General features: G+C 67.4%; 97 protein-coding genes, 1 tRNA gene, 1 other RNA gene and 1 riboswitch (1 of these 100 only partly in view). Of the genes, 36 read left to right on the top strand and 63 right to left on the bottom strand.

From position 1 onward, the window contains the following. From ASF31_RS09775 to ASF31_RS09745, 7 genes are all read right to left on the bottom strand, one after another. The coding region (locus tag ASF31_RS09775) for a hypothetical protein (RefSeq protein WP_156355996.1) at window positions 1–399 on the bottom strand (399 nt) is incomplete at its 3' end. Window positions 400–655: 256 nt separating this feature from the next. Then, entirely contained in the window at window positions 656–1,222 is a 567-nt protein-coding gene (locus ASF31_RS09770) for a hypothetical protein (RefSeq protein WP_156355994.1), read from the bottom strand. Between the two features lie 419 nt (window positions 1,223–1,641). Continuing rightward, window positions 1,642–1,716 (bottom strand) — tRNA-Gly (locus ASF31_RS09765). An 82-nt stretch (window positions 1,717–1,798) separates the two neighbouring features. Beyond that, complete coding sequence (locus ASF31_RS09760; protein WP_082465104.1) at window positions 1,799–2,761, bottom strand: TraB/GumN family protein; 963 nt, start codon at window positions 2,759–2,761, stop codon at window positions 1,799–1,801. Between the two features lie 44 nt (window positions 2,762–2,805). Continuing rightward, window positions 2,806–3,003: a helix-turn-helix transcriptional regulator gene (locus ASF31_RS09755; protein ID WP_055754453.1), complete on the bottom strand. Its 198-nt coding sequence runs from the start codon at window positions 3,001–3,003 to the stop codon at window positions 2,806–2,808. Between the two features lie 3 nt (window positions 3,004–3,006). After that, entirely contained in the window at window positions 3,007–3,465 is a 459-nt protein-coding gene (locus ASF31_RS09750) for a hypothetical protein (protein WP_055754452.1), read from the bottom strand. A gap of 85 nt (window positions 3,466–3,550) precedes the next feature. Beyond that, complete coding sequence (locus ASF31_RS09745) at window positions 3,551–4,768, bottom strand: DNA recombination protein RmuC (protein ID WP_055754451.1); 1,218 nt, start codon at window positions 4,766–4,768, stop codon at window positions 3,551–3,553. 120 nt (window positions 4,769–4,888) lie between these two features. Between ASF31_RS09745 and ASF31_RS09740 the strand changes: the two genes are divergently transcribed. Further along, complete coding sequence (locus ASF31_RS09740) at window positions 4,889–5,251, top strand: hypothetical protein (RefSeq protein WP_055754450.1); 363 nt, start codon at window positions 4,889–4,891, stop codon at window positions 5,249–5,251. Window positions 5,252–5,256: 5 nt separating this feature from the next. Here ASF31_RS09740 and recR read toward each other — a convergent pair whose 3' ends face one another. Further along, window positions 5,257–5,859 (bottom strand): recombination mediator RecR, encoded by a 603-nt coding sequence (gene recR / locus ASF31_RS09735; protein ID WP_055754449.1) that lies wholly within the window; start codon window positions 5,857–5,859, stop codon window positions 5,257–5,259. Next, the gene (locus tag ASF31_RS09730; RefSeq protein ID WP_055754448.1) at window positions 5,859–6,188 is read right to left on the bottom strand and encodes a YbaB/EbfC family nucleoid-associated protein; all 330 of its coding nucleotides are present in this window, start codon (window positions 6,186–6,188) and stop codon (window positions 5,859–5,861) included. Before ASF31_RS09730 ends, recR begins: the two co-directional genes overlap by 1 nt. Before the next feature lie 157 nt (window positions 6,189–6,345). Between ASF31_RS09730 and ASF31_RS09725 the strand changes: the two genes are divergently transcribed. Further along, the gene (locus tag ASF31_RS09725; protein ID WP_055754447.1) at window positions 6,346–6,960 is read left to right on the top strand and encodes a malonic semialdehyde reductase; all 615 of its coding nucleotides are present in this window, start codon (window positions 6,346–6,348) and stop codon (window positions 6,958–6,960) included. Window positions 6,961–7,031: 71 nt separating this feature from the next. On the opposite strand, the gene ASF31_RS09720 is transcribed toward ASF31_RS09725, so the two are convergent. Then, window positions 7,032–7,766, bottom strand: coding sequence for a cytochrome c family protein (locus tag ASF31_RS09720; protein WP_039244051.1), 735 nt, complete (start codon window positions 7,764–7,766; stop codon window positions 7,032–7,034). 142 nt (window positions 7,767–7,908) lie between these two features. Between ASF31_RS09720 and ASF31_RS09715 the strand changes: the two genes are divergently transcribed. Further along, window positions 7,909–8,631 (top strand): 3-deoxy-manno-octulosonate cytidylyltransferase, encoded by a 723-nt coding sequence (locus tag ASF31_RS09715; RefSeq protein ID WP_082465103.1) that lies wholly within the window; start codon window positions 7,909–7,911, stop codon window positions 8,629–8,631. Window positions 8,632–9,059: 428 nt separating this feature from the next. On the opposite strand, the gene nudC is transcribed toward ASF31_RS09715, so the two are convergent. Continuing rightward, window positions 9,060–9,980 (bottom strand): NAD(+) diphosphatase, encoded by a 921-nt coding sequence (gene nudC / locus ASF31_RS09710; protein WP_055754480.1) that lies wholly within the window; start codon window positions 9,978–9,980, stop codon window positions 9,060–9,062. A 49-nt stretch (window positions 9,981–10,029) separates the two neighbouring features. Between nudC and ffs the strand changes: the two genes are divergently transcribed. Beyond that, window positions 10,030–10,123, top strand: an RNA gene (gene ffs, locus ASF31_RS14310) — signal recognition particle sRNA small type. Window positions 10,124–10,431: 308 nt separating this feature from the next. After that, window positions 10,432–12,282: a DNA polymerase III subunit gamma/tau gene (locus tag ASF31_RS09705; RefSeq protein ID WP_055754445.1), complete on the top strand. Its 1,851-nt coding sequence runs from the start codon at window positions 10,432–10,434 to the stop codon at window positions 12,280–12,282. A gap of 9 nt (window positions 12,283–12,291) precedes the next feature. Here the strand turns inward: ASF31_RS09705 and ASF31_RS09700 are convergent, their stop codons facing one another. Then, on the bottom strand, window positions 12,292–12,846 hold the full coding sequence (locus tag ASF31_RS09700) for an ActR/PrrA/RegA family redox response regulator transcription factor (protein WP_055754444.1): 555 nt from the start codon (window positions 12,844–12,846) through the stop codon (window positions 12,292–12,294). An 87-nt stretch (window positions 12,847–12,933) separates the two neighbouring features. Next, window positions 12,934–14,388: an ActS/PrrB/RegB family redox-sensitive histidine kinase gene (locus ASF31_RS09695; RefSeq protein ID WP_235551302.1), complete on the bottom strand. Its 1,455-nt coding sequence runs from the start codon at window positions 14,386–14,388 to the stop codon at window positions 12,934–12,936. A gap of 44 nt (window positions 14,389–14,432) precedes the next feature. On the opposite strand from ASF31_RS09695, the gene ASF31_RS09690 reads away from it, so the two are divergent. From ASF31_RS09690 to ASF31_RS09680, 3 genes are all read left to right on the top strand, one after another. Continuing rightward, window positions 14,433–15,056 carry an SCO family protein gene (locus ASF31_RS09690; protein ID WP_055754442.1) on the top strand — a complete coding sequence of 208 codons (624 nt, stop codon included), beginning with the start codon at window positions 14,433–14,435 and terminating at the stop codon, window positions 15,054–15,056. An 80-nt stretch (window positions 15,057–15,136) separates the two neighbouring features. Beyond that, complete coding sequence (locus ASF31_RS09685) at window positions 15,137–16,417, top strand: polyhydroxyalkanoate depolymerase (RefSeq protein ID WP_055754479.1); 1,281 nt, start codon at window positions 15,137–15,139, stop codon at window positions 16,415–16,417. Continuing rightward, on the top strand, window positions 16,383–17,105 hold the full coding sequence (locus ASF31_RS09680) for a M48 family metallopeptidase (protein ID WP_055754441.1): 723 nt from the start codon (window positions 16,383–16,385) through the stop codon (window positions 17,103–17,105). The genes ASF31_RS09685 and ASF31_RS09680 overlap by 35 nt, the downstream gene beginning before the upstream one ends. A 170-nt stretch (window positions 17,106–17,275) precedes the next feature. On the opposite strand, the gene ASF31_RS09675 is transcribed toward ASF31_RS09680, so the two are convergent. From ASF31_RS09675 to ASF31_RS09670, 3 genes are all read right to left on the bottom strand, one after another. Beyond that, window positions 17,276–19,369: a transglycosylase domain-containing protein gene (locus ASF31_RS09675; RefSeq protein WP_055754440.1), complete on the bottom strand. Its 2,094-nt coding sequence runs from the start codon at window positions 19,367–19,369 to the stop codon at window positions 17,276–17,278. Window positions 19,370–19,475: 106 nt separating this feature from the next. Beyond that, window positions 19,476–19,607, bottom strand: a complete 132-nt coding sequence (locus ASF31_RS14855) for a hypothetical protein (RefSeq protein WP_255353563.1) — start codon at window positions 19,605–19,607, stop codon at window positions 19,476–19,478. 5 nt (window positions 19,608–19,612) lie between these two features. Further along, the gene (locus ASF31_RS09670) at window positions 19,613–20,584 is read right to left on the bottom strand and encodes an alpha/beta fold hydrolase (RefSeq protein ID WP_055754478.1); all 972 of its coding nucleotides are present in this window, start codon (window positions 20,582–20,584) and stop codon (window positions 19,613–19,615) included. Between the two features lie 108 nt (window positions 20,585–20,692). Here ASF31_RS09670 and ASF31_RS09665 point away from each other — a divergent pair, with 108 nt between their 5' ends. Beyond that, window positions 20,693–21,823 carry an aromatic ring-hydroxylating dioxygenase subunit alpha gene (locus ASF31_RS09665; RefSeq protein ID WP_055754439.1) on the top strand — a complete coding sequence of 377 codons (1,131 nt, stop codon included), beginning with the start codon at window positions 20,693–20,695 and terminating at the stop codon, window positions 21,821–21,823. Between the two features lie 28 nt (window positions 21,824–21,851). On the opposite strand, the gene ASF31_RS09660 is transcribed toward ASF31_RS09665, so the two are convergent. After that, window positions 21,852–22,367, bottom strand: a complete 516-nt coding sequence (locus ASF31_RS09660; protein WP_055754438.1) for an FKBP-type peptidyl-prolyl cis-trans isomerase — start codon at window positions 22,365–22,367, stop codon at window positions 21,852–21,854. Then, window positions 22,348–23,550, bottom strand: a complete 1,203-nt coding sequence (locus tag ASF31_RS09655) for a threonine ammonia-lyase (RefSeq protein ID WP_055754437.1) — start codon at window positions 23,548–23,550, stop codon at window positions 22,348–22,350. Before ASF31_RS09655 ends, ASF31_RS09660 begins: the two co-directional genes overlap by 20 nt. Window positions 23,551–23,724: 174 nt before the next feature. Between ASF31_RS09655 and ASF31_RS09650 the strand changes: the two genes are divergently transcribed. Continuing rightward, complete coding sequence (locus tag ASF31_RS09650; protein WP_055754436.1) at window positions 23,725–24,240, top strand: hypothetical protein; 516 nt, start codon at window positions 23,725–23,727, stop codon at window positions 24,238–24,240. Window positions 24,241–24,355: 115 nt separating this feature from the next. Further along, window positions 24,356–24,553: a hypothetical protein gene (locus tag ASF31_RS09645; protein ID WP_039244035.1), complete on the top strand. Its 198-nt coding sequence runs from the start codon at window positions 24,356–24,358 to the stop codon at window positions 24,551–24,553. Window positions 24,554–24,569: 16 nt separating this feature from the next. On the opposite strand, the gene ASF31_RS09640 is transcribed toward ASF31_RS09645, so the two are convergent. The 5 genes from ASF31_RS09640 to ASF31_RS09620 form a co-directional block, all read right to left on the bottom strand. Beyond that, window positions 24,570–25,103 carry a GNAT family N-acetyltransferase gene (locus ASF31_RS09640; protein ID WP_055754435.1) on the bottom strand — a complete coding sequence of 178 codons (534 nt, stop codon included), beginning with the start codon at window positions 25,101–25,103 and terminating at the stop codon, window positions 24,570–24,572. Window positions 25,104–25,270: 167 nt separating this feature from the next. Further along, window positions 25,271–25,558, bottom strand: a complete 288-nt coding sequence (gene rpmA / locus ASF31_RS09635) for a 50S ribosomal protein L27 (RefSeq protein WP_039244031.1) — start codon at window positions 25,556–25,558, stop codon at window positions 25,271–25,273. Window positions 25,559–25,654: 96 nt separating this feature from the next. Continuing rightward, window positions 25,655–26,209, bottom strand: a complete 555-nt coding sequence (gene rplU, locus ASF31_RS09630; protein WP_017506418.1) for a 50S ribosomal protein L21 — start codon at window positions 26,207–26,209, stop codon at window positions 25,655–25,657. Window positions 26,210–26,369: 160 nt separating this feature from the next. Next, complete coding sequence (locus ASF31_RS09625) at window positions 26,370–26,903, bottom strand: phosphoribosyltransferase (protein ID WP_055754434.1); 534 nt, start codon at window positions 26,901–26,903, stop codon at window positions 26,370–26,372. Then, window positions 26,896–27,834, bottom strand: a complete 939-nt coding sequence (locus ASF31_RS09620; RefSeq protein ID WP_055754433.1) for an MJ0042-type zinc finger domain-containing protein — start codon at window positions 27,832–27,834, stop codon at window positions 26,896–26,898. The genes ASF31_RS09625 and ASF31_RS09620 overlap by 8 nt, the downstream gene beginning before the upstream one ends. A gap of 71 nt (window positions 27,835–27,905) precedes the next feature. Here ASF31_RS09620 and ASF31_RS09615 point away from each other — a divergent pair, with 71 nt between their 5' ends. The 5 genes from ASF31_RS09615 to ASF31_RS09595 are packed head-to-tail and all read left to right on the top strand — an operon-like array spanning window position 27,906 to window position 31,721. Next, complete coding sequence (locus tag ASF31_RS09615) at window positions 27,906–28,616, top strand: cell division ATP-binding protein FtsE (RefSeq protein WP_055754432.1); 711 nt, start codon at window positions 27,906–27,908, stop codon at window positions 28,614–28,616. Further along, window positions 28,613–29,527 (top strand): ABC transporter permease, encoded by a 915-nt coding sequence (locus ASF31_RS09610; protein WP_082465102.1) that lies wholly within the window; start codon window positions 28,613–28,615, stop codon window positions 29,525–29,527. The genes ASF31_RS09615 and ASF31_RS09610 overlap by 4 nt, the downstream gene beginning before the upstream one ends. Next, window positions 29,524–30,168: a YdcF family protein gene (locus ASF31_RS09605; RefSeq protein ID WP_055754431.1), complete on the top strand. Its 645-nt coding sequence runs from the start codon at window positions 29,524–29,526 to the stop codon at window positions 30,166–30,168. The genes ASF31_RS09610 and ASF31_RS09605 overlap by 4 nt, the downstream gene beginning before the upstream one ends. After that, window positions 30,169–30,906, top strand: coding sequence for a 1-acyl-sn-glycerol-3-phosphate acyltransferase (locus tag ASF31_RS09600; RefSeq protein ID WP_055754430.1), 738 nt, complete (start codon window positions 30,169–30,171; stop codon window positions 30,904–30,906). 35 nt (window positions 30,907–30,941) lie between these two features. Next, on the top strand, window positions 30,942–31,721 hold the full coding sequence (locus tag ASF31_RS09595; RefSeq protein ID WP_055754429.1) for a MipA/OmpV family protein: 780 nt from the start codon (window positions 30,942–30,944) through the stop codon (window positions 31,719–31,721). 47 nt (window positions 31,722–31,768) lie between these two features. On the opposite strand, the gene hisC is transcribed toward ASF31_RS09595, so the two are convergent. The 5 genes from hisC to ASF31_RS09570 are packed head-to-tail and all read right to left on the bottom strand — an operon-like array spanning window position 31,769 to window position 37,988. Beyond that, entirely contained in the window at window positions 31,769–32,866 is a 1,098-nt protein-coding gene (gene hisC / locus ASF31_RS09590) for a histidinol-phosphate transaminase (RefSeq protein WP_055754428.1), read from the bottom strand. A gap of 14 nt (window positions 32,867–32,880) precedes the next feature. Further along, window positions 32,881–33,567, bottom strand: coding sequence for a hypothetical protein (locus ASF31_RS09585; RefSeq protein ID WP_055754427.1), 687 nt, complete (start codon window positions 33,565–33,567; stop codon window positions 32,881–32,883). Further along, complete coding sequence (locus tag ASF31_RS09580) at window positions 33,567–34,625, bottom strand: DUF2125 domain-containing protein (protein WP_055754426.1); 1,059 nt, start codon at window positions 34,623–34,625, stop codon at window positions 33,567–33,569. Before ASF31_RS09580 ends, ASF31_RS09585 begins: the two co-directional genes overlap by 1 nt. A gap of 32 nt (window positions 34,626–34,657) precedes the next feature. Next, complete coding sequence (gene ybaK / locus ASF31_RS09575) at window positions 34,658–35,131, bottom strand: Cys-tRNA(Pro) deacylase (protein WP_055754425.1); 474 nt, start codon at window positions 35,129–35,131, stop codon at window positions 34,658–34,660. Window position 35,132: 1 nt separating this feature from the next. After that, window positions 35,133–37,988 (bottom strand): ATP-dependent DNA helicase, encoded by a 2,856-nt coding sequence (locus ASF31_RS09570; RefSeq protein WP_055754424.1) that lies wholly within the window; start codon window positions 37,986–37,988, stop codon window positions 35,133–35,135. Between the two features lie 151 nt (window positions 37,989–38,139). On the opposite strand from ASF31_RS09570, the gene ASF31_RS09565 reads away from it, so the two are divergent. The 3 genes from ASF31_RS09565 (at window position 38,140) to ASF31_RS09555 (ending at window position 41,993) form a co-directional block, all read left to right on the top strand. Continuing rightward, a complete protein-coding gene (locus ASF31_RS09565) occupies window positions 38,140–40,689 on the top strand; it encodes a ligase-associated DNA damage response DEXH box helicase (RefSeq protein ID WP_235551306.1) in 2,550 nt (849 codons plus the stop codon). Continuing rightward, window positions 40,686–41,438, top strand: a complete 753-nt coding sequence (gene pdeM / locus ASF31_RS09560; protein ID WP_055754422.1) for a ligase-associated DNA damage response endonuclease PdeM — start codon at window positions 40,686–40,688, stop codon at window positions 41,436–41,438. Before ASF31_RS09565 ends, pdeM begins: the two co-directional genes overlap by 4 nt. 93 nt (window positions 41,439–41,531) lie before the next feature. Then, the gene (locus tag ASF31_RS09555) at window positions 41,532–41,993 is read left to right on the top strand and encodes a hypothetical protein (protein WP_055754421.1); all 462 of its coding nucleotides are present in this window, start codon (window positions 41,532–41,534) and stop codon (window positions 41,991–41,993) included. Here the strand turns inward: ASF31_RS09555 and ASF31_RS09550 are convergent. From ASF31_RS09550 to ASF31_RS09540, 3 genes are all read right to left on the bottom strand, one after another. Then, complete coding sequence (locus ASF31_RS09550) at window positions 41,990–42,550, bottom strand: HNH endonuclease (RefSeq protein ID WP_026108602.1); 561 nt, start codon at window positions 42,548–42,550, stop codon at window positions 41,990–41,992. The two genes, ASF31_RS09555 and ASF31_RS09550, sit on opposite strands and share 4 nt — an antisense overlap. 141 nt (window positions 42,551–42,691) lie before the next feature. After that, complete coding sequence (locus ASF31_RS09545; protein WP_055754420.1) at window positions 42,692–43,351, bottom strand: trimeric intracellular cation channel family protein; 660 nt, start codon at window positions 43,349–43,351, stop codon at window positions 42,692–42,694. Next, window positions 43,348–43,998, bottom strand: a complete 651-nt coding sequence (locus ASF31_RS09540; protein ID WP_055754419.1) for a DNA-3-methyladenine glycosylase — start codon at window positions 43,996–43,998, stop codon at window positions 43,348–43,350. Before ASF31_RS09540 ends, ASF31_RS09545 begins: the two co-directional genes overlap by 4 nt. 78 nt (window positions 43,999–44,076) lie before the next feature. On the opposite strand from ASF31_RS09540, the gene gluQRS reads away from it, so the two are divergent. Further along, window positions 44,077–44,940, top strand: coding sequence for a tRNA glutamyl-Q(34) synthetase GluQRS (gene gluQRS, locus ASF31_RS09535; protein WP_055754418.1), 864 nt, complete (start codon window positions 44,077–44,079; stop codon window positions 44,938–44,940). On the opposite strand, the gene ASF31_RS09530 is transcribed toward gluQRS, so the two are convergent. From ASF31_RS09530 to ASF31_RS09520, 3 genes are all read right to left on the bottom strand, one after another. After that, on the bottom strand, window positions 44,924–45,733 hold the full coding sequence (locus ASF31_RS09530; RefSeq protein WP_055754417.1) for a TIGR02186 family protein: 810 nt from the start codon (window positions 45,731–45,733) through the stop codon (window positions 44,924–44,926). The genes gluQRS and ASF31_RS09530 overlap by 17 nt on opposite strands. Beyond that, complete coding sequence (locus ASF31_RS09525; protein ID WP_017506607.1) at window positions 45,733–46,656, bottom strand: sulfite exporter TauE/SafE family protein; 924 nt, start codon at window positions 46,654–46,656, stop codon at window positions 45,733–45,735. Before ASF31_RS09525 ends, ASF31_RS09530 begins: the two co-directional genes overlap by 1 nt. A 97-nt stretch (window positions 46,657–46,753) precedes the next feature. Continuing rightward, window positions 46,754–49,612 (bottom strand): hypothetical protein, encoded by a 2,859-nt coding sequence (locus tag ASF31_RS09520; RefSeq protein ID WP_235551301.1) that lies wholly within the window; start codon window positions 49,610–49,612, stop codon window positions 46,754–46,756. A 216-nt stretch (window positions 49,613–49,828) separates the two neighbouring features. Between ASF31_RS09520 and ASF31_RS09515 the strand changes: the two genes are divergently transcribed. Next, window positions 49,829–50,047, top strand: a complete 219-nt coding sequence (locus ASF31_RS09515; RefSeq protein ID WP_045810644.1) for a hypothetical protein — start codon at window positions 49,829–49,831, stop codon at window positions 50,045–50,047. 61 nt (window positions 50,048–50,108) lie between these two features. Beyond that, on the top strand, window positions 50,109–50,606 hold the full coding sequence (locus ASF31_RS09510) for a pyridoxamine 5'-phosphate oxidase family protein (protein ID WP_055754415.1): 498 nt from the start codon (window positions 50,109–50,111) through the stop codon (window positions 50,604–50,606). 64 nt (window positions 50,607–50,670) lie between these two features. Here the strand turns inward: ASF31_RS09510 and ASF31_RS09505 are convergent, their stop codons facing one another. From ASF31_RS09505 to ASF31_RS09485, 5 genes are all read right to left on the bottom strand, one after another. Beyond that, window positions 50,671–51,123: a hypothetical protein gene (locus tag ASF31_RS09505; RefSeq protein WP_156355989.1), complete on the bottom strand. Its 453-nt coding sequence runs from the start codon at window positions 51,121–51,123 to the stop codon at window positions 50,671–50,673. Between the two features lie 20 nt (window positions 51,124–51,143). Continuing rightward, the gene (gene argF, locus ASF31_RS09500; RefSeq protein ID WP_055754413.1) at window positions 51,144–52,058 is read right to left on the bottom strand and encodes an ornithine carbamoyltransferase; all 915 of its coding nucleotides are present in this window, start codon (window positions 52,056–52,058) and stop codon (window positions 51,144–51,146) included. Further along, window positions 52,058–53,251 carry an aspartate aminotransferase family protein gene (locus ASF31_RS09495; protein WP_255353562.1) on the bottom strand — a complete coding sequence of 398 codons (1,194 nt, stop codon included), beginning with the start codon at window positions 53,249–53,251 and terminating at the stop codon, window positions 52,058–52,060. Before ASF31_RS09495 ends, argF begins: the two co-directional genes overlap by 1 nt. A gap of 120 nt (window positions 53,252–53,371) precedes the next feature. Next, a complete protein-coding gene (locus tag ASF31_RS09490) occupies window positions 53,372–54,376 on the bottom strand; it encodes a M28 family metallopeptidase (RefSeq protein ID WP_055754411.1) in 1,005 nt (334 codons plus the stop codon). Window positions 54,377–54,418: 42 nt separating this feature from the next. Beyond that, entirely contained in the window at window positions 54,419–55,249 is an 831-nt protein-coding gene (locus ASF31_RS09485) for an ABC transporter permease (RefSeq protein WP_055754410.1), read from the bottom strand. A gap of 298 nt (window positions 55,250–55,547) precedes the next feature. On the opposite strand from ASF31_RS09485, the gene ASF31_RS09480 reads away from it, so the two are divergent. Beyond that, window positions 55,548–56,084: a GcrA family cell cycle regulator gene (locus tag ASF31_RS09480; protein ID WP_017506617.1), complete on the top strand. Its 537-nt coding sequence runs from the start codon at window positions 55,548–55,550 to the stop codon at window positions 56,082–56,084. 215 nt (window positions 56,085–56,299) lie between these two features. Here the strand turns inward: ASF31_RS09480 and apaG are convergent, their stop codons facing one another. After that, a complete protein-coding gene (gene apaG, locus ASF31_RS09475; protein ID WP_055754409.1) occupies window positions 56,300–56,707 on the bottom strand; it encodes a Co2+/Mg2+ efflux protein ApaG in 408 nt (135 codons plus the stop codon). Between the two features lie 81 nt (window positions 56,708–56,788). Between apaG and ASF31_RS09470 the strand changes: the two genes are divergently transcribed. Beyond that, window positions 56,789–57,814: a 2'-deoxycytidine 5'-triphosphate deaminase gene (locus tag ASF31_RS09470; protein WP_055754408.1), complete on the top strand. Its 1,026-nt coding sequence runs from the start codon at window positions 56,789–56,791 to the stop codon at window positions 57,812–57,814. A gap of 162 nt (window positions 57,815–57,976) precedes the next feature. On the opposite strand, the gene ASF31_RS09465 is transcribed toward ASF31_RS09470, so the two are convergent. Together ASF31_RS09465 and ASF31_RS09460 are read right to left on the bottom strand one after the other, a co-directional pair. Beyond that, a complete protein-coding gene (locus ASF31_RS09465) occupies window positions 57,977–59,266 on the bottom strand; it encodes an MFS transporter (protein ID WP_369814639.1) in 1,290 nt (429 codons plus the stop codon). Between the two features lie 11 nt (window positions 59,267–59,277). Further along, window positions 59,278–59,754, bottom strand: a complete 477-nt coding sequence (locus tag ASF31_RS09460) for a cupin domain-containing protein (protein ID WP_055754407.1) — start codon at window positions 59,752–59,754, stop codon at window positions 59,278–59,280. Window positions 59,755–59,796: 42 nt separating this feature from the next. Here ASF31_RS09460 and dapE point away from each other — a divergent pair, with 42 nt between their 5' ends. Both dapE and ASF31_RS09450 read left to right on the top strand, forming a co-directional pair. Beyond that, entirely contained in the window at window positions 59,797–60,984 is a 1,188-nt protein-coding gene (gene dapE / locus ASF31_RS09455) for a succinyl-diaminopimelate desuccinylase (protein ID WP_055754406.1), read from the top strand. Window positions 60,985–61,343: 359 nt separating this feature from the next. Further along, window positions 61,344–61,991, top strand: a complete 648-nt coding sequence (locus ASF31_RS09450; RefSeq protein WP_055754405.1) for a hypothetical protein — start codon at window positions 61,344–61,346, stop codon at window positions 61,989–61,991. Here ASF31_RS09450 and ASF31_RS14955 read toward each other — a convergent pair. Next, window positions 61,962–62,222, bottom strand: coding sequence for a DUF4236 domain-containing protein (locus ASF31_RS14955; RefSeq protein ID WP_162233956.1), 261 nt, complete (start codon window positions 62,220–62,222; stop codon window positions 61,962–61,964). The two genes, ASF31_RS09450 and ASF31_RS14955, sit on opposite strands and share 30 nt — an antisense overlap. A gap of 57 nt (window positions 62,223–62,279) precedes the next feature. Between ASF31_RS14955 and ASF31_RS14300 the strand changes: the two genes are divergently transcribed. After that, window positions 62,280–63,092: a DnaJ domain-containing protein gene (locus ASF31_RS14300; RefSeq protein WP_082465100.1), complete on the top strand. Its 813-nt coding sequence runs from the start codon at window positions 62,280–62,282 to the stop codon at window positions 63,090–63,092. Between the two features lie 121 nt (window positions 63,093–63,213). On the opposite strand, the gene ASF31_RS09440 is transcribed toward ASF31_RS14300, so the two are convergent. Beyond that, complete coding sequence (locus ASF31_RS09440; protein ID WP_055754403.1) at window positions 63,214–64,515, bottom strand: amidohydrolase; 1,302 nt, start codon at window positions 64,513–64,515, stop codon at window positions 63,214–63,216. A 90-nt stretch (window positions 64,516–64,605) separates the two neighbouring features. On the opposite strand from ASF31_RS09440, the gene ASF31_RS09435 reads away from it, so the two are divergent. Both ASF31_RS09435 and ASF31_RS09430 read left to right on the top strand, forming a co-directional pair. Next, on the top strand, window positions 64,606–64,962 hold the full coding sequence (locus ASF31_RS09435; protein WP_055754402.1) for a hypothetical protein: 357 nt from the start codon (window positions 64,606–64,608) through the stop codon (window positions 64,960–64,962). A gap of 46 nt (window positions 64,963–65,008) precedes the next feature. After that, complete coding sequence (locus ASF31_RS09430) at window positions 65,009–65,449, top strand: SRPBCC domain-containing protein (RefSeq protein ID WP_055754401.1); 441 nt, start codon at window positions 65,009–65,011, stop codon at window positions 65,447–65,449. On the opposite strand, the gene ASF31_RS09425 is transcribed toward ASF31_RS09430, so the two are convergent. The 9 genes from ASF31_RS09425 to ASF31_RS09385 all read right to left on the bottom strand — a co-directional run bounded on the left by ASF31_RS09425 (window position 65,446) and on the right by ASF31_RS09385 (window position 74,736). Next, on the bottom strand, window positions 65,446–66,423 hold the full coding sequence (locus ASF31_RS09425) for a type II secretion system F family protein (RefSeq protein WP_055754400.1): 978 nt from the start codon (window positions 66,421–66,423) through the stop codon (window positions 65,446–65,448). The genes ASF31_RS09430 and ASF31_RS09425 overlap by 4 nt on opposite strands. A 10-nt stretch (window positions 66,424–66,433) precedes the next feature. Continuing rightward, entirely contained in the window at window positions 66,434–67,411 is a 978-nt protein-coding gene (locus tag ASF31_RS09420; RefSeq protein WP_055754399.1) for a type II secretion system F family protein, read from the bottom strand. A gap of 4 nt (window positions 67,412–67,415) precedes the next feature. After that, window positions 67,416–69,083, bottom strand: coding sequence for a CpaF family protein (locus ASF31_RS09415; protein WP_235551299.1), 1,668 nt, complete (start codon window positions 69,081–69,083; stop codon window positions 67,416–67,418). Between the two features lie 3 nt (window positions 69,084–69,086). Next, window positions 69,087–70,673, bottom strand: coding sequence for a cellulose synthase operon protein YhjQ/BcsQ (locus ASF31_RS09410; protein ID WP_055754398.1), 1,587 nt, complete (start codon window positions 70,671–70,673; stop codon window positions 69,087–69,089). Between the two features lie 2 nt (window positions 70,674–70,675). Further along, complete coding sequence (locus ASF31_RS09405; protein WP_055754397.1) at window positions 70,676–71,353, bottom strand: CpaD family pilus assembly protein; 678 nt, start codon at window positions 71,351–71,353, stop codon at window positions 70,676–70,678. An 8-nt stretch (window positions 71,354–71,361) separates the two neighbouring features. Next, on the bottom strand, window positions 71,362–72,894 hold the full coding sequence (locus tag ASF31_RS09400; RefSeq protein ID WP_055754396.1) for a type II and III secretion system protein family protein: 1,533 nt from the start codon (window positions 72,892–72,894) through the stop codon (window positions 71,362–71,364). Between the two features lie 11 nt (window positions 72,895–72,905). Further along, a complete protein-coding gene (cpaB, locus tag ASF31_RS09395) occupies window positions 72,906–73,823 on the bottom strand; it encodes a Flp pilus assembly protein CpaB (RefSeq protein WP_055754395.1) in 918 nt (305 codons plus the stop codon). Window positions 73,824–73,941: 118 nt separating this feature from the next. Then, entirely contained in the window at window positions 73,942–74,460 is a 519-nt protein-coding gene (locus ASF31_RS09390) for a prepilin peptidase (RefSeq protein WP_039244111.1), read from the bottom strand. A gap of 99 nt (window positions 74,461–74,559) precedes the next feature. After that, entirely contained in the window at window positions 74,560–74,736 is a 177-nt protein-coding gene (locus tag ASF31_RS09385; protein ID WP_039243979.1) for a Flp family type IVb pilin, read from the bottom strand. A 237-nt stretch (window positions 74,737–74,973) separates the two neighbouring features. Here ASF31_RS09385 and ASF31_RS09380 point away from each other — a divergent pair, with 237 nt between their 5' ends. The 3 genes from ASF31_RS09380 (at window position 74,974) to ASF31_RS09370 (ending at window position 76,499) form a co-directional block, all read left to right on the top strand. Further along, entirely contained in the window at window positions 74,974–75,399 is a 426-nt protein-coding gene (locus tag ASF31_RS09380; RefSeq protein WP_055754394.1) for a pilus assembly protein N-terminal domain-containing protein, read from the top strand. A 78-nt stretch (window positions 75,400–75,477) separates the two neighbouring features. Continuing rightward, window positions 75,478–75,948: a TadE/TadG family type IV pilus assembly protein gene (locus ASF31_RS09375; RefSeq protein WP_235551298.1), complete on the top strand. Its 471-nt coding sequence runs from the start codon at window positions 75,478–75,480 to the stop codon at window positions 75,946–75,948. Beyond that, the gene (locus tag ASF31_RS09370) at window positions 75,945–76,499 is read left to right on the top strand and encodes a TadE/TadG family type IV pilus assembly protein (protein ID WP_055754392.1); all 555 of its coding nucleotides are present in this window, start codon (window positions 75,945–75,947) and stop codon (window positions 76,497–76,499) included. The genes ASF31_RS09375 and ASF31_RS09370 overlap by 4 nt, the downstream gene beginning before the upstream one ends. A gap of 2 nt (window positions 76,500–76,501) precedes the next feature. Here ASF31_RS09370 and ASF31_RS09365 read toward each other — a convergent pair whose 3' ends face one another. From ASF31_RS09365 to ASF31_RS09335, 7 genes are all read right to left on the bottom strand, one after another. Next, on the bottom strand, window positions 76,502–77,809 hold the full coding sequence (locus tag ASF31_RS09365; RefSeq protein ID WP_055754391.1) for an anthranilate synthase component I family protein: 1,308 nt from the start codon (window positions 77,807–77,809) through the stop codon (window positions 76,502–76,504). Beyond that, on the bottom strand, window positions 77,806–78,585 hold the full coding sequence (locus ASF31_RS09360; protein ID WP_055754390.1) for a tyrosine-protein phosphatase: 780 nt from the start codon (window positions 78,583–78,585) through the stop codon (window positions 77,806–77,808). The genes ASF31_RS09365 and ASF31_RS09360 overlap by 4 nt, the downstream gene beginning before the upstream one ends. A gap of 114 nt (window positions 78,586–78,699) precedes the next feature. Further along, window positions 78,700–79,002, bottom strand: a complete 303-nt coding sequence (locus ASF31_RS09355) for a transcriptional regulator (RefSeq protein WP_039243973.1) — start codon at window positions 79,000–79,002, stop codon at window positions 78,700–78,702. A gap of 2 nt (window positions 79,003–79,004) precedes the next feature. Further along, entirely contained in the window at window positions 79,005–79,628 is a 624-nt protein-coding gene (locus ASF31_RS09350; RefSeq protein WP_235551297.1) for a hypothetical protein, read from the bottom strand. Between the two features lie 138 nt (window positions 79,629–79,766). After that, entirely contained in the window at window positions 79,767–79,946 is a 180-nt protein-coding gene (locus ASF31_RS09345; RefSeq protein ID WP_039243970.1) for a DUF1328 domain-containing protein, read from the bottom strand. Between the two features lie 97 nt (window positions 79,947–80,043). Beyond that, window positions 80,044–80,454: a hypothetical protein gene (locus ASF31_RS09340; protein ID WP_055754388.1), complete on the bottom strand. Its 411-nt coding sequence runs from the start codon at window positions 80,452–80,454 to the stop codon at window positions 80,044–80,046. Next, window positions 80,454–80,798 (bottom strand): YqjD family protein, encoded by a 345-nt coding sequence (locus ASF31_RS09335; RefSeq protein WP_017506144.1) that lies wholly within the window; start codon window positions 80,796–80,798, stop codon window positions 80,454–80,456. The genes ASF31_RS09340 and ASF31_RS09335 overlap by 1 nt, the downstream gene beginning before the upstream one ends. A 137-nt stretch (window positions 80,799–80,935) precedes the next feature. On the opposite strand from ASF31_RS09335, the gene ASF31_RS09330 reads away from it, so the two are divergent. The 3 genes from ASF31_RS09330 (at window position 80,936) to ASF31_RS09320 (ending at window position 83,252) form a co-directional block, all read left to right on the top strand. Beyond that, window positions 80,936–81,604 carry a fumarylacetoacetate hydrolase family protein gene (locus ASF31_RS09330; protein ID WP_055754387.1) on the top strand — a complete coding sequence of 223 codons (669 nt, stop codon included), beginning with the start codon at window positions 80,936–80,938 and terminating at the stop codon, window positions 81,602–81,604. After that, window positions 81,601–82,236, top strand: coding sequence for a maleylacetoacetate isomerase (gene maiA / locus ASF31_RS09325; RefSeq protein ID WP_055754386.1), 636 nt, complete (start codon window positions 81,601–81,603; stop codon window positions 82,234–82,236). Before ASF31_RS09330 ends, maiA begins: the two co-directional genes overlap by 4 nt. A gap of 95 nt (window positions 82,237–82,331) precedes the next feature. Further along, window positions 82,332–83,252, top strand: coding sequence for an aldo/keto reductase (locus ASF31_RS09320; protein WP_200918608.1), 921 nt, complete (start codon window positions 82,332–82,334; stop codon window positions 83,250–83,252). Here the strand turns inward: ASF31_RS09320 and ASF31_RS09315 are convergent. After that, complete coding sequence (locus ASF31_RS09315) at window positions 83,236–85,059, bottom strand: TonB-dependent siderophore receptor (RefSeq protein WP_055754384.1); 1,824 nt, start codon at window positions 85,057–85,059, stop codon at window positions 83,236–83,238. The genes ASF31_RS09320 and ASF31_RS09315 overlap by 17 nt on opposite strands. Window positions 85,060–85,202: 143 nt before the next feature. Continuing rightward, window positions 85,203–85,412: riboswitch (cobalamin riboswitch) on the bottom strand. Window positions 85,413–85,540: 128 nt separating this feature from the next. On the opposite strand from ASF31_RS09315, the gene mutS reads away from it, so the two are divergent. Beyond that, complete coding sequence (mutS, locus tag ASF31_RS09310; protein ID WP_369814638.1) at window positions 85,541–88,159, top strand: DNA mismatch repair protein MutS; 2,619 nt, start codon at window positions 85,541–85,543, stop codon at window positions 88,157–88,159. Window positions 88,160–88,219: 60 nt separating this feature from the next. Here mutS and lpdA read toward each other — a convergent pair whose 3' ends face one another. Both lpdA and ASF31_RS09300 read right to left on the bottom strand, forming a co-directional pair. Then, window positions 88,220–89,626, bottom strand: a complete 1,407-nt coding sequence (gene lpdA / locus ASF31_RS09305; RefSeq protein ID WP_055754382.1) for a dihydrolipoyl dehydrogenase — start codon at window positions 89,624–89,626, stop codon at window positions 88,220–88,222. Between the two features lie 178 nt (window positions 89,627–89,804). Beyond that, a protein-coding gene (locus ASF31_RS09300) for a TonB-dependent receptor (RefSeq protein ID WP_055754381.1) crosses the window boundary here: on the bottom strand, window positions 89,805–92,408 show its 3' portion. Its footprint extends 261 nt past the window's final position; 2,604 of the gene's 2,865 nt are visible here — the last part of the coding sequence; the start codon falls outside the window, past its right edge; its stop codon occupies window positions 89,805–89,807.

Here is a 92,408-nt window from a genome sequence, read left to right as displayed (position 1 = left end):
ATTGGCCGGGCCGGTGTCGTCCGAGGCGTAGATGCCGATGGTGCCGAAGTCGATCGTGGTCGAGGCGTTGCCGGTATAGTAGGCGCAGTCCGTCGACACAGCGCCCTTCAGGGTGAAGGTCGCGCCGTCGTTGTTCGAAGCCGTGCCGTTGTTCGCGGCCGAGCTGCCCGAGATCGTGATCAGCGAGGTGTTGCTGTTCAGGCCAGGGTTCAGCAGGTCGGCCACCAGAACGGCAGCCGTATTGTTGGTGGTGTTCTGGACAGTCACCGGGCCGATGAACGGGATGTTGACCGTCGTGTTGGTGGTCACCGATCCCTGATAGACCGTGCCAGCCATCGCGGGGGCGGCCATCATGGCGAGCGCGGCGGCGCCGGCCATCAGTGAAGCGAACTTCTTCATTTCAGTCTCTCCAAGCGAATGATTTCGCGAAAAATAGTCGATCGAGGCGGCAGTCCCTCCCCGTCCGATCTCGTCCAGTTAATCTCCCATTAACAACCGGTCAACAGTAAAAAACGCTGTTAGCTACGATTCAAGCATGTATTCGCCTAGCGCGCGAAATCTTCGTTTTGCTCATACAAAGCAAAAGTGCGTCTGCTTCTTCTTGAAACAAACGCGACATCTATTCAGCATGCACGATTAACTTGATTGACGACTTTCAGACGCGAGGCGTTACCGTCACGGTCAAGGTTTCAGTGTATTGACCAGCCAGAAGACCCGCCCCCGCAGGCTGACGCGTGCGGAATTCGATCTTGCCGCCGCCCGCGGCGATGCCGTCGCCGCTGCTCAGCATTCCCATATGGTCGACACTGCTGAAGCTGGCCTGTACCGTACGCGGCTCAGGCCGAAGCGTCGGAACGGTCAAGGTGACATCGTAGGGCAGCACGCCCGCGAACGGTCCTTCGCCCTGCGGCTTGGTGACGTGAGCCAGACCACCCCGCGCCGAGGTCACGCCCAGGTCAAATGGCACGTTGCAGTTCAGACCAAAGAGCGCGGTGGCGCGTTCGCCGCCCGTCAACTCGCCGAAATCGATATCTCCGCCGCCCTGGATTTCACACCGCGGCACGATCTGGCCGACAACGTTGACATTGAGCGTCTTGCCCACGTCGAGGTTGTCAGCGACAGGCTTTGCTAGGGTCGGCGATGCGACGGCGGATACGATCAGCGCAACGGCGCCGCTCAGCCGGCGGACCGACGCGCGCAAAGGCCTCGAAGAATTCTGCATTGCCCAACCCCGTTTCCGTCCCCAGGACGGCCCGTCACCCCTGACGGTTCGCCCCACCCCTTCCAAAAGCCATGCCACTCCGAATCGAGACGTTCGGCGACGGGCAGGCTTTGGTTAACAATCAGTTAACGGAGGCCGCTTTACGCCTAAGAGCGGCGGTATGCAATGTGTTTGCTGAACGGCGTTGTGCGTCAGGCCGCCGCAAGGGCGCGGCGTTCGCCGAACTTCGTCATCGTGTTCGGTGCAGGTCGGGCGACGACGTCAGGCAGGGTGTTTCGGCGACGATCAAGCGCGTCCCCAGCGTCCTATTGCGGGACAACCACCGCTAGCGCACTGTTTCACAATGGCACACAAAATAGAGTGGCTAAGCGCGTAGCACCGGTTCGTGGCCAATGCGGCAACGCTTTATGGATCGGGCGTGGAGCGGGTGAGGGGAATCGAACCCCTGACATTCAGCTTGGGAAGCTGACGTTCTACCTCTGAACTACACCCGCACAGAAAAAACGCCGGAGCGGCGTGCGCGCGCTCCGGCGTTGGTTGTTCTAGCCGCCGCAGCAGCCGCGCTCAAGGCAGAGGTTATTGCGCCGCCTCGACCGTTACGCCGCGCTTTTGCAGGATGGCCTGGACGCTGTCGTCGCCGGTCAGGTGGGCGGCGCCGACGGCGATGAAGGCGGTGCCGGAGCCTTCGAGCAGGGTCTGGATCTGGTTGGCCCAGTCGGTGTTCCGATCGACCAGAACGGCTTGATAGAGCGCCGGCGATGCCTCCTTCATTTCCGTGATCGTGACGCGGTCCAGCGTCGCGACGTCGCCACGGGCCCAGGCCTCGACCATCTCATCCAGCTTTTTGGCGGCGTTCTCGTAGTCCTTCAGCGTCTCGCGCAGGAAGACCAGTTGCACGTCGTCGGGCATGCCGGCCAGGATGCCGACCTGTTTGTCGATGGTCTCGAAGCCGTGGATCGGCTTGCCGGCCGCCTCGGCGCGCGCCTTCAACACCAGTTCGACGCCCGACTTGGGGTCGTAGCCGGCCTTGATCAGCGGCGCGACCGACAGGCTGAGCGCCGCCAGCCAGGGCTTCATCGGCTGAAGCTGGGCGGCGGAGGCGCCCATGGCCTTGGCGGCCGCATCCAGTTCGGCGTTTTCTTCCGACGTCAGGCGGCTGGACAGGGGCGTCTCGGGCGACAGACCGTGCTGCTGGATCAGCGGCATGATGGCGGCCTGGTCATCCGGATTGCTGATCTCGAACCAGATGTCCGAGGCGCTGTCGAAGGCGGCCTCGACGCGGGGGCTGGCCCATCCGGTCGTGGGGCGAAGCACATGGACCGAGCCGAACAGATACAGCGTCGAGTCCGCATCCTTGACCACCCACAGAGCGGGACCTTCGCCTTGGATCGGCGCGGGGGCGGCAGGCGCGGCGGTCTGGGCCAAGGCGTCGGCTGGGACGCCGGCGATGGCGACGAATAGCGCCAGGCCGCCGGCGACGCCCACGGCGCCGCGCGCCAGGCTGGAAACGGACGACAGAAGGCGATCGGTGAAGGTCATGAGAGGTCTCGTTGTTGTCGAAAATGAAGGAGAAGAAGGACGGATCAGGCCTGATCGTCCGAGAAGATGGATTCGATGGGCTGGCCGAAGACGCGGGCGATCTTGAAGGCCAGCGGCAGGGAGGGGTCGTAACGGCCGGTCTCCAGGGCGTTCACGGTCTGGCGCGACACGCCCAGATGTTCGGCCAGCTGCGCCTGGCTCCAGTCGCGCTCGGCGCGCAGGACCTTGAGACGATTGTTCATGGGTCAGCCCCGCATCCGCGCCAGCCACCACCACGCCCAGACGACGGTGTATCCGATCAGCATGGGAGCGATCATCAAGGCGGCGCCGGCGGACACGTAATCGATGGGCGAACCGCCCGAGCCGATCTCGCGCGCGATAATGTCGCGCCACGGCCCAGCCGAGGACAGGATCAGGGCGACGCCGCTGACGCACATGCCGGCCGTGCCGCCCCAATACCAGGCCGCCTTGTGCGCCTCCCGCGCGGCCTCGTCGATCACGCGCATCCATTCGGCGCCGATCCACAAGGCGCCGGCCATGATGGCGGCGGCGAAGACTGCGGTCACGATCAGTTCGCCCATCTCGGGCGCAATCCATCCCGAACTGGAGGCGTAGCCGACCGCGATGCCGCCGAGGAAGGCGAACAGCAGGCCGCCGCCGAACGTGATCACCGTCGCCTTGATTACCGGCCGCCACTTGCGCATCAGTCAACACCCCTTGTCCTTTTGACAAGCTACATTGACATCACGACCACAGCGCTGTCAAGCGCCCTTTCCACAGAAAGACGCCCTAGTCGACCTTGGCGGCGGCGATCAGTTCGGGACGGGCGATGGCTCGGGGCGCGGTTTCAACCGGCGTCAGATCCGTCAACGCCTTGCCCTCATGGTCGACCTGCAGATCTTCGAACCGGCGGGCGGAGACCATGACCTGGCTCTCGAGCGAGCCGACGAACTGATTGTACTTGCCGACCGCCGTATCCAGCGCGCGTCCGACGGCTGAAGCATGACCGCCCATGACCGACAGCCGCTTGTAGAGCTCGCGGCCAAGGGCGGCGACCTTGTCGGCGTTGGCGGCCTGTTCTTCCGCGCGCCAGCCATAGGCGACTGCCTTGCACAGGGCGAACAGGGTCGAGGGCGTGACGATGACGACCCGGGAGGCCATCGCCTGGGTCATCAGGTCCGGCTCATGGTCCAGCGCCGTGACTAGAAACGCATCGCCGGGCACGAACAGGACGACGAAATCGGGGCTGGGCTTGAACTGGTCCTGATAGGCCTTGGACGACAGTTGGCGAACGTGGGTTTTCAGGCTGGCGGCGGTGCGCAGGCCGACCGAGCGAGCGCGCGCCTCTTCGTCGCCCTCCCCGTCGTCGAAGGCCAGCGGGACCTTGGCGTCGATCACGAACATGCCGCCGCCGGGCAGGCGGACAATGAAGTCGGGCCGGTTCTGGCGGCCCTCGTCGTCGGCGCTGGACGTCTGCTCGGTGAAGTCGAACCGCCCCGCCATGCCGGCGGCCTCCAGCACATTGCGGCAGGTCTGCTCGCCCCAACGGCCGCGACGGCCCGTATTGCCGCGCAGGGCTTCGGTCAGCTTGCGCGCCTCGTCGCGCGTGGCGGACGAGGCCGTCATCAGCTGGGCCAGTTGCTCGCGCAGCCCCCCGGTCTCTTCGGACCGCGTCTTCTCCAACGCGGCGACATGCTCCTGGAACTTGGTCAGGGTGTCGGCGACAGGTTTCAGCTGGGCGGCCATCCGCTCGCGCGCCAGCTGGTCCTGAGCGCGGAAGGTCTCGGTCGCGCGACTGACCATCTGATCCGCCACGACCTGGGCCGACTGCGCCGCCTGGGCCTTGAGCAGTTCGCCCATGGTCACACGGCTTTCCTCGACCAGATCGATGCGCGCCTCGGCCGCCGCCAGCGCGCCGCTCGTCTTCTGCCAGCCCATATAGGCCCACAGAAAACCGCCCGCGAACGCGGCGGCCAGGACAGCAAGGATCGGCACAAGCATGTTCATGCTCCGTTCCTAACGGGAGTCGCCTTCAATGAGAAGCGGGGCCGTTCCGGCGCCGCTTGTCCGGAACGTCGCCGTTGCGATGACGTTGGTGTCTCAGCCATTTGCACGAAGGACCCGCCCATGACCCCGGAAAAGCCCCACCGCCACGACACCGCCGCCGATGCGGTGCACGACGGCCGGCCGGTCGACGCCGAACTGGTGCGCAGCGGCCGCAAGAACCCGCGCATCGCCGTCATCCTGGCGGTTTCGACCCTCGCGGCCGCAGTGCTGCTGCTGGGACTGTGGTTCGTGACCAACGGCGCTTTCAACGCCAAGAACGCTGAGACGGGTCCTGAGGCCGCCGCCGCCGAGACCCAGGCGTTCGCGGGCGACAGCCAGACGCCGCCCGCCGCCGACGCGCCAACGGATTCGACGGGCCGCGCCGTCGCCACACCGACGGGCGAAGCGCCGAACGTCAACGCCCCGACGGTGCCTTCGAACTAACTCGGTCAGGCCGGGCGGCGGGCGCGAAGGGCCTGGACGATGGTGCCGTCGTCCAGCCAATCCAGTTCGCCGCCGACCGGCACCCCGCGCGCCAGCGAGGTGATCTCCACATCCGGCCCGGCGATCCGCTCAGCGACATAGTGGGCGGTCGTCTGCCCATCGACCGTGGCCGGCAGGGCCAGAACGATCTCGCGCACGCCCCCGCCCCTGACGCGCCCGACCAGTTCGGTGATCCGCAGATGCTCGGGCCCGACACCGTCGAGCGCGGACAGCAGTCCGCCAAGCACATGGTATTTGCCGCGAAAGGCGCCGGATCGCTCCATCGCCCACAGGGCGCCGGCCTCTTCGACCACGCAGATCAGACCATTGTCTCGCGATCCGTCCGAACAGATGGCGCAGGGGTCGCGCGTATCCGGCGCGCCGCAAACCGAGCACGACACGACCTTTTCCGCCGTCTCGGCCAGCGACGCCGCCAGCGGCACCAGCAACTGCTCGCGCCGCTTCAATAGAGCCAGCGCCGCACGCCGCGCCGAGCGTGGGCCCAAACCCGGCAGTTTGGCGAGAAGGGAGATCAGCCGTTCGATCTCCGGCCCGGCGGAGGCGGCCATCAGAACAGTTTCGGCATTCCGGGAATGTTCATCCCGGCCATGGGGCCTGCGGCCTCGCGCATCAGGGCGTTGTTCTGCTCATCCAGCTTGCGCTTGGCGTCGGCATGGGCGGCGACGATCAGATCGGCCAGTATCTCGCCCTCGCCCGGCGTCAGCAGACTGTCGTCGATCTTGATGGCCGTAATCTCGCCAGGGCCCTTCAGGGACACCGAGACGAGGCCGCCGCCGGAAGAACCCTCAGCGGTCGTTTCAGCCATCTTGGCCTGGGCGTCCTGCAGCTTTTGCTGCATCGCCTGGGCCTGCTGCATCAGTTGGGTCAGATCTTTCATGCCCTCTAGATAGGGCGAACAAAGCCCGGGCGACAGAGGGGTTGTGCTCGGTGCGCTATATCGAAACCGAGCATTTCGGGATTGGCGCTTGCGGCTGTTGCGAAACACCCTAATTAGCACCTGTACTCGTTGCTATTTAAGTCAGGAACGCATTCCCATGGCCTATGACGCTACTCATCAACGCGACGTCCCGCTGTCGGACGCCGCCCTGTCGCAACTGTTCACCGAGGCGCGCACGCGCAACGGCTGGACCGACCGCCCCGTCGCGCCGGAACTGCTGCGCAAGCTGTATGACCTGACCAAGTTCGGGCCCACGGCGGTCAACGGATCGCCGGCCCGCTTCGTCTTCATCACCTCGCCCGAGGCCAAGGCCCGCCTCATCCCGCTGATGAGCGAAGGCAATCGCGACAAGACGCAGCAGGCCCCGGTGACGGTGATCGTCGGTCAGGACATGGACTTCCACGACCATCTCGACGCCCTGTTTCCCCACGCGCCGGGCGCCAAGGCCTGGTTCGCAGACGAGGCCGGCCGGCGAGAGACCGCCTTCCGCAACGCCTCGCTGCAGGGCGGCTATCTCACCATCGCCGCCCGCGCGCTGGGCCTGGATGTCGGGCCGATGTCCGGTTTCGACCCCGCCGGCGTGAAGGCCGAGTTCTTCCCCGACAGCAATGTCGAGCCGAACTATATCCTCAACCTCGGCTATGGCTCGGACGAGAACTTGTTTGCGCGCTCGCCGCGCCTGTCGTTCGACGAGGCCGCGCAGATCCTCTGAGCCGAGCGCTCAGCCCGAAACGAAGAAGGGCGGCCCGTCGGCCGCCCTTTTGTCGTTCATCGCCGGAACGATCAGGTGTTGGGCGGCGCAGACGCCGTCGCGGCAGGCGGGGCCGCCGGGGTCGCCTGAGACGCGGCGGGGGCGCCGGCGGCCGGGGTGGTCCCGGTCGCTTCGGTCGCGGCGGCGCCTTCGGTCACCGGGGCCTCGCCCGTCGCAGGCGCGCCGGCGGCCGGCGCGGCCGCGCCAGGTTGACGGGTGGGATCCGGTGCCGGGATGGCGAAGCCGCCCGAGCCCTGAGTGCGCAGCCAGGCGATCAGATTGATGCGCGTCTGGGTGTCGCGGATGCCGGCGAAGGACATCTTGGTGCCGGGCACATATTTGGCCGGGGCCGTGATGAAGCTGTTGATCTGGTCATAGCCCCAGGTCGGCGCCTCGGCCTTGTGCTTGGCCATGGCGTCGGAATAGGCGAAGCCCGGACGGTGCATGACCGGCCCGCCGACCACGCCCCACAGGTTCGGACCGATCTTGTCGGCGCCGCCCTGATGCGCGTCATGGCAGGCCTGGCAACGTGCGAAGGCGGCCTCGCCGGCGGCCAGATCGGCGGTCGGCAGCACCGTGCCCCAGTCGGGCGCCAGTTCGGCGGCTTCACCGCCGGCGGCCTCTTCCGGCGCATCGACGAAATAGCCCATCTTTTCGGGGGCTTCCGAATGATAGACGAGGCCCGAGGCCTGCTGGACGACCAGGATGACGAACGCCGTCCCCAGAGCCGCGCCGAAAATCTTGTTCCACTTAAGATCGCCGCTCATACGCCTGGTCGTTTCCCTCTGCCGGCCGGGCCCCTCGAAAACACGCCCCGGACATAATCTTGCTTTGGCGTCTCTGGCACGGTAGCGCCGCCTTCGCAACCGGCCCAACGCGCGACGGGCCAGACAGGCGTCAGGGAAGTCGATGAATCCGTTGATAATGATACCCGCTCGCATGGCGGCGACCCGCCTGCCGAACAAGCCCCTGGCCCTGATCGGCGATGCGCCGATGATCGTGCGCGCCTATCGCCAGGCGGAAGCCTCGGGCCTGCCGGTCGTGGTCGCCGCCGGCGATCCCGAGATCGTCGAGGCGGTCGAGGCGGCGGGCGGCCGGGCCATACTGACCGACCCGGCCCTGCCCTCGGGTTCGGACCGGATCCGCGCCGCCGTGGACGCCATCGACCCGGAGGGCGATTTCGACGCGGTCATCAACGTCCAGGGCGACATGCCCTTCGCCAGCCCCGGCCTGGCCGTCGCCTGCGCCGCCATCCTGCATGGAGAGCCGACTTGCGACATCGCCACCCTGGTCGCGACGGAAGCCGACCTGTCGGACCGGACCAACCCCGACGTGGTCAAGGCGGTGTTGGCGTTAGGCGAAAACGAGCGTCAGGGCCGCGCCCTCTATTTCACCCGCTCGACCCTGTATGGCGATGCGCCCATCTGGCGGCACATCGGCGTCTATGGCTATCGCCGCGAGGCCCTGAACCGCTTCTGCGCCGCCCCGCCGTCGCCGCTGGAGACGCGCGAAAAACTGGAACAGCTGCGCGCACTGGAAATGGGCATGCAGATCTGGGCCGCCGTCATCGACGAAGCCCCCCTGTCAGTCGACAATCCGGCCGATCTGGAAGCGGCGCGCGCGCTGGCGTGACGGCGAAGTTGCACTGCTAGAAAATGGTGCAATGGAGTGCAATTTCGACGGAGATAGCTGTTTCTATTGTAAAATTTAGTTGCACCAAATTGTACTGGTGCAACTTTTCTTCGCAAACTCGGCTGCGCGACGATGTCAAAGACCCGGCGGCGATTATAGGCCCGTTCAGACCGGTGTATGGAAAATGGTCGATGCGAGGCCGCAAGCCTTTGAAACGGCGTGGGTTCGCTTTCTAAAATAGGATGGAAGACGAACTTTTCCCTCCCCGCTTCGGGGAGGGTGACCGAGCGGAGCGAGGTCGGGTGGGGGCGGCCAGGCGACGCCTCACCGATCGGTCATGCATCAGGTTAAAATGCGGCCCTGCTGGGCCGCCCCCACCCGGTCGCTGCGCGACCACCCTCCCCGGAGCGGGGAGGGAGAAAACCTGACTAGCCCTCCTCGACCCAGGCCTGGATCAGGCTATGGGCGATGGCGAAGGGGGGCGGGGCCTGGATGGTCGGATGGTCGCCGGCCAGCACCGCCCGTGCCTCTGCCCGCGTCAGCCAGGCGACCGATTCCAGCTCGGTCTGGTCGGGCCGGGCCTGGTCGTCCGACACCTCGGCGATCAGGCCGATCATCAGTTGCGACGGGAAGGGCCAGGGCTGGCTGGAGTGATAGGCGGTGGCGATCACGGTCAGGCCGGCCTCTTCCTTGACCTCGCGGGCGCAGGCCTCCTCGATGGATTCGCCGGGCTCCAGGAACCCGGCCAGGGCCGACATCCGCCCCTCGGGCCAGGCCGCTTGCCGGCCCAGCAGGCAAATCGGCTCGGCGCCGCCCTTATAGACCGGCAGCATGATGGTGACCGGATCGACGCGTGGGAAATGCTCGGTCCCACAGGCCGGGCAACGGCGTTTCCATCCGCCCGAGGCCGTTTCGCTCAGCGTACCGCAGTTGGCGCAGAAACCGTGTTTGCGCCGCCAGTCGAACAGGCTCTTGGCCCCGCCCGCCATGGCCGCGTCCGCCGCCGGCAGGATCGCCGCCGCCGAGCGCAACTCATGAAAGGCGCCGACGCCGGCCAGCGGCCCGTCGGTCGGATCGATGGAGCCTTCGAACTCGATGGCGAAGACGGGCGCCGCGTCCCACAGGCCCAGAAAGACATCGCGATCCGGCACGATGTCGCGCGCATGTTTCAGCGACAGCCAGGCCAGGCGCGGGCCTTCGGTCGTCTCCTCGATCAGGGGACGCCCCTCCCACAGGACCATGGCCTGGGCCTCGGGATCAGCCTCCTGCCGGGCCAGCCATTCGGGATCGTTGCGCAGGTCGCCGGCGCGATCGAGCGGATTGCCGGCGAAGGTGTTCTGATGGGCCATGCGGGTTTTGTAGCTCTTGATTCCGACGGCCGCACCCGTCATATCTCCGCTCGGAGATCGCGGGCGAAGGTTTCGCCAACTTGGTCAGGGCCGGAAGGCAGCAGCCACAACGAATTCCCCTTCGGGTCGCGGTCTCTACTTCTCTCTTTTTGGTGCGCTAACGCTCGCGACGCGGTCGCTCGCTGTTGGAGCGCGTTTGTGCGCTAACGCTCGCCGCGCGACGGTTTGCTGCGTGAGCGCGTCTGGTTCGCCTCCCTTCTCCCCTCGGGGGAGAAGGCGGCTCGCGGAGCGAGACGGATGAGGGGGTTGCCGGATACGGGCCCGCTCTCGGCGTCAGCGAGGCGGACAGAACACCCTCATCCGAGCCCTCGGGCCCATCTTCTCCCCTCGGGGGAGAAGGGAGATGGGAATCGCTTCTACCCGCCCCTCACCCGCTGTAAGACTTCCATCCATGACGGACAGCGACACGAATCTCGACGGCCCGCCCTGGGAAGAGGACGACGTCGTCCAGCGCGACGAGAACACCGACGACATGTTCGGCGCGCCCGCTGCGGCGCCTGAGCCGGTCGCGGCACCCGTTGCGCCTGTCGTGGCTAAGCCTGTCACCGCCCATGCCGATGTCGAAGCCCATGTGGACGACGGGGCGGCCTATCAGGTGCTGGCGCGTAAATACCGGCCGCGCACGTTCGAGGACCTGATCGGGCAGGAGGCGATGGTGCGCACCCTGACCAACGCCTTCGCCACCGGCCGCATCGCCCACGCCTTCATGCTGACCGGGGTGCGGGGCGTCGGCAAGACGACCACCGCCCGCCTGCTGGCCCGCGCCCTGAACAACGAGACCGACGTCATCGACCGGCCGTCCCTGACCCTGACCGCCCACGGCCGGCACGACGCCGCCATCATGGCCGGCCAGCACATGGACGTGATGGAGATGGATGCGGCGTCGCACACCGGCGTCAACGACATCCGCGACATCCTGGAAAGCGTCCGCTATGCGCCGGTCGAGGCGCGCTACAAGGTCTATGTGCTGGACGAGGTCCACATGCTGTCGACGCAGGCGTTCAACGCCCTGCTGAAGACGCTGGAAGAGCCGCCGCCCCACGCCAAATTCATCTTCGCCACCACCGAGATCCGCAAGGTGCCGGTGACGATCCTGAGCCGCTGCCAGCGGTTCGACCTGCGTCGGGTCGAGCCGGAAATCCTGGTCGAGCATCTGGGCCGGATCGCCGACCGTGAAGGCATGAAGATCGAGACCGACGCCCTGGCGCTGATTTCGCGCGCGGCCGAGGGGTCGGTGCGCGACGGCCTGTCCCTGCTGGATCAGGCCCTGGTCCAGGCAGAGCGGGGCGAGACGGTCAAGACCGAGACCGTGCGCGACATGCTGGGCCTGGCCGACCGGACCCAGACCATCGCCCTGTTCGAGAGCATCATGGCCGGTCGCACGCCGGAGGCGCTGGAAAGCTTCCGCACCCTTTACGGCTTCGGCGCCGATCCGGTGCAGGTGACGAACGACCTGCTTGAGCATTGCCATGCGGCATCCGTCGCCAAGATGCTGGGGCCGAACGCGACCCGCCTGCCTAACGACCAGGCCCAGAAGCTAGCGGCTCTGGGCGCGGCCATCCCGGCGGCCACCCTGTCGCGAACCTGGCAGATGCTGCTGAAGGCGCTGGACGAGGTGCGGCGCGCGCCCAATCCGGCCGATGCGGTCGAGATGGCCATCGTGCGCCTGGCCTACGCCGCCGACCTCCCCGGACCGGAGGAGGCGCTGAAACGGTTGCAGTCGAGCGAACCGCTGGGCGGCGGCTCGGCCCCGCGTGGCGGCGGTGGTGGAGGTGGCGGAACCTCGGCGCAGCTGGCGGCGCGGCCGGTGATGGCCCCCGCCCTGCCCGATCCACAAACCTTCGAACAGGTCGTCGCCCTGATCGGCGAGAAGCGCGAGGTCGGGCTTCAGATGGATGTGGAGCGGTATGTGAAGCCGGTCTCGTTCAAGCCTGGCGCCATCGTCTATGAAAGCGTCCAGGGCGCGCCCATCGAACTGGCCCGCAAGCTGTCGGCCCGTCTACGCGAATGGACCGGTCGCACCTGGCTGATCGCCGCCAACGGCCAGGGCGGGGCCGAGACGGTCATCGAGATCCAGAAAAAGGCCCGCGCCGCCGAACGCGCCGAGGTCGAGGCCAACCCCTTCGTCCAGGCGGTGCTCCAGGCCTTCCCCGGCGCCAAGCTGGGCGAGATCAAGACCATCGCCCCGACCGTGGTCACCCCTGAAATCCCCGACGTGGTCGAGGACGACGACGAGGATTGAGGGTTCGGCCTATCGCGGCGCGCGCTTGGCCAGGATGCGTTGCAGGGTGCGGCGGTGCATGCCCAGGCGGCGGGCGGTTTCCGAGACGTTGTGGTCGCACAGTTCATAGACGCGCTGGATGTGCTCCCAGCGGACGCGGTCGGCGCTCATCGGGTTTTCGGGTGGTTCGGGCGAATCGCCGGTGGCGAGCAGGGCCTTGACCACATCATCCGCGTCGGCGGGCTTGGACAGATAGTCGACGGCGCCGGCCTTGACCGCGGCGACCGCCGTGGCGATGGCGCCGTAGCCGGTCACCATGACGATGCGGGCGTCCTCGCGCTTCTCACGCACCGCCTCGACGATCTTCAGGCCGTTGCCGTCCTCAAGCCGCATGTCCAGCACGGCGAAGGCCGGAGCCTTGTCGCGCAGCAACTGCATCGCCTCGGCGACGGATTCAGCGGTCGTCACCTGAAAACCGCGCGCTTCCAGCGCCCGCCCCATGCGGGTGCGCAGGGCCTGATCGTCATCCAGCAGCAGCAGGGACTTGTCGGGCAGGGCGGCGATGCGGGCTTCGAGTTCTGACATGCGTTTCTCTCCTGCCGTTCCAAGTCGGGACGGGTAGCGCGCGGGTCAAGGCCAAGGTTCCGCCTGCGACGCTTCGACCCAATCGCCTCATGCCGCGACCTCCAGCGCCGGCCGCGCCCAGCGCACCGCCACGCGCGCGCCACGTGCCGAACCCTTGGCCTCCGATTGCGGCAGCCCCTGGCCCACGCTGACCGACCCGCCGGTCCGCTCCAGCAGGGTGCGGGCGATGAAGAAGCCCAGGCCCATGCCGCCCTGGCTGGGGGCGATGGGCGGCTCGACAGTTGCGCGAGGCTTGGAGGGTCTGGCGGCGGCGGCGATCTGGGCGGCCAGGGCCTGGCGCGCCTTGCCCTGCGGCCGACTGGTCACATAGGGCTCGCCCAGCCGCGGCAGGATGTCCCCCGCAAAGCCCGCGCCATCGTCCAGAATCTCGATCTCGATCCAGCCGGCGTCCACCACCGCCTGGACCCGCACCGTCGTCTTGGCGAAATCGGCGGCGTTCTCGACCAGGGTGGACAGGCCGTGGATCACCTCGGGCATCCGGCGCACGCGCGGCGCGGGCTGACCGGGCGGCGTCTTGACCAGCACATCAAAGGCCAGGTCGAAGCCCCGGTGGGGCTCCACCACCTCTTCCAGCAGGGCCTTCAGCGAGACGTCGGCATACAGGGCGTCGTCGCCCTCGGGCTGTTGCGACAGCTGTGTCAGGATGCCCCGGCACCGTTCGGCCTGTTGCAGGATCAGGGCCGCATCCTCGGCCGCGTCGCTGTCGGGGGCCGAGGCGCGCTGAAGCTCTTTCGCCACCACCTGAATGGTCGCCAGCGGCGTGCCAAGCTCATGCGCCGCCGCCGCCGCCAGTCCGCCCAGCGCCGCCAGCCTTTGTTCGCGTTGCAGCACGTCCTGGGTGGTCGCCAGAGCCAGTTCCAGCTTCTCCGCATCGGCCGCCACCCGCCAGGCGTAGCCGGCGGTGAAGACCACGCCGGTCACCAGGGCCATGGCCATGCCGAGGCGATACAGCGTCGGCAGGTGGAAGTTCTCGTGCGGTCGCCACGGCAGAGGCTCGGACCAGAAGAACAGCACCCCGACCGCGATCAGCGCCAGCACGCCCAGCATTAGAGCCTGACGCGCCGGCAGGGCCGCCGCCGCGATGGTGACGGGCGCGACCAGCAGCAGGCAGAACGGGTTCTCCAGCCCGCCGGTCAGACCCAGCAGCACGCCTAGCTGAAAGATGTCGAAGCCCAGATGGATCGCCGTCGTGCGCCCGTCCGGCAGGCTGGCCTCCAGCCGGCGCACCCGCGCCATGGCCCCCACATTCACCGCCGCGCTGATGGCGATCACGATCAGGCAGGGCCAGAGCGGCAAGGGGAAATGCAGCCCCTGATGCGCCGTCAGGATCGCCGCGCTCTGGCCGATGATGGTCAGCCAGCGCAGAACGATCAGGGTCCGCAGTGAAAACCCCCGGCCGCGACGCGGCGCATCGCTCCAGCCGTTCAACGGCTCCGAAGAGGATACGCCGTGCGGCGCCATGCGGGCTTCTGTCGAGGTCACACGCCTTCTATAGACCGATCACATCCGTTTCGTGAGAGGCCGTCATGCCGCGTCGTTCCATCCTGCTGTTCGCGGGCGCCTGCATCGCCATCGCCGTGGCGCTCGCCATCATCACGGTCGTGGTGGTCAGCGGTCGTGCGCCCACGTCGGACGGGGCCGAGGTGACGTCGACCGGCCAGCCCCTGGTCGGCGGCGACTTCAAACTGGTCAATCAGGATGGGCGGCCCGTCGATCAGACGATGCTGAACGGCAAATGGAGCCTGGTCTTCTTCGGCTTCACGTATTGCCCCGAGTTCTGCCCGACCACCTTGGCCGAGCTGGGCGCGGTGCAGCAGCGGCTCGGCGACAAGGCCAAGGATCTGCAGATCGTCTTCGTCAGCGTCGATCCCGAACGCGACACGCCCCAGGCGCTAAAGGACTATCTGTCGTCCGACGGCTTTCCCAAGGAGACCATCGGCCTGACGGGCACGCCCGAACAGGTGGCGACCGCCGCCAAGGCCTACCGCGCCTTCTATCAAAAGGTCGGCGAGGGCGAGGGCTATACGATGAACCACTCCCTGACCGTCTATCTGATGGGCCCTGACGGCAAGTTCCGCACCGCCGTCGCCTATGGAATGGGTCCGGACAAGACGACCAGGATCATCGAACAGGCGATGGCGCGGGGTTAGCAGCGACCCCATAATCCTTTTGCAGGGTGATGCATTATATGTTGCCCTGCACAAACGGCGCTCGGCCGTATCGGATCGTCATGCTCTACGCCTTTCATGAACTCGCCTACCAGTCGGCCCTGCCGTTCCGGGTCGGCGCGCAACTGGCCCGCAGCTTCTGGACCTCGCCTTTCAACCCGGCGGCCGACACCGCCATCGGCCGCACGGCCTACGCCTCGGCAGAACTGTTCGAGAGCGTGACGCGGCGCTACGGCAAGCCGGCCTGGAAGCTGGAAACCATCGACATCGGCGGCAAGCCGGTGCGCACCACCGAACAGGTGATCTGGCAGAGCCCGTGGTGCCGCCTGGTCCGCTTCGCCCGCAACATCGGCGACCTGAAGCGCGCCAAGAAGCCCGCCTCCGGCCCGGCCGTCCTGATCGTGGCCCCGCTTTCGGGCCACTACGCCACCCTGCTGCGCGGTACGGTCGAAGCCTTCCTTCAGGACCACGACGTCTATGTCACCGACTGGGTCAACGCCCGCCAGGTGCCGATGCTGGAGGGGCGGTTCGATTTCTTCGACTACATCGACCACGTCCGGCTGATGCTGGCCGCGATCGGCGGCCGCGCCCACGTCGTCGGCGTGTGCCAGCCCGGCCCGCCGGTGTTGGCCGCCGGCGCGGTGATGGCCGAGGACGAGGACGAAAACCGTCCCCTGTCGATGACCTTCATGGGGTCGCCCATCGACGCACGCCTGTCGCCGACCGTCACCAACCAGCTGGCCGAGGAAAAGCCCTTCACCTGGTTCAAGTCGAACATGATCCACACCGTGCCCCTGCCCTACGCGGGGTTTGGCCGGCGCGTCTATCCGGGCTTCGTCCAGCTCTACAGCTTCATGTCGATGAACGAGGATCGCCACCGCGACGCTCACTGGAACTATTTCACCAGCCTGATCGCCGGTGACGGCGACGAGGTCGAAAAGCACGAGGAATTCTACGACGAATATCTGTCGGTGCTGGACCTGACCGAAGAGTTCTACCTCCAGACCATCGACATCGTCTTCCAGCAGCATCTGCTGGCGCGGGGCCTCTTGGAACATCGCGGGCGCAAGGTCGATCTGAGCAAGATCACCGACATCGGCCTGATGACCGTCGAGGGCGAGAAGGACGACATCTCCGGCGTCGGCCAGACCCAGGCCGCGCATGGCCTGTGCCCCAACATTCCCGAAGATCGCCGCGTCCTCTACGTCCAGCCGGGCGTGGGCCATTACGGCGTGTTCAACGGTCGTCGCTTCCGTGACGAGATCTATCCCCGCGTGCGCGATTTCATCGCCCAGAACGAGGCCGCCGGTGGCGTACCGCAACGGTCAGCGGCTGCCGCTTGACGAAAGCGGGGCCGGCGCCGGTCCCGTTCTAAGACTTTCGGTCAATCCGCGCGCGCGACGCCTGTCCGTGCGGATCGACGCGCGCGCCGGTGAGGCCGTGGTCATCGCCCCGACCGAGCGCGGCCTGAGCCAGGCCGTCGCCTTCGCCCGATCCAAGGCCGTCTGGATCAGCGAACGCCTGGCCGTCCGCCCCAAGAGCCGCCCGCTGGAACCGGGCCAGGTAATCTCCCTGCGCGGCAGGCCTGTGCGGCTTGAGGCCGTGCCCGGCGCGGGCGCCGCACGCCTGGTCGAGGACGGAACGATCATCCGCTCGGGCGGCGAAGGCGAGGCCTACGCGCGACGGGTCGAAAACCTGTTGAAGCGCGAGGCGCGCGATACGCTTCTGGAACGCACCGACCACCACCTGCGCGCTCTTGGCCAGGGCCCGGTCAAGATGGGGATCGCCGACACCCGGTCGCGCTGGGGCTCGTGCAGCCCGCACAACCGCACCATCCGCTACTCCTGGCGCGTCATCATGGCCCCGCCCCCGGTCATCGACTACCTCGCCGCCCACGAGGTCGCCCATCTGGTCCACGCCGACCACAGCCCGGCCTATTGGTCCGTCGTCGAACGCCTGGTCGGGGATCACAAGCCCTGGCGCAAATGGCTGAAAGATTACGGCGCCGCGCTTCACGCCGTCGGGCGGTAGATGACCACAGTCTCCTCCCCATGAAATGGGGAGGGGGACCGCGCGCAGCGTGGTGGAGGGGCTCTTGAAGTCCCACCGGCGCCTGTGATGCGTTGAGAGCCCCTCCGTCACGGCGCAAGGGCGCCGCAGCACCTCCCCATCGCTGCGCGACAGGGAGGAGACTGTCGTCTTCAGAAGAACAGGGCGTCACCCTTTCGCTCCTGCGCCGGGCGGCCCTCCGGCTGCTGCGGGTTCGGCGCATCGCGATAGCCGCCCTTGGGCGACGCGGGACTGGACGGCTGCGGCGACGGCGGCTGCGTCGGCGCCTCGTCGTCCGGGACATAGGGCTCGCCCGCCAGGGGGTCGACGGGTTCGATGGGCAGGCCGTTCTGATCCAGCCCGCTCATCAGATCGCCGACCGGGTCGGGCGCCATCCACCCCTCCGGCATGGGCGGACCGTTGGGGATGGCGGGGGCGTCCAGGCGCGGCAGGGCCGCCTCCATGAAGCCCTTCCAGATGGCGGCCGGCGACGAGCCGCCGGTCACGCCGCGCATGGCGCTGTTGTCGTCCTTGCCCACCCAGACGGCGGTGACGAAGCCGCCGGTATAGCCGACGAACCAGGCGTCCTTGTAATCCGAGGTCGTGCCGGTCTTGCCCGCCAGGTCGCGGCCCGAGATCGCCGCCGACCGCCCAGAGCCGCTGGTCACCACGCCGCGCAGCATCTGGTTCATGTAATAGAGCGACGGATTGTTGATCGCCTGGCCGCTCTGGCCCGACTGGCGCTGATAGATGACGCGGCCCTGGGGCGTGCGGATGCGGCTGATGCCATAGGCGTCGACGCGGCGGCCGCCATTGGCGAAGGCGTCATAGGCGGTGGCCATCTCGATCGGCGAGACCTCCACGGCGCCCAGCGCCATCGCCGGCTCCAGACCGATGCGGCTTTCGATGCCCAGACGCCGCGCGGCGCGCGCCACGCTGTCGCGCCCGACCTGATCGGCGACATAGGCCGCCACCGTATTGGTCGACTGGGCCACGGCCTGGGCCAGGGTCATGTTGCCGCTGAAGGTCCCCGAATAGTTGCGGGGCGACCAGTTGCCGATGGTGATCGGCTGATCGACCACCGGGGTCTGGGGCGTATAGCCGGCCTCGACCGCCGCCAGATAGACGAAGGGCTTGAAGGCCGAACCCGCCTGGCGCTTGGCGTCGACGGCGCGGTTGAACTGGCTGTCGGCATAGGAGGATCCGCCGATCATGGCGCGCACCCGGCCGTCGCCGTCCAGCGCGACCAGGGCCGCCTGCTGCACGCCCTTGCCGGCGTCACGGTCCAGGATGCGGCGCACCGACCGCTCGGCCGCCGTCTGCAGCGTCAAGTCTAGGGTCGTCTCGACCACCATGTCCTCGGTCGGTTCGCCGACCAGGCTGCGGATCGACTTGTCCAGCCAGTCGATGAAATATTGGGCGTGCTGGGTCGCAAGCGTCCGCGAGACGATGACCGGCTGGGTCACGGCCTGTTCGCGCTGGGCGGCGGTGATGACGCCGGCCTCTTCCATCTCGTTCAGCACGACGGTGGCGCGGGCGGCGGCGCGTTCGCTCTCGGACACCGGCGAATAGCGCGAGGGCGCCTTCAGCAGGCCGGCTAGCAGCGCGGCCTCGCCGACCGTCAGGTTCTTGGCCGACTTGTCGAAATAGCGTTGCGACGCCGCCTCGATCCCATAGGCCCCGGCGCCGAAATAGACCCGGTTCAGATACAGGGCCAGGATCTCCTTCTTGGAGAATTTCATCTCCAGCCAGACGGCCAGCATCAGCTCCTGCACCTTGCGGCGCATGTTCTGGTCGGGCGTCAGGAACAGGTTCTTGGCCAGCTGCTGCGTCAGGGTCGAGCCACCCTGCACCACCCGCCCGGCGCGGACGTTGGTCGCCATCGCCCGCATCATGCCGATGGGGTCAAAACCGGGGTGGTGATAGAAACGCCGGTCCTCGATCGCGATGAAAGCGGCCGGCACATAGTCCGGCAGGGCGTCCAGATCGGCGGGCGGCGCCATCTGGGTGCCCCGCGTCGCGATCAACGCCCCATTGCGATCCAGATAGGTGATCGAGGGCTGGCGATCGACCTGATACAGGCTGGAGGTGTCCGGCAGGCCGCGCGCGAAGACGGCGAAGAAGACGACCAGGAAGATCAGCCCCCAAACGGCAAGCACGGCGCTCCAGTAGAACAACCGTCCCAGGGCCGACCGGCGGGGCTTGCCCTGCGCCTGTGGTCCGCCCGCATTCACCGGTCCCGCCATGTCCGTCCTTCAGATGCCGCCTTGGGCGAGTTCTCGTTCATCGGCTGTGTATCGCGTATGAACGCCCGCCGAAACGGTCCCGCCGACTTCACGGGATCGTGAGCGGCTATTTCGCCGAAAGAAAGGCGCGCCCGGCCAGCCAGACGTGGGTGTCCGCCCCGTCGTATTCGACGGTCATGCCCACGTCGGCCTTGTCCTGATAAAGGCCGACGATCCGTTTCGCGGACGGGTGGGTCACGGCGTTTATTTCGCCAGGAAGGCGTCCAAGTCGGCGTAGAAGGCCTGCGGCTGGTCGAACATGATGAAGTGGGCGCTGTCGTCGATCCGCTTCAGCTGGGCGTCCTTCAGATTGGCGAACGACATCCGATAGATGCTGTCGGTGATCTGGGGCGTCATGCGCGGATCGTTGAACTTGACGTACAGCACCTCGGTCGGGGCGGTGATCTTGGACAGTTCGGGACGCAGGTCCGTCGTGATCAGCTCGCGGAAGGCGGCGGCCGAGACCTTCTGATCGCTTTCGCGCATGTCTTCCAACGCCTCGGCGCGGCGGCTTTCGGTGTTGATCATGCCGTTGATGCTGGTGGTCGCCTGGGCGACATAGGCCTCGCGCGGGCTGTTGGCCTGGGCGGCCCAGATCTGGTCCGCGACCGGGGTCACGCTTTCGGCCGAGGAGCCCGGCGCGGCGAACATCGCGCCCATGAAGGGGATCATGTCCACGACCATCAGCTTGCCGACCGCATCGGGATGGCGCGCGGCCAGCATCATGCCGATGGTGCCGCCCATCGAATGACCCACGACGACCGGCTTCGTCAGGCCCTTCTCACGGATGTAGCGGGCGATCTCTTCCGCGACCGGCGCGGCGACGGGCGACGGCGTCGCGCCCTGCGCATTGCCCTCGGCCGGCGCGCCGGCGAAGCCCTGGACGTGGATGCGATGCACGCGCCAGCCGGCGCCAAGATGATCCACCGTCCCCTGCCAGATCTCCGGCGACGAGCTGAGGCCGGGGATCAGGATGATGTCGCGCCCGCCGGCGTCCCCGTCGACGCGGACGTGGATGCGGTCGGACTGGAAGTCGGCGTGCTGATGGCCGGGGGCATGGCCGCTTTCGGCATGGGCGCCGTGCCCGTCCTGCGCGAAGGCCGCTGGGGCAACAGCGATCAAGACGGCGGCCGCTGCGGCGCCGACGGTGCGGTTCAGAATGGATGCGATGGTCATGATCAAACTCCCCTTTGATGCCCGCTTATGCTGCACTAACTTTGATATGTAAAGTTCTCTGTCAGGTGACATGAGACAGGCGGCGCGCGGCTCTGTTAGACAGTCGGCATGAAGCCCGCCGACGCCGCTCCCGTCCAGTCCCCCCAGCTCGAACCCGCCCCTTCAAAAGCCGGCGCGCAGCCGTTCGGCAAGGGGTTCGTCACCGACGCCTGGTATTTCGTCGCCCTGGGCCGCGACGTCGCCCCGGCCAGCCTGAAACGCTACGAGATCATGGGCGAGCCGGTGCTGATCGGCCGCACCCGCGCGGGCCAGGTCTATGCGATGCGCGACATCTGTCCCCACCGCGCCGCGCCCCTGTCGGCCGGCAAGCTGGTCGAAAAGCCCGGCGAGGGCGAGACGGTCGAATGCCCCTATCACGGCTGGCGCTTCCGGCCCGACGGCGTCTGCGCCGCCATTCCTTCGCTAGTCGAGGATCAGGCGTTCGAGGCGAACCGCATTCGCGTGCGGTCCTATCCGGTGCGCGAGAGCCAAGGGATCGTTTTCGTCTGGATGGCGTCGGACGCCCGCAATCCGATGGAGCCGGACCATGAGCCGCCGCTCTTCCCCGGCGTGGTCGGCGGCGAGGCCAAGCTGGTCGAGGCGATGGATTTCGACAGCCATATCGACCACGCCGTCGTCGGCCTGATGGATCCCGCCCACGGCCCGTACGTCCACCAGCAGTGGTGGTGGCGGTCCGAACATTCGATGCACGAAAAGTCCAAGGCCTTCGCCCCGACCGCGTTCGGCTGGGCCATGGTGCGCCATGCGCCCTCGTCGAACAGCCGCCTTTATAAGATCCTGGGCGGCGCGCCCGCGACCGAGATCACCTTCCGCTTGCCGGGCTTCCGCTGGGAGCACATTCAGGTGGGCGAAAAACAGGTCTTGGCCCTGACCTGCCTGACGCCGATCACCGATACCAAAACGCGGATCACCCAGATCTTCTGGTCCGACCACTGGGTGTTCGGCCTGGCCAAGCCCTTCTTGCGGATGGGGGTCGTCGCCTTCTTGAAACAAGACGGCGGCATGGTGAACCTGCAGAACGAAGGCCTGCGCTACGATCCCGCCCTGATCTGGATCGACGACGCCGACAAACAGGCCAAATGGTATCAGCAGCTGAAGCGCGAATGGGCGAAAAGCCGGGCCGAGACGCGGCCGTTCGTGAACCCGATCCAGCCGGTCACGCTGAGGTGGAAGAGCTGAACGTCTGGCTCAGCCGGTAGGCCTAAGGTCACCCCATCGCCGTGCCGACGCCCGATCCGCCGCCCGGCACCTTGGCCACGTCCAGCAGTTTCAGGCGGAAGATCAGCACCGAGTTGGCGGGGATCTTCGGATTGCCCTGCTCGCCATAGCCCAGCTCGGGCGGGACATAGAGCAGCCATTCGTCGCCGACGCGCATCTTCTGCAACGCCTCGGTCCAGCCCTTGACCACTTCCTCGGGCGTGAACACCGCCGGCGCGCCGCGTGCGAAAGAGCTGTCGAACACGCTGTTGTCGACCAGCTTGCCCTCGTAGTCGACCTTGACCAGGTCGTTGCGGTCCGGGCTGACGCCGCCGGCCGGTCCCGCCTGAACCACCTTGTATTGCAAGCCGCTCGGCAGGGTCTGAACGCCCTCCTCCTTGGCGTTCTTGGCCATGAAGGCGGCCGCCTCGGCCTTGCCTGCGTTCGGATCGACCGGCTCGGCCTGGCCGCAGCCCGCCAGCAAGAAGGCCGCGACGATCGCCGCCTTACCCCATCCGAAGTTCATAGCCGCGTTCCTTCAAGGCCTCGCCGATCTCGTCGGCGTGGGCGCTATCGCGCGTTTCGACCATGATGTCGAACTCGGCGCCCTTGGCCGGCACGTCCAGCGCCAGCCGGTTGTGAACCACGTCGATGATGTTGCCGCCCAGGCCGCCGATCACCGCCGCCATGGCCGACAACATGCCCGGCCGGTCGTCGCCCAGGATGCGATAGACGATCAGTCTCCGTTCACGGACCATCTCGCGGTTCAAGACGACCGCCAGCATCCGCGCATCGATGTTGCCGCCGCACAGCTCCAGCCCGACCTTCATCCCCTTGAACCGGTCGGGGTAGGCCAGCAGCGCCGCCAGACCGCCCGCGCCGGCGCCTTCGGACACCGTCTTCTCATAGGTGACATAGGTGGCGACGGCCCGTTCGAAGTCGGCTTCCTCGCAGACGAAGACCTCGTCCACCAGCGGGTCGGCCAGGGCGAAGGGAATGTCGCCCACCGCCTTGATGGCGATGCCCTCGGCGATGGTCTGGCCGGTGCAGACCGGCGGCTTGCCCGCCCGTCTGGCGGTGAAGGACGGATAACGGGCGGCCTCGACGCCAAAGATCTTGATGTCCGGCTTCATCGCCTTGGCCGCGATGGCGCAGCCCGCAATCAGCCCGCCGCCGCCGATGGGGATGATCAGGGCCTCGACCTCGGGCGCATCCTCCAGAAGCTCGATCGCGCAGACGCCCTGGCCCGCCACGATGCCTTCATCGTCGAAGGCCGAGACGAAGACATAGCCCTTTTCGGCCTCCAGCCGCTTGGCCGCCTCGGTCGAGCCGGTGAAGTCCAGCCCCTCGATCACCACAGTCGCGCCGTGCGAGCGGGTGCCGTTGATCTTGGCGAAGGGCGTGCCCTCGGGCATCACGATGGTCACCGGCACGCCTAGCCGTCCGCCGTGATAGGCCAGGGCCTGGGCGTGGTTGCCGGCGCTGGCTGCCACCACGCCGCGCTTCATCTCCTCGGGGCTCAGCATCAGCAGCCGGTTCAGGGCCCCGCGCTCCTTGAAGCTTCCGGTGAATTGCAGATTGTCGAACTTCACCCAGACCTCGGCCCCCGTCAGCTGCGACAGCTTCCTGGAATAGCGGGTCGGGGTGCGGTCGACCGCGCCGGCGATCCGGGTGCGCGCGGCTTGGATATCGGCGAAGGTGACGGTCATACGGGGCGTTTCCGAGCTGTCGCGCCTCGACGACTGGGCGCGTTGTCGGGCCTGTTTCGCGCGTTGTCGGGTCCGGGTCCAGAGGGGGAATCTTGAGCGTGGAAGTCGCCCGGCCTGTCGTGCGATAGTGGGGGAAGTCGTCCCCCACGACCCCGAAATCCCGGAGGAAGCCCCATGTCGATCCGTTCGTTCGCCGCCCCTGGCCTGGCTCTCGCCCTGACCGCCGCAGCCCTCTCCGCCTGTGCGCCCACTGCCGGCGGCGGCCTGCCGAACGGGGGCCCGGCCGCCTTCAACGAGGCCGATTTCGGCTGGTCCCAGATGCCCGGCCGCAACAGCATCCAGGGCCAGATCGCCTTCGCTCGGGACGGCAAGGCCTTCGATTGCGTCGCCAGCGTCGGCCTGACGCCGGACACCCCCTACACGCGCGCCCGCATTCGCACCCTGTATGGTTCGACCCAGCGCGCAGCCGTGCCTGCCGCCGTCGTTCGCGCCCGCACCGTCGCCGACGCCAACGCCGACTATCGCACCTATGTCCGCTCCGAGCGGTGCGAGAACGGCCGTTTCCGCTTCGACGGCCTGCCCGACGGCGGCTGGTTCCTGATCGTGCCGGTCACCTCGGGCGATGCGCCCTTGGTGCTGATGCAGTCGGTGCAGACGCGCGGCGGCCGGGTCGTCTCCGTCACCCTGTGACCCGCATACCCCTTCTCACGAAGATGCGACCCCGGTAACGCGGATCGCCATCTTCTGACCACGAGCGCCCCGGACTGATCGCTGCTTCTGTGCGAGAGTTCGGGGAGCTTTTTTCTTGTCCCAACACAATATCATAGGATCCGAGGCCTTTACGCGAGGGCCTTCGGTCATCATCCGCAAATACAAGGCGGGCGGCATGCGGCGTCGCCGGTCCAAGACCATCGCCACCTTCATCGCCGGCGCGGGCGCCATGCTGGTGGTGGGCGCCGTCGCCGTCGCGGCCGTCTACGGCCCCGCCCTGGCGGGCGGCTGACATTGCGGGCTGGCCGTCAGGCCAGCCACACCATCATGCGCGTATCGGCCTCGGCCCGACGCGCCCGGCTCCACGCCCGGCGCGTCTCGCCGGTGTAGAGGAAGCCCGCCTTTTCCAGCACGCGGCCAGAGGCCGGATTGTCGGCGAAATGCCCGGCGACCAGGGCCCGGCGCTTACACTTGCGGCTGGCCCAGACCAGGGCGGCGTCCAGCGCCTCGGTGGCGAAGCCCCGACCCCAGTATTCACGCCCGATCCAATAGCCGGTTTCCGGCACCCGGTCCTCGCCCTCGAACAGGCCGATGACCCCGACGGGCCCCACGTCCTCATGGTCGATGACGAAGGTGTTGGCTCGTCTTGGGTCCTGCGAGGCGACCTGCAACACGAAGTCGTCGGCGTCGCGCATCTGGAACGGATGCGGCATCCGCTTGGTCATGCGCGCGATGTCCAGGTCGTTGGCCAGGGCGGCGATGCGCGGCGCATCCTGGGGCGCGGGCGCGCGCAGGATCAGGCGCCGGGTCTCGACGACAGGAGAGGTTTCGATGACGCACATGGGCGTTGCCTCGGATTGTCGACCATCTCCTTGAAGGGCTCGGATGGTCTTCGAGGCGGGGAAACGCAAACGGGGAGCCTGGTGATCCAGACTCCCCGCGGATTATCATCCCTGGTCCGGATCGGCTGCTGGCAGGAGCAACGCGATCCGGGACGGTCCAGACTGCGTTACTCGGCGGCCATCGCCTGAGCGGCGTCGTCGTTGGCCGCGAGAATCGACACGTAACAACGGCCGCCACGTTTGGTGGTGAATTTCACGGCGCCGTTCGTCAGGGCGAACAGGGTGTGGTCGCGGCCCATGCCCATGTTCTCACCGGCGTGGAAGGTGGTGCCGCGTTGGCGCACGATGATGTTGCCGGCCAGCACGCGCTCGCCGCCATACTTCTTCACGCCAAGGCGCTTCGACTCGGAGTCGCGACCGTTACGCGACGAACCACCGGATTTCTTGTGAGCCATCTTGCCGCTCCGTACTTTCTTGGTGCGCTACCGGCCTTTCGGCCTACTTGAGCGCGTCCGTAACTTAGGTCTGGCGCCGAGGCGCCGGTGAATGTCTTAGGCTTCGTCGCCGGCGGCTTCAGCCTTGGGCGCAGCCTTCTTCTTGGCCGGGGCCTTCTTGGCGGGAGCAGAGCTCTCGACCACGACGCCCTTGACCTCGGCGCCGTCCACGTCGGTCACGACCGTCTCGGTCGAACCCAGCGAGGACGTAGCGTCACGAGCGGCCAGGTTGCGAGCGCGCAGGTTGATCTCGGCCTTGGTGGTCAGATCGACCTTGCCGTCCCACTTGGCGGTCTCGCCGGCGCCTTCGATGCCGGTGATGCGCAGGACCGATTCCATCTGGCGATGGCCGTTCGTGCGGCGATAGCCCTGGCGACGGGTCTTCTTGAAGATCTTGATCTTCTCACCCTTGCGGGTCTCGACCAGCGTCGCGCCGACGAAGGCGCCGTCGATCAGGGGGGCGCCCAGAGTCACACCCTTGTCGCCGCCCAGCATCAGGACGCTGTCGAACTTCAGCTCAGCGCCGGCGTCGCCGTCGAGCTTTTCGACGACGATGGTGTCGCCCGGTTGGACCCGGTACTGCTTGCCGCCGGTCTTGATCACCGCGTACATGTTGAAGCCTCAGCGCAAACGCAAAAAAAGATACGCCCCCGGAGAGGGCCCCGGCGGCGAAGAGCGGCGACATATACGGAAGGGTGTCGGAGAGTCAACGCCGAACCGGGCGGAAATTCAGCCCCGGACGGATTATCCCCGCTGTCGCCGCGCCTTGAACTCAGTCCAGGGCGCAGATGTCCGGCAGGCCCCTTAGCGTCCCGGCGTGGTCCAGGCCATAACCGACCAGGAAGCGGTTGGGCGCCTCCCAACCGACGAAGTCCGGCTCGGGCGCGCGGGGCTTGGGCCAAGGCTTCCTGGCGAAGACGCAGGTCAACACTTCGGACGCGCCGGCGTCCTTGGCGATGCGCACGGCCTCGGCCAGCGACAGGCCGGTGTCGAACACGTCGTCCAGTATAAGGACGCGGCGGCCCGCGATCGGGCGCTGGAACGGCGCATAGACGTCGATTCGGCCCCGGCTGGTCTGCTCGTCGCCGTAGGAGGCCAGCCACAGGGCGTCGAAACGGACGTTGCGGCCGACGCGCGACAGGGCGCGGGTCAGGTCGGCGGCGAACCACAGGCCGCCGGTCAGCAGCACGGCGGCGACCGTATCGTCGTCGATGACGGGCGCGATGCGCTGGGCCAGGTCGGCGACGATGCGCGCCACCTCGGCCTCGGACAGAAGAACGGTCGGCGTCGGGGAGGGATCAGCCATGATGCGAGGCCGATACCGCCTCACCATGCCCCTTGTCCACAGCCCCGACCGGCCGCGCGTCGATCGGCGCGGCCGTGTTCGGCGCCTCGGCGCCGGGCGCCGTCGCCGAGCGCAGCCCCTGCGAGGTTTCGGCGGCGGGCTGCGCCGCATGCGCGGGCGCGGCCTTCGCATCATGTCCGCCGTGTTCAGCTGGGGGTTTGGCAGGCGAAGGGCTGGCTGGCGCGAAATCGACGCCGATCCCGGCCCCGTGGCCGCCCGGATCGGGGATCAGGGCGGCGAAGCCCTGGACCTTGCCCGGCAGGACCGGCGCCGCGTCGATCTTTACGATCTTGAACCCGACCTCGGCGCCGGCGGCGTCCAGCAGGGCCACGCGAATCGGCGGCGAGACGATCTCGACGTCGCGCACATTGCGGATAGCGCCGGACACCACGACCATGCCGGGATGGTTCGGCGCAGCCTTGGCCGTCAGCGCCTCGAAATCCAGCCCGACCGGATTGACCGGCGCGCCGAAGAATTTGTAGGCCGAAGCGGCTCGGGGGAAGGCCTGAACGATCTCGACACGGAACAGGAAGGCCGAAACGATCAGGCCGATGAAGACGCTGGCCAGACCCGCCCAGATCACGCCTTGGGTGGCGGCGCGGCGCAGCTTCTTCTGGCGATCGGCGCGAGCGCGGAACGCCCGGGGCAACTCCGGCGCCGGCGTTTCGGCCAGGCTGGCGGCGGTCGGTGCGGGATCGGGTTCGGGCGGGGTTGCAGGCGTGGCGGCGGCGGCGACCGCCGGGTCGGGCGCCAAGGTCAGTTCCAGCGGCTCGTCGGGCGTGGCGCGCCAGACTTCACCGCACGATTGGCAGCGCACCTTGCGGCCTTCGGGGCCTATGGCTTCGTCACGAATGAAATAGCTGGTGGCGCAGGCGGGGCAGGTCAGTATCATGTGGCTGACTGCGAGGCTGTCGCCCCCTCCCGTAAGGCGCGACGCCGCGCCCTGTTCCTGAAACACATACCATGCCGTCCTCGCCCGCCGAACCCGCCGCTATGACCGAGACCGTTCGCCTGTCTGGCGTCGGCTTCGGCTATGTCGGCGCGCCCGACGTGCTGCGGGACGTTAACCTCATTTTGCCGCGCGGCTCTTTCCACTTTCTTACCGGGCCGTCCGGGGCCGGAAAGTCTTCTCTGCTGCGTCTGCTGACGCTGGCGGACCAACCCCGAACGGGAACGCTCCGCCTGTTCGGATCGGATGTCACGCGCATCGATCGTCGCGACATCCCGGCCTTTCGGCGGCGGATGGGTGTGGTGTTCCAGGATTTCCGCCTGCTGGATCATCTGTCGGCCTTCGACAATGTCGCCCTGCCCCTGCGCCTGGCGGGCGGATCCGAGGCCGAGTACGCCGATGACGTACGCGAGATGCTGAAGTGGGTGGGCTTGGGTCGCCGCATGGAGGCCCGTCCCCCCGCCCTGTCCGGCGGCGAGAAGCAGCGGCTGGCCATCGCCCGCGCCGTCATCATCCGGCCCGGCCTGATCGTGGCCGACGAACCGACCGGCAGCGTCGACGCTGTCATGGCCGACAAGCTGCTGCGGCTGTTCCAGTCGCTGAACAAGCTGGGGGCCACCGTCCTGATCGCCAGCCATGACGAGGCCCTGGCCCAGCGGTCGGGCGCGCGCGTCTTGAGGCTGGAGGCCGGACGGCTCAGCGAACCCTCGCGGGCCGCCGCATGATCCGTCTGTCCGATTTCAGCCTGTCCAGCCGCCGGCCCGGCCTGCTGCCGCCCGCCGCAGCCGGCGAGCCGTGGCTGATGACCGTCATCGCCGTCCTGTGCTTTTTGGCCTGCCTCGCCGCCGTCGCCGCCTCCGCCGCCGACCGCGCCGCGCATGGCTGGGCCCGACAGCTTGGCGCGGAGGCCACCGTGCAGGTCCGTCCCCGCGTCGGCGAAACCGGCGACACCGCCGCCGCCCGCGCGGCCGAGACCCTGTCGGGCATCGATGGGGTGGAGGAGGCCGCCGCCCTGAGCCGCAAGGCGGCCGAGGATCTGCTGCGCCCCTGGCTGGGCGACGCGGTGCTGCCCGATCTGCCCCTGCCTCATCTGGTGACCGTGCGGCTGAACCGCGACGCCCCCGCCAGCGCCGTCACCCTGAGCCGCGCCCTGGCCGAGGCCGGGCTGGACGCCACGGTGGACGATCACAGCCTGTGGCGCGGCGAAGTCGAGCGGTCCGCCGGCATGATCACGGTCCTGGCCGGCGCCGCCTTCCTGGCCGTCGCCTTCGCTGCGGCCGCCGCCATCGCCTATGCGACCCGGGCGGGCCTGGCGGCCGGTCAGGGGGTGATCGAGACCCTGAGCCTGAACGGCGCGACCGACGGCGCCATCGCCTGGCTGTTCCAGCGGCGGTTCGGCCTTATGGCGGCCGGCGCGGGCGCGATCGGCGCCGGACTGGCGGCGGTTCTTCTGATCCTCCTGCGGTTCATCGGCGGATCGGGCGGCCTGACGGCGGCCCTGCCGATCAGCTGGAGCGACCTGGCGTTGCTCTCGCCTTGCCCGCTGCTCGCGGCTACGGTTGCGGTTCTCGCGGCGAGATTCGCCGCCATGCGAATGCTGGCTTCAGGACGGCCGACAGAGGGAGGGGGCGCATGAGACTGTTGAGCGTCATCTTCATCGCCGGTCTGATCTGGCTGGTCGGCCTGTTCGCCTTCGCCCACCGGGTGCGTGAACTGACGCCGGCCGACGACCCCGCCGGCGCCGACGCCATCGTGGCCCTGACCGGTCCGTCGTCCGAACGGGTCAACACCGCCATCCGCCTGTTGGAACAGGGCAAGGGCGAGCGGGTGCTGATCTCCGGCGTCAATCGCGAGGTGCGCCGTCAGGAGCTGCGCGAGCTGACCCCCGGCTCCAGCCGCCTTTTCAACTGCTGCGTCGATCTGGGTTTCGAGGCCGAGGACACCGTCGGCAACGCCCAGGAGATCGCCGCCTGGAGCCGCGCCAAGGGTTATCGCAGCCTGATCGTCGTGACCTCCGACTATCATATGCCGCGTTCGCTGGTCGAAATCCGGGGCCAGCTGCCGGGCGTGAAACTGACGCCCTACGCCATCTCCACCCCGTCGCTGGACAATACGCGCTGGTGGCGGGCGGCGGTGACCGCGCGCCGGATGACGCTGGAATATATGAAATACCTCGCCGTCCTGGGCCGTGAGGGCGTGCGCCGCATCACCCGCGACCGGCCCGCCGCCGTACAGGCCGAGAGCGAAACCGCCCCTGACGAAAAGGCCGCGTCCTAAGTGAACACCCTGCGTTCCCTGATCTTCACCGCCTGGCTCTATTTGTCGATGCCGATCATCGCCATCGGTCTGTCGCCGGTCCTGCTGCTGCCGCACCGCTATGTGCAGGGCGTATGCAAGCTGTGGGCGAAGATCGTCCTGTTCGGCCTGCACTGGATCGCGGGGGTCAAGGTCGAGGTGCGCGGTCTGGAGCACGCCCCGTCCGGCGCCGCCCTGATCGCATCCAAACACCAGGGAATGCTGGACATCGTGGCCCTGCTGGCCGTCCTGCCCGACGCCTGTTTCGTGATGAAGAAGGAGCTGATGCCCCTGCCCTTCTTCGGGTGGTTCGCCTGGAAGGCCAAGATGATCGCCGTGGATCGCGCGGGCCACGCCAAGGCGCTGAAAGACATGACGCGACAGGCGCGCGACCGCCTGTCCGAGGGCCGCCAGATCGTCATCTTCCCCGAGGGCACACGCAACGATCCGGGCGTGCCGGGCGACTACAAGCCCGGCGTCGCCGCCATCTATCGCGATCTGGAAGGCCCCTGCTGGCCCGTCGCCACCAACTCCGGCGTCCACTGGCCGGCCCACGGCTTCCGCCGCTATCCCGGCACGGTCGTGTTCGAATTCCTTGAGCCGATCCCGGCCCAGCTGAAGCGCGGGGCCATGATGGCGTTGCTGGAAAGTCGCATAGAGACGGCGTCGTTGGCGCTGCTGGAGCCAAAGGCCCAGCTTGCGCATTCTGAACCGGCCTGACCTCCCCGCTCGGGCGCCATCCATGGAAACGCCCGATGCTTCGCCCTCTTCTGCTCTCCGTCGCCTTCGCCGCCTTCGCCGGCTCCGCCCTGGCTCAGTCGCAACCCTATGAGCAGATCAGGCCCGTCCCCCAGAACTGGACCGTCGATCTTGGCGCGGGCGTCCTTTATCGCAACGACTCCAACGGCGACACGGGCTCAAAGACGACGGTAGCCCCTTGGGTTTCGGCCAACTATCGCGACCTGGTCTATCTGACGCCGGTCGACGGCCTAGGCTGGAACGCGATCAAGACCGACGACTTCCGTGCCGGCCTGCAACTGCGCCCGCGCTTCTCGGCCGATGATATCGAAGGCCTGACGCTGGATCGTCCGGGCTTCGGCGCGGACCTGGCCGCCTACGCCTACAAGCGTCTGCCCGGCAATGTGGTGGTCGGCGGTCGGATCAGCCGCGACGTGTCCGACGTCAGCGAGGGCACGGAATATTATGCCTCCGTCGGCCATCAGCGCGTGACGTCGGTCGGCCTGCTGAACGCCTCGGTCTACGTGCGTGGCGGCGATTCCAAACTGGCCGACGCCTACTATGGCGTCAGCACCGCCGAGGCGGCCGCCAACGGCATCAGCGCCTATTCCCCCGGCGGCGGTCTGCAGGGCGCGGGCGCCAGCCTGGTCCTGCTGGTCCCGATCGGCGACAAATGGGGCGCGGGCGGCCTGATCAACTACGAACGCCGCCTAGGCGACGTGGCCGACAGCCCGCTGTCGCAAAGCGACGACGCCGTCCGCACCGGCGTCTTCATCGCCCGTCGCTTCGGCGGCTGATAGCAAGGCGGCGGCTGCGAATGCGGCCGCCGCTTCTTGCCCTTGGATCAGGTGGCCGCGAACTCGCTGAGCGCGTCGATGACGGCGCGGTTCTGGTCTTCAGTGCCGATGGTGATGCGCAGGGCCTGAGGCAGGCCATAGCCGCCGACCGGGCGGACGATGATGCCCTTGGTGTTCAGATAGTCGTTGGCGGCGGCGGCGCGCTCGGCGCTGTCGAAGAACACCAGCACGAAGTTTCCGGCGCTGGGCAGGACGTTCAGCCCAAAGCCGCGCAGGGCCTGGGTCAGGCGCGGCTTCCAGTTCGAGATCAGATCGCGCGACGCCGTCTGGTGCGCCTCGTCCGACAGGGCGGCCGTCGCGGCCTCAAGCCCCGGCACCGAGACGTTGAACGGCAGGCGGATACGGTCGATGGCCTCGGCGACCTTCATCGGCGCATAGCCGAAACCTATCCGCAAACCGCCCAGTCCGTGGATTTTCGAGAAGGTGCGGGTGACGACGATGTTCTCGGCGTCCTTGGCCAGCGGGAAGGCGGTCTCCCAGTCGGCCTCGGTCACATATTCCGCATAGGCCTCGTCCACGACCAGGATGATGTGGGCCGGAAGCGCCGCGTGCAGGCGGCGGATTTCCTCGCCCGTATTATAGCTGCCGGTCGGGTTGGACGGATTGGAGACATAGACGATCTTGGTGCGGTCATCGACCTGGGCCAGAAGCGCGTCGACCTCGGCCTTGAAGTTCGGCTCGGGCGCCAGCTTCACCTGGGCTTCGCAACCCAGGGCGCTGATGCGGTAGGCGAGGAAACCGTACTGGCCGCAGACGATGTTGTCGCCCGCCGTCAGATAGGTCTGGTTCAACAGGGCGAAGACCTCGTCCGAGCCGTTGCCGAAGATCAGCCGCTCGGGCTCCAGCCCGTGCAGTTCCGACACCGCGTTCCGGAGCTTGGTCGCCCGGCCGTCGGGATAGATGTGGATGTTCTTGACCGCCGCCTCATAGGCCGCACGCGCCTTTTCGCCCGCGCCCAGCATGTTCTCGTTGGAGGACAGCTTCATCGGTTCGGCGACGCCGGCGATGGACGACTTGCCGCCGACATAGGGGGCGATGTCGAGGATGCCGGGCTTGGGGGCAGGGCCGTGGGTCGCGTCGGTCATGGAAAGCCTTGATCTCAGAAGATGGGGGCGGCGCCGATCACGCCGCTCATTCGTCCGGGCGCGCTCTTCAGCCGCCCGTCATCGACCTGCACATAGCCCGTCAGCATGAACAGCTTCAACCCGCCCGCCGCCGCCAGCGGATCGGCGACCAGTCCCGCGTCGCCCAGGGCGTCCACGATCTTGGTCTCGGACCAACCGCTGTCAGTGACCCAGAAGCTGCGGTCGTCGCCCGTGGGGCCGGACATCTCTTTGGATACGACAAAGGCCTGGGGCCGGCCGCGCCGGTCGTCCGGCAGGGCGGCGACGATCTTCAGTTCGGGCCGCGCCAGCAGGCGGCCCCACCACGGCCGGTCGGGCGACAGGTCGATCACGGCGCGCGAGCCCGCCTCAGCCGCCTTCAACGCCTCGTCGGCGGACAGGGGCCGCGACCGCAGACCATAGCGGTCTGTCGCCAGGGCCTGGGCTAGGCCGCCACAGACGACCAGCGCGGGTCCGGTCGCCACCTCGCTCCGGCCCCACACCGCCTTGACCGCCGCAGCCTCATCGGCCGAGGCGCCGTCCAGCAGTTGACGCAGCGCGATGGCCGAGGCGTCGGCCCGGTCGCGCGGACCGGCGGCGACCCGCGCCCGCACCGCCTCGACCAAGGCGCGATCCAGCGCCAGCAGGGCGTCGTCGGCTTCGGGTTCGTCCAGCAGGGCCATCAGAACAGCTTGGGCGCCGGGGCCAGCGGGAAGGGGCCGAGCCAGGTGCGGCCGTCGCGGAAGACCAGCGTCAGCGGCAGCTGCTCCTGTCCGGTCGCCTCGGCCGCGCCCGCTGCTGCGGCGGCCCCGGCCGCGCCGATCCGGTTGACCGGCCCCTGACGCGTCGCCATCAGGCCGGCCAGGGCGGGCAGAGGCTTTTGCGCCTGAAGCTGGACCTGGCCGGTCAGCCGGCCGTTCGCATCGGCTCTCAACACGTCGCTGGAGAGGGTCGCACGGCTGTCGCCGGCCTGCAGATCTCCGCGCACATTGCGGAACGTCCCGCCCGCCTTGGTCCAGGCCGAGAAGACGCCCGCCGCGTCGCCGCCGGTCTTCAGCAGGCTGGCCTGGCCGATCTCGGCCTCCAGCTGGGTCGTCAGGCGGCCGTCCTGGGCGAAGCCTTCGACGGGGCCGTCCGCCCGCCCCTGCCCGTCCACCAGACGAAACATGACATCGACGTCGTCGGTCGGCGCGGTCGAGGCCTCCAGATGCGGCCGGGCGTAGAGTTCGATCCGCGCGGCGCGGGCGATGGGGAAGGGTTCGGCGCCGGTCTGAGCCGTGAAGACCGGATTGACCATCTCCAGCGCCAGATTGGGCCAGCGCTGGTCGATTCCGCTGGCGCTCATGCGGATGGCGTCGCCCTTGACCGCGACCTCGCCCTTGCCGGCGCGGGTCAGCATCAGGCCTTGCGGGGCCACCACCACCCATTTGGTCGGCTGATAGGCGTTGGCCTCCGCAGTCAGTTCGGTCGCCTTGATCGCATGGCCCGACGGCGCCTGAACGATCAGGTTCGTCAACGCCACATAGGTGCGAAACGGCCAGCCGTTGATGGTCTTGTCGGCGAAGCGGATGTCCCAGCCGTCCTGACGCAGGGTCTGGACCTGGGCCTCCAGCCGCGTGTCGATCTGGCGCGTCAGGAAGATCCACCATCCTGTCCAAGCCGCCAGCGCGATCAGCACCAGGATGAAGGGCGCATACAAGCCCTTGCGGCTGTGTCGCTTGGTCGTCGAGGCGTCGGTCATGCCGGACCTATAGCGCGCCGCACCTCGCGCTTCTAGGCGGTCAGGTCGGCCAGCACTGCCTTCGCCGCCCGACGCGCATCCTCCGGCGCCAGACCCAGCAGAAGCCCGCGCTGACCGCCATTGATCAGGACCTGATCGAACAGGATGGCGGTTTCGTCCATCGCGGTGGGCACGGCCTTTCGCTGGCCGAACGGGCTGACCCCGCCGACCTTGTAGCCGGTCAGCCGTTCGGCGTCGGCGGGCTTCATCATCTGAGCCGACTTAGCCCCCAGCACCGCCGCCAGCTTCTTCATGCTGACCTCGCAATCGGACGGCACGATGACGCAGGCCGGGGCCCCGTCCACCAAGACCATCAGCGTCTTGAACACCTGCTCTGGCGCCACGCCCAGCGCCTCGGCGGCCTGCAACCCCACGCGCGGCGCGTCGGGATCATAGTCGTAGGGAAACAGATCGAAGGCGACGCCGGCCTTGGTCAGGGCGACGGTGGCGGGCGTGGTCTTGGACATCCTACGTCGTCTCGGGGTTCAGGAAGCTGCGGGTCAGTTCGACCGCATCGGCCAGGCCCATGCGCTGGACCTCGGTTCCCGGCGGCAGGCTGGCGAACAGCCGCGTCGGCGTGGCGGCGTCCAGCATCAGGAAGACCCCCTTGTCGTCGCCGCGCCGGATAAGCCGCCCGAAGGCCTGGGCGATGCGGGCGCGGGCCAGGGCATCGTCATAGCCCTTGCCTCCCAGCCGTTCGCGCCTCGCCTTGTGCAGCAAATCCGGCCGAGGCCAAGGCACACGGTCGAAGGCGAGCACCCGAAGCGACCGTCCCGGCACGTCCACCCCGTCGCGCACGGCGTCGGTGCCCAAGAGGCAGGAATTCTCCTCGACCCGGAACATATCCACCAGCGCCCCGACCTCCAGCGGATCGACGTGCTGAGCGTAGAGCGGCACGCCCGACTTCGCCAGGTCCGGCCCCAGCCGCTCATAGACTGCCTTCAATCGGCGAATGGCGGTGAACAGGCCCAGGCCCCCGCCGCCCGCCGCCAGGAACAGTTCGCGCATCGCCGCCGCCGTCTGGCGCGGATCGTCCTTGACCAGGTCGTTGACGACGATGACCCGGCTGTTGGCCGCATAGTCGAACGGGCTCTCAACCTTCAGGGTGCGGGGCGGCTCGATCAAACGCGCCGAGCCGGTCCGCAGCCGCGCCAGGTCGAACGGGTCTTCCTGCAAGGGATCGGACAGGGTGGCAGAGGTCACCAGCACACCGTGCGACGGCACGATCACGGCGGCCTCCAGCGGAACGGTCGGGTCGATCCAGTGGCGACGCAGGGCCACGTCGTGGATGCGGCCGAACGCCGTCTCGGCCGACAGCCAATCGACGAAATCGGGATCGGGCTGATCGCTCCCATCCTCCAGCGCCGCCAGCATCGACCGCCATCCCGGCAAGGTCATGCGCGCGCGCCGATCCAGTCCGCGCAGCGCCCCTTCGATGCGCGACCGCTGCGACCCGTCCAGCTCGGCCGCCTCGTCGTCGAGGATATCCTCCAGATGCCGCGACAGGGCCAGCAGCGGCGCCTCGATGGCGGCCAGGGCCTGGGCCGCCGCACGGGCGGTCTCGGCGACCGGATCGGTCACGGGCTTCAGCGCGCACTCCATGCCGAACTCGGGCCCGCCATAGGTATTGGTCTCGGCCGTGCGCGCGCGCAGCTGGTCCAGGGCGGCGGCCAGGAAGGCCTCGATCGGTCCGATGGGATTGACCTCGCCAGACGCAGGCGCGACGCGGCCCGACACGCCTTCGCCCGGCAGGGCGGCAGAGGCGCGGATGGCGTCCTGAAGCGCCTTCAGCGCCGCCTCATTGTCGCCGACCATGTCGCCCAGCCTCTGCTCCAGCCCGCGACCGCGACGCCCCCGCCCCTCCGGCCCCCGGATCCAGCGGCGCAGCTCAGCCGCCTCCTGCCCCGAGAGGCAGGCGGAAAAGGCGCTGTCGGCGGCGTCGAACAGGTGGTGGCCCTCGTCGAAGACGATCCGCTTCAGCGCCGCCGTCTCACCGTCTGACTTCTGGCCCCGCGCCGAGCGCGCGCCGTCGAACGCCGCCTGGGTCAGGACCAGAGCGTGGTTGGCGATGACCAGATCCGCGCGGCGGCTGGCGCGGATCGTCTTTTCCACGAAACAGGTGCGGTAGTGGGGACAGGCGGCGTGGACGCACTCGCCGCGCCGATCCACCAGATTGGCCGCTCCCGCCGCATGGGCGGCCGGCATGGCGAACAGGCCAGGCAGCCAGCCGGGAAAATCCCCGCCCGTCATATCGCCGTCGCGCGTATGCAGCGCCCAGCGCCCGGCCAGCGCCAGGCCGATCAGGTCGCCATTCCCCAGCTGGGCCGCCTGCACCATGTCCTGCAGATTAAGGACGCACAGATAGTTCTCGCGCCCCTTGCGGATCACCGCCTTCTTCCTGCGCTCGGCCGGATCGGGCCACAGCGAATGGCTCTCGCGGTCGATCTGGCGTTGCAGCGCGCGGGTATAGGTCGAGATCCACGCCGCTCCCTGGTTCCGCTCGGCCCACAGAGAGGCGGGCGCCAGATAGCCCAGGGTCTTGCCCGTGCCGGTCCCCGCCTCGGCCAGTAGCATGCGCGGCCGCCCCTCTTCGTTCCTCGGCGAAAAGGCGAAGGCGGCTTCGGCGGCGTAGTCCGATTGGGTCGGCCGCGTCTCGTCCAGACCCGAGGCCTGAAGCAGCTTCTCCAGCCGGATACGGGCGCTCTCGCTGTCGACCGGCGCCGATCCCGCCTCGCCGCGCGGCGCCTCGTCCTCCCATTCGGTCAGCCGCGACCAGACATCCATCCCCGACCCGCGATGCTGGCGCGCCCGCACGCTGCCGGCCTCCAGCGCCTGAACCACCCGCTCGCCCCAGGCCCAGCCAGCGCGCTGCATCGTCAGCGCCAGGACATAGGCCGCCTCGCGCTCCGGATAGGCCGGATCGGCCAATTCGCGCAGCAGCAGTCCCGCCGCCTCACGCAGGGCCGCCGCCTGTTCCTCCGCCGACTTCGGCTCGGCCAGACCCAGCGAGAGCGCCAAGCCCGTCGGCGACGGCGCACAAAAGCGCGCCGGTCGCACGAAGGCGTAAAGCTCCAGCACATCCATCAGATCAGTCGATCGCGGCGGCGGCGTCAGCCCCAGCCGGCGCGCCGTCAGCGAGGCATGCGCCACCATCACCGGCCCGGTGCTGAAGAACCCCTCGGCCGCTCCGCGCCCGATCTTCCTGGCCCCCGCCTGGTCGCACACCGCCCCTGCGCCCGGCGGCGTGGCGAGCGCCGGCGACAAGTCCGCCCACGGCTGCGCGCCGGTCAGGCGGGTTTCGGAAATGACGGATTCGTCGGACACGTCCGATAGATAGCGAGCCTGGGGCTGAAACGGAACGGGAACATGCTATATCCCGTCCGTGACGACCGCCGCCGCTCCCGCAACGCTTCCGCCCCTGTTCGCCGACTGGTTCGCGTCGCGCGGCTGGGCGCCCCGGCGGCATCAGCTGGAGATGGTCGCGGCGGGGGAGGCCGGCAGCCACGCCCTGCTGGTCGCGCCGACCGGCGGGGGCAAGACGCTGGCGGGGTTTCTGCCCAGCCTGATCGACCTGGCCGAGCGCGGACCGAAGCCGGCGACCGGGGCGGGGTCGGGGGTGCATACGCTTTATTTGTCGCCGCTGAAGGCCCTGACGACGGACGTTGAGCGCAATCTGATGACCCCGATCCGCGAGATCGGGCTGAACATCCACGTCGAGACGCGCACCGGCGACACCAAACAGTCCAAACGCCAGCGACAGCGCGACTTCCCGCCCGACATCCTGCTGACCACGCCCGAGCAGTTGGCCCTGTTCTGCGCCTGGGAAGGCGCGCGTTCCTATTTCGCCGATCTGAAATGCGTGGTGCTGGACGAGGTGCATGCGATCTGGAGCGGCAAGCGGGGGGACCTGCTGTCGCTGGGTCTGGGGCGATTGCAGAGCTTCGCTCCCGAAATGCGCCGGGTGGGGCTGAGCGCGACCATCGAGGATCCCGATCTGATCCGGGGGTGGTTGGCGCCGGGCGATGCGGAGACGAAGAACCCCTCCCCCGCTTCGCGGTCCCCCTCCCCGCAGAGCGGGGAGGAGACGCTGGCCGACCTGTCTCCTCCCCATGCCATGGGGAGGGGGACCGCCGAAGGCGGTGGAGGGGCTCTTGACGCGGTGACTCTCGTCCGCGGCGACCCCGGCGCGTCGGCGGTCATCGACGTGCTGATCTCAGAGGGCAAGGTCCCGTGGGCGGGCCACACCGGCCAGCACGCAATTCCAGAGGTCTACGCCGCCATCCAGCGTTCGACCCTGGCGCTGATCTTCGTCAACACCCGCTGGCAGTCGGAGTTCGTGTTCCAGCAGCTCTGGGCCATCAACGACGAAAATCTGCCCATCGGCCTGCACCACGGCTCGCTTGCCGCCGAGCAGCGGCGCAAGATCGAAGCGGCCATGGCGCGCGGCGATCTCAGGGCCGTGGTCTGCACCTCGACGCTGGATCTGGGCATCGACTGGGGCGACGTGGATCTGGTCATCCAGATGGCCGCGCCCAAGGGCTCCAGCCGCCTGGTCCAGCGGATCGGCCGCGCCAACCACCGGCTGGACGAGCCGTCTCGCGCGCTTCTGGTGCCCGCCAGCCGGTTCGAGATGCTAGAGTGCCAGGCGGCGCGCGAGGCCGTCGCCGACAACGCCTTCGACTGGGAGCCGGTCCATATCGGCACGCTCGACACCCTGGCCCAGCACGTCATGGGCGTCGCCTGTTCCGAGCCGTTCGACATGCAGGTCCTGTATGACGAGATCACCGGCTGCGGCCCCTACCGCGCCCTGACGTGGGAGCAGTTCGAGGAGGTGGTCGATTTCGTCGCCACCGGCGGCTATGCGCTGCGCACCTACGACCGGTTCGCCAGGATCGTGCGCACGCAAGACGGCCGCTGGAAGGTCCGAAACCAGCATATCGCCCAGCGCCACCGCATGAATGTCGGGGCCATCGTCTCTGCAGGAACGCTGAACGTACGCGTCGCCAGCCGTCGCGGCGGCGCCTCGCGCCAACTGATCGGCGGCCGCAAGGTCGGCGAGGCCGAGGAGTGGTATTTCGAACAGCTGACGCCCGGCGACACCTTCCAGTTCGCCGGCCAGACCTGGGCGTTTCAGGGCATAACCGGGACCGACGCCCTGGTCACCCACGCCAATGACAGCGACCCCAAGATTCCGTCGTGGGGCGGGTCGAAGTTCCCGCTGTCCACGTCGCTGGCCGACCGGGTGCGCACCATGATCCACGACCGCGACCACTGGCGCGTCCTGCCGCCCGACGTGCAGGAATGGCTGGAGTTGCAGGAAACCCGCTCGGTCATTCCCGACGCCGAGTCCATGCTTGTCGAAACATTCCCGCGCGGCAGCCGGCATTTCCTGGTCGCCTATCCGTTTGAGGGCAATCTGGCCCACACCACCCTGTGCATGCTGTTGACCCGGCGGCTGGACCGAATGGGCGTCGGGCCGCTGGGGTTCGTCGTCACCGACTATTCGCTGGCCATCTGGTCGATCAAGCCGATGGATGCGATCGACCTGGACGCCCTGTTCCAGCCGGACATGCTGGGCGACGATCTGGAAGCCTGGCTGGAGGAAAGCTTCATGATGAAGCGCTCCTTCCGCAATTGCGCCCTGATCTCGGGCTTGATCGAACGCCGCCAGCCCGGCGCCGAAAAGACCGGCCGGCAGGTGACCTTCTCCACCGACCTGATCTACGACGTGCTGCGCCGCCACCAACCTGACCATCTGCTGCTGAAGACCGCGCGCGCCGACGCCGCCTCCGGTCTGCTGGACGTCGGTCGTCTGGGCCAGATGCTGACGCGGATCGAGGGCCGCATCCGCCACCAACCCCTGAACCGCGCCTCGCCCTTCTGCGTGCCCGTGCTGGTCCAGATCGGACGCGAGCGGGTCAGCGGAGACGCCGCCGAAATGATCTTGGACGAGAGCGCCGACCTGCTGATCGCCGAAGTCATGGGCGACGCCGAGCCGCCAAGCCAGTCGGGGGCCGCCGCATGAACGCCGCCCTGCGTCAGACCCTGTCCCCGGCCCGCAAGATCTGCGGTTCGCTGAGCGTGCGGATCGCGGGCGAGGCCTGCGTGCTGCGCTGTTCCGGAGCGATGTGGGTTCCGGCCCACGGCGCCCTGATCGTCGCAGACCTGCATCTGGAAAAGGGGTCAGCCTTCGCCGTGCGCGGCCAGCTTCTGCCGCCCTATGACAGCCGCGCCACGCTGGACAGGCTGGAAGCCGAGATCGTCGAACTGAACCCCGCCATGGTCGTGCTGCTGGGCGACAGTTTCCATGACACCAAGGCCATTCCCCGTATGGCGGCCGACGACCGGGCGCGTCTGGATCGTCTGGCGGCCGGGCGCGATTGGCTGTGGCTGGAAGGCAATCACGACCGCGAGGCGCTCGCTCGCGATGCGGACACGGCATCCCGCCTGCCCGGCCGGATCGTCGGCGATATGGCCTTGGGCGCGCTGCGCTTGACCCACGAACCGGAGGCGCTGAGCGCCAACGACGACCGTCGTGGCGAGGTCGCGGGCCACCTGCACCCCGCCGCCAAGGTCGCCGCCTATGGACGCGGCGTGCGCCGCCCTTGCTTCGTCACCGACGGATCACGCATCGTCCTGCCGGCCTTCGGCGCCTTCACCGGCGGGCTGAACGTGCTCGATCCCGCCATCGCCGACCTGTTCGCCGCTCCGCCGCTGGCCGCCGCCCTGGGACGCGACCGTGTCCACGCCCTGGATTGGGCGATCCTGCGATAGTCTGTTCGTAAAGCGTTCAGCACGTCGCTTCACCGCATCTTGGCGGACGGCGATGCAGGATGACGGCGGATCAAGGTCACGGACACCCGCCTCATGCTCACGCCCCGCCGCATCGTCATGGCCGCCCGCCTCGGCTTCGCCCTGGCGGCCTTGGGCATGGCCGTCTTGATGCTGGGACCGTTCCAGGGTCTGGAACAGGTCTTCGGCCTGAATGACAAGGCCGCCCACGTGATCGCCTTCTATGGCGTGGCCAGCGGCCTGTTCCTGATCGCGCCGAACCAGCGCCGCGACGACCTGGCCCTCTATGTCATCGCCGCCGCCTTCGGGGCGGAACTGCTTCAGGCCCTGACCGGCCGCAGCGTCTCCGTCATCGATTTCCTGGCGGGCGCGGCCGGCGTCGCCGCCGCCTGGGCGCCGGGACGAATCGAACAGTTGCGCCAGGCCTTCCGCCGCCACCCGGGTATGACTCTGGCCGAGATCGACCGTCTGGATCGCCGACTGCGCCGTCGCCGCGTCGAAACCAGCCGCCCGGGCGTCGCCGTCCTGCGCCCCTAGGGCTCCAGCTCGATGTCCCAATAGAGGTAGTCCAGCCAGCTCTGGTGCAGATAGTGCGGCGGGAAGCGTCGGCCGGCGTCCTGAAGCTGCCAGGCGTTGGGGCGATAGGGTTCGCGGCGGATCGGCATCATCGCCTGGCGCGGCGTTCGCCCGCCCTTGGCCAGATTGCAGGGGCTGCAGGCCGCGACGATATTGTCCCAGGTCGTGCGTCCGCCCTGTGAGCGCGGGATGACGTGGTCGAAGGTCAACTCAGCCGACTGACCGCAGTACTGACAGGCGAAGCCGTCGCGCAGAAAGACGTTGAAGCGGGTGAATGCGGGGCTGCGGTCCTGATCTACATAGCTGCGCAGCGCGATCACGCTGGGAAGCTGCATCTCCATCGACGGGGAGCGGACGACCTTGTCATACAGGGACACCACGTCCACGCGGTCCTGATAGACCGCCTTGACCGCCTCCTCCCACGGCCACAGCGACAGCGGATAGTACGACAGCGGCCGGAAGTCGGCGTTCAGCACCAAGGCGGGAAAACCGGAGGGCGGTCGATGGAGAACCTGCATCAGGCCCTCCCGCGCGGACGGGGGGATTTTGAGGCGACAGAGGTGAGGACACGTCTCCTTCCCTAGTCTTGTGAGATCAGCCTACCCCTGATTCCCGCTCATCGCCATGACCAGTGTGCAGCGTTTTCGTGACGTCCTGCCTCAGACCCGGCGCGCGTGGGTCGGGAACCCCGGCAGGGTCCAGCCCCAGCGCAGGGCGGCGGCCCGCAGCAGGAGGCCCGACAGCGCCGCAACGATGGCGGCAGGCCAGACGCCAACGCCCGGCGCCCTCAGCACCATATAGACCGTCGCCGCCAGGATCGCGGCCGTGACGTTGATTTCTCGCCGCAGCAGGATCGACGGCTGACCCGCCAGGGTGTCGCGCACCACCCCGCCGAAACAGGCTGTCAGCGTGCCCATGACGATGCATATCAAGGCCGGCGCCCCGGCCGCCTCGGCCTTGGCCGCCCCCATGACGCCATAGGCCGCAAGACCCACGGCATCCAGCCACAGCAGGGCGCGAAACCGCCAGTCGCGCTGCCCCACTAGCCAAAGGGCCGTCGAGGCGAACAGGCACACCGCCAGATAGCGCCAATCCTGCACCCAGAAGACCGGAAGGCCCAGCAACAGGTCACGCAGCGTTCCGCCGCCCACGCCGGTGATGGCGCCGAAGAAGGCGAAGGTGACGACATCGTGCTTCTCGCGCGCGGCGGCCAGGGCGCCGGTGGCGGCGAAAACCGCCACGCCGGCGAAATCCAGCGCGGTCAGCACGGTCTGCGGATTGCGCAGCGGTTCGGTCAGAGCGGGATCGAGCGGGGTCATGCCGACGCATCCAGCGCGATCTCGCCGCGCTTCACGCCCGTGTACCAGGCCCACAGCAGGTGGGTGGCGACCGCACGATAGGGCCGCCAGATCTCGGCGCGAGCATAGGCGCCCTTCTGATCGGGCCGCACTTCTGCGCCGTCCGCCCAGCGGATCGCCTCCTGCAGGGCCACGTCGCCGCCCGGGAAGACATCCAGCCGCCCCTCGCACATCATCAGATAGGCCTCGGCCGTCCACAGGCCCACGCCCTTCAGCGCCGTCAGGGAAGCGATCGCCGCCTCGTCGTCCAGATTGGCCAGATGCTCCAGATCGATCTCGCCCGCGATCTGCGCCCGCGCGATGCCCTGTCCATAGGTCGCCTTCTGTCGCGACAGACCCATGCCGCGCAGTTGATCCAGATCGTGCGCCAGCAACAGCTCGGGCGTGATGCCGCCCATGCCTTCACGCAGCCGCGCCCAGACCGAAGCGGCCGAGGCCACCGACACCTGTTGCTCCACGATCATGCGGAACAAACCTTCGAACCCGCCAACTCTCAACCGCCACTCCAGCGGCGGCGTCTGGGCGTCCACGCGAACGAGCGCCGGATCAGCGGTGACCAGCACCCGGCGCGCGGCGGCGATATCATCAGGCGTGGGTGCGAGCGGCATACGCTATGCTTACGGCCCGTCGCGCTTGTCGGAAAGAGCGGGGGCGCCGTTGAGGACCGCAAACCGCTAAGGAGCGTCGTGATGTTCGCCACCCGCTTCGCCCCCTCGCCTACCGGCCGCCTGCACAAGGGCCACGCCTTTTCGGCCCTGACCGCCTGGACGGCGGCGAAGTCGGCGGGCGGGCGGTTCGTGCTGCGCATCGAGGATATCGATCCGACGCGATGCCGGCCGGAAGATGAGGCCGACATTCTGCAGGACCTGGCCTGGCTGGGTCTGGACTGGGAGACGCCGGTCCGGCGCCAGTCGGATCATCTCGGAGAGTACGCCGCCGTGATCGAAAATCTGCGGGCGCGCGGCCTGCTGTATCGATGTTTTCGCACGCGCAAGGAGATCCTGAGCGCCATCGGCGACGCGCCGCACGGGGCGATGGAGGCGGCGAGGCCCGGTCCGCATTCAGCGGAGGAGGAGGCGCACCTTCTGGCCTCGGGTGCTGCTTTCGCCTGGCGGCTGTCGCTGGACAGGACGCGGGAAACTCTGGGCGAGCCGGCCTGGAATGGCCTCAGTTTCGTCGAGGAGGGCGAGGGTCCGAACGGCGAAACCGGCGTCGTCGCCGTCGATCCCGAGGCAGCGGGCGATGTCGTTCTGGCGCGCAAGGATACGGGCGTCGCCTATCATCTGGCCGTGACCCATGACGACGCCCTGCAGGGGATCACCCATGTGATCCGGGGTCAGGACCTGTTCGAGGCCACGCACGTGCAGCGGCTGATCCAGACCCTGATGGACTGGCCGGCGCCGACCTATCGCCATCATGCCTTGCTGACAGGGCCGGACGGGCGGCGCTACGCCAAGCGCGATCGCTCAATCACCCTGGCCGAGCTGAGGGCCGGCGGATTGACGGCCGAAGCCCTGCGCGCCGAACTGGGCTTCAGCTCCGCCGGCTGAAGATGCGCGAGGCGCCATAGCCTGTCAGGGCGGCCAGGACGACGCACAGCACGCCGTACAGCCACGGCCGACGGTGGGCGAACTCATAGATGTCGCGCTCCAGTCCGACCTTTTCGACCGTCAGGGTCAGATTCGACACCGACTGCGGCTCGCCGTCCTTAAACAGCCAGACCTCGGCGTAGTATTTGCCGGTGGGCGCCACGGTCGGCAGCTTGACCTCGGCGCGGAACAGGCCCCGGTCGACGAACTCGACGCCTTCGGAATCGGTGTCATAGAGGGCGGCGGCCTCCTTCAGCCGGATCACCGCGCGGCGCCAATCCAGATAGTCGTCGCCCAGACGGCTGACGACCACATCGCGCACGCCGTAGCGGGTGACGGTGCGGCTTTCCTCGGGCGCGTCGATGCGCAGGTGATCGACGCCGACGCCGAGGCGGCGCAGCTGGCCGAAGTCCGCGATATCACTGAGCGGGCGCGTCGAGGCGGTCATGTAGAAGCCGGGCGCACCCTCGAACAGCACGGGCCGGCTGTTCAGCCAGACACCGGACGTGCGCGTCTTCTTGACCAGGCGGATCGGCGCGTCCGGCCCGCGCACCACGACCACGACATCCGCAGGTTCGGGCGTCGGATTGAACACCGCGCCGTATAGGACGATGGACGCGCCCCGGAAACTGCTATCGACCCGGACCTGGGCGTCGGTCAGGGCGGCGGCGACGCGCAGGTCGCCGGTCGTTGCTTCGGACCGATCGAGCGGCGGGGCTGCGACGGGGGGCGGAGGAGGAGGAAGCGCCTGCATCAGTCGGCGATCCCCGGCGCGATCATGAAGATGTCGTTGGGCCTCACGAACAGATCCAGGCCCATCTGGATCCCGACCAGCAGCACGATCAGTCCTAGCGCCGCCCGCAGTTCCTCGGCGCGGAACCGCCCGGCGAAGCGTGCGCCGATCTGGGCGCCGACGACGCCGCCGAGCAGGAGAATGGTGGACAGCACGATGTCGACCGTCTGGTTACGCCCAGCCTGAAGGATGGTGGTGATGGCGGTGGTGATGATGATCTGGAACAGGCTGGTGCCCACCACCGCGCCCGCCCTCATGCGCAGGATATAGAGCATGGCCGGCACCAGGATGAAGCCGCCGCCCACCCCCATGATGGCCGACAGGACGCCCGCGAAGACGCCCAGGCCGAACGGCGGCAAGGCGCTGATATAGAGGCCCGACTTCGGGAACTTCATTTTCAGCGGCAGACCATAGAGCCACATCGGCCGCCGACGCTGCTTGTGCGGCGCGGGCAGCCCTCGGCGGCGGCGCAGGATCTCGGTCAGGCTCTCGTTCAGCATCAGAATGCCGATCGCGCCCAGGAAGACGAGATAGGACAGGGCCACGACGAGGTCGGCCTGGCCCAGCAGGCGCAGGTAGCGAAACAGCTCGACCCCCGCCAGGGCGCCGGCCGCGCCGCCGGCCGCCATCACCGATCCCATCTTGAAATCGACCGACCCCGCGCCCGCATAGCGGATGACGCCCGACGTCGAGGAGGCCACGACGTGGCTGGCCTGGCTGGCGACGGCGACGGTCGGGGGGATGCCCAGGAAGACCAGGATCGGCGCCATCAGGAAGCCGCCGCCGATGCCGAACAGGCCGGACACGAATCCGACCACCGCCCCCAGGATCACCAGGGTCGGCCAGTTCACCGAAACCTCGGCGATCGGCAGATAGATGTCCAAAGGACGCGCCTTCGGCTGGAGCGGACACAAGAATCGCCGTCAGGCGGGCGAGGTCGGGGACGACCGGGCGACCGATAGCCGCCCGGCGCCTGGGAATCTAGCCTGTCGCCTGGGCTTGGGCCTGCGACTGGGCCACGAAGGCGTCGGCGGCGGTGCGGGCCGCGCGCTGGGCCGTGGCGCTGGCCGTCGGACGCAGGCGCGTCACGGCGGCCTGGGCCTCCGCATCCCCGCCGCGCGCGGCGATCATGTACCATTTCAGCGCTTCGGTCGGATTCTTGGCCACGCCGTCGGCGCCGGTCTCATAGATGCGCGCGACATTGTACTGGCTGTCCGGCAGGCCGCGCTCGGCCGCGTTCAGCAGCCAGGTCAGGGCCTCGGCCTGATTGGTCGCGCCGCCGTCGCCTTCATAGAGCTGCATCCCATACAGATGCATCCCGCGCGGATCGCCGCCCTCGGCCGCGCGACGGCCCCACTGACGGCTTTGAGCCGGGTCGGCGGGCACGCCGTTGGCGCCGTCCAGATACAGCTGACCCAGATAGGTCTGGGCGGGGGCGTAACCCAGGTTAGCGGCGCGCTTCATGCCGTCCAAGCCAGAGTTGTCGCCGGCCTCCAGCTTGCCGATCGCCGCCTCATAGTCCGCCGCGCCGGGGCCGCCGATGTCGAAGGTCGCTTTCGGACCGGTCGGCGTCACCGCCGACGCGGCCAGCGGCATGGCGCCGTTTGTCGTCGAGCCGCCGCCGAAGCTGGGCATCTCGAAGTCCGGGGCGCCGCCGTCGGTCAGGGACAGATAGCCATATACGCCGCCGGTCAGGGCGACCGCCGTAACCGAAGCCAGAAACGCCTTCTTGACCGTCGATCCGTCCTTGGACGCCTGTCGGTCCAGCCGTTCCTGCAGCTTGGACTTGCCGCCGCGCTTCAGGCCGAAGCCTGACCGGGGCGCAGGTTCCGGTTCAGCCGGCGCGGTGATTGCAGCACGGGCGGCGTCGATGGTGCTGCGGGTCGAGGCGGCGCGGCCGGCGGCGGCGGCGGCTTCCATGCTGGAGCGCAGCCGGCGCGGATCCACGAACTCGGTTTCACCGCCGAAATCGTCGTCGTCCGCGTCCAGGACGGCGGCGTCACGCTTTTCGGCCGGTGCGGTCGAGAAGCCCGGCGACGTCGCCTCCAGCGCATCGTCGACATCGGCGCCGCCGAAACCGCTGAAGGGCTGGATGATGGGTTCGACGCCGTCGGGATCGACCTGGCGCATCGGCATCTCGTCGGCCAGCGCCTCGGCGGGCTCGGCCTCGGTCTGGACGACGGGCGCCGACGGGAAGGGCGCAGCGGTCGCGACTTCGGGCGTCACCGGATCGCTGGACCAGGCGTCCTGGTCGGTGAAGGTCTCATCGGGGAAGGCGGCGGCGCGCCAGTCGCCTTCGATGGATGCGGACTGGATCGGCGCCTGTATGGTCGCCGAGGCGGCGCGTTCCAGCACCTGTCGCGCCGGGGTCCACGCCGGCTCATTGTCCAGCGGCTTGTCACGGATCGGCGTCGGCGCGCGGGCGTCGATGCTTTCGCGGGCCTCGGCCAGCAGACGGGCGGTGCGCTCCTCGCTGAGACGCATCCGCTCGGCCAGTTCGCCGGACGCGCGGTCGTAGCGCTGCTCGATCTTGTCCGAGCTTTCCGACAGGCGTCGGCCGATGTCTTCCAGCGCCTGCTGCGAGCGGCGCTCGGACTGGGCGATGCGATCGCTCAGTTGGTCCGAGATGCGGGTGATTTCGCCGCCCAGCTTCTCCAGCGCGATGGCGTGGCGATCGTCGCTGGCGGTCAGACGTTGGTCGACGCGGTCGACATGACGGGCGAACTCCTGGTCCAGACGCGCGGCGCGGCGGGCGACTTCGGTTTCGATGGTCTGGCTGACGACGTCGGCGGCGGCGCGGGCGACGGCGTCGGCGCGACCGTCGTTGTCCGTCTCGACCTTCTTGACCCGCGCATTCAGGTTGCGGGCGATGCGCAGGACCTCGCGGCCCATGGCCTCAAGGCCGATGGCGCCCTTCTCTTCGGACGCCTTCAACTGATCGCCGACGGCCTGGACGGCGCGTTCGATACGGTCGATGCGCGCGCCGGTTTCGGCGGCGTCCAGACGCTGCATCATCTCGGCGCGATTGTTGTCGATCTGACGCGACAGGCTTTCGGCCAGTTTCTCGAAACGGGCCAGGTCGCGCGCGCCTTCCGGCTCGACGCGGCTCTCGGCCGTGCGCATTCGCTGGTCCAGCGCGGCGAACGAGCGTTCCAGCGTCTTCAGAGCTTCGGTCGTGCGGTTCTGGGCCTCGTCCAGACGCGCGCTGACCTGGGCCAGCATTTCCGTGCCGACGCCGGGGCCGGCGGCCTTCTCGACCGCCTCCATCCGCTCGCGCAGATCGCTGACGCCCAGACGCTGGCGTTCCTCGATGTCGTACAGGCGCCCGGTCAACGCGCCCAAGGAGATCTCGATCTTGCCGAAGGCTTCCTGGGTCGACGGGCCGGTGTCGCGTTCGAAGGCGCGCAGGCGGCGATGTCCTTCGCGCAATTCCTCGGCGATGTCGTCGATGCGGCGGGCGGCGCCCTGGGCCTCGGCCTCCTGGCCGTCCAGCCGGCGCATCAGGCCCGCGACGGCCTGATCCACGCCCTGAATGGCGACGGTCGAGCGGCGTTCGGCGGCTTCCAGCCGTGCGGCGATCACATCGATGGAGGCGCTGATCCGCTGCTGGCTGTCTTCAACCTCATAGGCGTCGTCCAGACGGCGGCTGCGGTTGCGGCGTTCGTATTCGGCGGCTTGGGAGCGACGCGGCAGGGTGGCGTAGCCCTCCTCCTCGTCTTCCATGATCATGGAGTTGAGCCATTCGCCCAGCGTCATGCCGGACCGGCGCGCCAGATCCTTGGCGACCTCGCGTGCTTTGGGATCGATTCCCTTAACGCTCCACGGCGCTGCAGCGCTCACTGATTCGTCTCCCAGCCCATGCGACGAAGGCTATACCGTCAATATCGAGGGTGTAAACTGATGGTTAACCGCAATATCTAGCGGCGATATCCCAATCCTGTGGACATCACGCCAGACAGCCGGATTTGTGAATCATCTCGGTTAACGCGGCATGAAGATTAACCTCCCGGCAAGGGTTCGCTTGCCAAGCGGCGCGGCTTTCGCCACCTGCGGCGCATGAGCTTGACCACCACTCTCGTCCTGCTGGGCGTCGCCCTCGCCGTCATGGTCTTTTGCGGATGGCGCGGCGCCCGGCCGCCAGATCCGTTCAAGGGACCGCGCCTGATGCCGTGGCGGTTCCTGATGGTCGGCGCGGCGGCGATCGCCATGCTGCTGCTGATCCACCTGGCGACGCTATTCGGCGCCGAGCGTGCGCCCTGGATACCCGGCGCCTAGAGGCGGGAACCCGATTGGGGCCGGTCGGTTGAACCTTGCGAACCACTTAAGGAGAGATCGCGTGTCCGACAAACTGACCCCCGCCGAGGCCGAGAAGGAATTCTGGAAAAGCCTGAAGGAGTCCAACACCGGCATGCTGGGCATCGATCGCCCCGGCTATCACCACCAACCCATGACCGGTTTCGGCGAGGACGAGACGGGCACCATCTGGTTCTTCACCCGCGACGACACCGATTTTGCCCATGACGTCGCCGGCGGCGGCCAGAACGGCATGTTCTGCTACCAGGCCAAGGACGGCAAGGTTCAGGCCTGCATCCACGGCCGCCTGGCCATCGATCAGGACCGCAGCCGCATCGAGAAATACTGGAACCCGGTCGTCGCCGCCTGGTACCCGGACGGCAAGGACGACGCCCACCTGACCCTCGTCCGCTTCGACGCCGACGACGGCCGCGTCTGGGTGTCCGACAAGGGCGCGCTCGGCTTCGGCTACGAAGTCCTGAAGGCCAACCTGACCAAGAGCATCCCGGATGTCGGCGGCGTGTCGGACGTGAAGCTGTAAGAAGACTGATTACTAATCTGTCGTGATCTGGAAAAGCCGGGGAGCGATCCCCGGCTTTTTACTGTCAGCAGCCAGATATCCGCTCGACCCCGGATATTCGCGAGCGGTCCACTCCCAACGCATCGAGCCGATCGGCACACTCCAGAAAAACATGATCGTTCGAGGCCAAGCGGACGATCGCGTCGTCAGCTGACGGCCAGAACTTGGCTCTTATAAATCCGACGTTGACCTGCTGGCCTTGGCGCAGCCCTCTGACCAGCGCCAAATCAACGCAGGCCTGGTCACGATCATAAGGGTTGCATCGCGACGCGTGATTGCGGCCCTCTCTGTCAGTGATCACGAGCACCGGCAGCCCTTTGTAAGACGATATGCCGACGCGACCTTCAACGGTGACGGCTTCATAAAAGAACTTGCCCGGATCAAGCGTCGGCGCCGCCGCGGTGAAGAGCGCGAAGGCGCCGACCGAAACAGCCAGAAGCATTACAACGACAAACCAGAAGCGCGACGCGGTCGACATCGCCTTCCAGTCCTCCAATGTCATCCCCCGAAGCACCAGGCCAAAACGGCCTTCTGGGCGTGGATGCGGTTTTCGGCCTCGTCCCAGACCAGAGAGCGCGGCCCGTCGATGACGGCGTCGGTGACTTCCTCGCCACGGTGGGCGGGAAGGCAATGCAGGAAGACCGCTTCGGGATCGGCGAGATCCATAAGGGCTTCGTCGACGCCGTAATGTTCGAACGCCGCCAAGCGCGCCTCATAGTCCTGATCCCCCATGGAGACCCAGGTGTCGGTGACGACGACGTCGGCGCCCTTGACCGCCTCGCGCGGATCGCTGGTCAGGGTGACGGCGTCGCCGCCCTTGGCCAAGTCGCGAAGGTCCGGGTGGTATTCCGCCGGGCAGGCGACGTTCAGATGAAAGCCGAACTTGGGCGCCGCGTGCATGAAGCTGTGGCAGACGTTGTTGCCGTCGCCGATCCAGGCGATCGTCTTGCCGGCGATTGGTCCACGATGCTCCTCGATCGTCTGCAGATCGGCCAGGATCTGGCACGGATGCGACCGGTCGGTCAGGCCGTTGACGACCGGCACGGTCGAGACGCGGGCGAACCGCTCGACATCCTCGTGATCGTTGGCGCGGATCATCACCGCATCCACCATGCGCGACAGGACGCGGGCGGTGTCCTCCACCGGCTCCCCGCGCCCCAGCTGCATGTCCGAGGCCGTAGCGATGATGGACGAGCCGCCCAGCTGGCGGATCGCCGCGTCGAAGCTGAACCGCGTGCGGGTCGAGTTCTTCTCGAAGATCATCGCCAGAACGCGGTCCTCGCCCGGCGCATCGGCGTCGGCGCGACCTTGGGGCCAGCCCTTGCGGGCGGCCTTGCGGGCGTGGGCGTCGTCCAGGATGGCGCGCAGATCCGCCGCGTCCAGCCGGTGGATGTCGAGGAAGTGCCGGACCATCAGGCCGCCAGCTTTTCGCGGGCGACCTCGCAGGCCGCCTCGAAACGGGCCACGGCTTCGCGGGCCTCGTCCAGCGTCAGGTTCAACGGCGGCAACAGCCGCACGCAGTTGTCGCCCCCGCCGGCGATCAGCAGCTGCTGCGTGTCGCGCGCCAGGGCCATGAACTCGCGATTGTTCGGCACCATCTTGATGCCGATCAGAAGGCCCTTGCCGCGCACGTCGGCGATCACATCGGGGAAGCGTTCCTGAAGGCCCGCGAACTGCTGCTTCAGATAGCCGGCAACCTCGTTGACGTTGTTCAGCGTCTCGGGGCTGTTGATCAGGCTCAGCGCCTTCTGGCCCACGGCCATGGCCAGTGGGTTGCCGCCGAAGGTCGAGCCGTGAACGCCGACCGTCATCCCCTTGGCCGCCTTGGCCGAGGCCAGGCAGGCGCCGATGGGGAAGCCCCCGCCCAGGGCCTTGGCCACAGCCATGATGTCCGGCGCCATGCCCGCCCATTCATGGGCCCACAGCTTGCCGGTCCGGCCCATGCCGCACTGGACCTCGTCAAAGATGATCAGGACGCCGTGTTCGTCGCATAGGTCGCGCAGCCCCCGCAGGCACTGTTCGGGCATGGCGCGGCAGCCGCCCTCGCCCTGCACGGGTTCGACGATGATGGCGGCGGTCGTGGGGTTGGCGATGGCGGCCTTGATCGCCTCGTGGTCGCCCCACTTCAGCTGGTGGAAGCCCTGCATCGGCGGGCCGAAGCCCTCGGTATAGCTGGGGTTGGCGGCGGCGTTGATCGCGCCATAGGTCCGACCGTGGAACGAGCCGTCGAAGCCGTAGATGTCGATCCGCTCAGGCGCGCCATTGGCCGAGTGATATTTGCGCGCCGTCTTCAGCGCGCATTCGACGGCTTCGGTACCCGAGTTGGTGAAGAACACCACGTCGGCGAAGCTGGATTCGCACAAGGCGTCAGCCAGGGCTTCCTGACCCGGAATGCGGAAGATGTTGGAGACGTGCCACAGCTTCTCGGCCTGATCCTTGACCGCCTGGACCAGTTCGGGGTGGGCGTGGCCCAGGCCGTTGGTCGAGATGCCGGCGACGCAGTCGAGATATTCGGTCCCGTCGGTCGCCCACAGACGCGCGCCTCGGCCGCGTTCCACTTCCAGCGGCGCGCGATTGTAGACACCCATCAGATGTTCAGTGGACACGGGACCAAGACCTCCAAAAGCGAGACGGCCCCGGCGCGAGCGCGACGGAGCCGGATCAATACGGTCAGGCGTTGTCGGACGCGCGCGGGTCTTAGTCAACACCGTCGCTCCGCAGGGGTTCTACTGTTCGGAGGGCGCCGAGGTCGCCGGCGCGGTTTCGGCGGCGACGGCCGCATCCTTGGCCTGGATTTCGACCAGCTTTTTGTCCAGCGCCAAGCCCAGGTCGGCGATGAACAGGCCGAAGCGAGCGACGTCGACGCCCTTCAGATACGACAGCTTGTCCTCGGTCGAGTGGATGCGCTGGAAGACGGGCGGGACGAAGCCTTCCTTCAGGCCGTTGTCCTTGCCGCCGTTGAAGGCCAGCCACATCTGGTGGGCGCCGACCGCATCCTGAGTGCCCATCGACACCACCGGCACGCCCGCGGCCGAGAAGGCGCGGTCGTCGCTGGGCGGATAGGTCGGATAGGGCATGCAGTCGAAGCCGCGTTCGGCGCACAGGCCGCGCAGCGTCTCCAGCACGAAGGCCGACTGCGGCCCATTGTTCTCGCCATACATGACCGTCTGGCCATAGGCGGCGACATCGGCGTTGATGACGGCGGCGATCCGGTCCTTGCCGTGTTTCTCAAGGAAGGCCTTGGCGCCCAGAAGGCCCAGCTCTTCCTGGTCGGTGAAGACGAAGACGAAGCGGTGGGCGACCGGCTGACCTTCCAGCGCCATGTCCAGCGTCTTGGCCGCCTCCATCATCGCCATGACCGAGCCGACGTTGTCGACGATGCCCTGGGACAGCGTGCCGTCGCGCAGCTTCACCGCATCATAGTGGGCGGTCAGAACGATGTCCTTGTCGCCCTCGCCCACCGTGACGACGACATTGGCGCCTTCCATCGGGCCGGTGGCCTGGTTGCCGCCTTCGAACGTCTGAATTTCGGGCGTGAAGCCCAGCGTCGTCAGGAAACCGACCAGGACCTGGGTCCGCTCTGCGTTGGTGGGCTTGATGAACTGGGCGGCGCCGGCGGCGATGTCGGGGCGGTCGCCGGCTTGGGGCGTCGCTTCCTGAGCGAAGGCGGGCCCAAAAGCGGATGTGGCGGCGAACAGGGCCGTGGCGGCGACGAGCGAACGAAACAGCATGAAGCGGACCTCTCGGGGGAGCGATCCGCAACAGGTAGCGATCTAGCTCTTAAGACGCCAGCCCGAGCGGAACACCAGCCAGCAGACCACGCCCATGACGGCCATCAGCACGGCCGACCCTATGACGCCGACCGTCAGATTGCTCTCGGCATGGCCGATGAACCCGTAGCGGAAGCCGTCGATCAGATAGAAGAAGGGGTTGTAGCGGCTCAGCGCCCGGAACGGCTCGGGCAGATTCTCGACCAGATAGAAGGTCCCCGACAGGAAGGTCATCGGCATGACGATGAAGTTCTGGACCGCCGACAGGTGGTCAAACTTCTCGCTCCACAGCCCCGCCAGCACCCCGGTCATGCCCATGATGAAACAGGCGGCCAGGGCGAACCAGACGATGGCGAAGATGTTGGCGAGACCCAAAGGCGCGAACGGCAGCACGCAGATCGCCGTCACCAGACCGACCGCCAGCCCACGCGTCGCGGCGCCTAGCGTAAAGCCCAGCGTCAGCTCCAGCGGGCTGAGCGGCGGGGTCAGGAAATCGGTCGCGGTACCCATGATCTTGGCCTGGATCAGGCTGGACGAAGCGTTGGCGAAAGCGTTGTTCAACATGGCCATCATGATCAGGCCGGGCGCGACGAACAGGGCGAACGGCGTGCCGTGCAGCGGCGGCCGCGCGTTCTGAAGCGCCACCACGAACACCAGCATATAGAGCAGCGTCGTGACCACCGGCGCCGCCACCGTCTGGGCGCCCACCTTCCAGAAGCGCCGCACCTCGCGCAGATACAGGGTCTGCACCCCGATCCAATTGATCCCCGGATAGCGACGCGGCTGCGGCAGGCCGGCAGGCCGGGTGGAGATCAGATCGGGCGTATCGGTCATGGCCCGCCAGATGCGCTTTGAGGACTTGCTACGCAAGGCCGGGTGACTGGTGAATGGTGAATCGTGACTTCCGAAGGGCGCAGCAGGGACCCAGGACCCAACTCACCACTCACCACTCACCACTCACCACTCACCACTTCGCCTTAACCTTAACGATGATTCAATATCTGGTTTCTGTGGACAGGATGATTCGCACATCTTGCGTCTCTTAACGGCTGGTTTACGATTAGTTGTAGGTCAAGACCCCGGAGGGGGAGCCTGGACCTAGATATTGAATCCAAACTCGCTGGAGGGTGGCATGACCGCAGGCTGGACCGACGACCGCGTAGGCGCGCTAAAGAAGCTCTGGCTTGAGGGCCAGTCCGCGAGCCAGATCGCCAAACAACTGGGCGGCGGGGTCACCCGCAACGCCGTGATCGGCAAGGTGCACCGTCTGGGCCTGTCGGGCCGGGCCGCCCCGTCGCAACCGGCGCGCACCGTCGCCGCGACCTTCCGCACCGCGCGTCCGCGTCCGGCGCCGGCCGCTCCGGCGCAGCAACCTTCGGCCCCGCGCCGTCTGGAAGCCGTCCAGCCCAAGCCGGTCGAACCCGCCGCGCCCGTCCCCGCCCCGATCCCGGACCTGCCGGGCACGGCGACCGTGATGACGTTAGGCGCCCACATGTGCAAATGGCCGATCGGCGATCCGTCGTCGCGCGAGTTCAGCTTCTGCGGCCGCCGCTCGTCGGAAGGCGTCTATTGCGTCGAACACGCCCGTGTCGCCTACCAACCGCAAGTCCGTCGCGGCTCCAAGGAAAGCGGTTCCGACCTGGCCCGCAGCCTGCGTCGTTACATCTAAGGGCGCTACCGCGCTTCGCGCTGCTTGAGCGCGGCGCTTCGCGCAGGGCGCACGACTGCGCTCAAGTCGCGAGCGACCGCGTCGCGAACGTAGCGCCAAAAAGATGCTCCTTATGGAGCCGACTTCCCCCTCGCCGGTTCGCGCAAGCGGCCGGCGAGACTTCAGGGGCGGGGCTGCGGTTCATCCGGGTTGACGCAGCCCCATCCGCCCTTCGATCAGTTCAGCACCCGCCGCGCATCCGGCGTATCCAACGAGAACGCCGGAATCTGCGCCTCGAAACTGCGCCCATCCGCATCCGTCATATAATAGGCGCCCACCATCGAGCCGCTGTCGGTGCCCAGCGGACAGCCCGAGGCGTAGGCGTAGCTGCCGCCCGGTTCGATCACCGGCTGTTCGCCGACGACACCCGGGCCGCGCACCTCTTCGATATGGCCGTGGCCGTCGGTGATGGTCCAGCGACGCGCCATCAGCTGCACCGTCGATCCCGTCAGGTTCACGATCTCGATCTGGTAGGCCCAGACCCAGCGGCCTTCGTCTGGATCGGACTGGCCCGCCAGATAGCTGGGCCGCACCCGGATCAGGATTCCGTTCGTCTCGGCGGTATAGGCAGGACCATCGTGCATGGGCTATATGCTCGCCCCGCCGCGCGCGGGCTGCAAGCGCGACTTGGAGACAAGTCGTGAAAACCGTGTGAGACAGACGCCATGAGCTCCTTCCAAGCGCCCCGTCCCGGCATCCTGCCCGCCCAGTCCATCGAGACGTTGATCGCCGCCGGCGCCGTCACGTCCGACACGCCCTTCGACCACGACCAGGTCCAGCCGGCCAGCCTGGACCTGAGGCTGTCGGATCAGGCCTGGCGCGTGCGCGCCTCCTTCCTCCCCGGCCGGCGCAAGGTCGAGGACCGCATCGCCGACGTGGCCATGCACGCCATCGAGATCACCGAGGCCGGCGTCGTGCTGGAAAAGGGCTGCGTCTATATCGTGCGCCTCCAGGAGCGGCTGAAACTGCCCCAGGGCCTGATCGCCCGCGCCAATCCGAAAAGCTCGACCGGCCGCGTTGACGTCTTCGTGCGTCTGCTGACGGATCAGGGCGCCAGCTTCGATGACGTCGCCGAAGGCTATGACGGCCCCCTCTATATGGAGGTCGCGCCCCAGACCTTCTCCATCCTGGTCCGTCCCGGCACGCGCCTGAACCAGCTGCGCCTCAAGGCCGGCGATCCGCCCAAGCTGGAGACGCGCAGCGTCGGCGTGGACCTGCAGGGCGGCGATATCGTTGGCTTCCGCGGCCGTCGCCATGCCGGCGTGGTCGATCTGGACCACATCGACGGCCACGACCCGCGCGACTTCTGGGAGCCGCTGTCCTTGCGTCGCGGCGAGCTGCTGCTGGATCCGGGCGAGTTCTACATCCTGGCCTCGTCCGACGACGTGGAAATTCCCGTTGATCAGGCCGCCGAAATGACCCCCATCGACCCATCGGTCGGCGAGTTCCGCGTCCACTACGCCGGCTTCTTCGACCCCGGCTTCGGCACCGACGAGGCGCATGGCGCGGGTTCGAAAGGCGTGCTGGAAGTCCGCACCCACGACACCCCCTTCCTGCTGGAACACGGCCAGATCGTCGCCCGCCTGGTCTACGAACCCCTGACCGAACGCCCCAGCCGCCTGTATGGCGAAAGCGGCAGCCACTATCAGAACCAGGGCCTGAAACTGTCGAAGCATTTCAAGGCGTGGTGAGTCGGCTCTGACCGTCTCCTCCCCATCTGATGGGGAGGTGGCTCGTAGCGCAGCGGAGAGACGGAGGGGCTTTTTACCGCATCGCTAGAGCCTGCGGGACTTTAAGAGCCCCTCCACCGCTGCGCCGCCCCCTCCCCACTTTGTGGGGAGGAGACGCGATCGTCACGTCAGTTTGTCCGCCTTCCTCAGCCCCGGGAACATCGTCGCCCAGGCCCCGGTCGCGGCCAGCGCGCCGAACCCGCCGAACACCGCCGCGCCGACCGCACCCAGCAGCCGGACCATGACGCCGGAATAGGCCTCGCCTAGTTCGTTCGAGGCGCCGATGAACAGCATGGATACCGACGACACCCGCCCGCGCATGTGATCGGGCGTGGCCAGCTGGATCAGGGTCTGGCGCACATTGACGCTGATCATGTCCGCCGCCCCGCCGATGAACAGCGCCAGGCCCGACAGCCAGACGATGCGCGACAGGCCGAAGATGATGGTGCACAGGCCGAACACCGCCACCGCCGCGAACATCCAGCGCCCGCCGTTCTGACGGATCGGATAGCGGCTCAGATAGATGGCCATGACCATGGCCCCCACGCCGAACGACGCCCGCAGCAGGCCGAACCCTTGCGGTCCGACATGCAGGATGTCGCGCGCGAAGATCGGCGTCAGCAGGGCCACGCCCGCCAGCAGCACCACCACCAGATCCAGTGAGATGGCGCCCAGCACGATCTTGGTCTTCCAGACATAGGCCAGCCCCTCCTTGACCGAATCCACCGGCGACAGCGGATTGGCCTGGGGCGCGGGCTTGCCGCTGGTGCGGATCAGGATGAAGGCCGCGACAGCCAGCAGGAACATGCCCAGCGACACCGCATAGGCCAGGGGCACGTTCACCCCCACGATCACCCCGCCCAGGGCCGGGCCGGCGATGGCCCCGGTCTGGAAGGCGATGGACTGGGCGGCGATGGCCGGCGGCAGGGCCTTGCGTCCCACCACCATCGGCAGGAAGGCCTGGCTGGCCGGCGCCAGGAAGGCTCTCGCCGCGCCGAACAGGGCCGCGACCGCCAGCAGTCCCCACAGGGGCGGATTTCCGTGCAGGGCCATGGCGAGGAACGACCCGGCACAGGCCGCCTCGACCAGGATGGATATCCACACCGTGCGCTTGCGATCGCGCCGATCCGCCATGGCCCCGGCCGGCAGGGTGAAGGCCAGCAGCGGCAGGAACTGACACAGGCCGACCAGGCCCAGATACAGGCTGGCCTCCTCGATCGGATGATCCCGACGCGCGATCTCATAGACCTGCCACAACAGGGCCGACGACTGAATCTGGATCGCCAGCACCGCCACCACGCGGCCGAACCACAACAGACGGAAGTCGCGAATGCCCCACGGGCTGGACGGGCCTTCTGGCCCCCCAGATGATGGAGACGGCGGAACGGGCGGGGCGGCGGGGCCGGCAGCTATGGATTCTGTGGTCACGTTCTTCTTGGGTATTTCGGATAGGGCGAGCCGTCGCGGTGGAAATAGCCGTCGACGCCGGCGTGCAGCACCATGTCGATGTCGGGATAGTCGGCGGGGGTGATCGTCGGGCTGCGTGTGCCGACTTCCAGCAGAACCGCCTCGCGGCCGGATCGGTTCTCCAGCCTATGGCCGTTCGGCACGCCAGCCTTGAACCCGGCGCAGTCGCCGGCGCGCAGAACCGTCTCGCCGTCGTCCTCGATCAGCACCACCTCGCCCTCGACCACCATGACGAACTCGTCCTCTTCGGCATGCCAGTGGCGCTGGCTGGACCAGGCGCCGTCGGGCAGGCGCAGCAGGTTGACGCCGAACTGGCTCAACCCCGCCGCATCGCCCAGCCGCCAGCGGCGACGCGGCTTGCACGGGCCGGCGTATTCCTCGGGATAGGTGGTGCCGTTCGTCGTCGGCGCGCTGTCGATGTCGATCTTGGGCATGGGCCTTCTCGCCTCCGCACGATTTCCGTAAAGCATAGCCGCATGAGCCGCGCATCAACTCCCGTTATCGATCCTGTCGAACTGACCCGCGACCTGATCCGCATTCCGTCCGTCACCCCCGCCGACGAAGGGGCGATGGATGTGCTGGAGCGGCATCTGACGGCGCTGGGCTTCACCTGCCGCCGCCTGGCCTTCGAGGGACCGGGCGGCGAGGGCGTCCATGCGCGGATCGAGAACCTGTATGCGCGGCGCGGGACCGCCTCGCCCAACCTCTGTTTCGCCGGCCATACGGATGTGGTCCCGACCGGCCCGTCGGATCAGTGGTCGTCGCAACCCTTCAACGCCGAGGTCAAGGACGGCGTCCTGTACGGTCGCGGCGCGGTGGACATGAAGGGCGGGATCGCCGCCTGGGTCGCCGCCGTGTCCCAGGTGCTGGCTGAGGGCGAGCCCGCTGGCTCCCTCTCCTTCCTGATCACCGGCGACGAGGAAGGCCCCGCCCTGCACGGCACCAAACGGGTGGTCGAGGCCCTGGCCGCCGAGGGCGAGGTCATCGACGCCTGCGTCGTCGGCGAACCCTCGTCGTCGCAACAGCTGGGCGACATGATCAAGGTCGGGCGGCGCGGCTCGTTGAACACCTGGATCACCGTCCACGGCAAACAGGGCCACGTCGCCTATCCCGAGCGCGCCGCCAACCCGGCCCCGGTGATCGCGAAGCTGATGGCCCGTCTGAACGATCATGTTCTGGATGAAGGCTACGAGAACTTCCCCCCGTCGAACCTCGAAATCACCACCATCGACATCGGCAATCCGGCCACCAACATCACCCCGGCCCAGGCGACGGCGCGGCTGAACATCCGCTTCAACCCCAGCCACACCGGCGACGCCCTGATCGACTGGCTGAACCGCGAGGCCGGGGCCATGCAGGCCGAGACCGGACTTCAGATCACCCTGGAGCACCTTTGCTCGGGCGAGGCCTTCCTGACCGAGCCGGGCGCCTTCGTCGCGGCGGTTCAGGACGCGGTCGAGGCCGTGGCGGGCCGCCGCCCCGAAGCCTCCACCACCGGCGGCACCTCCGACGCCCGCTTCATCCGCGCCCTGTGCCCGGTGCTGGAACTGGGCCTGGTCGGCCAGACCATGCACCAGATCGACGAACGCGTGCCGACGGCGGAGCTGGAGACGCTGACGGCGATGTATCGCCGGGTGATCGAGACGGTGTTTGAGCGGCTGTAAAGCCGGGGAAATAGACTCGATCCCCTATGAAAAAAGAGAGTCTATTCCGTCTAATTTGTCTATTTTGCGCGCGGTGAGCCGGGGGCGTGGGGTGTGTGGGGACTGGGTTGTCAAAGACCGAACGGAGAGTATCGCACGGTTTTGGGGCGTGATGGGTTAGGGGCGTTTGCGGGCGGTAGAGGGCGGAAAAAGCTGGGGTTTGGTTGAAGAATTAGGATGGAAAGCTGGTTCGTAGCGGCATCTACGCAAGCTTTCGATCTGTGCCGATGCGATCAGGACCACACCTAGTCAGCCTCCACTACCATTGACGACGATGGTGAAGCTGGTGCAACCGAGAGCTGAGATGCGTCGGGGGAAGCATGGCGAGGCGTAAGTCGACTGGGGCTGAGGCAGGTTGTTTCGGCATCCTCATTCTGATCGCCATTCTGGCGGTGATAGGTCCGCTCGCTTTGGCCTGCTGGTGCATCATCGCTGAACTCCGTGCCCTCGGACATCGCGGCGCTCGATCCGTGCATGAGGTGCTGACCCCGCAGGAGCAGGCCGAACTTCTGTGGGCCGACCGACAGCTCGAGGACGCCGATGTGGCGGTACAGAGAACCATTCAGTCTGGTCTGGCCGCAGGCCTCGTCACACGTGCAGACGGCATGTTCGACGAGAGGAAATATGCCGCCAGAAATTTGAACATGGTGCTTCAGGACGGCCTTCTGCGTCAGTCCTCTGCCATGGCGCAGCGGGAGGCAATCTATTCGCGCCTAGGTGGTCGTATGGATGCTTGGCTGAATGCACGGGCCGGGGTGGTCGGGGCGCGTGCGGGCATCATCAGCTTTGTCGTCGCATTCGTGATCATGGTTGCCGTCCAAGATGGAAGCTTGCAACCCGCGGCGCTTTTATTCGGAACGGGTCAAGATGCCGCCTCCAGACTAGCGGCCAGCCTTACGGCAATAGCGTGCGCAGTCGTTGTCTTGTTGATCACCCGCTCAACGGCGAGAGCGTCCCTTGCCGCGTAGCGCCTTCTCCAACAGCCGTCGGCCTGTATCGTCTGCCGGCTTGGTCCTTTTCCGCATCACTTTAGTCGCCGAAAGGCCGGTGCCGGGCAGTCCGCCGGTGATCTGTTTACCGCGCGAGCCGATCGTCGCCTTAAGCCCTCGAACGCCGACGGTGGCGGAGATGCTTCGTTTAGAAAGGTTGAGCCAGAGGCCTGGCACGATTCGAAATCGACGAAAGAAATTTAATCGCACGCCCGCCTCCCTAACCGTTCGGCCAGATCCTGCCAGGCTTCAGCCTAGAGTGAAATCATGACTGATCACTACGCCGTCCTCAATGTCAGTCGTGACGCTGAAGATGTGGTCATAGAAGTCGCTTGGCGCGCGCTGATGAAGCGCTATCACCCGGACAAGATGCAGAACGACCCCGCCGCATCTGAACGGGCCAAAGCCATCAATGCCGCATTTGATGTTTTGAAAGATCCTGGGTCCCGCGCCCGTTATGACCGGACACTTGATGCTGAGGCAAAACCAGACTGGACAGAACCAGACACTCCAGACTGGCGGGCGCCTCAGCCGACGCCCCCACCCCCGACAGCAACATCGGCCACAGTGGCCTCGTCAGCGGCGTCGCGCGGGAATTGGGCTCATCTCTTCTTCATAGGCTTGTCAGTATTGGTCGGTGGCGGCGCAATCGGCTCGTTGATGCAGCCGCGCGCGCCAACGCCCAAAGCTTCGCAGTCGGATGCGCTGCCGGACGCTGTCAGCGCCGATGAGACGCAGACTAGGCGCGAGCCCAGTCAGACGCGAAAGGTCGAACAGGCGGGGCTGGGGGCCTCGGCGCAAGAGGAAGTCGCTGCTGTAGAGGATCCCTGCGCCTCGTCAGTAGGTGCGGTCACTTATCTCGTTTGCGCAGACCCTACCGTCAGTCGAGCTAGGAGGCGTGTCGACGAGGCGTTCAATGTTCAGCTGGCCAAGTCATCGGACCCAACGCGGTTGCAGGAGGCGCAGACGGTATGGCTGAGCCGTCAAGATGCCTTGCCTGCGGACAAGGACCGGCTGATTGCCGCTTTTGATCAGAGGGTCAGGGAGATCGAGGCCGACGATCTAACGGGGTTGTATTAAAGTCAAACTAGCCGAGGCTGTCCGCCGCACCGAGTCCGGGGCAAGAGCCCCTCCGTCACGCCGCTGAAGAAGCGCCGCGCCACCTCCCCGCCAGGCGGGGAGGAGACAGGTGGCGGGCGACTCAACTCCGCTCCAGGAACCGCAGCGCCGTCAGGACGTGCGTCTTCACCCCCAGCGGCAAGACCTTCTCGTTCGGTGAAAATTCCGGCGAATGGTTGGGCGCGGAGGTCGCGGGGTCGACGCCGTCGGGACTGGCCCCGAGATGGTAGAAGACGCCGGGGATGACCTGCTGGAAATAGCTGAAGTCCTCGGCCACCGTGGTCGGGGGCGTGGCGGGGTTGACGTTCCCCTCGCCCGCCGCCTCGGTCAAAACCGGGGCCAGCAAGGCGGACAGGCCGGGGTCGTTGAACACCAGGGCCGCGTTCTGTTTGACGCCGAACTCGGCGGTGGCGCCGTAGGCCTCGGCGACGTGGTCGATGGCGGTCTCGGCGCGGGCGACCAGGGCGTCGCGCTGGGCCGTATCGAAGGTGCGCAGCGTGCCTGACAGCGTCGCGCTGTCGGGGATGATGTTGTAGCGGACGCCGGCGTTGATCGTCGCGATGGTGAAGACGGTCGGGGTCGTGGTCGGATCGACCGTGCGCGCCGTCAGCGTGTTGACCGTCTCGACCACCTGGCCCGCCACAGCGATCACATCGACCCCGCGCCATGGCCAGGCGCCGTGCGTCTGCTTGCCCTTCAGGCGGATATCCACGCGGTCCGAGGCGGCCATGAACCCTTCCGGCCGATAGAAGACGCTGCCCGGACGGCCCGGCACGACGTGCAGGCCAAAGATGGCCTCGGGCTTCGGATCGTTCAGCGCCCCTTCGGCGATCATCAGGGCCGCCCCGCCCTTGGGCTCTCCCGGAGGCGCGCCCTCCTCGGCCGGCTGGAAGACGAAGACCACCGTGCCGGCGATCTGGTTCTTCATCCCGGCCAGGACCTCGGCCGCCCCCATCAGCATGGCCATATGCATGTCGTGGCCGCAGGCGTGGGCCACCGGAACCGTATTGCCCATGTATGTCCCGGTCGCGGTCGAGGCGAAGGCCAGGCCGGTCGCCTCCTGCACCGGCAGGGCGTCCATGTCGGCGCGCAGGGCGACGACCCGCCCCGGCCGTGCGCCACGCAATATGCCGATCACGCCCGTCTTGCCGACCCCGGTGCGGACCTCCAGCCCCAGCGATCGCAGATGGTCGGTGATCACGCCGGCCGAGCGAGTCTCGGCGAAGCCCAGTTCGGGATGCTGGTGAAAGTCGCGCCGCCACGCGACGACCTCGGGCATGACGCGCTGCACGGCGGCGTCCACGCTGGCCGTATCGACCTGAGCCTGAGCGGCGCCGGCGGCAAGCAGCAGCGCCAGTGTGGAGGCGGCGAACAATCGGCGCATGTGAAGGTCCCGTGAAATTTTCAGCCCGACGACAGGTGACGGCGCCGCACCCGCTTGTGCAAGCGGTCGCGAACGCCGATTTCTGTCCGCATGGGTGAGAAGGCCTTCAAGAGCGCAAAGACCGAATGGCGCGACGTCGTTCTGGTCTGCCGCAAATGTTCGAAAAAGCTGAACGGCGGCTTCGGCCCCGGCGGCGATCTGACGTTGAAGAAGGCGCTGCGAAAATATCTGCACCTGAAGAAGGGCAAACAGGGTCGCAAGGGCGAGCTGACGGTCGTCGGCGCCGACTGTTTCGATATCTGTCCAAAGGGCGCCGTCGTCGCCGTCAACACGGCCCAGCCCAAGAAGCTGCTGATCATTCCGGCCGGCGCCGATCTGTTCGAGGTCAAGACGCGGCTGGCGCTGGACGACGGACGGCGGTTGAAGCGGATCGAAGCGGCCGACTGAGGCTCGGCGCCTTTCTTCCGGCGGCCAGCCGTGTCAGAGCGAAACCATGGATGACACTCGCATCGAAAAACGCGTCGGCGTTCAGGCGACCTCGGATCGCATCTGGGATCTGGTCGCGGACCTGTCTGGCTGGGGCGCCTGGAACCCGATCGACAAGGACGTCGAGGGCGCCATCGCCTATGGCGGCCGTCTGACCATGACCGAGGCGTGGCCGGACATGGCAGAGCGCCAGTCGGCCGCCCAGGTGGTGGAATGGCAACCGCGCGCTCGGCTGGTCTGGGCCGAACGGCGCGGCTTCCTGTTCCAAAGCCTGCGCTATATCCAGATCGAGGAGTTGGCGCCCGGCAACTGCATCGTCGCCATCGGCATCCGCTTTTCAGGCATTCGCGGCGAGCTGTTCCATGACAAGCACCGCCCGGCGATGAAGAAGGCGCTGGAAAGCGCCGCCGAGGGTCTGAAGGCGGCGGCGGAAGCTGGAGCAGCTTAGCCGCCCTTCATCATGTCCATGACGTTCAGGATCGCCGGTCCCAGAATGACGACGAACAGCACCGGCAGGAAGAACAGGATCATCGGCACGGTCAGCTTGGCCGGCAGAGCCGCCGCCTTCTTCTCCGCAGCGGACATGCGCAGCTCGCGATTTTCCTTGGCCATCACACGCAGAGCGGTGGCCAGCGGCGTGCCATAGGTTTCGGCCTGGGTCATGGCCGTCGCCACCGACTTCACGCCCGGGTGGTTGGTGCGCTTGCCTAGGTTTTCATAGGCCATGCGACGGTCCGGAAGATACGACAGCTCGGCCGAGAGCAGCGACAGCTCCTCGGCCAGATCGATCGACGAAGGCCCCATTTCCTGACTGACCTTGGCGATCGCCGCCTCGATGGACATGCCGGCTTCGACGCAGATCAGCAGCAGGTCCAGCGCGTCAGGAAACGCCTGCATGATCGAGGTACGACGCTTGTCGATCCGGTTCTTCAGATAAAGGTTCGGCGCATAGAAGCCCGCGACCGCCGCCGCCATCGTCGCCGTCACCTTGTTCATCGTGGGCCAGTCCACGACCTTGATGACGAACATGTAGAAGGCCGCCACGATCATGAAGATGAAGGGCGAGGCGAAGCGGAAGAAGTAGAAGGTCGTCAGCGGCCGCGGTCCGCGATAGCCGGCCTGGGCCATCTGACCCGCGACCTTTGGATCTTCCAGCAGCTTGCTGAGGTTCAGCCGATCCACGATCCGCTTCTTGAAGCCGTCATCAGTGTGACGTAGCGCGCCCTGACCGCCGGCCATGTTCGCCCGCGACCGGCGTTTCAGGTCGTCACGGCGTTCGGCGACGGCCTTCATGCGCTTGTCCAGCGCAACCCCTCCCGTCATCGACGACATCAGGGTGATGACGGTGGCGAACACCAGCACGCCCACGCCGATGCTGAGCAGGTTCTGCGGATCGGTGATGAAGCGGATGAAGCTTTCCATGACCCCGGCCTCAGAACTTGAACGAGATCATGCGCTTCATCACGAAGATGCCGGTCGACATCAGGACGGCCGCGATCAGCAAGAGGAAGTTGCCGCGGAAGTCGGTGAACAGCGGCATCATGTAGCCAGGCGTCGTGAACATGACCATCGTCATGACCGCAGGCGGCAGGGAGGCGATGATGCCGGCCGACGCCAGCGCTTCGGACGACAGCGCCTTGATCTTCTCGCCCATCATCCGACGGGCGCGCAGCACGGCCGACAGATTGCCCAGCGCCTCGGCCAGGTTGCCGCCGGTCTTCTGCTGGATGGCGATGACGATGGTGAAGAAGCGCAATTCCGAGGTCGGCATCCGGCCGTACATCTTCTCCAACGCCTGCTCCAGGGTCAGGCCGACGCCCAGGCCCTCGACCAATGTCTGGAATTCGGGCCCAAGCGGAGCCGGACTCTCGCGGGCGATGATCTTGAAACATTCGTGGACCGGCAGGCCCGACTTGATGCCGCGCACGATCACATCGACGGCGTTGGGAAACTCCAGCGAGAACTTCTTCATCCGCGACTTTCCGAGGAAGCCCACGACCCAACGCGGCAGGCCAAGACCGAAGATCAGCGCGATACCGACGACCACCAGGATCGGCAAACCGAAGATCAGCGCGCCCAGGCCGGTCGCGAGCCCGACCACGGCTGAGATGATGTAGAAGGTCGTCACGCTCAAACTCAGGCCTGCCTGTTTCAGGCGCGACGCCAGGGTTGTGCGCGCCTTGCGCTCGCGGCGGTCGGCATCCTGAAGCTGAACCAGAATCTGCTTGCGACGCGCCTCGGGCGTATTGGCGGCGGCCGCCTTGCGGGCAAGCGCAGGGTTCTTCTTGCCCTCGCCCATGCTCTGGGCGCGCTTGACGGCCTGGGCCGACGAATCGTCTCCGCCGACGAAGACCCAGCCCAGTCCGCCGATGGTGATGAAGGCCAGAACGGCGGCGAGTATCGGAAGCATCGCCCTACTCCGCCGCGTCCAGAGCGTCGGCCAGTTCGCGCTCCAGCCCGTAATAGCGCGCCCGGTCCCAGAAGCGGGGACGGGCGATGCCGGTCGAGCGATGACGGCCGATGATCTTGCCGTTCTCGTCCTCGCCAGTGATGTCGTAGACGAACAGGTCCTGCGTCACGATCACATCGCCTTCCAGGCCCACGACCTCGGTGATGTGAGTGATGCGGCGCGAACCGTCGCGCAGGCGGGCAGCCTGGATAATGACGTCGACCGAGCCGACGATCATCTCGCGGATCGTCTTGGACGGCAGGCCGTAGCCGCCCATGGTGATCATGGACTCCATCCGGCTGATGGCCTCGCGCGGGCTGTTGGCGTGCAGCGTGCCCATCGAGCCGTCGTGGCCCGTGTTCATGGCCTGCAACAGGTCGAACGCCTCGGGTCCGCGCACCTCACCGACGATGATCCGCTCGGGACGCATCCGCAGACAGTTCTTGACCAGATCCCGCATCGTGATCGTGCCCTGGCCTTCCAGGTTCGGCGGGCGGGTTTCCAGACGCACGACGTGCGGCTGCTGCAGTTGCAGTTCGGCGGCGTCCTCGCAGGTGATGACCCGCTCGGTCGGGTCGATGAAGGCCGTCAGGGTGTTCAGCAGCGTCGTCTTGCCCGAGCCGGTGCCGCCCGAGATGACGAGATTGCATCGCGACGCGCCGATGACGCCAAGGACGCGCGCGCCCTCGGGACTGATGGAGGCGTACTCCACCAGATTCTTCATCGTCAGCTTGTCTTTCTTGAACTTCCGGATCGTCAGCGTCGGGCCGTCGATGGCCAGCGGTGGAGCGATGACGTTGACGCGCGAACCGTCCGGCAAGCGGGCGTCGCAGATGGGGCTCGACTCATCCACGCGGCGCCCGACCTGGCTCACGATCCGCTGGCAGATGTTCATCAGCTGGGTGTTGTCGCGGAAACGGACGTTGGTCAGCTGGACCTTGCCCGCGACCTCGATGAAGACGCGGCCTGCGCCATTGACCATGATGTCGGCGATGTCGTCGCGGCTCAGCAGCGGCTCCAGCGGACCATAGCCCAGAACGTCGTTGACGATGTCCTGAACCAGATGCTCCTGCTCGGCGACCGACATGGAGACGTTCTTGATCGCCACCAATTCGGCGACGATGTCGCGGATCTCTTCCGACGCCGCCTTCTGGTCCAGATGCGCCAGCTGGGCCAGGTCAATGGTGTTCATCAACGCGTTGAAGATCGTCGTCTTCGTGGCGTGATAGTAGTCGCTCTGTTCCCGGACGATCTCGGCGACCGCCTGGGCCTTTTTCAGCTGCTCGAGACCCGCCGTGGCCTTCGGGCCCGTACCGGCGACATTGCCGGTGGGACGCGGAGCCTCAGGCGCCGGCTTGGGCTTGGGACGCGAGGCCAGAGCGTCCAGACGATCGGCCGGCGCGGGCTGGGTCGGCGCAGACGCCCGATCGAAGGCGTCGGCCGCCGGCTCCAAATCCTCGTCGGCATAGGCAAAGGCCGATGCGTTGGTCGTCGCCGCCATCGGCGCGGCGGCCGTCTGCATGCTGAACACGGACACAGGTTCGCCGCCGGGCGCAGACGCCGGCGCGGGGGCCGGGGCCGGCCGCAGGGGCGCAGGGGCGGCGCCGGGCTGACCTGTGCGTTTGCCGAACATCCGTCAGCGCTTCTTGAACATATTGGCGAAAAGGGATTTCGACGCCCCATCGGCCGGCTTTGTCTTCTCGGCCTTGCCAGCCTTTGCCGGCTTGGCCTTGGGTCCCGCCACCATCGGCAGTTCGCGGCGCGACACGATCTGGGCCAGGGTCTGGAAGGCTTCGGCCGACTTGGTCTTGGCGCCGGCGTCCAGGATCATCTGGCCGTTGTTGGCCGCGGCGCCGAAGGTCTTGGCGTCGAACGGAATGATCAGGCTGGGATGCACGCCGAGCGCCGCGCCGAAGTCCTTGGCCGGGATCTCGGGGCGTCCCGGCACGCCGACCTGGTTCAACACCAGGCGCGGCGGCGCGTCATTGGGGCGGCCCTGACGGATCAGGTCGATCATGTTCTTGGCGTTGCGCAGGGACGCCAGGTCCGGCGTCGCCACGACCACCACCTCGTCGGCGCTGATCAGGGTGCGGCGCATCCACGGCGACCACAGGTGCGGAAGGTCCAGCACGACGAAGGGCGCCGTGGCCCGGATCTGGTTGGTGACCTCCTCGAACGCCTCGGTCGAGATGTCCCAGTCCGTATCCAGGCTGGCGGGCGCCGCAAACAGGCTCAGCTTGTCGGTGCAGCGGACCATCATCCGGTCCAGCAGCGTCGAATCCAGCCGATCGGGCTGGCCCAGGGCGTCGGCGACGCCGTTCAGCGGGTCCTGGTTGAAATCCAGGCCGGCGGTGCCGAACGGCAGGTCATAGTCAACGATCACCGTATTGGCGCCGATCCGCTCGGAAATCGCATAGGCGGTGTTGTGCGCCACGGCCGAGGCCCCCGCCCCGCCCCGCGCCCCGACGAAGGCGATGGTGCGACCCACGAAGGGCTGGGCCGGGTCGTTGAACAGGCCGCCGATAGCCGCGATCAGTTGCAGCGGCTGCAAGGGCGCCACCAGATATTCACTGACCCCGCGCCGCATCAGTTCGCGGAACAGGATGATGTCGTTCGTCGCGCCGATCACCACGACCTTGGTGCCGGCGTCGCAGACCTCGGCCAACTGATCGACTTCCCACAGCAGGGTCTGGGGGTCTTTCAGGCACTCGACGATGATCAGCGGCGGTGTCGGCTCATGCTGATAGGTCTCGACTGCCGCAGCGACGCCGCCGACTCGGATCTGAGTCGTGGCGCGCGACAGGCGACGGTCCTGCGCCGCACGTTCGGCCGAGGCGAGTGTGTCCTGGCGCTCGGCGAAGACATGGATGGCGATGCGCGGCACCGACACTTCACCGATGTTGCTGGCCGGGGCCAGACCGGTGAAGGCCAGCCCCGTATCCATCAGGCTGGCTTGCGCCTGGGCGACCACGTCACCGACCGGATTGAAGCCTGCGGCGTCGGGCGCATAGGCCGGGGCGGCCGGGACCGGCGCCAGGGGCGCGGCCTGAAGCGGCGATTGGGGCTGAGGCGCCCCCCCGGCCGGCATCGCCGAGGCCGCAGGCGTGAACTGAAGCGGGCTGCGCGGCGCGGCGACGCCGTCAACCGGAGGCGCGAACTCCATATCGACATCGAACGCGTCGTCGAAGCTGTCGAACTCGCGAGGGGCTGGGGCTGTGCTCATGATCAGTTCACCGCACGGGACACGGCGGTATCCCGGATCAGTTCTTCGCGCTCCGCCGATGTCGGCTTGCCGCCGCGATAGGCATCGAACACTACGGTTCGCCGCCCGGCGTCCGCCGGCGTCATGGCGCGTGGCCGCTGGATGTCGCGAGGATCCTCGATCTGGGCCGCCAGATTGGCCGTCACGGCGCATCCGAAGTTGGATGACGACCGATTGTCTCCGGTGCGGCCGAGATTGCCCCAGGCGGTTCCGCACTGCGGCACGGCGGCGCGGATCGTCTGATAGCCGACGACTACGGGCGCGCGCGGATCCGGCGCGGCGTAGCTGACCAAGGTGATGCGCTCCGGCGCGACGCCGTAGGCCGCCAATGCCGATTGAACGTCATAGGCGATCTTCAGGGCCACCGGATCGTTTCCGGCGGGGGCTTCGATGACCATCGGCACGGCGTCGACGTAGCGATAGCGCCTGACCAACTCTTGCAGCGCGCCGTTCTGCGCTGGCGACAGGCCGCTGTCGTGAACCGCGAGGGCGATCCGGTCCAGATTCGGCTCGACTTGGAGCTGATAACGCGAGGTCGGCGTCAGCGGCGGCTCGCCGCCCAAGCTGGCGGGGCCGCCGACACAGGCGCCGAGCGCAAGGGCTGTGGTCGTCAGAAGTGTGGCAATCAGGGTGCGAGTCATGGATGTGCTCACTCGATCACATAGCCGACCGAACCGGCCGGGGGCGCATTCGGCAGCCCATAGACCTGGTTCAACTGGCCAAAGAGGATGGTCTGGCTGTCCTCGGCGATGCGCAGGCCATCGGCCGGCGTTTGCATCCGATCAGGCGACGTCGGGCTGACGATGTAGGGCTCGACAATGACCACCAGTTCGGTTTCGCCCATCAGATAGTCGCGTGACCGGAACAGCGATCCCAGCACCGGCAGGTTCGTGACGCCCGGAAGGGAGTCCACCGTCTGGCGGCTGTTTTCCTGAAGCAGGCCGGCGATCATCATCGATCCGCCCGAGGGGATTTCGATGGTGTTCTCGCTGCGGCGAACCGTCAGACCCGGCAGGGTGATCGATGAAGCCGTCCCCGCGCCGATCGTCAGGCCGCCTTGCGACGACAGTTCGGACACCTCGACCTTGACCTGCAGGCTGATGCGCCCTCCGGACAGAACCACCGGGCGGAAAGACAGGCCGACCCCATAGGGTTTGTACTGGACGGTGATCTGCCCTTGCGAATCGCGGCTGGCCGGCACGGGGAACTCGCCCCCTGCGAGGAAGCTGGCGGCTTCGCCATTGACCGAGGTGAGGTTCGGCTCGGCCAGGGTGCGCAGCAAACCCACGCGCTCGAAGGCCTTCAGCGTCGCCTCGCCCTTGTTCAGATTATCTGATCCTGGTCCGGTGCCGGGTTGCGCCGTATCCCAGTTGGAGGCGTCATCCGGGCCGTTGACCGTGAAGTTACAGAGCGTTCCGGCCGGAAAACCCGCGCCGCAGGGGCGCTGCAACTGATAGTTTTTCGTCGTATCGATAGACGTCCCGGCGCTGATGCCGCCCAACAGAGAGCCGTTGACGCCCCAGGTCGCGGCATTGCCCAGCAGCCACTGCGCGTCACCCAATCGGCCCAGCACGGCCGAAGTGTTGAAGCCCAGTTGCTTGATGACGTTGCGCTGCACCTCGACCACACGAACCTTCAGCGTCACCTGATCCGAGCCCGGAACGGTGATCAGGTTCAGAACCTTCTCGGGCGCCGAAACGAAGGCGGCGGCGATGCGGCTGGCCTGCGTCGATTGCGCAGGGTTTTCGGCGACCCCGCTCAGGATGATGCTGTCGTTGACGGCCTCGGCCCTAACGCCGCCCCCTGGGATCATGCGATCCAGCGTGTCCTGAAGCGCGCTGGTGCCGGCGTCTACCCGAACCCGCAGGCTCAGGATGGTGCGGCCCGCCGCGTCCAGGAAGACGGCGTCGGTCTCACCCGGCGCGATGCCGATGACGGTGATGCGGCGCGGCGAGTGCAGCATGGCCTCGGCCACCTGCGGATTGGAGACGATCACGTCGCGGGCGTCGGCCGGCAAATCCACCGCGAACGAGGTGCCGCGCGGCAGGTTGATCAGGCGCTGCGCCGCACCCGTCGAGACGGCGGCGCGGGTTTGGGCGACGCCGGCAGGCGCGGCTGCCAAGGTGGCCAAAAGGGCACAGGCTGCGGCGGCGGCGGCCTTGCGCATCGTGGGTCGGCGCATCGGTTGAGTCCTCATGGCACGGCCACCACTTCGGGCGCGCCGCCGCGATAGATGCGCACGGCCTGGGGTTGGGAAACGGCCGCGACAGGGCGGCGTGTGGCGCCGGATGGTCCGGCGGTGTCGGCATACGATCGCAGCGACAGCGACAGTTCGCCTTCGGACTTGGCCTGGGCCAGCAGAACCGAGTCTTGCGGTCGGACTTCCAGGGTCGCGGTGGCGCCCACAACGGCCTGGGCGTCGTCGCCGACGCGGGTCGCCTGGTCGATGGCCAGGACCTTGATGTTCTGCAGCACGACGCCCGAGGCGAACTTGGACTTGGTCGCGCCCTCGACGGCGCCGTCGCGATTGGTTTCGGCGGTCAGCACCACATCGACGCGGTCGCCGGGCAGGATGAACCCGCCGGCGGCGGATTCGACCGTCACGGCGATGGCCATGGCCCGCATGCCGGGTTCCAGATAGGCGGCCAGATAGCCGCTGTCTCCGGCGCGCACGATCTTGCGCGACACGATCGGCTCTCCGGCCAGGATGGGTTCACGGACCACCGAGCCGATGTAGTCGGACTTGGCGCCGGTCGTGGCCAGCTCCGTCGCCGCCTTGGCGACGCGGTTCACGGCGTCCGTCGCCTTCGCCGTCGCGCTTTCCGCAGCGGGCTTGGCGGGCACCGGCGTGGAGCCGTCAGTGATGAAGACCGGATTGACCTCGTCGACGGGCCAATCTTTCCATTCGAGGTCAGCCTCCACCAGACGCTTGCCGGGTTCCAGATCCTTGGCAGCGACCAGCACCTTGGCCATCGGGCGGACTTCGACGGGAGCGGCGGCGGCCGGTGTCGCGGGTTCGTTCGACGACGACCCCATGGCTCGGACCACCAGGGCCAGGCCGATGGCCGAGACGGCGGCGATGCAGATAACGACGATGCGGGCGGGCTTCATCCAGGATGTCTCCAGCAGGCGCTCTGTTTCGGATTCATCCCCCGACGCCTACCGTTAACGATCATGGGCCTTGCGGGTTAACGCTTCCTAAGCGCCGCGAACGCCGGTCAACGGGGTGTCAGCGACCCGAGGCGAAGGTCAGCAGCAGCCCGCTCTCGGGCAGGGCCAGCAGAGCGCCAATGGCGATGGCGACGCCATAAGGAATGTCGCCCTTGGGCTGCATCAGATTGATGACCCAGCCTTGCGACACCGAAGGGGCGACCATCGGAAAATACTGACGCGCGGTCATCAGCAGCAGGCAGAAGGCCCCGCCCGCGATGCCGGTGTAGATCAAAAAGGGCGCGACGCCGCTCATCCCCATCCACAGACAGCTGGCGGCCAGCAGCTTGGCGTCGCCTCCACCGATCCAGCCGGCGGCGAACATGCCCATGCCGACCAGCAACGCCGCGAACCCGATGCCGACATGGATAGCGACATCCATCGGCGCGGCGCCGATCAGAAAGGCGATGGGGAAGAAGGCGCCGATCAGGGCCAGCGAGATCCAGTTCGGGATCTTCATGGTGATCAGGTCGTGCAGACCGCCGACGATGACCAGGGCCGGAAAGACGCCGAGCAGGGTGAGCAGCAGAATATCCATGACGCCCATTTTCGTCGGCAGGACTTAAGGTTGGGTTTCCACCATGCAAAAAGGGCCGGGACTTGCGTCCCGGCCCTTCCCGTAAAGCTCTGACGAGCCTTACTTGCTGGCGGCGTCGAGCGAGGTCGAAACCTTCGTGAAGGTCTGGCTGAGCTTGCCGCTCATCGTGGTCAGAACGGTGATCAGGGCGACGGCGACCAGGGCGGCGATCAGGCCGTATTCGATGGCGGTGGCGCCCGATTCGTCTTTGGCGAAGCGCGAGATGAACTTGGTCATGGTTAGTTCCTTTTTCAAATGGTCTAGCGAGCAACTTGGCGGGGGGAGCCGGTAGCCCGCTTGACCCCCAAACGCAGGATCAAAATGCACGAGGCCCGTTAAATCTGAGTCACGAGGTTTGGTTACGCGCAGATTTACCAAAGAAAATTCTCATACCGGCGCTTCAGCCTTTGTTGAGGATCACGGCTGCATCATGCGCGCGTTCGCGTTTGCACGCGCCACTATCAAGAGCCGCCGATGTCCCGCATCCCGTCCTTCCTGATCGCCGCCGCCCTCTTCGCTGTCCCCCTGGCCGCCCCCCTGGCCGCCAACGCCCAGGACGGTGCGCTGAACGTCGAGATCGATCGCTCGGCGCGCGTTCAGCTTCGCGGCGCCGCGGCCTCCATCATCGTCGGCAACCCCCAGATCGCCGACGTCTCTCTGGTGGACGCCAACACCATGTTCATCGTCGGCAAGGGCTATGGCGTCACCGAAGTGGTCGCCGTCGACGGCGTGGGTCGCACCCTATTCAAACGCGAAATCGTGGTGACCGGCGGCTCGACCGGCTCGGTTCGGGTCTGGCGGGGCGCCCAGGCGACCGAGATGGCCTGCGGCGCCTCCTGCACGCCCAGCGTCCGATCCTCATCCTCGTCGGCGGCCGCCGCAGCGCCCACCGCGCCCTGATTTCGGCCGATGCCCCCCCTGAGATCATCGCCGTCGCCAACGGCGCGCTCGAAGCGCAAGCGTGAAGGCGCGGCCGCCGTGGAATTCGCCATGGTGGCCATCCCGTTCTTCCTGATGATCTTCTCCATCCTGGAGCTGGGCATCGTCTTCGTGCTGGACTCGGTGCTGGAGACGGCGACGATGGAAAGCGGCCGCTTGATCCGCACGGGTCAGGCCAAGGACCAGAACTTCGACAAGGAGAAGTTCAAGACCCAGGTCTGCGACAAGATGGTGGTCTTCAAGTCCGACTGCGCGAACCGAATGACGGTGGACGTGCGCGTCATACCGAAGTTTTCATCTCCGAACGTGCCGGACCCCATCACCAACAACGCCATGGACCCCTCCAAGACTACCTATGACGGCGGTCAGGCAGGGTCGTTGATCCTCGTTCGCGTCTGGTACACCCACCCTCTGGTCACGCCCTTGCTGAGCCAGGCCGTTTCGCGTGTCGGTCCAGGCAAGGTGTTGATGACCGCGACGACCGCCTTCCGCAACGAGCCGTGGCAATGATGCGCGGGCTGGATCGCTTCTGCGCGCATCTTCGGGCGCTCCGGCACGATGTCCGCGGTGTTGCCGCGGTCGAGTTCGCCTTCCTCGCGCCGATCCTGATCCTGTTCTACTTCGGCATGGTGGAGTTCTGTCAGGGCTATATGGCCCTGAAGCGCACGGGCCACGTCTCGTCCATGGTCGCCGACCTGGTGTCTCAAAGCGACAGCGTGACCAAGACCGATCTGACGGATGTCTTCGCCATCGGCGACCTGATCATGGCGCCCTTCGCCGCCACGCCTCTGACCCAGCGCGTCAGCAGCGTCACGCGCGTCAACGCCACGACCTACAAGGTGGATTGGAGCGTTGGTAAGGGCGTCGCGTCCAAACTGACCGTCGCCGAAGCGAAAATTCCTTCGGACATGCTGGAACAGGGTGAGTCCGTCATCGTCGCCGAAGCCTTCTACGACTACAGCTCGCCTTTCGATCAAGTCGCGCCGTATGTGACCAAGTTCAGCCGCATGTCCTATCTGCGACCACGCACCGTGGACACCATCACCTGCAGCAACTGTTGAGCTCAGACACCGACCAGCGCCTGTCGCATCGCTGACATCTTGACGTCCGTCTCCGCCTCTTCGGCGGCCGGATCGCTGTCCGCGACGATGCCGGCGCCGGCGAGGGTGCGATAGCGCCAGACGTCGTGTTTCAGCTCGAAACCAGCTGTTCGGATGAGAACAGAGGCAGTCAGGGCGCCGTCGTCGCCGATCAGGAACAACGAACCGCACCAGGGACCGCGCTGCGCTTCATGCGCCGCGATCACTTTCATCGCCTGGTGTTTGGGCGCACCGGTGATCGAACCGGGCGGAAAGGTCGCCTCCAGCAACTCGGCTGGACCCACCGCGGGCTTGGCTTCGCCCGTCACGGTCGAGACCAGATGATGCACTGTCGGATGGCGTTCAACCTCGAAAAGCGTTTGGACTTGAACCGATCCGGGCCGTGACACACGCGCCAGATCGTTGCGCATCAGGTCCACGATCATCAGATTTTCCGCCCGATCCTTCAGGCTGGCCCGAAGCTCGCTCGCCAGGGCCTGGTCCTGATCGAAATCGTCCGCGCGTGGGCGTGTGCCCTTGATCGGACGCGCCTCGATGCGGCGGCTGGCTGGATCGAAGGCGAGGAACAGTTCGGGGGAGTTCGACACCAGCGCCCGATCCCCGACCCGCCAATAGGCCCCGAACGGTGACGCCCGCTCCTTTTGCAGCCGCAGGAAGACCTCGAACGGATCGCGGCCAGGCTTCAGCGCGCCGGACCAGGCCCGGGCGATATTGGCCTGGAACAGCTCCCCCGCCCCGATGCGCTCCACCACATTCGCGACCGCGTCGCGGTAGGCGCTCGCCGGCGCCTCGGCCTCAAAACGATCGGCCGGTGCGGAGGGCGTCACGACCGGCGCTGCCGTCGCCAGCCAGATCAGGGCCCGCTCGGCCGCCGCCGTCGCCTGCTCCGCCGTCGCGCCTCTTCCCGTGGCGCACACTGAGCGCTCAAGATGATCGAAGCTCAGCATGGCGGGATAGCGGGCCAGCATCAGATCGGGCCAAACCGTCTCGCGCCGTCCGGTGGCCGGCCGGGCGCCCGCGTCGTAGGCGGCCAGACCGACGGCGCCGGCGGCAAACAGCGGATCCCGCAGCGCCTCGAACGGCGCGGCGTCATCCACCGGGCCGACCCGCGCGACGTCCGGCGCCTGGGCGACGTGGGACCAGCGGCCGCCCGGCCCGCCGTCCGACAGCAGGGCAAGCGCGCCGTCGCCGCCGCCGAGACCCGCCGCCACCGCGACCGGATCGACCCAGGGCGCGTCGCGCGTGACGGTGTGGCTGAAAACCTCGCTCACGCGGTCAGCCGCTCCACGATCCGATCACGGCGCGCCGCATCGACGCCCAGCGCCTCCTTCAGATAGCCGTCCACCGATCCATGCCGCGCCTCGACCTCGGCAAGGGCGGCGTCCAGATAGGCGGCCTCGACCCCCAGGAAGGCCACGATCGCGTCGTCCGAGGCCACCCGACCCGTCATCTTGTGCAGCTGTTTGGCGATGCCGGGTGACCGGCCCGCCAGATCGACGGCGGTGTTGGTCAGCAGATAGTCCTCGACCATGTCGTCGCGCGACACGCCCAGCAGATGGTGGGTCAGGGCGGCGAGAAAACCCGTCCGGTCCTTGCCCGCCGCGCAATGGATCACCACGGGCCGGTCTTCATCCGCCAGGGCCTGAAAATAGCGGCCGAACACGTCCTGATGCGAGGCGTCGAACGGCAGGCTGCGATAGGTCTGGGTCATGAAGCGCCGCCCGGAGTCCGGCGTCAGGTCGGCGGTTTTCAGAAAGGTGATGTGCGGCGCCTCCGCGCCGTCGTCCACGCCGCCTTCGATGATCTTCCCGCTGAAGCCTTCAGGCCGACGCGACGGCTGGTCGCGGCGCTCGCTGGGTCGGCGCAGATCGACCACGGTCCCGATGTCCAGCGCCTTCAGCCGCTCAAGGTCCGCCTCGCTGGCCCGGGCGTGGTGGGCCGAACGCAGCAGTCGGCCGGGCTTCACGCGCCGCCCTGCCGTCGTGGCGTAGTCGCCGTAGTCCCGAAAGTTGTCGATGGCCTCGAAGGCGTGAAGGCGGTCGGTCATGACCGTGGTTCTAAAGCCTGATCGGTTGAGATGAAATCGCTTCGCGATTTCGTCGAGGCCGTGAATCAGGCTCCAGGATGAAAGCGAGAGCATCTTTCATGCTTTCGCCTATGTTCACCGCTCTGGCAGCAGGCCCGCCATCGCATCCAGATAGGCGACGAAGGCGTCGCGTCCCTGATCGGTCAGACTGGCCTCCGTCAGCGGCTTGCGACCGTTGAAACTCTTGGAGACGGCGACAAACCCCGCCTCTTCAAGCTTTCGCAAGTGGACCGACAGATTGCCGTCCGTCGTCTGCAACCGGGTCTTCAGGGTGGTGAAATCGGCCGACCCGGCCCCGGACAGATAGGCCATAATTCCCAGCCGGATGCGCCCGTGAATGACGTCGTCGATCCGGCTGATGTCGAAGTCGTCGGCCATGCTCAGACCACCTCCGACGGTTCCTGACGCATCAGGACGATGCCCGGGACCAGCGCCACGGCCAACAGGATCACGGCGAAGACCGGATAGATCGTAGCGCTGCCCATGAACCAGGCGACGGCGACCGCACCAACGTAGGCGGCCAAGGCCGTGTAGGACATCCAACGTGTGCGCGTCATCGCCGCCCCGATCATCCAGGCGGAGCCATAGGCGACCAGGACCACGGTCGGCATCACCGCCATCCAGGACCACTGTCCGGTCTTCAGGGACAAGGCAACCAGCGCCAACCAGGTGACGAAGATGCCGTAGCCCACGCCTTCCCACGCCGCGCCGACCGCCTTGTTGCCGGCCGAGTTGATGCCGGGCTTGGTCTTCATGCGGCCAATCAGGACTGTAAGGGCGACGGCGAACACCACTCCGGCGACGATCCACACCCACAACTGGGACCAGGGATTGAGCTGCACGAAGCCGGATTGGATGGCCCATTGGATCAGACTGGTCGTTCCGAACACGATGCCGGCCGTCACCAGGATCGGGCCGGCCAGAAGGGGGGCATGCCGCCCCTCGTGCGCCAGGCTGCGCATATAGGCGATGTCGTCCTGAATGGCTTGGGTCTCGCGGGTCATGATGCTCTCCTCCTCGAACCGTTGAGACAGCATCACTCATTTGCTTTGTATTGTAAAGTTCTTTCTTTTTGGGCCGCTCTACGCATGAAAAAGGGGCGAAGCCTTCGGCTCCGCCCCTCGTTCGACGTGATGTTTAGCCTAAAGTCGTGGCGCGCCGCGTCCACGCAGTCCGCCGGCCACCAGGGCGATGACGAACAGGATGATAGCGACGACGGCGACGAATTTGGCGATCTCGAACGAAAAGTTCGCAATGCCGCCGAAGCCGAGAACGGCCGCGACGAGCGCCACGACGAGGAAGATAATTGCCCAGCGCATCATGGGTTTAGCTCTCCTGAGTTGATGTTGCCGTCGGCGACCCGGGAGCCGTTCGTCGGTCTGCATCATTAACGCCAGGGTCGCCTGGCCGTTCCATCGCCTATCGACGGCGACGACGCGAATAGCCGCCCTGATCCATCTTGCGATCCGCGACCATGCTGGCGACGATCGCCGCCAGAGCCGGGTTGCGCAGCAACAGGAAGGCGGCGCCCAGACCGCCCACGGCGCCGACGATCGGACGCTCGCGAACGATGTGAATCACCTTGCCCAAAAGGCCCTCAGGCTCATCTTCCTCTTCGGCGTCGTCGTGCTTGTCGCCCTTCAGGAAGACGAGAGTCACGATCAAGGCGACCAGGGCGAACAGACCAAACGTCACGGCCGCCGCGCCGAGCGGCGTCAGCGTCAGGCTGAGCGCATAGAAGATGGCCACGCCCAGGAAGACGACGGCCAGGAACACACTGGCGGCGACGACAGCCGTCGCCACCAGTTTTTTCACGATGCCCTTGAACATCAGCGACGGCGGCCGGCCAGCAGCATGCCGAGGATGACGCCGACGCCGAGCGCCACGGCGGTCGATTGCAGCGGACGCTCCTGCACGCGCTCGACGACATAGCGTTGCGCCTCATCGAAGCGTTCGGCCGCGTCGTCGTAATATTCGCGACCCTTCACGCGGGCCTCGTCGTAATAGCTGCGGGCCTGCTCGCGGACTTCGTCGCTCTTGGCGCGCAGCTTCGCTTCGGCCTCGGCGGCCTTGTCGCGCAGGCGTTGGGTCTCTTCGCGGGCGCCGGTCTTCAGATCCTCCTTGAGGGTCTTCAGGTCGGCCTTGATATCTTCTCGAGCCTTGGTGGTAGCCATGGTGCGCGCTCCGTTGAAAGCTTGGCGGTAGAATAGAGAACCCCGTGTTGCAACGCCACATGCGCAACGAGGTTCCTTTAGTTGGGTAGGGCGCGCGCCTCTCGCCACGGGCTATTCGCCGCACTAGAACGGTCGCCATGACTCAATGGCTGTTCGCGCCCCGCCCCGTCCCGTCCTTGCCGATCGTCGGATCGTACCAGCGGTTCCCCGTTCGCCGCATCCTGTGCGTGGGCCAGAACTACGCCGCCCATGCGCGCGAAATGGGGTCGGACCCCGACAAACAGACGCCCTTCTTCTTCACCAAGCCAGGCGACGCCATCGTCTCGGACGGCGCAAACCCATCCTACCCGTCGGCGACCGCAAACCTGCACTACGAGGCAGAACTGGTCGCCGCGATCGGGCCGGGCAAGGATGGCGGCGTCGCCATCGTCGGCTGGGCCGTCGGCTGCGACCTGACCCGCCGCGATCTTCAGGCCGAGGCCAAGAAGGCCGGTCGCCCCTGGGACGCCGCCAAGGGGTTCGATCAGTCCGCGCCCTGCGGCCCCATCACCTTGGGCGACCTGCCTTCGCCCGACGGCGCCATTCGCCTGAGCGTCAATGGCGAAACCAAACAGGACAGCGTCCTGAACGACATGATCCTGAACCCCGACCGGATCGTCGCGGCGGCCGCCGCCCTGTGGTCGCTGCAACCCGGCGACCTGATCTTCACCGGCACGCCGTCCGGCGTCGGTCCGGTCAAGCCGGGCGACCGCGTCGTTGTCACCATCGATGGCCTGGAGACGCTCAGCTTCGAGGTGCAGTCGTGATCCTGCACGGCTACTGGCGCTCGGGCGCCAGCTACCGCGTTCGCATCGCTCTGAATCTCAAGGGGATCGGCTACGAAAACGCCGCTCACGACCTGCGCAAGGGCGAACAGAAGACGCCCGACTATGTGGCGCTGAACCCGCAGGGCATGGTCCCCGCCCTTCAGGACGGCGATTTGGTCCTGACCCAGAGCCCGGCCATTCTGGAATGGCTGGAGGAAACCCGCCCCGACCCGGCCCTGCTGCCGAAGGGGGCGAACCACCGGGCGACCGTGCGCGCCATGGCCGCGCTGATCGGCTGCGACATTCATCCGCTGAACAATCTGCGCGTGTTGAAGGCCATCCGGTCTGAGTTCAACGCCGATCAGGCCGCCGTGGACGCTTGGGCGGCCCGGTGGATCGCACCGGGCTTCGACGCGCTGGAGGCTTTGGTCGCCCGCCACGGCGCCGGCTGGAGCTTCGGCGACGCCCCGACCCTGGTCGATTGTTATTTGATTCCGCAGATGTATTCGGCGCGGCGCTTCAACATGGACCTATCGCCCTGGCCGCGTCTGCTGGCGGTCGAACAGACCGCCTTGGCTCACCCCGCCTTCGCCTCGGCCCACCCGGACTTGCAGCCTGACGCCGACGCCTGATTTTCGCCTCAGTGCGCATATCAGCGGTGGATAAGTAGGGTTCGCTTAAGGTCTCGCTCAGCGTCCCTTAAGCATTGGCGATCATAGTGTCGGGCGTGTCGTATTCCCCCGCCACACCTTCGGCGTCGTCGCCCATCCATCGCCTGGCCCTCGCCGTGGTGACCGAGCCCGAGCGCGCGCCCGGCGCCTTCATGAGCGCGCCGTCCGGCGCCCGCGAAGAAGCCATGCGTTTTCTGCTGCAAACCGGAGCCGACGCCGGGGTCAAGCTGATCGCCACCCGGCCCGAGGGCGACGGCGAACGCCTGCTGGGTCAGGCCTGGCCCTTCCCCTCGCCTTTCCAGGTTACGGTCCGCACCGTTGCGCTCAGCGAAGGTCTGGACCGGGTCGAGGCCCGCGCTCGTCGCTCGCTGGAACGGATGGGCCTGCCGCGCGGCGATGTTCTGCTGATTTCCAACGCCGCCGATCTGGCCGGCGCCGAAGGCCGCGCCCTGTGGGATCGCGCCCGCAGCCTGAAGGATCGCGGCCTGTTCCGCCGCATCGGTTTCTGCGCCACGATCGAGGACGGTCCCGCGCTTCTGGCGCGCCGTCTGGAAGCCGATGTGGTCCAGGTGCCGTGCAGCCTGCTGGATCAGCGCGCGGCCCAGGACGGCGTTCTGGAAGCCATCGCCGACACGGGCGCCTCGGTCCACCTGTCTTCGGTCTTCGCCGGCGGCCTGCTGTTTGCGGGCGGCGACGATCTGCCGGCCGAACTGGCCAGTCATGCCCAGGCCCTGTCGCGCACGCGCCGGCGTCTGGCCGAGCAGCGTTGCGATCCGATGCAGGCAGCGCTCGGTTACGCCCTGGCCCTACCCGGCGTCGACAAGGTCGTGGCCAGCGTCGCCTCCGCCGCCGAACTGCGCGCCATCCTGGCCGCCGCCCACGCCCCCTGTCCCAATCTGGACTGGTCGGCCCTGGCGCTCGAGGCGCCGGCGGCCTTCACCGCCGACGCCCGCGCCCGGATCAGTAGCGCAGCCTGATCCCGACATAGCCGGACCGTCCCGGCTCGCCGTATCCGAACACCTGCTGATAGTGTTCGTCGCCCAGGTTCTCGATCCGCGCCGTCAGGGTGACCTTGTCGGTCAGTTCATAGGCCGCGTTCAGATTGGCGGTGACGAAGCCGTCGCGCGCCACCGTCGAGAAGCCGCCCGAATCGTCCTGATCGCCTTCCGCCCGCACCGTCAGCGCGCCGGACAGACGGTCGCCCGTCCAGCCCAGGGTCGCCGAACCGGCGTGTTCCGGCACGCGCAGCAGGCGCGCGCCCGTCGTGCGGTCCGTCGCGTCGGTCCAGGCATAGGCCAGCGTCAGGTCGAAGCCGCCGCCCAGCAGGGCGCGGCCTTCCAGCTCGAACCCGTCCGAACGAGTCTTGGCGACGTTGATATAGCGACCGGCCGAATAGGTGATCTGGTCCTCGACGTTCAGGCGATAGAGGGTCGCCCGCCCATCGAACCGACCGTCGGCCGAGGCCCAGCCCAGGGCGATCTCGACGCTGTCGGCCGTTTCCGGCTTCAGCTCGGGATAGGGCCGAGGCGCAAAGCAGAAGTCGCAGACCGCCTGGCTGACCGTCGGCGACTTGAAGCCCGTGCCGTAGGCGCCCGACAGGATGAAACCCCCGGCCAGATCATAGGCCGCCGACACCCGCCCCGTCGTCTTGGAGCCGAAATCGTCGGTGTCGTCGTAACGCAATCCGCCGGTCAGATTCAGCGCGCCGACATCGTACTGGGCCACGCCGAACACCGAGGTGATCGACAGGTCGCGCGACAGGCCCGACGACAGGGCCGCCGAGGCCTCGTTCCGCTCGACGCCGAACGCATAGTCGATGTCCTGCGCCTGGCCGTTCGCCTGCCAGCGATAAGCCTGACGGTCGCCGGTGAAGGTCGAGCCGAAGCCGCCGCTGACCGAGCTGCGATCCAAATCCGACGCCGAGACGCTGAACTGATGCGTCAGGCCGAACGCCTTGGCCGTCACGCGGCCAAAGCCCGACCACTGCTCGCTTTCCTGGGTGTCGTCGGTGTCGGCCAGAGTAAAGCTCGGCGCCGGGAAGCCGTCGATATCGGCCTTGGACTTGTTCCAGCGCACCGATCCATCGACCTTGACCGCATCGGACAGGACATATCGCCCCTTGGCGCCGAGCGTCGTGCTGCGGAAGCCGTCGGCTTCGGTGTTGCCGTCCGCCTCGTCCGCCGCTGAAATGCCGTCGGTGTCGAAGCGCGACGCATAGGCGCTAAAGGCGTAGGTCTCGTTGGCGACCCCGGCCGACACGCGGCCGCGCACGGTGTCGAAGCTGCCGGCTTCGGCCTCGGCGCGCAGGCCGTCGATCTCTTGCGTCGTGAACGAAATCACCCCGCCGATGGCGTCAGAGCCCCACAGCGACGACTGCGGGCCGCTCAGCACTTCGATCCGCGCGATATCGGCCAGTTCTAAGCTGGAGAAGTCATAGGCGCCGTTCGGCTCGGCCGCATCGTTGACCGGCGCGCCGTCGACCAGGACCAGGGCCTTGCCGGGCGTCGCGCCGCGCATACGGACCTGGGCGACGCCGCCGAAAGCGCCTGTGCGCGTCACCGACAGGCCTGGAACGTCGGCCAGGATGTCGGCGGCGAAGATGGCGCCGCGCTTTTCGATGGTCTTGCCGTCGATGACGCGGGCGCCGGGCGTGTCGGCGACGATGGCCGGGATGCGGGTGGCGGTGACGACGACTTCGTCCAGCTGGGTCGCGTCCTCTGCAAAGGCAGGCGCGGCGAAGGCGGCGGCGATCGCGGCCGTCGAAAGAAGAATGGAACGCTTCATTGAGCGAAATCCCCATTTCCGGTCCCGCGAGTGCGCGCGAGAGACCGTTTAAAGCGAGCCGACCCGCCAGACCGCGAGGGTCTGGACGGCGCAAGGTCGGGTCGCTTCCACGGAGAAACCGCGCTGCTGTCTGGTCCCGGACAGGAGCGAGCGACGTCGGCGGCCAGGTCTCCTGGCTTGCGGGTCGTAAACCGCCGTCCTCGCCTTCCCAGTTGCCCAGTGGCGCCGGGATCGAAACCCCGGACGGACGACGCTCTCGCCGCCTACAGTTGCGGGCACAGCCACGGCGTCACACCGTGTTCCCTTAACCGCCTGACGCGGCCTATCGCAGGGCCGACAAGCCTGTGCAAGAGCCGGTCAACGGCCTTGAGCCGCCGGGCGCGATCCGTCACCCTGTGGCCACATGAACGCGCCTGCCAAATTCCCCGAAAATGGGCATCCCCCGGAAATCGCCGCCTCGCTGGAAGGCGCGACGCCGTTCATGGCGCAATATCTGACGGCCAAGGCGGGGCAGCCGGACGCCATCCTGTTCTTCCGCATGGGCGACTTCTACGAGCTGTTCTTCAAGGACGCCGAGGTCGCGGCGGCGGCGCTCGGCATCACCCTGACCAAGCGGGGCAAGCATCAGGGCGAGGACATTCCGATGGCCGGCGTGCCGGTCCATGCGATGGAGGGCTATCTCGCCCGCCTGATCCGCATCGGCCACAAGGTCGCCATCTGCGAACAGCTGGAAGACCCGGCGGAGGCCAAGAAGCGCGGCGGCAAGGCCGTGGTGCATCGCGGCGTGGTCCGGGTCGTCACCCCCGGCACCCTGACCGAAGACAGCCTGCTGGACGCGCGCGGCGCCAACCGTCTGGCGGCGGTCGCGGTGCGCAAAGGAAGGGCGGCGGTCGCCGTCGTCGAACTGTCGTCCGGCGCGGTCGACAGCGTCGCCTGCTCTATCGAAGACCTGGGCGCGGCCCTGGCCGCCTTCCGCCCGTCCGAAGTCCTGGTCACCGACCGGATGTATTCGGACGAGACCACCCACGACGCCCTGGACGGTTCGGGCGGCGTGGTCCAGGCGCTGGCCGGCGCCATCGCCGAACCCCAGGCCGCGCGCGCCCGCGTCGAACGCCTGTACGGCGTCTCGGCCCTCGACGGCTTCGGCGCTTTCGAGGAGGCCGAGGTTTCGGCGCTGGGTCTGATCGCCGCCTATCTGGAGACGACCCAAGCCGGCAAGGTCCCTGCCCTGGCCCCGCCGCGCCGTCTGGGCGAAAGCGGTTTCCTCGCCATCGACCCGGCGACCCGCACCAGTCTTGAGATCGACCGCACCCAGCGCGGCGAGCGCGAGGGCAGCTTGCTCGCCTGCATCGACCGCACCGTCACCTCGGGCGGCGCGCGCGCCCTAGCCGAACGGATCGCCCGGCCATTGCGCGATCCCCTGGCCATCAACGAACAGCTCGACGCCGTCGAATGGCTGCTGGAGCGTCGCGACCTGCGCCGCGATCTGCGCGAGGCGCTGAAGGCGTCGTCGGATATCGCCCGCGCGGTCGGGCGGTTGGCCCTGGGTCGTGGCGGCCCGCGCGATCTGGCGGCGGTGCGCATCGGCCTGTCGATCGCCGAGGGCGTCGCCGGTCTGTTCGTCGGGCAGGTCGATCCTCTGACCGGCCAGCCGCGCCGCATCGCCTCGGCGCTGGACCGCCTGACCCTGTCGCCCGACGTGTCGCGATTGAAAGCCGACCTGATCGACGGCCTGGTGGACGAGCCCTCGCATCTGGCGCGCGACGGCGGCTATGTGCGCCCCGACTATCGCCCCGAACTGGACGCCGCCCGCACCCTGCGCGACGACAGCCGCCGCGTCGTCGCCGATCTGGAGGCCCGCGCCGTCGCCGCGTCCGGCGTGCCGTTCAAGATCAAGCACAACGCCGTGCTGGGCTATTTCCTCGAAACCAGCGCCAAGGCCGCCGAGGGCCTGCTCCGAGCCGGTCCCGACAGTCCCTTCATCCACCGCCAGACCCTGGCGAACCAGGTCCGCTTCACCACCGTCGAACTGTCGGAGCTGGACGCCAAGATCAGCCAGGCCGGCCACCGGGCTCTCGCCATCGAAGGCGAGACCTTCGAGGGCTGGCGACGCGAGGCCGCCCGCCTGGCCCAGCCGCTACAGGCCGTCGCCGAGGCGCTCGCCGAACTGGACGCCCACGCCGCCCTCGCTGAATGGGCCCAGGAAGTCGGCGCGACCCGCCCGATCGTGGACGACACCCTGACCTTCTGCGTCGAGGCTGGCCGCCACCCCGTCGTGGAGGCGGCGGTCAAGGCGGGCGGCGATCCCTACACCCCCAACAACGCCCGGCTTGACGGTTCGGGCCAGGACGGATCGCGCCTGGCCATCGTCACCGGCCCGAACATGGCCGGTAAATCGACCTTCCTGCGCCAGAACGCGCTTCTGGTGATCCTGGCTCAGGCCGGCGCCTTCGTGCCCGCCCGCTCTATGCGGCTGGGCGTGGTGGATCGGCTGTTCAGTCGCGTCGGCGCCGGCGACGACCTGGCGCGCGGCCGCTCCACCTTCATGATGGAGATGGTCGAGACCGCCGCCATCCTGACCCAGGCCACGCCGCACAGCTTCGTCGTTCTGGACGAGATCGGGCGCGGCACCGCCACCTATGACGGCCTGGCCATCGCCTGGGCCACGGCCGAGGCCCTGCACGAGACCAACCGCGCCCGCACCCTGTTCGCCACCCACTATCACGAGCTGGCCCAGCTGGAGACGCGGCTGGATCACGTCTGCAACCTGTCCATGGTCGCGCGCGAGTGGAACGGCGAACTGGTCTTCCTGCACGAAGCGGCGCCCGGCGCGGCCGATCGCTCCTACGGCGTCCAAGTCGCGAAATTGGCCGGCGTGCCCGCCTCCGTCGTCGCCCGCGCCCGCTCGGTGCTGAACCGGCTGGAAGGCGAAAAGGCCGCCGCCGCCCGCCTGGACGACCTGCCTCTGTTCGCTGTCGCCGAGCCGGAACCGATGCGTGGACCCTCCCCCGTGGAACTGGCGCTTCGCGACGTCGACCCCGACGACCTGACCCCGCGCGAGGCGCTGGAGGCGCTTTATCGGCTGAAGGGTCTGGCCTGATTTGACGAAGGCCCGGACGTCGCCGTCCGGGCCCTGCTTGAAGTCTCGATCCGTTTCGGATCAGGCCTGCATCATCCAGCCTTCGACATCCATGGCCGCCTGACGGACGGCTTCCGAACGGGTCGGGTGGGCGTGGCAGGTGCGGGCGATGTCTTCCGACGCGCCGCCGAAGCTCATGGTGATGGCCGCCTCGTGGATCATTTCGCCGGCCTGCGGGCCCATGATGTGGACGCCCAGCACCTTGTCGGTCGCGGCGTCGGCCAGAACCTTCACGAAGCCGTCGGTCTCGTGATTGATCTTGGCGCGGCTGTTGGCGGTGAAGGGGAATTTGCCCTTCTTGTAGGCGACGCCCGAGGCCTTCAGCTGGTCTTCGGTCTGACCGACCCAGGCCACTTCGGGGAAGGTGTAGACGACGCTGGGCACCAGGGCATAGTCGACGTGGCCATACTTGCCGGCGATGGTGTCGATCACGGCGACCGCATCTTCTTCCGCCTTGTGGGCCAGCATCGGACCGTGGGTCACGTCGCCGATCACCCAGACGCCATCCGCCACCTTGAAGTGGTCATGGTCGATGAAGCCGCGCTTGTCCGGCGTCACGCCGACGCTCTCCAGGCCCAGACCGTCCGTGTACGGACGACGACCGATGGCGACCAGCACCACGTCGCCCTTGATCGTCTCGGCGGCGCCGCCGGCCGACGGCTCGACTGTCAGCTCCACCCCGTCCTTTACCGACTTGGCGCCGGTGACCTTGGCGCCAAGTTTGAACGTCATGCCCTGTTTGGTCAGGGTGCGCTGGAAGGCGGTGGCGACCTCGGTGTCCATGCCGGGCGTGATCCGGTCCAGGAACTCGACCACCGTGACCTCGGCGCCCAGACGGCGCCAGACGGAACCCAGCTCCAGACCGATGATGCCGGCGCCGACCACGATCAGCTTCTTGGGCACGGCCGGCAGCGACAGTGCGCCGGTGGAATCGATCACCTTGCCATCCTCGAAGGCGACGCCCGGCAGCGGGGTCGGCTCCGAGCCGGTGGCGATGACGATGTTCTTGGCGTCCAGCGTCTGGACCGAGCCGTCGGCGGCGGTCACCTCGACCTTGCCCTTTCCGACGATCTTGCCCTTGCCCTTGATCCAGTCGGCCTTGTTCTTCTTGAACAGGAACTCGATCCCCTTGGTCAGAGCCGTGACGCTGTCGTCCTTGGCCTTGTGCATCTGGTCCAGGTGCAGCTTGGGCTGGACCTCGATGCCGATCTTGGCGAACTCGGTATTAGCGGCGTTCCACAGTTCCGAGGCGTGCAGCAGGGCCTTGGACGGCATGCAGCCGACGTTCAGGCAGGTTCCGCCCAGCGTCGAACGCATCTCCACGCAGGCGACCTTCAGGCCCAGCTGGCCCGCCCGGATCGCGGCGTTATAGCCGCCAGGGCCTCCGCCGATGATGACGACGTCGTAGGCGGCGGTGGCTTCGGCCATGGTATCCTCTGGTCTTCTGGCGCGCGGGGAAAGGCGCGCGGACACTAGCGTTGGCCCCGCGTGGGTCAACCGCTGCACGCCATATGGGGCCGCGTTTCGACCAATTGCAGAGGGTCAGACGACGAAAAAGGGCCGAGCGTCGCCGCCCGGCCCCTTCGGTCATGTCTGATCGGCGCGCTCAAAGCTTGAAGCGCACGCCTAGAAAGACGTTGTAGCCGAACTTCTCGTACTCGTAGGTCCGCTCCTTGACGCCATAGTAGCGCACGCCCGCGCTGTCGGTCAGGTTCTTGGCCTCGCCAAACACTTCCACACCATTGCCGAAGTCGTAGCTGGCGGTGAAGTCCAGCTGGCCGCGCCCCTCGACATACAGATCCTTGCCGGGGTTGGTCGCGTCGATCGCCTCCAGGAAGTCGCTGCGGTGCGTGTAGGAGACACGCGCGCTGAAGCCGTACCGTTCGTAGAACAGGGCGGCGTTATAGGTCTCGTCCGACTGACCCGGCAGCACGAAAGTGTCGCGACCGGCGAAGGCGCGGCTGGTTTTGATCTCCGCATCCGTCAGGGTGTAGTTGGCGAAGACGCCGAAGCCCGAAGCCCAGCCCGGCAGGAAGTCGAACGTCTGCTGCCAGTTGAACTCGATGCCGGCGATATGGCCGTCAAGGGCGTTGCGGGCCTCGGTGACCTGGGCGACCGTGGTGGTCGGGGTGACATAGGGCACGCCGTCCGTCACCAGAGTGAAGCGGTAGTTCGACAGGTCCTTGTAGAAGGCGTTGGCCGAAATCACGCCCAGCGGACGCAGATAGTATTCCAGCCCCGCATCGATGTTGTTCGACAGGGTCGGCTTCAGATCGGGATTGCCGCGCGTGACCGTCGTGCGGCCGCTGTCGGTGGTTTCCAGAACGCGCGGAACGATGTCGGTATAGTCCGGGCGCGAAATGGCGCGGGTCAGGGCGAAACGACCGACCAGCTGATCGCTGAAGCTGTGGCGCAGCGTCAGGTTCGGGAAGAAATCGGTTTGGTCGCGCTCAACCTTGACCGGAGTCTGCCCGCCGGACAGGGCCACGCTGGTCGCCGACCCTTCGAAGTCGGTCTTCTCGACACGCAGGCCGATCAGCACATTGGTCGCGCCGATATCGAACCGAGCCTGGCCGTAACCCGCCAGAATATCTTCCTGCGCAGTATAGTCGGCGGTGATCGACTGCGGAATGCGGCGAACGCCGGCGGCCGGGTCGGGATTGGTCGAGCCGGCCCGGACGCGATCGAAATAGTCGGTTACCAAGCCCGCATCGAACTTGAAGCCCAGATTGTAGTCGTAGTTCCGCGACGGACGATCGCTCAGCAGCGGGGCCAGCGTGCCGGAGCTGGCGGCCGCGCTCCGGTCGCGGAACCGCTCTTCATCGGCCGTAACGTCGCGGGTGCTGTATTTGGCGCCGAACTTCAGCTCGACCTCGCGGCCGCCGATGACGGTGGGCAGCGACAGATTGGTCTTGAACGCCACATCGTCCTGTTCGGTCGTGTTCGAGCGGAAGGTGTTTTCGCGGAAGCTGTAATTGCCGGCGTTCAGATAGAAGCCGGTCGGCTCGCTGAAGGCCGAATAGGTCGGATGATAGTGGTCGGCCGTGTTGTACGACAGGGTCGTCGCGCTGGAGCGATAGACCAGCTCGTCGCGGTGCGGATAGGTCTGTTTGCTGTTGGCGAACGACAGGGCGCCGTCCCAGACCGCCCCATTGCCGAACGTCTGCTCGCCGCCCAGCACCAGGGTGGAGATGTCGTTCTCCTGGGTGCGGTGACGCAGCTGCTTGTAGATGCGGGCGTTGGTGAAGGTCGCGCTTGTGTCGGTCGAGCCCGGCTGCAGCGTGCCGTCGCTGTAGGTGAAGTTCAGCGTGTTGCGGAATTCGTCGTCGCGGAACTGCGCGTAGGAGCCCTTAACCCACAGACGGATCGCGTCGCTGGGCCGCCATTCAAGCGCGCCGGTCACGGCCTTGCGGGTCCGTTCGGTCTCGTAATCCTTGAACAGGGTGTTCTCCAGACCCCAGATCTGGCCGCCGCCCTGCGCGGCGTTGCGGTTGATCAGAACCCAGCCGTTTTCGACGTTGTCCGGCCGGCGGTTGGTCTCGGAATAGCTGACCGACACCAAGGCGCCGAAGGTCTGATCCGGGCCGAAGACGTTGGACGCCGTTGCGCCCGCGCGCGTGTCCGAACCGCCGTAGTCGTTGTAGCTGCCGCCCGCATAGCCGCTAACGGCCAGGCGGCGCTTGTCGAAGGGCGAGCGGGTCTTGATGTCCACGGCGCCGGCGATGGAATCGGCGTCCTGGGCCGGCGTCAGGGTCTTGGACACCTCGACGCTGGAGACGATGTCCGAGGGCAGGGTGTCCAGATCGACCGCGCGGGTCGTGGGCGACACGGCCGGAATGGCGACCCCGTCCACCGACACGGCGGTGAAGGCGGCCGGCGCGCCGCGCACGTTGATGTAGCGGCCTTCGCCCTGGTCGCGCTGGATGGCGATGCCCTGAACGCGCTGCAGCGATTCCGCCACGTTGGGGTCGGGATAGCGGCCGATGGCGTCGGCCGACAGGACGTTGACCGTGCCGTCGGCGTTCTTCTGCTGGTTCAGCGAGCGGGCGACGCCGTCGGTGATGACGCCGGTCACGATCACATCGGCCACGTCCGTCGCAGCCATTCCTCCTGAAGATTGCGCGCCCAGGACGATGGCGACATTGGCGTCTTCGCCCGGCGTCGTCACGACCGTCTGGCTGGTCGAGGGCAGGCCCAGATAGTTGACCTC

The organism is Brevundimonas sp. Leaf280, from assembly GCF_001422455.1.
Taxonomy (GTDB): Bacteria; Pseudomonadota; Alphaproteobacteria; order Caulobacterales; family Caulobacteraceae; genus Brevundimonas.
Note: the sequence above shows the minus strand (reverse complement) of the source record. Positions and strands in the feature narration are given on the sequence as shown.

Excerpts from the sequence above, each read along its gene's own strand:
- ASF31_RS09515 (WP_045810644.1), top strand. The coding sequence starts at position 49,829 with ATGAGCTTGACCACCACTCTCGTCCTGCTGGGCGTCGCCCTCGCCGTC.
- ASF31_RS09585 (WP_055754427.1), bottom strand. The coding sequence starts at position 33,567 with ATGGCCCTGCTGGACGAACCCGAAGCCGACGACGCCCTGCTGGCGCTG.
- ASF31_RS09660 (WP_055754438.1), bottom strand. The coding sequence starts at position 22,367 with ATGAACTTCGGATGGGGTAAGGCGGCGATCGTCGCGGCCTTCTTGCTG.
- ASF31_RS09595 (WP_055754429.1), top strand. The coding sequence starts at position 30,942 with ATGCTTCGCCCTCTTCTGCTCTCCGTCGCCTTCGCCGCCTTCGCCGGC.
- ASF31_RS09370 (WP_055754392.1), top strand. The coding sequence starts at position 75,945 with ATGATGCGCGGGCTGGATCGCTTCTGCGCGCATCTTCGGGCGCTCCGG.
- ASF31_RS09615 (WP_055754432.1), top strand. The coding sequence starts at position 27,906 with ATGCCGTCCTCGCCCGCCGAACCCGCCGCTATGACCGAGACCGTTCGC.
- ASF31_RS09665 (WP_055754439.1), top strand. The coding sequence starts at position 20,693 with ATGAAGCCCGCCGACGCCGCTCCCGTCCAGTCCCCCCAGCTCGAACCC.
- ASF31_RS09690 (WP_055754442.1), top strand. The coding sequence starts at position 14,433 with ATGCCGCGTCGTTCCATCCTGCTGTTCGCGGGCGCCTGCATCGCCATC.
- apaG (WP_055754409.1), bottom strand. The coding sequence starts at position 56,707 with ATGCACGATGGTCCTGCCTATACCGCCGAGACGAACGGAATCCTGATC.
- ASF31_RS09670 (WP_055754478.1), bottom strand. The coding sequence starts at position 20,584 with ATGACCATCGCATCCATTCTGAACCGCACCGTCGGCGCCGCAGCGGCC.
- ASF31_RS09340 (WP_055754388.1), bottom strand. The coding sequence starts at position 80,454 with ATGTTCAAGGGCATCGTGAAAAAACTGGTGGCGACGGCTGTCGTCGCC.
- ASF31_RS09330 (WP_055754387.1), top strand. The coding sequence starts at position 80,936 with ATGACTCAATGGCTGTTCGCGCCCCGCCCCGTCCCGTCCTTGCCGATC.
- ASF31_RS09540 (WP_055754419.1), bottom strand. The coding sequence starts at position 43,998 with ATGCCGCTCGCACCCACGCCTGATGATATCGCCGCCGCGCGCCGGGTG.
- ASF31_RS09685 (WP_055754479.1), top strand. The coding sequence starts at position 15,137 with ATGCTCTACGCCTTTCATGAACTCGCCTACCAGTCGGCCCTGCCGTTC.
- ASF31_RS09725 (WP_055754447.1), top strand. The coding sequence starts at position 6,346 with ATGGCCTATGACGCTACTCATCAACGCGACGTCCCGCTGTCGGACGCC.
- ASF31_RS09425 (WP_055754400.1), bottom strand. The coding sequence starts at position 66,423 with ATGGAAAGCTTCATCCGCTTCATCACCGATCCGCAGAACCTGCTCAGC.
- nudC (WP_055754480.1), bottom strand. The coding sequence starts at position 9,980 with ATGGCCCATCAGAACACCTTCGCCGGCAATCCGCTCGATCGCGCCGGC.
- ASF31_RS09400 (WP_055754396.1), bottom strand. The coding sequence starts at position 72,894 with ATGCGCCGACCCACGATGCGCAAGGCCGCCGCCGCCGCAGCCTGTGCC.
- ASF31_RS09485 (WP_055754410.1), bottom strand. The coding sequence starts at position 55,249 with ATGACCGATACGCCCGATCTGATCTCCACCCGGCCTGCCGGCCTGCCG.
- ASF31_RS09760 (WP_082465104.1), bottom strand. The coding sequence starts at position 2,761 with ATGACCTTCACCGATCGCCTTCTGTCGTCCGTTTCCAGCCTGGCGCGC.
- hisC (WP_055754428.1), bottom strand. The coding sequence starts at position 32,866 with ATGACCGACGCGACCCACGGCCCTGCCCCCAAGCCCGGCATCCTCGAC.
- ASF31_RS09675 (WP_055754440.1), bottom strand. The coding sequence starts at position 19,369 with ATGGCGGGACCGGTGAATGCGGGCGGACCACAGGCGCAGGGCAAGCCC.
- ASF31_RS09705 (WP_055754445.1), top strand. The coding sequence starts at position 10,432 with ATGACGGACAGCGACACGAATCTCGACGGCCCGCCCTGGGAAGAGGAC.
- ASF31_RS09420 (WP_055754399.1), bottom strand. The coding sequence starts at position 67,411 with ATGCTTCCGATACTCGCCGCCGTTCTGGCCTTCATCACCATCGGCGGA.
- ASF31_RS09770 (WP_156355994.1), bottom strand. The coding sequence starts at position 1,222 with ATGCAGAATTCTTCGAGGCCTTTGCGCGCGTCGGTCCGCCGGCTGAGC.
- ASF31_RS09460 (WP_055754407.1), bottom strand. The coding sequence starts at position 59,754 with ATGCCCAAGATCGACATCGACAGCGCGCCGACGACGAACGGCACCACC.
- argF (WP_055754413.1), bottom strand. The coding sequence starts at position 52,058 with ATGGTCCGGCACTTCCTCGACATCCACCGGCTGGACGCGGCGGATCTG.
- rplU (WP_017506418.1), bottom strand. The coding sequence starts at position 26,209 with ATGTACGCGGTGATCAAGACCGGCGGCAAGCAGTACCGGGTCCAACCG.
- ASF31_RS09360 (WP_055754390.1), bottom strand. The coding sequence starts at position 78,585 with ATGACCGACCGCCTTCACGCCTTCGAGGCCATCGACAACTTTCGGGAC.
- ASF31_RS09545 (WP_055754420.1), bottom strand. The coding sequence starts at position 43,351 with ATGACCCCGCTCGATCCCGCTCTGACCGAACCGCTGCGCAATCCGCAG.
- ASF31_RS09480 (WP_017506617.1), top strand. The coding sequence starts at position 55,548 with ATGACCGCAGGCTGGACCGACGACCGCGTAGGCGCGCTAAAGAAGCTC.
- ASF31_RS09435 (WP_055754402.1), top strand. The coding sequence starts at position 64,606 with ATGGGTGAGAAGGCCTTCAAGAGCGCAAAGACCGAATGGCGCGACGTC.
- ASF31_RS09625 (WP_055754434.1), bottom strand. The coding sequence starts at position 26,903 with ATGGCTGATCCCTCCCCGACGCCGACCGTTCTTCTGTCCGAGGCCGAG.
- ASF31_RS09620 (WP_055754433.1), bottom strand. The coding sequence starts at position 27,834 with ATGATACTGACCTGCCCCGCCTGCGCCACCAGCTATTTCATTCGTGAC.
- ASF31_RS09640 (WP_055754435.1), bottom strand. The coding sequence starts at position 25,103 with ATGTGCGTCATCGAAACCTCTCCTGTCGTCGAGACCCGGCGCCTGATC.
- ASF31_RS09390 (WP_039244111.1), bottom strand. The coding sequence starts at position 74,460 with ATGGATATTCTGCTGCTCACCCTGCTCGGCGTCTTTCCGGCCCTGGTC.
- ASF31_RS09335 (WP_017506144.1), bottom strand. The coding sequence starts at position 80,798 with ATGGCTACCACCAAGGCTCGAGAAGATATCAAGGCCGACCTGAAGACC.
- ASF31_RS09505 (WP_156355989.1), bottom strand. The coding sequence starts at position 51,123 with ATGTCGACCGCGTCGCGCTTCTGGTTTGTCGTTGTAATGCTTCTGGCT.
- ASF31_RS09440 (WP_055754403.1), bottom strand. The coding sequence starts at position 64,515 with ATGCGCCGATTGTTCGCCGCCTCCACACTGGCGCTGCTGCTTGCCGCC.
- ASF31_RS09470 (WP_055754408.1), top strand. The coding sequence starts at position 56,789 with ATGAGCTCCTTCCAAGCGCCCCGTCCCGGCATCCTGCCCGCCCAGTCC.
- lpdA (WP_055754382.1), bottom strand. The coding sequence starts at position 89,626 with ATGGCCGAAGCCACCGCCGCCTACGACGTCGTCATCATCGGCGGAGGC.
- ASF31_RS09530 (WP_055754417.1), bottom strand. The coding sequence starts at position 45,733 with ATGCAGGCGCTTCCTCCTCCTCCGCCCCCCGTCGCAGCCCCGCCGCTC.
- ASF31_RS09700 (WP_055754444.1), bottom strand. The coding sequence starts at position 12,846 with ATGTCAGAACTCGAAGCCCGCATCGCCGCCCTGCCCGACAAGTCCCTG.
- ASF31_RS09720 (WP_039244051.1), bottom strand. The coding sequence starts at position 7,766 with ATGAGCGGCGATCTTAAGTGGAACAAGATTTTCGGCGCGGCTCTGGGG.
- pdeM (WP_055754422.1), top strand. The coding sequence starts at position 40,686 with ATGAACGCCGCCCTGCGTCAGACCCTGTCCCCGGCCCGCAAGATCTGC.
- ASF31_RS09650 (WP_055754436.1), top strand. The coding sequence starts at position 23,725 with ATGTCGATCCGTTCGTTCGCCGCCCCTGGCCTGGCTCTCGCCCTGACC.
- recR (WP_055754449.1), bottom strand. The coding sequence starts at position 5,859 with ATGGCCGCCTCCGCCGGGCCGGAGATCGAACGGCTGATCTCCCTTCTC.
- dapE (WP_055754406.1), top strand. The coding sequence starts at position 59,797 with ATGAGCCGCGCATCAACTCCCGTTATCGATCCTGTCGAACTGACCCGC.
- ASF31_RS09385 (WP_039243979.1), bottom strand. The coding sequence starts at position 74,736 with ATGACCAAGTTCATCTCGCGCTTCGCCAAAGACGAATCGGGCGCCACC.
- ASF31_RS09415 (WP_235551299.1), bottom strand. The coding sequence starts at position 69,083 with ATGTTCGGCAAACGCACAGGTCAGCCCGGCGCCGCCCCTGCGCCCCTG.
- ASF31_RS09490 (WP_055754411.1), bottom strand. The coding sequence starts at position 54,376 with ATGCTGTTTCGTTCGCTCGTCGCCGCCACGGCCCTGTTCGCCGCCACA.
- ASF31_RS09565 (WP_235551306.1), top strand. The coding sequence starts at position 38,140 with ATGGTCGCGGCGGGGGAGGCCGGCAGCCACGCCCTGCTGGTCGCGCCG.
- ASF31_RS09610 (WP_082465102.1), top strand. The coding sequence starts at position 28,613 with ATGATCCGTCTGTCCGATTTCAGCCTGTCCAGCCGCCGGCCCGGCCTG.
- ASF31_RS09555 (WP_055754421.1), top strand. The coding sequence starts at position 41,532 with ATGCTCACGCCCCGCCGCATCGTCATGGCCGCCCGCCTCGGCTTCGCC.
- ASF31_RS09550 (WP_026108602.1), bottom strand. The coding sequence starts at position 42,550 with ATGCAGGTTCTCCATCGACCGCCCTCCGGTTTTCCCGCCTTGGTGCTG.
- ASF31_RS09345 (WP_039243970.1), bottom strand. The coding sequence starts at position 79,946 with ATGATGCGCTGGGCAATTATCTTCCTCGTCGTGGCGCTCGTCGCGGCC.
- ASF31_RS09655 (WP_055754437.1), bottom strand. The coding sequence starts at position 23,550 with ATGACCGTCACCTTCGCCGATATCCAAGCCGCGCGCACCCGGATCGCC.
- ybaK (WP_055754425.1), bottom strand. The coding sequence starts at position 35,131 with ATGTCCAAGACCACGCCCGCCACCGTCGCCCTGACCAAGGCCGGCGTC.
- ASF31_RS09355 (WP_039243973.1), bottom strand. The coding sequence starts at position 79,002 with ATGGCCGACGACTTCGACATCAGCCGGATCGACGACGTCATTCACGGG.
- ASF31_RS09605 (WP_055754431.1), top strand. The coding sequence starts at position 29,524 with ATGAGACTGTTGAGCGTCATCTTCATCGCCGGTCTGATCTGGCTGGTC.
- ASF31_RS09405 (WP_055754397.1), bottom strand. The coding sequence starts at position 71,353 with ATGACTCGCACCCTGATTGCCACACTTCTGACGACCACAGCCCTTGCG.
- ASF31_RS09750 (WP_055754452.1), bottom strand. The coding sequence starts at position 3,465 with ATGCGCAAGTGGCGGCCGGTAATCAAGGCGACGGTGATCACGTTCGGC.
- ASF31_RS09410 (WP_055754398.1), bottom strand. The coding sequence starts at position 70,673 with ATGAGCACAGCCCCAGCCCCTCGCGAGTTCGACAGCTTCGACGACGCG.
- mutS (WP_369814638.1), top strand. The coding sequence starts at position 85,541 with ATGGCGCAATATCTGACGGCCAAGGCGGGGCAGCCGGACGCCATCCTG.
- ASF31_RS09430 (WP_055754401.1), top strand. The coding sequence starts at position 65,009 with ATGGATGACACTCGCATCGAAAAACGCGTCGGCGTTCAGGCGACCTCG.
- ASF31_RS14300 (WP_082465100.1), top strand. The coding sequence starts at position 62,280 with ATGACTGATCACTACGCCGTCCTCAATGTCAGTCGTGACGCTGAAGAT.
- rpmA (WP_039244031.1), bottom strand. The coding sequence starts at position 25,558 with ATGGCTCACAAGAAATCCGGTGGTTCGTCGCGTAACGGTCGCGACTCC.
- ASF31_RS09315 (WP_055754384.1), bottom strand. The coding sequence starts at position 85,059 with ATGAAGCGTTCCATTCTTCTTTCGACGGCCGCGATCGCCGCCGCCTTC.
- ASF31_RS09450 (WP_055754405.1), top strand. The coding sequence starts at position 61,344 with ATGGCGAGGCGTAAGTCGACTGGGGCTGAGGCAGGTTGTTTCGGCATC.
- ASF31_RS09715 (WP_082465103.1), top strand. The coding sequence starts at position 7,909 with ATGAATCCGTTGATAATGATACCCGCTCGCATGGCGGCGACCCGCCTG.
- ASF31_RS09380 (WP_055754394.1), top strand. The coding sequence starts at position 74,974 with ATGTCCCGCATCCCGTCCTTCCTGATCGCCGCCGCCCTCTTCGCTGTC.
- ASF31_RS09350 (WP_235551297.1), bottom strand. The coding sequence starts at position 79,628 with ATGACCCGCGAGACCCAAGCCATTCAGGACGACATCGCCTATATGCGC.
- ASF31_RS09740 (WP_055754450.1), top strand. The coding sequence starts at position 4,889 with ATGACCCCGGAAAAGCCCCACCGCCACGACACCGCCGCCGATGCGGTG.
- ASF31_RS09580 (WP_055754426.1), bottom strand. The coding sequence starts at position 34,625 with ATGACCGACGCCTCGACGACCAAGCGACACAGCCGCAAGGGCTTGTAT.
- ASF31_RS09730 (WP_055754448.1), bottom strand. The coding sequence starts at position 6,188 with ATGAAAGATCTGACCCAACTGATGCAGCAGGCCCAGGCGATGCAGCAA.
- cpaB (WP_055754395.1), bottom strand. The coding sequence starts at position 73,823 with ATGAAGCCCGCCCGCATCGTCGTTATCTGCATCGCCGCCGTCTCGGCC.
- ASF31_RS09745 (WP_055754451.1), bottom strand. The coding sequence starts at position 4,768 with ATGAACATGCTTGTGCCGATCCTTGCTGTCCTGGCCGCCGCGTTCGCG.
- ASF31_RS09755 (WP_055754453.1), bottom strand. The coding sequence starts at position 3,003 with ATGAACAATCGTCTCAAGGTCCTGCGCGCCGAGCGCGACTGGAGCCAG.